This is a genomic window from Colwellia meonggei (assembly GCF_057537295.1).
The window spans coordinates 980,416-1,095,758 of record NZ_BAAJLZ010000001.1; the positions used below are offsets into that span (position 1 = coordinate 980,416).

Sequence of the window (115,343 nt, forward strand, 5' to 3'; positions counted from 1 at the left end):
GCCGGTACACAGTTGGTTACCTGATGCTCATACGCAAGCACCAACAGCGGGCAGCGTATTATTAGCAGGTGTGTTATTGAAAACGGGTGCATATGGTCTCATTCGTTTTGTTATTTTCTTATTTCCTGAAGCAAGTGCTCAGTTTGCACCTATTGCCGCAACACTCGCAGTAGTAAGTATTGTTTATGGCGCAAAAATGGCTTTTGCTCAGCATGATTTTAAACGTTTAGTGGCCTATAGCAGTATTAGCCATATGGGTTTTGTGATGTTGGCGTTATTTGCTTTTAATGATATTGCATTTCAAGGCGCTATTATCACTATGATCGCTCATGGTTTAAGTAGTGCAGCATTATTCTCCTTAGCTGGCATGATTTATCAGCGTATACATAGTCGCAGCTTAGCCGATATGGGTGGATTCTGGCAAAGTGCACCACGTATGGGGGGCTTTGCTTTAGCATTTGCTGGAGCGGCTTTTGGTTTACCTGGTTTAGCAAACTTTATTGGTGAATTTTTCAGTTTAATTGGCGCATTTCAAACATTGCCAATATTTGCTGTTATTGCCGCCTTTGGTCTAATTGGCTCGGTTATTTATGGCATGGTGCTATTTCAAACAAGCTTTCAAGGACTGGCGAAGCAAGAAATTATTGATCTCGCGCCACGTGAATTGATGATTTGTAGCACGTTATTTTTAATGTTGTTAGTAATAGGTTTATACCCAAGCTTATTACTTAAATTTTCATTTGGAGTCTAAGTGATGATGATAACAGCGGCTGATACCCATGCTTCGTTAAGTTTAGATATTATTCAAACCATTTTACCGCAACTTATTGTCGCTTTTGGTATCGCGTTAGCATTGATACTTGTTGCTTGGCGTCGTTCTCAGCACACGATAGCGCTGTTTACTGCTGCAGTGTTAATTACAGCATTAATCGCCAGTGTAAATTTACTTGCAATTCAACCAACTGCGGTAACCCAGTTATTAAAAGTCGATAGCAACAGCGCTTTTGCTTTTAGCCTAGTTCTGGTTGCGGCTTTAGCTTCTTTGCATATGAGCTATCAGTTCTTAAAGAATCATATAGAAGTACATGATGAATATTATTTATTGTTAATGCTACTGGTGTTAGGTGCTGGTGTGCTGGTAACAAGTCATCACTTTGCTAGTTTGTTTCTAGGTTTTGAGTTGTTGAGCATAAGCTTAGTAGGACTAGTGGGGTATCATCGAGAGAGCAATTATAGCGTCGAAAGTGGCTTTAAATATTTAGTACTTAGCGCCAGTGCTTCAAATTTTATGTTGCTTGGTATTGCCTTTATTTATAGTGTCACTGGCACTATGAGCTTTGATGCTAATCTACCAAATGATATGTATCACCAGCAGAATTTACGATTGTTTTTTGAATTAGGTATTTTATTGTTTATTTCGGGTATCGCATTCAAGCTTTCAATAGCACCGTTTCACTTTTGGACTCCCGACGTTTATCAAGGTGCGCCGACTCCAGTGACCTCATTGATGGCAACTGTCTCAAAAATTGCTATGTTTGTGGTGCTGGTGAAATGTGTGATTGCGCAACGATATATGTTGCATGGTAATTTGCAATTGCTGTTAATTGTTTTGGCTATCGCATCTATGTTAATAGGTAATGTATTGGCTTTAAAACAAAGCAACTTAAAGCGGCTCATCGCATATTCTTCTATTGCTCATATGGGGTACTTGTTAATTGTTGTCATTGTTATTTCAGGAGAAAGTTTAGCCTTTACTTGGCAAAGCGTTTTATTTTATTTAAGTGCCTATGTTGTTGCCAATATATCATTGTTTTTGGTTATTGCCTCACTGCAAACACAGTGTTTAACAGGAGATAGGGTCGTTAAACATTATCAAGAAGAACCGGTATTAAATGATTTACAAGGCTTGTTTTGGCGCACACCAAGTTACGGTTTATTGGTTATCCTTGCGATATTAAGTTTAGCAGGCATTCCTTTAACTATGGGCTTTATTGGTAAGTTTTATATTTTAAGTCAGGCGACAATAGCCCATGCTTGGTGGTTAATTATTACCTTAATTGTTGGCAGTGGTATTAGTTTAGCGTATTACTTACCCATTATTTTTAAGTTATTTGAAGTAGAGCCAGAGGGTGGCAATGAGGTTAAAAAACTTGAGCGAGCAGTGATTGAAAAAGTGCTGGTATATAGTTTTATTATTATCGGTTTAGTTTTTGGAATTTTCCCTGATGTTGTTAGCCAATTTATTGTTTCTTAAAAGTAATTATGAACTTGGTTAAAATACCAATTAATTGTGATTTTAACCAAAACTTGTATTTTTTATCTTGTTTTATAATTCACAATTTACATCAACTTATTGATTTTAATTGAGTTAACTAATTGGCGTGATTATTGATTATCTATTGAAAGATAATTAAAAAATATGTTTTAACAAGGGAATATACCAATGAAATTACTTTCATCATTACTATGTGTCACAAGTGCAACATTGCTAAGTGGCTGTATTGTCGTCGCCAATCCTTCTCATGCAAATCATCATGATCAAAAAGAATTAATTATAGATGCAGCAACGTTAACTGCTTTTGATGTTGAAGCTGGTGCGGGTTCATTGGTGATATCAGGCTCTGATAACGTTTCTGATATTACGGTTGTTGCTGATATTTACACCGATAAGCGTAATACGGATAACTACCAACTTGAATTAACTAATTCAGGGAAAACAGCATTTTTGGTGGCAAAAATTAATAGTAGTAGTGGCTTTTGGCAAGGAGACTCTCCTCATATTAACCTAAAGGTAACTGTACCTAGCCACTTAATGCTAGCTGTTGAAGATGGCTCAGGTGCGGCAAGTATAAGTAATATTAATGGCGCAGTTGAGGTTAAAGATGGCTCGGGTGAGCTTACTATTACTAATATTAAAAATAACTTGAGTGTGGATGATGGTTCAGGAAGCTTATATGTCAATAATGTTATAGGTAATGTCACGATTGTTGACGGATCTGGCTCAATGGAATTAAGTGAAATTGACGGCAATGTTGATATTGATGATGGCTCAGGCAGTATTTATGCAAAAGAAATATCAGGTAGCGCGCTATTTGAGGATGGCTCAGGTGACTTAACTGTGAGAAAAGTTGATGGCGTAATCACTATTGATGACGGCTCGGGTGATATTGATGTTGAACAAGCGGGCGGTTTAAAAATTCTAGATAGCGGCTCGGGTGGTCTACGTGTAAAAGAAGTTAAAGGTGGTTTTGAAATTGACAGTTAATGTTAACTATTAGCAGTGGTTTAAAATTCTAGCGGCAGAAATGGTTGTCATTTATGCTGCTACCTTTTAGCAACAAAATAACCTTATTTGAAGAAAATGAGGCTGTTTTGTTGCTAAATCGTATGTAAATGGCATTATTCCTTGTATAAAGAACAGACATCTGTATAATGCGCGCCTCTGTGATTGAGATGAGAATTTATCTTGTTAAACGTAATTACAGAGTATTTAAATGAGTGGGGTATATCCGCCCAATAGACTTGCCCAGTTAGCTATTCAAAGCTAACGTACCGAATGTGCCTTAAGTCTTCCTGGTGGTTTCCTCGTATATGTACGTAGGAATTTCGGCATTTAGCCAGTTTCTACCATGAGAAGACAAAATTTATATGACTGATCTTAACAATGCCTCTGTAGGCTTTGACGCCCTTGGTTTGCCTGAAAACTTAGTTTCTGCTGTTAAAGCACTAGGTTTCGAATCTTCAACTGCAATTCAAGCGCAAACTATTCCACCTTTATTGCAAGGCCGTGATGTCTTAGGTGAAGCCCAGACGGGTACGGGTAAAACCGCAGCCTTTGGTTTACCTGCATTAGCGAAAATTGACGTTTCAATTCGTAAACCACAATTGATGGTGTTAGCACCAACGCGTGAACTTGCTATTCAAGTCGCCGAGGCAATTGAAAGTTTTGCTAAAAACATGAAAGGTCTTCGTGTTGCTACTTTATATGGTGGTCAATCTTACCAACCACAATTTCAACAATTAGAGCGTGGTGCTCAAGTGGTTGTTGGTACGCCGGGCCGTTTAATGGACCATTTGCGTCGCAAAAGTTTAAAACTAAATAACTTATCATTTTGTGTGCTTGATGAAGCAGATGAAATGTTGAACATGGGCTTCTTGGAAGATATCGAGTGGATTCTTGAGCATTTACCAAAAGAAACTCAAATGGCATTATTTTCAGCAACTATGCCACCACAAATACGTAAAGTTGCTAATCGCTTCTTGAAAGAGCCTGAGCACATTAAAATTGCTGCAGTAAAGAAAGCGAAAGCTAACATTGCGCAATTTGCTTGGAAAGTTAGTGGCATTAATAAAATGACTGCGCTAGAGCGTATTGCTGAAACGGTTGATTACGATGCGATGATTATTTTCGTTCGTACCCGTAATGATACTATTGAAGTTGCAGAAAAATTAGAGCGTGCAGGCTACCCAGCAGTTGCGCTTAATGGTGATATGAACCAATCGCAACGTGAGCGTACGGTTGATCAAATCAAATCAGGCCAGTCTTCTGTATTAGTTGCAACTGATGTTGTTGCACGTGGTCTTGATATTCCACGTATTTCACACGTTATTAACTACGATTTACCAGGCGATAATGAAGCGTATGTTCACCGTATTGGCCGTACAGGTCGTGCGGGTCGTAGCGGAACGTCAATCTCTTTTGTTCGTCCACGTGAAATGTACTCATTACGTCATTATGAGCGTTTAACTTCGGGTAAGGTTGAAATGTATGACTTACCAAACATTCAAGAAATTGGTAAAGCACGTATTGAACGTACACGTAATGAACTAACTAGCGTTGTTGCTGATAAAGAATTGACAGCTATGCGCGAAATTATTGAAGCAATGGCGAATGAGTCAGAACTTTCAATGACAGATTTAGCTGCTGCTTTATTGTATCAAAAACAATTGAAGCAACCATTACAGCCAAAAGAAGACCCTAAACCTCGTCGTGAAGCACGTGACAGAAATGATCGCGATGGACGTGGTCGCAATGATAGCCGTGGTGGTCGTAATGATCGTGGTCGTAACGAGAACCGTGCTGAGCGTGCACCGCGTAAAGCAAAAGTAGCGCGTTCTGATGTTGATTGGCAAACTTACCGTCTTGAAGTTGGTAAAGAGCATGGTGCACGTCCTGGTGATATTGTTGGTGCAATTGCCAATGAGATCTCATTAGATAGCAGCTATATCGGTGCGATTAACTTGCATGATAAACACAGCTTTGTGCAGTTACCTAAAGGTATGCCAGACAAGTCATTTAAACAATTGAAGCGTGTACGTGTTCGTCGTCAAGTGTTAGATATTACAGTTTCTGATAGCCAAGCGGCTCCAGCGGAACGTTCACCACGTCCACGTAGAGAACAACGCACAAACTAGTCAAATATTTATAATATTTTGAAAAGCGCTGCCCCTTCATGAGGCAGCGCTTTTTTTATATCTATTTTAACTTAACGCTTTGTGTTTAAGATCACATTGTCACGTAGAACGATTATGTAATGAAACTGTAAGCTACCTTTTTTCGGAGCTTATATGAACGATTATTCAGGCCAGAAAATTACTGTAAATTTATTGTTACATCTCTGAGCTAAGCCAGCTATAGGCTGGATCAGAGTCGCTTAAAATTCATCTGAATTATACGTAACAATAGTTTTACGCCTTAAAAATTGTCGGTTTTTGTAATCTCTTCCTCTGCCATACAATCACAGTAATAATCGCTTTATTGCAAGCGTGAGAGAGTTAATTATGACAGAAGCAACAAACCCACTTAATTTACGTGGTATTGAATTTATTGAGTATGCATCACCAGATTCTGACTTTATGGAGAATGCATTCTATGGTTTCGGCTTTTCTAAAACAAAAAAATTCAAAGGCCGTGATATCGATTATTTTAATCAAAATGATATTCATTTTTTCTTAAACAACGAGCAAGCGGGTTTTTCGCGTGAATTTGCGAAAAGTCACGGTCCGGCAATTTGTTCAATGGGCTGGCGTGTTGAAGATGCCGAATTTGCATTTGAACAAGCTGTTGCTCGTGGTGCTAAATCAGCACAAGACGCAGATAACAAATTACCTTACCCAGCGATTTTTGGTATCGGTGATAGCTTAATTTATTTCATTGATAAGTTCGGTACTAAAGGCTCTATCTATGAAGATGACTGTGAAGACCTTGCTGAGCCAGTAATTGTTAAAGACAAAGGCTTTTTAGCGGTTGACCATTTAACCAATAATGTTTACCAAGGCACAATGGAGCACTGGGCAGACTTTTATAAAGGCGTATTTGGTTTTACTGATGTTCGTTACTTTGACATTAAAGGCGAAAAATCTGCTTTAATTTCTTATGCACTACAGTCTCCTTGTGGCACATTCTGTATCCCAATCAATGAAGGTAAAGGTAAGAAGAATAATCAAATTGATGAATATTTAGATGAGTACAATGGCCCAGGTGTTCAGCATTTAGCATTTATCTCTGATGATTTACTTGGCTCGTTAGACCAACTAGATAAAAACATTATTGATACTTTAAATATTGTTCCTGAGTATTACGATGATGTTTTTGACCGCATTCCTTGGGTAAAAGAAGATCCACAACGCATTCGAGATCACCAAGTATTAGTTGATAGCCAAAAAGAAAATTCGTACTTACTACAAATATTCACAAAAAATATCTTTGGTCCGATCTTTATTGAAATGATCCAACGTGTTGATGATAAAGGTTTTGGTGAAGGTAACTTTACTGCGCTATTTAAATCAATAGAGTTGAACCAAATGGAACGTGGCGTTTTATAAACGTTATTGATTTGGGAATATACTTATAAAGCCAGCTTATGCTGGCTTTTTTATTTTTAGGTCGTTCCTAGCCATCCATGGCTTCACGACATTAGTGCATTCATGCACGCCGATGAACGGTATATCGCGATCACATGGATGTGAAAGAGTGAATATGCTTAGGACGAACGGTTATTTTTCTGTTCCCGACATTATCTAAGCACCTGCATCCATCCAGGAAATGTCGCAATTACATGGATGTGAAAGAGTGAATATGTTTAGGGCGAACGGTTATTTTTCTGTTCCCGACATTATCTAAGTACCAGCATCCATGCAGGCACAGGTTATTAGTTCAAGACAATACCTAAGCACCTGCATCCATCCAGGAAATGTCGCAATTACGTTGATGTGAAGGTGCTTATATGTTCGGGTGAAACTAGGACTTTGCAGACACAAAAAAAGCGCCAACTGGCGCTTCTAAATTAATTGTGGCAAGAGTTATTACTTGCTTAAAGCATCGCCTAAATGTGGGCGAATATCTTTTAGAATTTCTTTTGCTAAACGTGGGCTACTTGCAACAATGTTGCCTGAGTTGCTGTGGTTATGACCACCAACAAAGTCAGTTACCAAGCCACCAGCTTCAATTACCATAAGCTCACCGGCAGCGGTATCCCATGGCTTTAAACCAATTTCAAAGTAACCATCAACGCGACCTGCTGCAACATATGCTAAATCAAGGGCAGCTGAGCCTGCACGACGCATATCTGATGTTTTACCGAATAAGGTTTTAAACATTTCCATGTAAGCATTAGTGTGTTGCTTATGCTTGAAAGGGAAGCCAGTTGCTAAAATAGCACCTTTGAGTTCTTTTGATTGTTTTACACGAATACGAAAGCCGTTTAATTGTGCGCCTTTACCACGACTCGCCGTGAATAACTCACCACGAATTGGATCGAAAATAACAGATTGATCTAATTTGCCTTTAACTTTTAAGGCGATAGAAACTGCAAAATGAGGAATACCTTTAACAAAGTTACTAGTGCCATCAAGAGGATCAATAATCCATTGGTAGTCACTGTCTTTGCCTTCGATTAAACCACATTCTTCACCGATAATGGTGTGATTAGGGTAAGATTTTTGTATCGTTTCAACGATAGCTTGTTCAGCACTTATATCAACATTAGTAACGAAGTCGTTAGTACCTTTAGATTCAATTTCAATCTTATCTACTTGTTCAAAAGCGCGCAAAATTACTTTGCCCGCAGCACGTGCAGAACGCACGGCAATATTTAGCATCGGATGCATTATCGACTACCCTATATGTTGTAAAATGTCATAAACAGCTATGTAAAAGAACGAAGTTAACTTCAGTGTAAGTAAGCCTGAAATTAAGCGCGCAGAGTATAGCAAAGTAATTATTCTTTTGCGAGACCGTTCATTCGTATATGTTAAATTTATTTCCCAATAATGATTTAGTTATAGCGCAACGAGTAAAACTTTCCTTATTTTCTTACTACTTATAAGCAAATGAACTAATCCATATTGATAAACACTAGAAAACAAATATAAAAGGCGTGATTTTTTCTCAGTACAAGGATAATGTTCTGTGTTAACATTATCGACAATTTTAGCCATCTAGATAGGTAGCAATAATATCGTAATTGTTGCCGTAAAATTAAGTAAGTGTAGATAATGTCAGATTCTTTGTTAAATAAAGTCCGTATCGTGCTCGTAAATACTTCAGACTGTCGTAATATCGGCTCTGCTGCTCGAGCGATGAAAACAATGGGGTTAAGCGAACTCGTTCTTGTTGATCCTATCGAAATGCCAAATGGTCAAGCGCAAGCATTGGCTGCTGGAGCAACCGATGTATTAAAGAATGCTAAAGTTGTTGATACGCTTGAAGAAGCGATTAGTGATTGTGGGCTTGTAGTTGGTACCAGCGCACGCTCACGAACCCTACCTTGGCCTATGCTAGAACCACGTGGTTGTGGTGAGAAAATGATCGCAGAAGCGCAGGAGTATCCAGTAGCGTTAGTGTTTGGCCGTGAAAGTAGTGGCTTAACGAATGATGAATTGCAGCTGTGTCATTTTCATGTACAAATTCCAGCGAACCCAGAATATAGCTCGTTGAATTTAGCTATGGCAGTACAAACATTAAGTTACGAAATTCGTACCAGCTTTTTAGCACACGAACAGCAAGCATTTACCTTAACTGAAGATGAAGAATATCCAGTGGTAGATGAAACAGAGCGTTTTTATCAACACTTTGAAAACGCTTTAAAAGCGACTGGTTTTATTGTGCCTAGTCACCCAGGTTTGGTACTTACCAAGTTGCGTCGATTATTTAACCGTGCGCGACCTGATGTGAAAGAATTGAAAATGATGCGTGGTATTTTGGCCTCTGTTGAGCGTGCCGCTAAAGCATCAAAGACTGAAGAAAAAACTGATTAATTTAGTCGTTAGTAAAACTGTTCGTAATACTGCGGCTAGAAAACCAAAATGAAGGAAAGTGGTATGTTTAGCCGCATGAAAGAAGATATAGCCAGTGTGTTTGACCGTGACCCTGCAGCCCGTAACGTTTTTGAAGTACTAACTAATTATCCTGGTTTACATGCAATATGGTTCCATCGTTTAAGCCATAAATTATGGAAAAATAACTGGAAGTGGCTTGCGCGTAGTTTATCAACATTCTCTCGTTGGTTGACGGGTATTGAGATTCACCCGGGAGCAACCGTTGGTCGTCGCTTTTTTATCGACCATGGTATGGGCGTTGTCATTGGTGGCACTGCTGAAATTGGCGATGACGTAACGCTTTATCAAGGTGTTACTTTGGGTGGTACAAGTTGGAATGCGGGTAAACGCCATCCAACGCTCAAAGATAATGTGGTTGTTGGTGCAGGCGCTAAAATTCTTGGCCCTATTACGATTGGTAATCATGGCAAAGTAGGCTCTAACTCTGTAGTTGTAAAAGATGTTCCTGATAATGCGACTGCTGTTGGTATTCCAGGTCGCATTGTTAATCCTAATAAAGACAATGGCGCCGCTGAAAATCGTGAAAAAGTCGCAAAAAAATATGGCTTTGACGCTTATGCTGTTGCTGAAGACAATCCAGACCCTGTCGCTAAGGCGATAGGGCGAGTGTTAGATCACATGCATCTAATGGATAATAAAGTGTCTGATTTATGCCGCGAAGTTAATCAACTTGGTGGTGAAGTTTGCCAAGAAGCGTTGCCGGAATTACGTGTTGGTGAATTTGTTGAAGATGAAAAAGCTGCAGCGAAACGAAGAGAAACAGCCGCAGAGTCATTTGACCCAACTATTTAAACTTATATATTTCGAAAAATAATATACGTTCTAAATACAATTATTGCCCTTTTCATTGACTAATTTTCTATCCCGAGTAAAATACTTGAGTAAATCACTCGGGTATTTAGTTGACTATTTTACAAGGATATGTAAAATGCGCAGCGAATTGATAGGGGTAATAAATGAAACTGACGTCTAAAGGACGATATGCTGTAACTGCAATGCTAGATGTAGCTATTCACGCTGCTACTGGCCCAGTTCCATTGGCCGATATTTCCGAGCGCCAAGGCATTTCATTATCATATTTAGAACAACTTTTCTCTCGCCTAAGAAAACACGGATTAGTTAATAGTATTCGCGGCCCTGGTGGCGGCTATCGCTTAGGAAAATGTTCAGCACAAATAGCTGTCTCAGATGTTATTAATGCTGTAGATGAAAGTATCAATGCCACTAAGTGCGGTGGTAAAGGTAACTGTCAAGATGGCCAACAATGTTTAACACATTATTTGTGGTCAGACTTAAGTGACAGAATTGAAGAATTTTTAAAAAGCATTTCACTTGCCGAGCTCGTCGAGCAACGAAATGTAAAATTGGTTGCTCAACGACAAGATCAAGCCTCTGCAAAAGCAAAGAAAGCGCCGTCGTTAGAAACACTAATTACCACCCGAAACATTATGAACGACTGGCATTAATTGCTTGTTCAATTGGAGATTATTAATCAATGAAGCTTCCTATTTATTTTGATTATTCGGCAACAACACCAGTAGATAAGCGTGTTGCTGAAAAAATGATGCAATACATGACCACTGATGGTTTTTACGGTAACCCAGCGTCACGCTCACACAAGTTCGGTTGGCAGGCTGAAGAAGCGGTTGATATCGCTCGTAATCAAGTTGCTGATTTGATTAATGCTGATCCACGTGAAATTGTTATTACTTCTGGTGCAACTGAATCAAACAACCTTGCTATTAAAGGCGCTGCTAATTTTTATGATAAAAAAGGTAAGCACATTATAACTTGTAAAACTGAACATAAAGCAGTTTTAGATACGTGTCGCGAGCTTGAACGTCAAGGTTTTGAAGTAACTTATCTTGATCCGGAAGCAAACGGCCTAATTGATTTGAATAAGCTTAATGATGCTATTCGTGAAGACACTATTTTAGTTAGCATTATGCATGTTAATAATGAAATTGGTGTTATTCAAGATATCGCTGAAATTGGCGAAATGTGTCGCGCTCGTAAAATTATTTTCCATGTTGATGCTGCACAAAGTGCCGGTAAAATTAAAATTGACTTACAGCACTTGAAAGTTGACTTAATGTCATTCTCCGCACATAAAATTTACGGCCCTAAAGGTATTGGTGCACTTTATGTTCGCCGTAAGCCTCGCATTCGTCTTGAAGCACAAATGCACGGTGGTGGCCATGAGCGTGGTATGCGCAGTGGTACATTAGCGACTCATCAAATTGTTGGTATGGGCGAAGCTTTTAGAATCGCTAAAGAAGAGTTAGAGCAAGATGAAGCACACGTAACTAAAATGCGTGATCGTTTATGGGCTGGCTTAAATGATATGGAGCAAGTATTCATTAATGGTGATGCTGATAAGCGCTACCCAGGTAATTTGAATGTTAGCTTCAATTTCGTTGAAGGTGAGTCATTAATTATGGCGTTAAAAGACCTAGCAGTATCGTCTGGCTCCGCTTGTACTTCTGCAAGTTTAGAACCTTCATATGTTTTACGTGCACTTGGTTTGAACGATGAAATGGCGCATAGCTCTATTCGTTTTAGTTTTGGTCGTTTCACCACAGAAGAAGAAATTGACTTCGCCATTGACCTAATTAAAAAGGCAATTGGCCATTTACGTGACATGTCACCGCTTTGGGAAATGTTCAAAGACGGTATTGATTTAGACTCAATTGAGTGGGCTGCTCACTAGAGTACTTAGGAGAATATTATGGCTTATAGCGAAAAAGTAATCGATCATTATGAAAACCCACGTAATGTTGGCTCATTAGATAAAGATGACCCACAAGTTGCAACTGGTATGGTTGGCGCGCCAGCATGTGGTGACGTGATGAAATTACAACTTAAAATTACTGATGAAGGCATTATTGAAGATGCTAAATTCAAAACTTACGGTTGTGGCTCTGCTATTGCGTCAAGTTCATTAGTGACTGAGTGGGTTAAAGGTAAATCTATCGACGAAGCAGCAGAAATTAAAAATACTGCTATTGCCGAAGAGCTTGCTTTACCACCAGTAAAAATTCACTGTTCTATATTGGCTGAAGATGCCATTAAAGCAGCAATTGAAGATTACCGTACTAAGAACAACGATTAGTCTGGAGACATACTATGAGCGTAACGATGACTGCTGCTGCTGCAGACAGGGTAAAATCGTTTATCGATAACCGAGGCAAGGGCCTTGGTTTACGATTAGGTATAAAAACAACGGGTTGTTCAGGACTCGCTTATGTACTTGAGTTTGTTGACGAACTAAATGAAGATGACGAAATGTTTGCTATTGAGGGTGTTAACATCATCATCGACGGCAAAAGCTTAGTTTACTTAGATGGTATTGAGCTCGATTTTGTCAAAGAAGGTTTAAACGAAGGTTTTAAATTCACCAACCCGAACGCTAAAGGCGAATGTGGTTGCGGTGAAAGCTTTAATGTTTAATGCACTTATTTATTCACTGGAGTTGGTGTGAATTATTTTCAATTGTTTGGCTTAGATAATCAGTTCAGCATTGACCTTGCAAACCTATCGACAATTTATCAATCACTGCAAAAACAAGTGCATCCAGACCGCTTTGCTCACGCTTCGAGCCAAGAGCAGTTGGTAGCGGTGCAACGTTCGACAGAAATTAATGACGCCTATCAAACGTTAAAAAGCCCACTATTACGCGCGCAATATATGTTAGAATTGCGCGGCGTTGATATGCCTGATGAACAAGCTACAGTCGGCGATGTTAGTTTTCTTATGCGTCAAATGGAGCTGAGAGAATTGCTAGCAGAAATTAAATTTGCTGATGACACTGACGCGGCTATTTTTGAGGCATCGCAAGTCTTTGAAAGTGAATTTGAACAACTGTTTAGTCAGCTTCAGGTTCAACTTAGCGAAAATACTGAACAATCAAATGGCTTAGCGTGTGACAACGTTAGAAAGTTAAAGTTTTATCAAAAATTACAAATTGAACTTGATAAGCTTGAAGATGAATTATTAGACGACTAGTTTTTGTTATAGAAATTAGACATAACTAGCATCGCATTATTTAATACTATTAATGATTTTAAACTGCACGACAATTTAATCAATAATGGTAAATCAGTAACACTATTATCCAATGAGCTTCCATCATGGCATTATTACAAATTGCTGAACCAGGACAAAGTACGGTTCCTCACGAGCATCGATTAGCAGCAGGTATTGACCTTGGTACCACCAATTCACTTATCTCAAGTGTTAAAAGTGGTTTGGCCGAAACCATTATTGATGAACATGGTAAAGATATTCTTCCTTCCGTTGTTAGCTATCAAACTGATGAAATCTTAGTTGGTGCAGAAGCTAAAGCCTTGTCAGTTAGCGACCCAGAAAATACTATCGTTTCAGCTAAACGCTTAATTGGCCGCTCAAAAGCTGATATAGCGAGCAAATACGCTTCTTTGCCATATAACTTTTGTGGGGATGAAAGCCACCCATCGATAGCGACACGTAAAGGCGATGTTAACCCAGTACAAGTGTCTGCTGAAATTCTAAAGACATTAGCAAAGCGTGCAGAACTTTCACTAGGCGGCGAGCTAACGGGTGTTGTAATTACGGTACCTGCGTATTTTGATGATGCGCAACGTCATAGTACTAAAGACGCCGCTAAGTTAGCGGGTGTTAATGTTCTTCGATTATTAAATGAACCAACTGCAGCTGCTGTTGCCTATGGCCTTGATAGCGGGCAAGAAGGCGTTATCGCCGTTTACGACTTAGGTGGCGGTACCTTTGATATATCGATATTACGCTTAAATAAAGGCGTTTTTGAAGTACTTGCTACTGGTGGTGATTCAGCCCTTGGCGGTGATGACTTTGATGAAGTCATCGTTGAAGATATTATTGAGAAAGCAGGTCTAACACGGCCATTATCTGCTTCAATGGAGCGACAACTCACTCAACAAGCGTGTTTTGCTAAAGAGCAGCTTTCAATAAACGATAGTGTCGAAATTTCATTGTTGTTAGAGTCAGGTAATCAATGGACAAACAGCTTAACTCGTGATGATTTTGAAACCTTAGCATTGCCATTAGTGAAGAAAACATTACGCGCTTGTCGTCGTGCGGTAAAAGATGCTGAACTCTCAATAGCTGAAGTTATTGAAGTGGTTATGGTTGGTGGCTCTACTCGTGTGCCATTAGTGCGCAATGAAGTGGAAAAGTTCTTTAATAAAAAGCCATTAACATCAATTGACCCAGATAAAGTGGTTGCCATTGGCGCTGCTATTCAAGCGGATATTCTAGCGGGTAATAAACCTGAGAGTGATATGTTGTTACTTGACGTTACGCCATTGTCACTAGGTTTAGAAACTATGGGGGGATTGGTCGAAAAGGTTATTCCACGCAATACGACTATTCCAACCGCTAAAGCTCAAGAGTTCACTACCTTTAAAGATGGCCAAACAGCGATGGCTGTACACGTATTACAAGGTGAACGTGAGTTAGTTGACGATTGCCGTTCATTGGCTCGTTTTGAACTACGCGGTATTCCAGCAATGACAGCTGGGGCTGCACATATTCGCGTAACCTTTAAAGTTGACGCCGACGGTTTGTTAGAAGTTTCTGCAATGGAAAAATCAACAGGTGTTGAATCGAGTATTACCGTTAAACCAAGCTTTGGTTTAGAAGAGCATGAGATTACCAGTATGCTGAAAGATTCAATGGAAAACGCTGAGCAAGATATGCAAGCTCGGATGTTAAAAGAACAGCAGGTAGAAGCTTCTCGTGTTATCGAGTCGATTCAAGCAGCACTAGCTGTTGATAGTCACCTATTAAACGAAGCAGAAATAACTGAAATAGAGAATAATATTTCAGCGCTTGCAAAAATAAGCCACACAGGAAATGCCGCTGATGTTGAAGCGTCATTAGAAGTATTAAATCATAGCACTGCCGCTTTTGCTGAGCGTAGAATGGACTCTTCTATTAAAACAGCATTATCAGGCCATTCAGTAGACGAGGTTTAGTTAAATGCCACAAATTATATTTTTACCAAATGAAGAATTGTGCCCAGAAGGGGCAGTAGTACAAGCTGAAAAAGGCGAAAGTGTACTTGATGTCGCCCTTAAGAATGACATTGGTGTAGAGCATGCGTGTGAAAAGGTTTGTGCTTGTACCACATGTCATATGATCATTCGTGAAGGTTTTGACTCAATTGAAGAAAGTGATGAACTTGAAGATGACATGCTTGATAAAGCATGGGGCTTAGAGCCAGAATCACGCCTTGGTTGTCAAGCTATTGTTCAAGATGAAGACTTAGTTGTAGAAATTCCTAAATATACTGTCAATATGGTTTCTGAGAATCACTAATTGGTTTTAGGTAAATATTTTTAAAGGGTAATAGCAGTAATGTTATTACCCTTTTTTACTTCATAATATTGTTAGCTTTTTCTGAAGTTAACTTGGGTTAGCCCACTTTAACTTTTTATTATTCATTGGAGAGTTAATTGCCTTTAAATGACCAGCCGCAATTAATTCTTCCGTTTTTTCAGTAACATTAGCTAATTGATTCCCTTTATTACAGTCGATATTTTCAAGGCCAACCCAGCAATTTCTTGATGACTTTTTGGCTGCATATAGACCATGATCTGCAATATCAATAACCTGTTCCCAGCTATAAGCTTCAGGGCGTTCGATAGCAAAAGGGAAACTAGCAAAACCTATAGAGCATGTTTTCTTGAGTATTCTTCCTTCTCCAATATCAAAATCAAATTTCTCTACTGATAGCCTTAATCTTTCCGCGATCTCTGGCGCGCTACTTCGATTGGAAAAACGGGCGACGACTAGAAACTCTTCTCCCCCCCATCTTATTAAATAATCTGATTCTCTAAAGACGCTTTCCAAAATCGGCTTTATGCTAACTAACACTGCATCTCCAGCAGCATGTCCATATAAATCATTAACTTGCTTAAAGTGATCTAAGTCGATCAAGAAGAAGGTTAAGTCTGCTTCATCTAATGGCTTATTCGATTTATTGTTGAAGTATTTTCGGAGTGTTAAGCCAATATCACTTTTCAAGTTCCTTGATAAAAAGCGCCTATTTTTCAGCTTAGTCAATTGATCTGTGAGGCTTAATTCTTCTAGCTTCTTATTGGCTTGCAGGAGGCTTTCGGTTCTTTCATCAACCATTTTTTCTAAGCGAATGCTTAACTCTCGAGCCGCCTTAACTTTTTGTCGTTGTGCTCTAATGAATCCATATATCGCATAAAGCAAGACTAAAACGTAAACAGTGTACGCCCACCATGTTTTCCACAGTGGAGGAAGGATGTTAACTTCTAGCGTTCGCGTATCTGAAGCCCAAGGCGTTAGAGTATTCTTAGTTTTGACTTTAAAAACATATCTTCCTGGAGAAAGGTTAGTATACGTTGCAATGCGATTATCCGCATCAGTAGTTACCCAATCTGAATTGAAGCCTTCAAGTTTATATTGATACTTCATGTTTTCGAAATCAGTAAAATTTAGGGCGGAAAACTTAAAGGAAAAAACATTCATGGAATAGTCTAGGGTAATTTTAGAAGCTTTCACTATTGATTTACTTAAAGCTCCATTCGATCCCTCTCTGCCAATTTCAACACTTTTATTTAATAGAAGGAAATCTGTTAGTGCTATTTGAGGCTTAATCTTTGGTAATTCAAATTCTTCTGGGTAAAAACTACATAATCCTTTGTCACCAAAATAAAATTTTCCATTGCGTGATTGGTAAAAGGCTTGAGTATTTTTCAAAACGCAATGGGTGTTATGGTCAATGTTATGGTAGATGATGTCCTTTGTTGAATCGAACTTGGAGATATGTCGGCCGATAATCCAAATATAACCTTGCTTATCAATCATTATGCCATTAGTTTCGTCATTTTCTAGTTCATTCTTAGAGCCATAGCGGGTAAATTTTTTGTCTTTAATGTTAAATTTATTTAACCCTTCTTCTGTTGCTAGCCATAACTCGCCTTCTTTTTCTTGGGCAATCGAATAAATACGATTGTGGCTGATGCTATTTTCGTCATTTGGGTTATATATAAAGCGAGTAAACGTTTGGCTTTCATAATTAAATTTGTTGAGGCCACCATTTATCGTACTAATCCATAAGTCGCCCTCAATAGAGAATAAAAGGGCCTCAACGGTATTTGCACCTAGGCTAGTTTTATCGTTCACATCATGAAGAAAGCGCACAAAAGTGTCGTTAGCTTCATTGTATTTATTTAATCCTGTATCGGTGCCCACCCATATGTTGCCGCTATTATCTTCTGTGATAGACATAATGTTGTTATCACTAATGCTGTTTTTGTTTTCTTCCTGATGTAGAAAGCGCTTGAAAGATTTACCATCAGCAGCCAATAAATTTAGTCCGCCACTTAAAGTTCCAAACCACATGTTATTCTTCGAATCTTGGAAAATTACTTTTACGAAGTTGCCGCTTAAACTGTTATTGTTTTCTTCATCATGAGTAAAATGCCTAAACCCCTTTGAATGACTTTTTCTAAAATTCAAACCGAATTGAGTGCCAACCCATAAGTTGTCTTCTCTATCTTCAAATATTGCGGTAATTAAGCCGCTAGTTAAACTATCTGAAATAGAATCAATATGCTGTATATAGTCAGACTGTTCACTCAATGGATTGAAAATGCTAACGCCTCCACCAAATGTTGATAACCAAATGAAGCCCTTATTATCTTGAGTAATTGACCAAATGTTATTACTAGAAAGGCTATTTTCTCGTTCAGTAGAATGTTGGAAGCGTTGAAAGTCTTGGGTGCCTTTTATGAATCTATTAAGGCCTCCTTCGTTCGTGCCAACCCAAATAGTATGTTTTTTATCTTCGAATACTGAGAGTACTTCATTGTTACCAAGACTAGTCTCGTTATCGGGATCATGCTGATACCTTTTAAATAAACCAGTCTTTGGGTCTAATCTATTGAGGCCACCTTTTCTGGTTCCGACCCAAAGTAGACCTGTTGAATCTTCAATAATCGAGCTTACTCTATTATGGCTTAAGCTATGCGGGTTATTTGGGTTATGTAGATAGCGAGTGAATGTTTTACTTTTCTTATTAAACTTGTTTAATCCTGCATTTCGTGTGCCTAACCACAAGTCGCCATGACTGTCTTCAATTAAACTGTATACAAAATTGCCGCTAATGCTGGTAGCATTTTCCGGGTTGTGGAGGTAGTGGCTCACAGTATTTAATTTAGGGTCAATACGGTTTAAGCCTCCGCCCCACGTTGCTACCCAGATGATGCCTTTAGAATCGACCAAGTTAGCCATTACTATATCGTTATTCAGCGAGTTTAGGTTCTCTGGCTGATGGCGATATGTAATAAATATTTCTCTGTCAGAATCAAACCTTGCTAAACCGCCATCCGTAGAAAACCATAACCTGTTTTTACTGTCTTTATTAATTGAATTAATGTAATTGTTAGGTAAAGAATCGAGATTTCTTTCATTATATTTAAACAGCTTAAAATCATTTCCATCATAACGATATAAGCCTCTTTGTGTTCCTACCCACATAAAACCATCAGGCCCTTGAAGTGAATCAATCACCCATTGGCTGCTTATGTCTTTTTTATTGATGATTGGCTGAAAAAAGTTAAATGCGGACTTTTGTTCAGAAGTATTTGATACCGCTTTGGAAAAAAAGCTGATAGAAATTAAAAAACTGAAAAAAAACACTAATTTCAATTATCTTCCTCCAAGTTATGGTTTAAATTTTTTGAAAAAGGTTTCAGTATTATATTAGCATTTTATCTTTTTAATGCGACTAAATAGATGCTTATTTTCAATGATTTAATGAATTGGGCTTTGTTATTATGAAAAAAATGAATGCGATATTCAGGCTTAAATAGTATGTGGATTTTTAAATGATGGTTTAAAAAATTAATAACTAGAGCATCTTATTTTGAAGTACATATGCATGAGAACATCAACATATTTTTGTCCTGAAGTAGACACATCGTCAATATGGTTGGCGAGAATCACTAGCTGATTGTTAACCTAGTATTTTAAAAAGGGTAATAACAGCGATGTTATTACCCTTTTTTGTTTATGGCCAATGTGGATAAAAGCCTGTTTTATGTTTTTTTTCGATAAATTACACTAAAATTAATGGGTAATAGTGTTTTTAAACTGGTTTCAATACTCAGTTTTTACCGTATATTCACTTTAGATAAAACCCTGTTAAACATACTCTCTTAAAAGAGAGGTAGTGATCAATATTATATTAATTTGACACAATACCCCCTCTAAATATAGCACATATACCATGTTTACTTTCAAGGTCACTCGATCTTAAACTACAAAATCGTGGCTAATTTTACTTGAGAACTTCAGGGGACGCGTTACATTACTTAATCAACTTTAAATGATTAAGAGCAATAGGTGAATTACCTTAATATTAAATATCCAAAGACATTTTTAATTTACCTATCTGTTTAGTGACTTCTCGACGATTAATTATCGACGTATGTAATTGTTGCCATTTACGCTTCCAGAAGTGCTTTTTTCTAAAAACTTTTTTGGCTGAAATAGTACTATCGAATGTCATGTCCTGAGCAATAGGGTAGGGCATAAGCGATAAAACACTAATTCTCTTTTCCCAGAAATGTTGAATATCAGTATCTACAGGCCGTCCAAATTTGTTAGTCGCAGCTAATAGTTGCTGAGCTGCTTTCTTACTTATTGCCGTAGCTGCACCGCCACTCATAGGTTTAAGGTGTACAACAATATTCATTTTGTTGGCAACGCTATGACTGAACTTAATTTTTCTTTCACGGCTTTGATAAGCGGATAGCTTGATAATGTCCCATGAAAAATCAAATGTTTGAATCGTATCTATCGCTAATTTCAACTCACTAAGTAGTAGAATATCGTCTTCCAAAACAATTCCAAACGGAGCATCACCATCAGCTATTTTTCGCCAAGCTTTACGATGGCTGTAATAGCAGCCTATTTGACCCGCTGTGAGTGGTGTGTAGTGTTTACTTCTGTTTAAATTTTCATCATAATGCTGCGTTATTTCATCCTTAGTTAAAGCTGAACCTAAAACTCCTGGAATGCGTTCAAAATCAATGTTTTGTGCAGTTAGTCGTTGACTACATTTAGCTAATCTATCTGGATTCGAGTCTAAGTTTATTATGTATATAGGAGGAGACATATGCTTAAGTACCTTGCTTATTGATGTATTCTGCTTCTTGTTCCTGTTCGAAAAGTTTAGCTTCCTTAGAGAAAGCGTAATATGCAGAGATAATTGACTTAATAAAGCCTCTGCGTCCATTGAATATTTGCCTTTGAAAAATAAGCTCTTTAAATACTGCAAAAGGGAATATATAAAGTAATTTTGCCGTTGATGATGCCTGATATTTTTGATGTTTCTCTAATGCTTTTAGTGTTGAATAGTGATTGTTTTTATCAGTTAACTTTGATATGTCGTTGTAACCGTAGTGGTCAAATGCTTCATTAATAAGCACTTCTTTACCTTTTATGGTTGCTGTCTCATGCACCAATACAGATGAATCGAAGTGTGCTTTTGATTTTTTATAAAGCCGGCGATTTTTAGGCAGTTTTGCTAATAAAGATGATTTTTTATTTATAAAAATATCATTTCGTCGAAACCTTATGGAATCTGCCGAACCATATTGGATGATATGACTTATTTTACGAATTATTTGTGTATTAAGTACTTCATCAGCATCTAAATTGAATACCCATTCATTCGAGCATAGTGACATCGCATATTGTTTTTGCTTAGCAAAACCAAGCCACTCTTGGTGGTATATTGTTGCACCGAATTGCTCAGCAATCATTAGGGTATTATCGCTGCTACCAGAGTCTACAATGACAACTTCATTAAAGTTGGTGACACTCGCGAGTAACCTTGCAAGGTGAACTTCTTCATTAAGAGTAATAATAAATACACTGATTGGTAGCTTACTATCGAGCGTGCTATTTATCATGATTGATTATCCAATACATGGAAAATTGCACTGTACCAAGCACCTTCTAAAAGCATTTTTTTACTTTGTCGCATTGTTTTCATTTTCTTTTAATTAGATAAGTTACATTCCAAATTTTCTTGACTTTAGTATTGAGCAAGTATCATTTAGGTTATATCTGGAACTGAATACAGCTGACTTTACCATGTGGCAAGAGAAGATTTTGTAAGCGTACGTAAGCTCACGTAACCCTATGTAATGAGAAGGTTTGGTCACAAATATATACTGTCTACAATTGATGTATCTGCAGGTGAACGATTAATTTTATTGTGGATAAATCGTAATGAAAATGGTGAGGCTCTAGTATATGAACTTTAATGCTTACATTGCTTAAAGTGCTCTTTGAACTTGGCCTGAAGTGGAGCTTTTCTATAACGTAGAATAATTGTCTAGGTTTTTAATTGAGAACGTGACAATTCAGGAGACGTTTAGATTGCTCATCAATAGAAACTAACTTTTATTAGAACAACACTCATTCGTTTGTTAAGTTGATGGAACTTTTATCACAATGCTTGATAATCTACCTTCATGTTATTACTAATTCTTAGGTGAGAGGTAGAGCATTCCTATATTACATTTCCAAGCTAACGGCATACTTACTTCAAACTAAGTTTTAATCGTATTTCTGTAGTAGTTAACCCTCTTTGTCTAGAAGCCCAGTGAATAATTGATGAAAAATATCGTTGATGAAGTTGGCTCTTAGCAGAGCTTGATTTCTAGCTTGCCAAATATACTGATGAATTTGAATATAGTGACGAGATAGACGATGAAGTTAAAGAACTCAATGAGTCAAAAGCTGAACAGGTATTCTAACAAGCAATAACCTCAGCTAAGAATGATACCCCATAGAGCAAAGGTAATAATATATAAGGTTTTGATTTTTGCTGGATACTAGTTGCTATGACGATCCAAGCCAGTGGAAGGTTATGAAGATTCATCTAAACCTAAAGTATCTAAAATACCGCCAATACACCTGATAGAATGTTTGAACTGTTGTCGAAATATCAGAGAGGTAATGTAAAGCCATACTCTGAATATAACTTAAAATCTGAAGTCATATTTGAGACTGAAAAGAGTCCGATGTTTTGTGCTCAAAAAAAATTAAAAGTTGGTTAAAAGTTCAATATTTGATTTTAGAGTTTCTTGCTGAAATTTTTATCGAGTATGATGTCAATTATTATGACATTACACAGCAATACCATAGATAAATCTTCCATCAAGATAGGTTATTTAAAATAGAATAGTTTTATTGGTATATTCAGCGAAAGTTTTAAATTGCTCTATAGTTGTCTCTGTTAGAAATGTAAGCTTTTGTTTTTGAAAACTTCAAAATAACAGCAATTTTGTACAAGACTAGCAGTGCGGCAAAAGGTATAAATTTCTAGATATGACTATTAATGCCAAAGAACAAGCCAGTTTTTCTATTGCAAATGCCTTTAATGGCGTTGAAATTGTTAATGCTGATTTTAAAGCACAAACGTTTTCTAAACATGTTCATGAAAGTTACACTATTGGTGTTATTGAGTATGGAGCACAACGCTTTTATCGTAGTGGCAATATCCATGTAGCGAATACTAATTCTATCATATTAGTGAATGCTGATGATGTACATACTGGAGAGTCTGCTACGCCAGATGGTTGGAAGTACCGTGCTATGTACCCCTTAGTAGAGCATTTTGAGAGGATTAGTTATGATCTTTATGACAGTAAGAGCTTTGCCCCATATTTTGATGCTGCGGTTATTAATGATCCTAAGTTAGCTGCACAATTAAGACTGCTATTTTACCAAGTTGACACTAATGCTTCTAAATTACTCACCGAAACTATTATCTATAGTGTTATGATGAGATTGGTGCTAGGACACTCGACGTTACGCAACACTCCTAACGACCTTTGCGGTAGTAAACGTAAACTTATGTTAGCTAAAGAGTACCTAGATAGTTACCCCGAAGACGACGTTTCATTAATTCAACTTGCATCAATTGCAGGGTTAAGTCAGTACCATTTTATTCGGCAGTTTAAAAAAGCGTTTGGCCTTGCTCCCCATAGTTATCAAATACAAGTGAAATTAAAAAAAGCAAAAGCTTTACTAAAAATAGGGGTCAAGCCTGCTATGATTGCCACAGATTGTGGGTTCCATGATCAAAGTCACTTTAATAGGCACTTTAAAAAAGCATTAGGAACAACGCCTAGTAAGTTCCAAAAGCAAGCAGTATTGTACAAGAGTTAACGAGGGTTAACCTTTAAGCTCCTTTAAAACTTGAAGGAGATAACGCTTTGTTCACAAAAAAAACTAGTGCAACCTCACATGATCTTCGCACCATTAAAAAGGCTATAATCGATATACTACCTCTCGCCATTGCAACGGTGCCTTGGGGAGTATTGTGTGGATCAATGGCAGTCAACGTTGGATTGACTGGTATACAAGCTCAACTTATGTCATTACTAGTTTTTGCAGGAGCTGCTCAATTAGCTGCTGTAGCAATCATAGGTACAGGTGGAACAATAATCACAATGCTTTCATCTACATTTGTGATCAGCTCGCGACATTTGCTTTATTCTGCTGTTTTTAGGGAACAAGTAAGAAAAAGCTCTAAAGGCCTTCGTTGTAGCATTGCCTTTTTTCTAACCGATGAGATGTTTGCTGTAACTTGTCGTCATATGGAAAAGTATAAGTTATTTAGCTCTGTTTATGCACTTGCTTCAGGAATCACATTCTATTTAATTTGGAATATTTCAACTTTTGTAGGAATTGTTGCAGGCCAATATATTCCTAATTTAGAACATTTAGGTCTTGAGTTTGCAATCGCAGCTACATTTATTGCGATAGTTATTCCTTCCGTTAAATCTAGATCTACTTTAATCGCTGTGCTGTGCAGTGGAGGAAGTGCCGTTGTTTTATCTATGTTTGCTAATGAATACGCCTTAGTTGCTTCAACTTTTATCGGTATGTCTTTAGGGTACTTAAGTCAAAATAAGGTGACAGACCATGGATAACTTTTGGCTAGCTCTAGCGGGAATGACGACGATAACATTTTCATGTAGGTACCTTTTCTTTGCAAAAATAATTTCTATCGAACTTAATAACAAAGTGAAAAAGTTACTTAGCTTTACTGCTCCTTCAGTGTTAACTGCAATGTGGGCACCTATCGTTTTTATGGGGCATCAAAATACCAAGTATGAAGTTTTGGAAAGCCCATTCTTGATTGCAGGTTTGGCGACTATTTTGCTGAGTTTGAAAATAAAGCACACATTAGCTGTTGTTACTTTAGGAATGACAATATTTGCAATATTAAAAATGCTTTAATCGTTTTCCTTTCTAGCATCTTCGGGTGCTTTTTTTATAGTTGGATGAAATGTAAGTATTGTGTTTTATAACTTTCTTAGAGTGTTAAGTACTATATCAAAATGAACATTCCATCAATATGGTTAGTGAAACCATTAACCAGTTTTTAATAAATTGTTTTTGAAAGGGTAATAACATGAATGTGTTATTACCCTTTTTCGTTTTGAGAAAAATAGTCAAAAAGAAGCAAGGTATTTTATTTATAGCTGGCGACAAGCTGCTTTCATACTACTTTTTAATAACTATTTTTAATGGCTACTTAGTTTTTTCTTAAGGCTTTGTTTGAAGAATATATACTCAACAATGCTTAAGTTAATTGCTATTCCCATAAGCCTGCCATAGTCATGCTGAAACTGGGTTACTATCGCGAAAGTGTTTTCTAAATGGCTAAATAATAAATACAAAATTGCTTCAACAAATAGCGGTGATACCGATGCCAATGTTATCGCCACTGCTCTAATCATCCATTTACGATGTGCTTGAATACTACTATTGATGATTTGCCATAGTGCTATTGAAAAAGCAGTACACATGGCAATGCTCAGAATAACCAGTGAAACATAACGCATGCCTAGCGAATCGGGAGAAAGGACATGATGCATCCAAATACCAGATAGCGCCATGGTGTAGCCTGATAGCAAGGCAATACGTCCGCCCATTTTATGCCAGTTTGGACTCTTTACTCGCAGCGCGGGTGAAAATTGAAATGGCATGGTTAAGAAAAACAAAACTCCAGCACCGCCGTGAACTAGAATTGCTGCAGGTGTATCAAAATACACTGTGTTTATTGCAGCAGATAGGGCTTCATTGCCAGGTGGGCCCATAATCACCAATGCCAATATAAAAATGGCAGGTAATCCTGGAATACCAGTCATAAAAAGTAGAAAGCCAACAATAGGCCAATTAAAAGCTGTTTTACTCATTTTAGTATTATTGTTTATCATTATTGCTTCAGACATCTTGTTTTTTCTTATCAACTAGCTAAGGATAAGTGAATTATGTAGAATGCCTTTGATAATGTCGTCCGAGCATGTTGACTCGAACCATTTATAGTCCTTATCCTGTAGGTTCGGACGTTTTTAAAGTACTATAAAGTAAAGTTTATTAATGGTTTATATATTATTTGAGAATTTTTTGTGATTGATAATCCCGCACTGTTTACAGTCAATTTATCTACCTTATTGGTTATTGTTTTTAGTGTACATTTACTGGTTTTACGATCTTTTTCGCGCCAAACTTATTTACCGTTAGCTATCTGTTTAGTCGCTATTGGTGTTGTGATTTGTCGACCAACATTGGCTGTTTTTTTCCCTCAGTTACAATCAACATTCCTGATCCTTTCTCTACCTGCCATTTTACTTATTAGCCCATGTTTCTGGTTTTATGTTCAAGGGATAACGTCTGAAACACCGTGGCGTTTTAGTCGTAAACTTCTATATCATTATGTTCCTGCGAGTGTCGGCGGTCTTATTGCGTTGCTAGCTTTTTTTATACCAAGCGATATTACCAGAGCCCTATTAGTTGAAGGGAATGAAGAGGTTATTAATGCCGCGCCAGTTTTATTACGTTATTTACTCTACGGAATGTTTATTAGCACCTTTATCCTGATTTTAGGCTGGGTGCTACAATCAGGATTTTACTTCTTTAAAATTACTCAAAGGCTTCATCAATATCGTCAACATTTAAAAGACTTGTTTGCGAGTACAGAATCAAGAGAAATTAAGTGGCTTAGTTGGCTACTTTTTACTGTCGGTATCGTTTGGCTGGCAACGGCTGTTTATATTGTTTTGGATAACCTATTTTATTCTGTTCCAGTTAACCCTGTTTTGACTAATTTAGTCCTATTAGTGATGTTGTGGAGTATCGCTATATGGGGACTTAGACAAAAACCTGGCCTAGAGGAATTGTATGAAAGCCAAGATGATATACAAGAAGTTCTAGTTCAGGAAGATAGTCAGCAACGTAAATATCAACGTTCAGCACTAGATGAGCAACAGTCTTCTCGTATTGCTGAAAAAATAGAAAAGTCTATGCGTGATGATGAACTCTTTTTAGATACCTCCTTGTCTTTGCAAAAATTAGCAAAGCACATTTTTACATCACCGAATTACATTTCACAAACATTAAACGAAACCTTGGGAATGAACTTTTTCGACTATGTTAATAGGTATCGTGTAGATGCTGCTAAACGCATGTTAGCGCAGAGTGATGATACCGTTTTAGACATTGCCATGAGCGTTGGTTTTAATTCAAAATCATCATTTTATACGGCATTTAAAAAAGAAGCTGAACAAACGCCAAGCCAGTACCGTAAAAACGCTAAGTTCAATAAAGTATAAAAAGAGCCTTTGCTTAGTAAGATAAATTCAATTTTATGATGAGTGAATTAAACTGACTCTGCTTGATGTAAAAGTAGTTGGTTTTTATTTGCTTATAGTTAGCATCATAATGCGGATTGTGTTTTGAGCAATTTGTAGTTTTGAATGCTCCTTCCTCTCTAATTAACAAAAAATATTTGGTAATAAATCAAATGATAATGCCTTTTTCATTGGTATTGATTGCCTTAAAATACCGCCCAATCGCACACCTTTAGTGCAAAGCTAAAATGAATACCTTGGAGATTATCATGACTCACCCAATTATCACCGATTTAGAACAACGTTATACTGCTAAGCGTTATGATCAATCAAAGCGTGTCCCACAAGCAGAGCTTGAGGTGATATATGAGGCAATGCGCTTATCAGCTTCATCAATAAACTCACAACCTTGGAAATTTATTGTCATTGAAAGTGATGAGGCGAAACAACGTATGCATGAAACCTTTGCCAACAAGCATCAATTTAACCAGCCTCATGTTAAAGCAGCGTCGCATATTATTTTATTTGCTTATAATCCCCAGTATACGCGAGATGATTACGCAAAAGTGGTTGATAAAGGCATTGTTGATGGTCGTACTGCGCCGGAGAACCGTGAGCAAGCATTTGCTGGTTTTGCTTTCGCTGAATTAAATACCGATGAAAATGGCGACACTTCGGCATGGACAAAGGCGCAAACCTATTTAGCGTTAGGCAATACGCTACATGTATTGGCTCGTTTAGGCATTGACTCGACAACTATGGAAGGGGTTGACAGTGAGTTAATTAGCCAAGTATTTGAGCAAGAACTGGAGGGGTATCGATGTGATGTTGCATTGGCTATTGGTTACCATCATACCGACGAAGATTACAATGCAAGTTTACCGAAATCTCGTCTTGCACGTGAAGCGGTGTTACAGGTTCTATAAATAACTTTTTAGTTTACGTTTGTGAGCATTTCTTTGATGTGAAACTAAACAGGTAACAGTTTTGCTGTTATCTGTTTTTGTTTAAGCTCGGTGTCTAGCTATGATATTTGTTTTATTCACTGTCTTAGTGCAAAGATAAATAACACGGTTTAGCTAGCTACTTTAACGACTTTCTTACCAGAAAAACCACCCGCTAATTGCATATTTAAAGCAACTGCCACATGGTTTGCTGAGAACTCAATAAGTTTAATTGCAGGTACTTGAATATTCTTACTAATCATACCAAGTGCTCAAATAAGGTATCTATTACTAAAGAACAGAGCTATAAATTAGCCACCGTTTTTATTTTTATACATGGCTTCGTCAGCCTCATCGATTAGTAGTTCAATATCAATGTGTTTTTGATGATCAAAAGCGACAATGCCGTGGGAAAAGGTAATATGGTAGGGTAAATCTAAATGTTTACTTACTGATATCAAATTATTGGCAAAACGTTTTACCGCTTGTTGAGCTGACTCATGTTCGCTACCCGTTAGCAGTACAACAAACTCGTCACCACCAAATCGTGCGCAAACATCAGAAGACCTAAAAGTGTTTTTCATTTGCTCGGCAAAAATTTTAAGTACTTGATCTCCAGCCGCATGACCATAATTATCATTAAATAATTTAAATTTATTTAGATCAAAGTAAACAAGATGGCACATGTTATTTCGTCTATCTGCCATATCTAGGCAGTGCTGCCCTAAACGTTTGAAGCCTCTTCTATTACTTATATTTGTTAGCTCATCCATTGTTGCTAATTGCAATGATATAAATTCACCCGTTACCAGTGCGGCTAAATCACTAAGTGCAACAAGATCATCTTCATTTAACGTTTTTGGCTTGGTATCGATAATACATAGAGTGCCAATATTCTCTCCTGATGGCGAAGAAATTGGGTGACCAGCATAAAAGCGAATATTGGGCTCGCTAATAACAAGCGGGTTGTCAGAAAAACGTTCATCAAGAAAAGTATCTTCAATAATAAAGGTGTGATTGTTATGAATAGTATGACCACAAAATGAAATATCTCTTGGGGTTTCTTTTACGCTTAAACCAATAGAAGATTTAAACCATTGTCGTTTTTCGTCAACTAAGCTTACTAAGGCAATGGGGACATTAAATAACTTCTTTGCTAAACGAGTGACACGATCAAATCTCTCTTCAGGATCTGTGTCTAAAATTCTGAGAGATTGTAACGATGCTAATCGGCTTTCTTCATTTTTTGTCGGTGCAGGAACAAGCATCAAAAATATAGCCAGTTTAAGTTATTGTATGAGTATAGTGCTAAATGTTGAAGAAAGAGTAATATCAAATATATTTTTACAAATTAGTAAATAAATTGTCGGAATTGTCTTTTCTTATTCGTTTATATAATAGCGAGTTAAAAATAATTCGCTGAATTTACACTTTGATAATTTATTAAGGAACTACAAATGCAATTTCTATGTTTAATTTATGAAGATGAAAGATTACAAGCAAGCCGCGAAGAACAAGAAAATAATAAAATATTTCAGCAGTATATGACGTTTACTGAACAAGTAAAAACTAATGGCAACTTTGTTGCTGGTGATGCGTTACTACCTACTGACACGGCAACGACAGTGCGTGTTAGAAATAATGATACCTTATTGACGGATGGCCCATTTGCAGAGACTAAAGAGCAATTAGGTGGATATTACTTGCTAGAATGTGATTCATTAGATGAAGCTATAAAGCTTGCTGAAAAGATACCGTCAGCAAAATTTGGCAGTATTGAAGTACGACCTATTATGGTTTTTGAATAATTTCGTGTAGTTATAAACGTGTTAGTACAAGCACTAACACGTTTACTTTAGTAAGGAATTTAAATAAATAGAAAGTTAGATAATGAATAGGCGAAGTAACGGTTATGGAAAACACAGCATTAGCTCATCACATTCAAGTATGTTATCCGCAAGCGCTAACTAAGCTGATTTATCGTTATAAAAATATTGTTGTAGCGGAAGATTTATTGCATGAAGCCGTTGTAAAAGCGTTAATAAATTGGCAAGAAAATATTCCTGAAAATAGTGTTGCTTGGTTGGTAACCGTCGCGTCCAATCACTTTATTGATCAAGCGCGCAGAGAAAAGCGTTTTGTTGGCAATGAAATTAATGATGAAAAGGTCCAAGAAATAGATTTAAGTGAACAGGCACTACTTGATAGCTATAAAGATGATTTACTGCGTTTAATTTTTACTTGTTGTCATCCTGCCCTTAATATACAAACTCAAATGTTACTGACGTTAAAGCACGTTTTAGGTATGTCGGTTGCTGAAATTGCCAATGCTTTGGTACAAAAAGATAAAACTATTGAACAACGATTAACGCGCGCTAAAAGTAAAATTACCCAAGCTAACATCCCTTATCAAATTCCCACATTGCAGGAGTGGCCAGAAAGAATCGACGCTGTTTTAAAGGTTATTTATTTATATTTTAATGAAGGTTACTTTACTAGTCGTGATCAAAAACTGGTTGATGGGCAGGTATGTCAAAGTGCGATAAAGCTAACTCGAATATTACACTCATGTATCCGGGATAATGCTGAAGTCATTGGTTTACTTGCCTTGTTACTACATCAAAATGCTCGCCTGCCAGCGCGAGTTGATGACAAAAACAATTTAGTTTTATTAGCCGAACAAAATCGAAAACTATGGCGACAGTCAGATATTCATGAAGCCAACATATTAGTTGAAAAGTCTTTGCTATTGGGTGGCGGTACTCCTTATGCAATTCAATCAGCGATTGCAGCACTGCACAATAATGCGAATAGCAGTGAACAGACCGACTGGCAACAAATTTATGCGTTATATCTAAAGTTACTTAACTGGCAAAATAACCCTGTAATTGAATTAAATGCAGAAATAGCTCGAGCACAATTTACGAGTACAAGCGAAGCGATCACGCGTATAGAAAAGTTAGCAGGTAAACTTATTACCTATCGCCATTTCTATAGCGCTTTAGCGGCGCTGTATCTACAAGGAAATAATTTCTCTAAAGCTAAATTGCATTATGTAAAAGCACTAAGGTTTACAAAAAATGATGTAGAAACACGCTTTATTTCACAACAAATTGAGCTTTGCCAAAAATAACCTGATTAGTTTAATTGCTCTATTTTTATACAAATAACTGTTTGAGGTTGGTTGATTATTGTGCAACTATTGCTGGTACGATCAGTTTGTTAGTTGTAAAAAAATAATAATTAATAACAAGGAGTTTGTTTTGAAATATTTACTACGTCAGCTACCTCTTTCCCTGTCTTTTGTTGCAATATCAAGTGTGCTTGTCGCATGTGGCGGAGGAGATTATACCTACATAGGTACACCCGAACCGGTAACACCAGAGCCTGTTCAACCACCGCCAACGCCACCAACTCCTGTACCTGCGTTTGATAGTGACGGTGTGTTAACAGCAAACATTCGATGGACTGATTATGGTGTGCCACATGTTACTGCTGACAACCTTGAAAGTATGTCGTACGGTGTTGGTTATGCGTTTGCGAAAGATAATATCTGTGTACTTGCCGACCAAATATTAAAATACAATTCTCAGCGGGCTAAATATTATGGACCGGATACGGTACCGGGATCGGGTGATTCAGCGCACCTAATTAATGATTTTGGTTTTTTAACTCTGGGGATTAAAGAACACGCCGAAAAAAACATAAACTCACTTTCTGCCAATAGTCAGGCACTGCTATCCGGCTATGCACAAGGTTACAATAAATATTTAGCTGAAACGGGTGTCGCAAATATTGATGGTGCTTGTGCGAATATGCCTTGGGTGCAGCCAATAACGGCTGTTGACATGTTGACGTACTCTTTAGGCATTGCCTTGCTACCAGGAGCAGCAAACTTCCTAGGGCCAATGTTTTTGGCTGCGCCTCCTGGTGAAAACTTTGCGCCTTATCCCGTGAATGCTGGTGTCAATAGTTACCAGGTTAATTCAAAGCCAGTTATTAGTTTGCCAGAGAAAAATCCAAGCGATTTAGGCTCAAATGGTTGGGGTTTGGGTAAAGATAAAACTGAAAATGGTAAAGGTATGGTATTGGCTAACCCACATTTTCCTCATACGGGTAACTTACGATTTTGGCAATTTCATATCACTATTCCCGAGCATTTAAATGTTATGGGGGGCTCTTTAACTGGAATGCCAGGTGTGGTTAATATTGGTTTCAATGAAAATGTTGCTTGGACACATACATTTTCAACCGCTGAACACTTTGTAGTTTATCAATTAACCCTTAACCCTAATGACCCCGCACAAATGTCACAAGTGATTGATGGTGCAAATCGTTTGATCACATCGGAAGAGCTCGTTATTGATGTTGCAGTAGCACCAGGGCAAACTATTAAATTAGCGAAGAAAAGTTATTCAACGCACCATGGTCCTATGATTGTTGTACCTGGAAACTTTGAATGGGGAGCAGGTGGCAGTGCTTTTGCCATAAAAGATGCAAACTTAGGAAACGTTGATATTGTTGACCATTGGCTAGCGATGAATTTAGCTGGCAATATGGATGAATTTAAGCAGGCATTCCAAGATTATGATGGTGTGATTTTTAACAATACTATGTCTGCAGATGCTGAGGGTAATGTCTTTTATATTGATGATTCGACAGTACCGCACTTAACTGATTCTGCAATTAATGAGATGACAACAAATCCATTATTAGTTGGCGCTAAGCAAGCCGCTGGCTTTACTGTTTTACCGGGGTTTTTATCAGTCTTTGATTTTGAGCGCCCAGTACCCTACGCAAACGCTCCGAAATACTCAGGTAGCGATTATGTACAAAATTCAAATGACAGCTTCTGGTTAACAAACGCCAATGCTCCTATTACAGGGGTTTCGCCGTTATATGGTCAAGTTGAAAACCAGCAAACGTTACGTTCTCGCTTAGCACATAAATTATTAGCAGATAGCGCAGGTAATGATGGCTTATTTAGCCCTGAAGAAGTTGAACAAACATTACTAAGTAATCGTAGTTATCTTGCTGAAGGTGTTTTAACTGAATTGCTGAGCGCATGCCAAGCTCAGGGAAGTACGCCAATAGTGTTGAGCTCGGGGAATATTGATATCAGTAATGGTTGTTCAGCACTATCACTGTGGGATGGCACAATGAATAAAAATAGTAGCGCTGCTCATTTATTTAGAGAGTTTGCCTTCTTGTTTGATAATAACCCACAATGGCAAGCAAATTTCTCGGTTGATAATCCAACAACAACACCAAGCGGTTTAGTTCATAACACCACAACACTTGAACAATTTGCACAGGCAATTGTGAATGTGGAGTCTGCCGGTTTGGCACTAGACGCAACATTAGGTAGTGTTCAGTTTGTTGAGCGTAGCTTACCTGATGGAACGGCTACAGGGGTGAAAATACCGTGGGCTGGCGCGCACAACATTGAAGGTGGCTTTAATGTATTTAACACCCGAACGGGTAATGATGGTACTTTGCTGCGTCGTCACGTGTATCCGGCACAAAACAGTGATTCGATTTTAAGTGCAGCAGGGCAGGGTTATCATATTAATTATGGTAGCAGTTGGATGACTGTTGTTAACTTTACTGACGAAGGGCCAGTTGCACGAGGTTTACTAAGTTATTCGCAATCTCACGAATATGGCAGCGATCACAATTTAGATCAAACCATGCTGTATTCGCAGCAGCCACAATTAAGGCCATTACGTTTTACTGAAGCAGATATTGAAGCAAATAAGATAGCAGAGATGACTATATCTTCAGCGCCTGAGTAATTTTAATTTATTGCAGTTACTAAAAAGCCAGCAATAATGCTGGCTTTTTATATACAAGATGTAAGGTATATCGCGGCCGCATGGATGTAATTCATGAAGCACTATTTATCGTTACTTAGCGATAGATGCTAACTCTAATGTTACTTGGTCGATACCTAAATCTGATATCTTTCTGTTAAACTCAGCCTGTTTACTGCTAACTAATGAAATACCCTCAACGATCATGTCGTAAGCTTTCCATTGCTGAGACTTCTTATCCTTACGCATTTGAAAAGTGATTTTAATATCAGGCTTGCCGTCATCAACAATTTTTACATCAACAGATGCAGATTTAGCCTTTGGCTTCAACTTAGTGCCCGGTTCAAATAATACTTTTTGGTTATGGTATTGCGTTAACGCGCTAGCATATGTTCGTACTAAATAAGAACGCATAGCTGCTACAAATTTAGCTCTTTGCTCTTTTGTCGATTTTCTTAAGTGTTTACCTAAAATTTTAAATGATGCGTAGCGATAATCGATTGCAGGCATAAGCTCAGCCTCTACAATATCACGCATCAATTCAGGGAATTTTTTTAACGCTTCTTGGTTATCAGCAATTTTTGTAAAAAGCTTATTACCCGTAACTTCTATTACTTGATATGGAGATGCAACATCGTTAGCTGCGAAGCTGTTTTGTATAAAACTGGTAAGTAATATAACAAGTAGAAGAAACTTTTTCATGGGGACCCTTGTCTGGCTAAAATTAAATTATAGTTGATATTTTCAATTGCTGTATTATACATACCGACCGCTCGGTATGTAAATTGCTTTTAATGCTATAATAGAAGATAAAGTGTTAAGAATTGTTACCCGGAAGGTCGAATGCGTGTAATTAAAGTTATTTTCTTAAATCGTGTAAATAGCGGCACAGTTCTTTAATGACTTTATCGAACAGCTCCTTGTTAAGTGAGCTCTTGCTTAAGCTTGACGAACCATGGAAAGTAGAAACAATAAAATAAGCGACTTGGCTAAAATCTAAATTAGCTTTTAAGGTGTCACTTACGCGCAGCAAGTTCGTGGCAATTAATAAATTTAATTGTTGTTGCATTGCTAGAATGCGAATGCGAAAGCCTTCATCAACGCCAGACATTTCCTGGCATAGGTTATTAAGTGGGCAGCCACAAACCACTTCATCACAGCTCATTTCTTTCGACATTGAGCTGAAAAAATCACATAAACCTTGAATCGGGTCTTCAGATTCTACTGGCGGCTGCCAAAGTGAAATAAACGCAGGTGCGTATACTTCTTCAAATACCGCATAGCCAAGCTCCATTTTATTTGAGAAGTGATGATACAAAGCACCTTTTGATATTTCACAACGTTTTAAAATACACGATAAGCTCGTTGCGGTGAAACCATGTTTATGAATTTCATCAGCACTAACTTCTAGTATTTTCTGCCGTGTTTGCTCTGCGTCTCTCATTTAAAATCTCAAAAACTGTGGCCTTTAATATCTAAAGTTTAACCGACCGTTAGGTCGGTTGCAAAGGCTAGGTGAGCATTTTTTGTTATTATTTGTGATCATTCCAGTATAGAGCTAGATCGTTTCTAATGAAGCTGGATCGGTTTTAGGTACATATTTTGAGCTGAAAGCCTTGCTTTGCAGTTGATACAATAATTAATTTCAACTAACTGTTTGCTTTAGTTAACTAAAGCAATAATTTTTGCGGTGTAAAGTAGTATGCTTACAATTTATACGGTAAAGGTTTAATCCAATGAGTGATCTGCATACGTTAGGCTAACTGGCCAAACTTAAAGGCCACTTTAAATTTTAAGCTATCTATTGACAAATTATTATAACAATCTATCATTTGTTTAATTAATGACGAATCGTCACAATGATATGACTCCAAGAATTTTAGATGAACAGAGCTTAAAAGCTCGTGAACAAGATATTATCGATGCAACTATTGCATTGATTGAAAAGCATGGTGTAGAAAATATTACCATAGATAAAGTTGTGGCTGCAGTTTCCTATTCAAAAGGAACCGTTTATAAGCACTTTCTTGGTAAAGAAGATCTGCTATTAGCCATAGGTAATCAAGCGATTACTATTATGCATGATTTATTTAACCGTGCAGCACTGTATCAAGGTAGTGCAAGAGCGCGGATGCTGCTATTAAATGTTTCAAATTTAATTTATGCCATTCTACACCCAGCGCTATTTAAGAGTGTGCAGTGTTCTAAAAGCCCAAATGTCTATGGAAAATGCAGTGCTAAGAGGTTGCAAGAACAAGAGCAGTTAGAAGCGAAAGTAATGGGAACAACATTTGGTATTATTGAAGATGCTATCGCCAATAAAGAATTTGTACTTCCAAAGCATATGACGCTTCAGCAAGTTTGCTTTGCAACTTGGTCACAAACATTTGGTGTTATCTCTATATTATCCTCAGAGGTTGAACAATGTTCTGGAAGTTCAGGTCTAGTTGTAGAAAGAGAGCTGTTTAATCAAACAAACTTATTATTAGACGGACTGCAGTGGGTGCCATATTCTGCTGAAAAAGACTATAAACAATCTTTAAAATCAGCACTCGCATTAGTATTTCCGAGTGAGCTAGCCTTATTGAAATCAATGGGGCGTGAATTTAATTTTAACTAAACAAATTAATAATTCTATTAAGCTTTAAGTTTTTGATTTAATTGAAATTTATTTGTTTTTATAAGCGGTAGTGCATACCGCTTTTTTATCCTTAGATAGTGACGAATCGTCATTATTGGAAGTGTTTTTTAACCGGTGCTTGCATCGTTTTTTTTACAGTAGTTGGTGACGATTCGTCACAATGGAGAAACCATGAAAGATAAACTGTTTGGCTTTTTCGAGAAACATCCTATTTGGGTTATTCTCGTCAGCCTATCTATTGCCTTTTTTGCCGCGTCAGGTGCGCAAAATTTGGTATTTAAAAGTGATTACCGAGTATTTTTTGGTGAAGATAATCCACAGCTTGTGGCTTACGAGTCAATGCAAAAAGTATATAGCAAGAGTGACAATGTTTCATTTGTCGTTGTTCCCGAAAATGGCAATGTTTTCACCGCTGAACATTTGGCTGCACTAAAAACGTTAACAAAGGCCAGTTGGCAAGTTCCTTACTCTACAAGAGTAGATTCAGTCACAAACTTTCAACATACCTATGCTGAAGAAGATGACATGATAGTTGAAGACTTAGTCATGGATACTACCAGTTTGACTGAGCAAGAGCTGCAGAAAATAAAGAACATTGCCATAAATGAACCCTTATTAGTTAATAAAATTATCTCACCAGAAGGGCATGTCTCTGTTGTTAATGTCAGTGTGCAATTTCCGGCTATCGACCCTACAGCGGAAGTGGATGAAGTCTCTTCTTTCGTTAAAAACATGGCAGCTGAATTCTTAAAAAATAATCCTGGCTCAGAAATTCATATGTCGGGAATGGTTATGATGAACGGTGCTTTTACTGAAGTCGCCATGAATGACAGCGCGACATTAGTTCCGTTGATGTTTCTCATTGTCATAATCTTTATCGGACTAATGCTACGCACTATTTCAGGCACGTTTGCTACGGTGTTAGTTATTATTTTAAGTATTGCGACCACAATGGGAATAGCAGGTTGGTTGGGGTTTTATCTAACGGGGCCATCTTCTTCTGCGCCCACGATGATTTTAACGCTGGCTGTCGCTGATTGTATTCATATTCTTTCGACCATGTTTTATGAAATGCGCCAAGGTAGCGATAAAAAGTCAGCAATCGCAAAAAGTATACGATTGAACTTTCAACCTATTTTTATTACCAGTATTACTACCGCCATTGGCTTTTTAAGCATGAATTTTTCTGATTCACCACCATTTCATGACTTAGGAAATTTAGTTGCCATGGGCGTTATGCTGGCATTTATTTTTGCTATTACTATTTTCCCTGCATTACTGGCGGTATTACCTATTAAAGTGAAGCCAGTAGCGGAAGGGCAAAGTGATAAAATGTCAAAATTAGCGGGCTTTGTGATTGCAAAAAGAAAGCTGCTACTGCCATTAACTAGCGTCATCATTATTGCATCTGCACTCTTTATTCCAAAAAACGAATTAAACGATGACTTCGTTAAATATTTTGATACGTCTATTCCTTATCGTGTTGCTACTGACTTTATGCAAGCTAACTTATCGGGTATGACTTTATTGGAAATCTCAGTAAAAACAGGGATATCTAGTGGCATAAACAACCCTGAATATTTACGTAATCTAGCTAAGTTTAGTGACTGGCTCCGCCAACAGCCTGAAACAGATCATGTGAATACTATCACTGACACACTGAAGCGCCTCAATAAGAATATGCATGCTGATGATCCTAGCTGGTACAAGCTGCCAACGGATCAAGAAATGGCAGCACAATATCTTCTGCTTTATGAAATGTCTTTACCTTATGGTCTTGACTTAAATAACCAACTTAATGTTGATAAATCATCTGCCAAGCTTGTTGCAACGTTTAAAAATTTAACAAGTAACGAATTAGTGGAATTAGAGCAGAGAATTAATACCTGGTTTGAAAGTAATGCAGCGCAATATCAAATTGATATTGCTAGTCCAAGTTTAATGTTCGCACATATTGGCCAACGAAGTATCAATAGTATGCTTATTGGTACAACGTTAGCATTATTGTTGATTTCAGTTATTTTAGGTTTCGCACTGAAAAGCTGGCGTTATGGAGCCATCAGTTTATTACCTAACCTCATTCCAGCAGGAGTTGCCTTCGGTATTTGGGGGCTTATTGAAGGACAAGTTGGTATGAGTATATCAGTCGTTATTGGTATGACACTTGGTATTGTTGTTGATGACACTGTGCATTTTCTAAGTAAATATCTACATGCTCGTCGTGAAAATAAAGCTGCACCTAAAGCTGCAGTTCAGTATGCCTTTAGCAATGTTGGTAGTGCCCTTTGGACGACAACTTTTGTATTAGCCGCTGGCTTTATCGTGTTAGCACAATCTTCATTTAGCTTAAATGCTGATATGGGACTCTTGACCGCAATTACTATCTTTATTGCCTTGGCCGTTGACTTCTTTTTCTTACCACCGTTGTTAATTGCTCTTGATAAAGACAAGTCTCTCAACAGTCAAAACACAGAACATGCACCTATTGCAACTGAGCTAACGCCGAATACAACGGCGAGTTAATTAAACTTTTGGAGAATATTTATGTTAAATAAAAAAATAGCAGTTGGTCTTTTTACTACCTTTGCACTAGTAATGACCTCACATAGTATATTGGCTAAAACACAGGAAGAGCTTAGTGCACAAGCTCGTGGTTTAGAAATATCAAAAGAAGCAAAGTCGCGAGACATTGGTTGGGTCGATAATACGTCAGATATGACCATGCGCCTGCGTAATAAACAAGGGCAAGAGAGTATTCGTGAAATTAAAACTAAAACCTTAGAACTACTTGATGATGGTGATAAAAGTTTAACTATTTTTAATAAGCCTAGGGATGTCAAAGGTACATCATTTTTAAGTTTCTCTCATGCTGTCGGTAATGACGACCAGTGGTTGTATTTGCCGTCTTTAAAACGAGTTAAGCGTATATCCTCTAGAAATAAATCAGGTCCATTTATGGGCTCTGAGTTTTCATTTGAAGATTTAAGTTCGTTTGAAATTGAAAAGTACAATTATAACTACTTGGGTGATGAAGTAGTAAATGACCTTGATAGCTTTATGGTTGAGCAATTTCCTGTTGATGAAAATTCGGGTTACACGCGCCGCATCGTGTGGTTAGATAAAGCAGAGTATCGCGTGCAAAAAATTGATTTTTACGATCGTAAAAATGCATTGTTGAAAACCCTGTCATACAGTAATTACAAGCAGTACCTAGATAAATACTGGCGCGCTGATTCAGCAGAAATGATCAATCATCAAAGTGGTAAAAGTACAGAATTACAGTGGCAAAACTACGCGTTTAAAACCGGTTTAGTTGATGGTGACTTCAACAAAAATACCTTAAAGCGCGCGCGATAATTCACAATGAGTATCGTTAAAAAAATAAAGCCATTGCTGGTTGCTCTTGCAATAAATAGCATAGTGCAAGAGCAAGTCAATGCAGATGAGTTTGAACTTTCGGGGAAAGTTGGTTATGAACAGCGTTATTTTGCTGAAGAAAGTCAATTTCCAAACCAATTATCTCGCAGCCAAGCCTCTATATTTGTTGAGCCAGAGCTCTACTGGGGATGGAATGAAGGCAATAGCAGCGTAACTTTCAAACCATATTATAGATACGATGAGTTTGATGGCGAACGAAGTCATGGTGATATTCGTGAATTGTCATATGTTTACGCAAGTCGCGACTGGGAGCTCAGAGCGGGTATTCGTAAAGAGTTTTGGGGGGTAACAGAATTCCAACATTTAGTTGATGTTATTAATCAAACTGATGGCGTTGAAGATACCGACGGTGAGGATAAGTTAGGACAATTAATGCTTAACTTATCATTTGTACGTGATTGGGGGATCGTTGATTTATATTTATTGCCCGGTTTTAGAGAACGGACTTTCGTTGGTAAAAAAGGTCGCTTACGTGGTCCATTAGTTGTTGATTCAAATAACGTAAGTTATCAATCGTCGGCTGAAGATAAGCATTTAGACTTTGCTGCACGTTGGAGTCACTCAATCGGAGTTTTTGATATAGGGAGTTATTGGTTCCACGGAACTAATCGTGATCCAATATTATCGTTATCAACCACAGAGCCTGACAGCTCGCCATCATTGCAGCAGCATTATAACCAAATGGATCAGTTAGGGCTCGATGTGCAAGCGACGATAGATGATTGGTTATGGAAGTTTGAAACTATTTATCGCACCACTGATGATGAAGACTTTTGGGCAGCACAAGCGGGTTTTGAATACACTTATGTTGGTGTTTTTGACACGAATGCTGATCTAGGTTTATTAGTTGAATATGGTTGGGACTCTCGCGGAGAAGGAGATGAAAACTCTTCCGGTGCCAGTATTCAAAATGATATTTTCTTTGGTAGTCGTTTAGCCTTCAATGATATGCAAAGTAGTGAAATGCTGGTTGGTTTTGGCGCTGATGTTGAGCACAGTGCTTTTAGTTTCATCATGGAAGCTAATCGACGTTTCGGTGAAAGTGTAAAAATTAGTTTAGATATTAGAGTGATGCAAAGCAGCGAACCAAGCGATGCATTGTACAGTTTGAAATCTGATGATCACGCACAATTAGCCATAGAATATTATTTCTAGTGGTAAGTAAAAAGAGTTGCGCCAGCAACTCTTTAACCTGTCATATTAAAATCGAAATTACTTAACACCGTGCATTAATTTATTTATTTGTGGGCCAATAATAAATAAAAATGCACCGCCTATGGTCAATAACCAAAAGCTAAATGAAAAGCCGCTTAATGCTGAGGCGACTGTCATTCCTGTTTCACCACTCATTGAACCTGCCAATATTCCTGAGAAGTTATTGCCAATAGCAGTACTTAGAAACCAGCCACCAAATGCAAAGCCAGCAAGAGAAGCTGGTACTAACTTACTTACCATAGATAAGCCAATAGGTGATAAACATAACTCGCCAATAGTGTGCAACACATAGCAAGCGGCTAACGGCCAAATTGGGATCATATTGTTAGCATCTAGTAAGTTTTCAAGCGCGTAAATTAACACTAAAAAACCTAAACCTGTGCCGAGCAAGCCTAAGGCAAATTTACGTGGAATACTCGGCTCAACTTTTTTCTTATGCATAAACACCCAAAGTGCTGAAACAATCGGGGCGAATATCAATATCGCAACTGAGTTAACTGACTGAAACCAAGCAATTTTAAATTCGACGGCTTCAGTGATATTTCTATCCACAATGTTTTGCGCTAAAAAGGTAAATGAACTGCCAGCCTGTTCGAAAAACATAAAAAATATAACATTGAACAGGAACATAATTAGGCAAGCAATAACTCGATCGAAAGCTATTTTACCATCACGCTTAGCTTGTTTTAAAAGTAGCATTGCTAAACCAACAAATAGCACAAATAATATCCACGCTAGCACTTGTGCGCCAGCATAGGTCATTAAAATATAAACAGGGACAATAGATGCGACTGAACCAAGAATAACGTAGACAAGGTTTTTTGTTCTTAAAGGTGTTTTAGCTACTGAACCAATACCTTTTAGTTGACGACGACCAATGTAAAACCAGACATAACTGATTAACATGCCTACTCCTGCCGCGCCGAATACCGCTTTGTAGTTATCCATCATTGGCGTATCGGTTAACGTACTAGCAAGCCATTGAGTAATAATAGGCGACACCATAGCGCCAGCATTGATACCCATGTAGAAAATACTAAAGCCACTGTCTCGACGGTGATCATCTACGGCATATATTTTGCCAACCAAGTTTGAAATATTAGGTTTGAATAAACCATTGCCAACAATAACTGTCGCTAAGCCGACCATAAAAAAAGTTTCATCGGGCAGCATGATGAGAAATAAACCGATTCCCATCATCACTGCACCAACAAGAATTGAATGTTGCGAGCCGATGATCTTATCAGCAATATAGCCACCGAAAATAGCGCTGGCATAAACCAGTGCTAAATATGCGCCATAGGTATTTGATGCAAATGACTGACCCGAAGTATCACCATTAAAAAACTGCGCAACAATGTACAGTGTTAAAGCCCAGCGAATACCATAAAAAGCAAAACGCTCCCAAAATTCTGCCATAAATAGCATCCATAATGGTTTAGGGTGCCCCCATAAATTATCAAATTCGGGTAAAGCTTGTGTTGAAGCCATCAGTCCTTCCTCATTTCTAATATTAATTTTTATTTAACCGCTATCAGCTTACGCTGATGATTTTTGGCTACTTGAAGTTAAGGTGAAAGTGGCTGAAAATTTTGGTGAAGATTTGGTGAAGCTTCACTGAAGAGTGAAGTAAAGCGGTGAATAGCGTATAAAAAGTGCAGAGAATCATTGCACTTTGGTGAAAAGGCGATAAATTAACGGATACAATTTTATGCTGAATAATTGCTTAGTGCCTGATAACTATAACAATACAACCCGTTACATAATTAGTGACTTAAATTTAGATGTTCTCCGAGGTGAATTAACACGTCATGATGAAGTGATTACCTTGCCTAAATTAAGTTACGATTTATTGGTGGCGTTAGCACAAGCTGCTCCTGCCCTATTAAGTCAAGAAGAGTTAATGGCAGCCGTTTGGCCTGATAGAGTTATTGGCGATGAAACCTTAAAACAGCGCGTTAAGTTATTAAGAAAATCTTTAGGCGACAATGCTTCAGCACCGACATATATTGAAGCCGTACGTGGACGCGGATATCGAATAATTCCTGTGGTAAAGTGCGAATGTGTTGTCCGTAAACCACCTTCGGTAATGCTAGATTTAAGTGCTAACGATCGCTTTCCAAGCCTTAGTGAAAATCAATTTGGTAAATTATGGCGACGAATTTCATTGTTGGGGTTAATCGTTTTTATTGTGGCATTAATTAGTATTACATCAACATCAATATTGATGAATGGTGTCGATAAAAATGACAAGGCGCTACTTGGTGAACAGTCACCTGATTCGGGTGAGAATACAGGCGCTAACAAAACCCGCAACAAAGTCACCGGCGATATGGATACAAGCATTTCAAAAGCGATGCGCTTTTATACCCGTGGCAGAGATTATTATCATAGATACCGCAAGCAAGATAATGAAATAGCTATCGACTTTTTTAACAAAGCAATTAATGAAGATAGTCATTTTTCATTAGCTTATTCGGCACTAAGTCAGGCCTATAGTCAGAAGTTTTTTCAATTTTCAGGACTAGAGCATGATAAGCAATTAGCAATCGATAATGCCTATCAAGCGTTAAGTTATGACAATAAATCTGCCGCAGCATACAAGGCATTAGGTACCGCTTATTACGTTTCTGGTTGGTTATCGAAAAGCATAAAAACTTTACACAGAGGACTCGAGATAGAGCCCAATGAAATTGAAATATTGATTAACCTCGCTTTTATTTACTCAGAGCAAGGTGAATTGGCGACAGCACTCACGTGGCACAAAAAAGTAATACAGCAAGCCCCTGAACATGCACTGGCAATGATGCATACCGGTTTAACATTAGCGCGTGCCAAGCAATATGAATTAGCTGAAGTTTGGTATCAAAAAGCGTTCAGTTTACAACCAGATTACTTATTAACGACCTATCATTTAGCGCAACTGGCTATTGCCAAAAAGAATTACCCGCAAGCATTAGCACTTGTTGAAAATGAAAAGGGCAATAGCAACCAGCAAGCACTTTTTTTACAAACACAGGCAGATATTGCTTATTTTCAAAACAATATTGATATGGCTAAAAACTTTTATCAACAAGCGGCAGATTTAACCCCCTCAGCTATTTATTCGAGATCTAAATTACTTTCGGTCTTATTAACTAAACAAATTAATCCTGTCGCTAAAACGAGTACGTTAGATAATAGTCAAGCAGCTTATGATGAACAGAGTATTGCCGGATTAAAAGCCAAGCAACAACAGGGCAATGAGCAAGCCGAAGTCAGTTTATTGCTGGCGGAGATTTATAGTGCCAAAGCTGAATATAATATTGCGATGCGCTATTTGATTCAGGCAATTGAGCAAGGTTATCAACTTGATTATCGTGTCTATCAATCGCCGTCATTTAAAGGCTTACGTGAACAAGATATTTTTCAGCGTTTAACCGCACAAATGAAAGAAGCTATCGAAATTGATAGCTTCTTTAAGCAATAATCATAATTATGTGCTTATTGCAAGTTTTGTTTTTTATATAAAAACAACTTAAACCGTGTCTAATTCAACTAATTTACCAATTGGCTCATCAAGTGAAGGTGGCGGTAGAGTAAACCACTGTGGGCCATTTTTAGTCATATAAATACAGTCCTCTAAGCGCACGCCAAATTCGCCTTGAATATAAATACCTGGTTCATTCGAAAAGCACATGCCTGGTTTAAGCATTTCTGTTTCACCATGCACAAAATTAACACTTTCATGACCTTCCATACCAATGCCATGACCAGTTCTATGCGAAAGCCCCGGTAATTTATAACCTGGGCCAAAACCTTTACTTTGATAATACTTACGCACTGCATCATCAACAGAGCCCGCCTGCTGGCCAAGTTGTGCTTGTTCAAAAGCAATTTGCTGACCTTTTCTAACCGTTTGCCAAACCTCACGTTGCCTTTTATTTGGCTCACCAAAAACAAAAGTACGGCTAATATCTGATTGATAACCATGCACATTACAGCCACAATCCATTAAAACAATAGAGCCTTGCGTTAAGGTTTGCTTTTGTTTGGTACCATGCGGGTAAGCACTGGCTTGGTTAAATAACGCCATATTCCAAGCGCCTTTACCGCCAAGCTGTGTTTGTGCGTTTTTCATTAACGATTTAACATCGCCTTGGCTCATACCCAGTTCCAGTTTTGACCATACATCTGCATACGCAAGTAAGGTAATCTCGTTAGCTTTGTGCATTAATTCAAGTTCATGCTGGCTTTTATACATACGACAGCCGCGAGTAACGGGCTCAGCACTGACATGCTGCATGTTAGAAAGCTCCGCCATTAAGCCGTTCATAACAAAATAACGTACTGAGTTTTCAAAGGCGATTTTACCTTTAGTAATGCCAGCATCGGCTAAAATTTGTTTGACCAGTACGAATGGACTTTCATGCTCTTGCCAAACGCGAATGTCATCACTTACTGCTAAGCTTTCTCGCACACTCGGCTCTTCAAAAAATGGGCAAACTACAGCAACATTACCGTCTCGGGGAATAACCACTGCGGTTAAACGCTCGCTGCGCCACCACTGAATACCAGAGAAATAATCCATGGCTGCACCAGGCTCAAGCACTAGTGCTGTAATATCAAGCTTTTGCATTAATTTCTGTGCGTTAGATATGCGTTGTAGCCTTTCGGTTTTGCTAATAGGTTTCACTGAACCGGTGATAGGCTTTAATTTATTGCTAGTGCCTTTTACATTACTTTCAGCAGCGCCGCGTGAACTTCCTGCAATGGCTGCTCCGGCAAGGCTAAGTGAAGCTAAACTTGCACCACTGGCTTTTAAAAAGGCTCTTTTTGTTATGTTCATTTTTTTGTCCTGCGATCACTGTTAAAAATTTTAAGTGCTTTAACGAGTTACATTTTATAGCTTCACGCTATCGCTTTTTAATTAGTCGAGCAAGCCATTACCGACAAATTGTGGGCAATTTACGGTGAAATATGAGAATTCGATTTATGGCTTAATGTGATACTGCGACTTAACGCAGAAACTTAGCGTATTAGCGAGTATTTTTTGTACATAAGTAGTGAGCGTGTTATCAATAATGTTCGGCACTAAGTTTAGGCGCTTAGATTAGGCATTAAGTGAGAATAATAAAATATGATAAAGCAAAATAGGTTTTCGCGTGTGAATCGCGTTGTTATAAAATTAAGCCTTGTTGTTACGGCAATTGTTGCTTCGGTTGCCACAGTGCAGGTGCATGCCAATGCAGACCGTGTTACTGGTAAAACTCATGCAACACGTTCAGAAGTTATTGCAGCTAATGGCATGGTGGCAACGAGTCAGCCACTCGCTACACAGATTGGCTTGCAAGTGCTAAAAGATGGCGGTAATGCCATTGACGCGGCCATTGCTGCTAATGCTGCACTTGGTTTAATGGAGCCAACCGGTAACGGTATTGGTGGTGATTTATACGCGATTATTTGGCATGCAAAAACTCAGAAGCTTTATGGCTTGAACGGCAGTGGGCGTTCACCTCAATCCCTTACCTTTGAAAAACTTAAAAAAGAACTCAATGCTTTAGATCGCGAAAACATTCCCCCTTATGGCATGTTACCTATTTCTGTACCAGGCACAGTTGATGGTTGGTTTGAAATGCATGATAAGTTCGGCGAAATGCCAATGAACAAGGTGCTAAAGCCTGCAATCGACTATGCCAATAACGGCTTCCCTGTAAGTGAGCTTATTGCTTATTATTGGGATCGCAGTGTTCCAAGATTATCGCCACAACCGGGCAGTTTTAAAAGCACGTTTACAATTAATGGTAAAGCGCCACGCAAGGGGCAAATATTCAAAAACCCTGAATTAGCTAATACACTATCGTTAATCGCTGAACAAGGACGAGAGGCGTTTTATCAAGGTGAAATTGCTGACAAAATTGACCGCTTTATGAAAACTAATGGCGGCTATATTTCTCGTGAAGATCTAGCTAGCCATACTTCTACTTGGGTTGAACCTGTTTCAACTAACTATCGTGGTTACGATGTGTTTGAACTACCACCTAACGGCCAAGGTATTGCCGCGCTGCAAATACTAAACATACTAGAGTCATATAATTTAGCTGATATGGGCTTTTTGTCAGAGCAAACGCTGCATGTGATGACAGAAGCGAAAAAATTAGCGTTTGAAGATCGTGCTAAATTTTATACCGATATGGACTTTTATGATGTACCGTTAACCGGGTTAATTGATAAAAAATATGCAATGGAGCGTAGAAAGCTTATTGGTGAGCGCGCGGCTAAGCGTGTTGATGCGGGTAACCCTGCCATGTATCAAGGCGATACCATTTATCTAACCACGGCAGATAAAGACGGTAATATGGTTTCGCTAATTCAAAGTAACTACCGTGGTATGGGCTCAGGTGTGGTTGTACCGGGATTAGGTTTTGTTTTTCAAGACCGTGGCCAATTATTCTCTATGGATAAAACCCATGCCAATGCTTATCAGCCAAATAAACGTCCGTTTCATACCATTATCCCTGCATTTGTCATGAAAGGCGGTAAACCATTCATTAGTTTTGGTTTAATGGGCGGTGCTATGCAGCCACAAGGGCATGTGCAAATTGTCACTAACATTATTGATTTTGGTATGAATCTGCAAGAAGCGGGTGATGCCACACGCTGGCAACATTTTGGCTCAACGGAGCCAACCGAAGCCAATGGTAAAACCTTAGTTGATGGCGGGCAATTAGTTATTGAGTCTGATATTCCGTATCAAACGGTGCGTGGCTTAATGCAACGTGGTCACAAAGTTGGCTTTGATATGGGCGGTTATGGCGGCTATCAAGCCATTATGTGGGACGATAAAGAAAAGGTGTATTACGGTGCATCTGAGTCAAGAAAGGACGGACAGGCCGCTGGATATTAGCCATGAATTTTCACTGTAACTACTGCTGATTATTCGCAATATTTGCTATGCTGTTGCCAGCTGATTTTTTAAGTCAGCTGGCTTTTTTAACTGTTTAAGAAACTGAAATTCAAATAGTGGAAGTAAGAAAATAACTGATGGCAAAACCGAGTAAAAAAGGCCCAACCAAAACCGTTGATATATTTTGCAACGGCTGCAACACCGTTTTGTTTAAGTACCGCAAGGGCGGTAAAGGGGCGTTAGTGAAAAGCTTCAAAGAACGTATTAGCCAAGACTACACCACTGAACCTTGCATTTGCCCTAAATGCCAAAAGCCTTTTGCCCGCGAAACCTTAATTCGTGGCTTACCTGCTTATAAATTTATTGGTGGTAAAGTTTGGTTTAAGTAGTTTTTAGAAAGTAAATTTTTGTTGTTTTTTAGTTCTTTTATTTATAAGTTGTTGAAGTTGTGAGATATTAATCAGAATTATGGAAACTTTATGGAAAGCTTCAATGGTTAGCTATTTCCAACTTATCGATACTCATTTAATGTATGTATTTTTATGAATAAATTTGATTTAGAAAAATTAGTAAATATAAGAGTAAGCGAAGCTCGGGCTTTACTAGAATCTAATAACTTTCATGGAGCGTACTATCTAGTGGGATATGCACTAGAGTGTGCTCTTAAAGCTTGTATTGTAAAGCAAGTAAAAGAATATGATTTTCCGAGTAAACAATTAGCAAATGCTAGTCATACTCATAAGTTGGTTGAGCTTTTGGGTACGGCAGGGTTAAAACAAAAGCTAACTCAGAGAGAAAAAGAAGATCAAGAATTTAGTTTGAATTGGGCGGTAGCAAAAGATTGGACTGAAGTTTCAAGGTATGACTGTACAATTGAGAAAACAAGAGCGACAGATTTATTTAATGCTGTTACTGACAATGAATCAGGAATATTGACATGGCTAAAGACATATTGGTAACAGAAGTTTTGTCTGAACAAATGACAAATTCTGGAGCAGAACTAATTCGAAGGTTAGATAAGTTAAATTCTGAAATTAAAAGTGCTTTTTGGTTATTTTTTCCTGAAGAAAAAACCTGGAAGTTAATAATCGCATCTCCTTTAGTTGGTAAAAGTGGCCCCAGAGAGTTTTATAAGAGGATTATGGATTCAAATAACCAAGCAAATAGTGATGATAGAGTAGTGTCTCTGAATGATGTTGGTGTAACTAATATTGATCACCCAATTGTTCAGTTAATGAAGTTTGCTATTGGCACAGGAGAAAATGATGTCTCTGAAATACGTTTCTCTAGGAGTACCATTAATGGGACTTTTATAGAAGATTCTCTTATCTATCGATCAACTCATTAGTTCATTAATAGGGGGTCATAAATAGTGATCGAACTTTAAGCATTTTTAGGGATAAAAGAGATTTAGAAGAATGAAACAACTATTAATACTTGCACTATTCACATCATCAGTATTTGCCGCTAAGCCTGATTTAAATAGCTATTCTGAATCTTTAGATTACGCGCAAGTGATGAAAGTGCTCGCGACGCAAAAAGCTGACGGTACATGGTGCTTTGGTACGTCTGTTAAACACAATGATCAAGGATGGGAACATTACGCTGATGGCTGGGAAGTTATCGATTTAGATGGACATAAATTGGGCTACCGACAACTGCATCATCCGCATGATCATGAGCAACCATTTACGCGCAGCCAATGTAATATTGATATACCGAGCGATATTTCTCAGGTTGTGGTGCGAGCCAAATGCAATAAACATGGCTATGGCGGTAAAGCTATGCTGGTAAAATTAAATAAAAAGTAGATTCGAGCAATAGTGCAAATAATAAAGTGGCTAATACTTCATGAGCTTACTTTTAGTTTTTTAGTTTATCAAAATAGTTTATTGAGTTATTGAAAATAAAAACGCGACCCAATGTCGCGTTTTTGCTGAATAGAAAGCGGGCTTTGCTGGCTATTCAGATACTAACTTTTGTTTACCGAACTCTTTATAACCTTTTCGCCAAAAATATACTGCGACAAGGGCTGTTATAGTCGCTACGACAATACCAAATTCGTCGATATACCAAGCTGAGCTTTCATTTTCTAAGGTTATTGGTGTAAACACTTTTTGCAAAAATACATTCCAGCTCATGTGAAATATTACCGCAGTCCATAAGCTATTAGTTTTGTATCTTAGGTAAGTCATGATCATAGAGGCGCTGGTTAATGCTAAGGTGAAAACAGCCAGTTGATAATAGAGAGGTGTAACGCTGTTGCCATATAACCCTGAAATAATTAACGGCCAATGCCAACTTGACCAAATAATGCCGCTGACTAAAGCAACACCGGTAAATGACATAAATGAGGAAAGCTCTTTAACAAGAAAGCCTCGCCACGCTATTTCTTCTCCTAGCACTGACGGTAACGCTAACATAAAGGAAACAGAGGCGGTAAAAAGCAATTGAAAAAGGAGCAGTTGCCAGTCATCCCAACTTTCTAGGTTGTAACTTGCTTTTTTTTCTAAGACAAATTGCGTGTCATACCAAGTGCCGAAATCACAAAGCCAGATAATTGAGTAGGCTGCCATAATAATCGCTAACGGTATTAAGTAACTTTGCCATTGATACTGCCAATTTCCCCATGTCCAGCCTAAGCTGGAAATTTTACGTTGCCTAATTAAGCAGGTTAACAGTGCTGCAAGACCTGCAGACATCATTAAAGGTGAGGCGCTTTGTGTTCTGTATATCAGCCAGTATCCTATGGTATATAGCACGCTCGTTAATAAAAAGAATAGTAATAGCGTTATGATTGAATCACGAGTAATTTTCAATGGATAAATCCTTTTTAATTATTGTTTTAAAATATATTTTTAAAAGAAAGTGATTATTGCCTTCTACTAAGAATGAGCACAGCAAATAGAATGCCATTTGAAAAGTACTTTAAAAACAAGGGATTAATTTTTGTTGGTTACTCGGCTTTGTCAGCATTACTATTTATTTGCATAAAAACGTTTTTAATAACTTTTTTGGCCACTCGTTTGTGTTTTCTTTAGATATTAAAAAACGCGACGGTAAGGTCGCGTTTTGTATTTGATGTTAGCGTATGATGCTTTGTTCACTTAGCCGCAACATTTTTTATATTTTTTGCCACTTCCACATGAGCATGGATCGTTTCGGCTTGGTGTTTTCTCAAACGTGGTGGTGGTTGGTTTATTTAAGATAGCGCTTAGTTCATTAATATCTTCTTCAGCATTGCTATCAACCGTAATATTTGCAAAGAGCTGATGCTCAGCTACAAGTGCTTCAAGTTCTTTTTGTCGTTCATCGTTGGCGACAATTAAGGTTAACGGATGCTTTTGTGTACCAAGTTTAACAACGCGCTTGTTATTGTAACCTGACTTTACATGGTTAACTCGGGTGTGAATACGCCCTTTGTAATAAAGATCGTGCATGATGAACTCCGCTTATTAAATACCTAATTTTGCGCGGCAGTATAACGTAAAAAGTTAAATAGTCGACTGTTGAGTGCATTCATTGCGAATTGTTTTGTTCGATTTTGCTATAAATGTTTAATGGCTTAGCGCCGTTTATATATGATCCCAGCAATATAGGTAAATATAAGAAAGTAGATAGGGCTTTCAAATAGCAGGTACCACTTATTAGCATTAGCAAAAGAAGCATTATTGGTATTTTCCAGAGAAAACTGCAGTAAACCAAGCACATTTAATGGATGCTCGTCGTTGGTTATCATAAAAATTCCAGAGCCCATTAACAACAGTAACGTTAAGTACATGGCAGTATGAAGAGGCGGACTAGCCATTTATGATTGATATTTTCATAGTTCAAATGATAGTCAGCATGAAAGAATTTATACCAAATAAGCCGCGCAGTTAATATGATTAAAAGAAATACTGCGATGATAATATGCAATTCAATGGCATCTTTTTTATGTTGCACTGCACCGATTTTTATTGGTACATATTATGAAAAGGAGCGCCATGAGTAATTGTTAAGGTCAGTTTACGAGTGAGTTTTGCAAGCATACTATATATTTTATGGTAGTTTGTAAGTAACTAATGCTCAGAAAATGATAGTAAGAGAAACTTAGCTATACGTGAATGTATAATACGAGCTTAGTTTTTTCTAACGAGAAGTTGGACTAATGTCTTTGACCTGATATGACTGTAGCAATAGGTGTATTTTCCTGTTTTCATTTTCGAATTACCGTGTGCTATAACGGGAGGGCTTCATTCTTAATTGGGTATTTTTTTTAAAATAGATAAGGCTTTTCGAGGCCCCCGTGTTGAAAAAAACTGTATAATTTTAGAGTTTAACCGTAAAAGACTAAGTGACCAAGGCCCAACATTAATATTGATTGCTTCTTTAAACTCTGTAAGTAGCTCTCGATCAACTTGATATGCTCTTGCAGCATCCGCCATAATTATCATTTTTTCTGGAACTACTCCTTCATTTTCAATCAAGTACTTTAAAGCATGCTCTTTATGTTGCAGGACGACTCTAATCCCTCTTAGGCCGATTGTATAAACTTTTAATGGAAGCTTTTCTTGTCTAAATTTTTCTTGTAATTTTTTTACTATTTTGATTCTTTTTAAAACACTAATATTTGATACTCTTATATCTATTCGCTCATTTAAACTTAATCTATGAGGTCGTAAATCAAACCTTAACTCCTTAAAGTCTTTGGATAAAATATTTGAAACTTTATATCGTGTAACCTTATCTAATTTAGATTTACAGCCGTAGTCACAAAAATACTCTTTACTGTTATTTGGTCTAAACCTAAAACCACGTGTAGCGCTATTACTGAAAATAATTAAATTTTTACTAAAACCTTCAGGGATTTGATTTAACAGACCCTTAATTCTATTATCAACACTTAATTCGTTATCATCAGTTAAAATAATAACTTTCTTGTGTTCTACAAGCCTTTTTACAAGCTCTTGTATCATTTCATCACTAACTTTTTTTAATACAGGTGTAATGGTTTTATCTAAATCCAGAACTATTATATCTGTCTTTCCATTTGATACGATATCATCAATTATTGAAGTTCGATGAAGCCCTCTTATAAGTGCTTTTAAATTTTCTTTCATTAATCTAATATGTCTCTTTAACGCATAATTAATACCTGTGAATAGAATTTGAAATCTTTTTTTGGCTTTTAAAGATCTCAAGTTCCTTAAAGTCATTCTCTTATCATTTAAAATAATGACTCGAACAGCATGCCTTGTAATAGTTACTTCATCATTATTGATCATATTAATTAAGGCTGTAATTCCTTGTTCATCAATCAAAAATAAACTCATCTTTGCTTCAAATGAAGCATCTTCTATATCTTTTATAGAAAAGACAGTATAAATGCCTTGGACAATTGAATTACATGACTGTTCGAGCAGTGTTTTGACTGAGGATAGGGTTGTTCCTTTATTTAAAAGATCATCTAGGAGAATTATATTTTTTCCAATTATGTTTTCACTTCCTAAAAAATCTACATAAGACGAATTTGTTGACTTAATTCGTTCGTCGATACTAGAAAAGTTAACATAGCTACCAGACGTTCTTCTTGTCCATTCTATATTGGCATTTGATATGCCAAACTTCTTTGCTACAGCATCAGCTAATATTGCTCCTGCACCACTAGATACAATAGCCCATTCATTAGGGTTCAAACGTATAATATCTCCCCAATCAATTTCAATTTTTTTATATAGTAGATTTGAAAAGTTATGTGCTTCTTGTTTATCTCCTAATTTAAATTTTGAAAATGCTTTAATAAGGTTTTCATTTCCCTTTATCTTGTTTAAGGAGTATATCGAAGATGTTCTCTCAACAACGCTATTTAAATTATTACATGTAACTTCAGGCGTGCTGAATGTTATATTCTTACTGTTTTCACTCATAATATAATTCCCTTTAAACAAAACTTACAGTGAGTAGTCCGTTTCATAAAAACTTGAATGTGCTTATATAACAACGGAGAGAGCAATTAATAGAGCATTGACTATTTTGCTACCGAATTTATGTTCTTTATAGTACTTTGTACAGGAAGCTCAGGGCGATAACAAAAGTTCTTGTTGTTTTTATTTAATATTTGATATGAATTTTATCTTAATAAGAAAGATGGACCCTCTTCTATTCTTAGATGTAAGGCTTATAATCATGGATAATTAGCATCCGCCGTTCGCCTTCGGATACATCGACGTTACAGTGCTTTTTTTGATAGCCATTTAAAAAGTATACACTACCTGGGGTACATTTATATCTTGAAGAATAACCTTTACGGATATCTCTGTTAACTTTTCTTTCTCGTATTTTTTGAGGCTGTATTTGTAAAAGTTTAATATATACTTTACTACAAAATTTTGTAAATGAAGATCTTGCTAGTCGTTCATTTAAATATAAAATGAGATCTCCATTTAGGTTATCTACATTAATTACCTGTAGTGGTATTAATATTGTCATAAGGTGAGAGTCAAAATGCTCTAAGTAGCTGACTTCGCTTGAATTAGGTGTGGTGCATCGCAAAAGAATGCTTTCATTTTGAGGCACTATACCTTCAAATGGCTCTAAAAAATATTTTTCAACTATGAGTCTTATAGAGTCTTCTACTTCATTATAGTTTTTTTGTTCTCTTAATTTATTAATTAACGTTTTGGTTTCGCAACAATTAAGAAATTGTGTGTATGTACTATTTTGAGGTTTTCGCTCATCAATATATGAGTTTAACTCTCTTATAACCTCGGTAGGGAAAATATTTTTATACTCCATAATCCCTTTTTCTTTTATTGTTTTAAAAATAAAGCTGCTCATGAATTCATATTACCTGACATATATCAAATATCCTTTCAATATATGAGTTACATTTTTCTCTTGTATTTTTAAGCCCGATAGATGACCTGTTATTTATCGTTATATCTGGCGTGGAACACTGTGGTGTTATAAATTACTATCACGATTTATTTTGGTTTTTTTATGATCAATATTCAATAATAAGTTCGCTTATTTTTAGCTTAAAGGTTTCAACTCTAGAGTATTGTATCAAATTATCTATGCACATATTTTAATGCCTGTATGTTAATCAATTATATCTGCTGCATCTAATGCGACATCTATACCTTGAGATGCTTTTGGAAACGCTGAAGGGTCAGTGATACCTTGCTCATTGGTTAAGTCGCGAATATTTTTTTGTACGGTGATAATGGCAAATAGCGATAATACAAATGACATACCATAAAAGCCTTTTTCACTTAACAGCATAGTGGCATTAATAAGACCAATAACTAACAGTGCGATGGCTGAAAAGAAAGCGACCCAGCACATGCCCATAAATACATTGGTAACTGGTATGCCTTCTGATTTATCTCGAATGGTTTTTTGTAAAGTAACAGCAGAGAACATTGCTAGTAAAAAAACCGCAAAATAATAGCCTTTTTCATTCAATTGCAATTCGGCATTCCACAGACCAATTAGGTAACCTAAGACACCAATAGCGAGTACACCCCAAGTGGCAAAAATGTATGCTGAAGTTGGTTTATTAACGTTTGAAGTATTTAAATGCATGGATAATTCGTCCTTGTTATTGCTAAGCTTCATACCAGCGCGGCTGGCCTTTGCTACGTATCTTACTGCGGTTAAGTATATGCTATTGATTAAAAGCATTGATAGTCCTTTACTCGCGCGTCATTCCTTTTTATATCATAACGTTACGCCATGTTGGAAATTATTGCTAGTGATAACGTGCTATGGTGGCAATAAAAAAGCGCTATATTGAAATAGCGCTTAAATTATTTTGTTAGCTTTATAGAGTTATGTTATTCCATTAACCACATTCTTGCTTTACGACCTGGTAAGTAGAATTTATGCCATTGGCTATTTACGTTTTGTACATCAACACCTTCAACAACGTCACGGTAGTTTTTGTGCCACCATAAGTTATGTTCGGCGGTATTTACCCATACGTCTTGACCACTGTCACATTTGTTAATACCGACTACACCAATATGATCACGTTTGAATAAAATAATACAGTCGTTAAAATTCATCACTTGCATGCCATGACCTTGTGCAGCATTGTGGAACTTAACCATACCGGCAATATCTGAGCGTTTATATAAATCAACCCAGCGGCTACCATCATTACTTTCATTGTGATCAGAATAGATCATCGGAGTACCGCCATCACGCCCCATTATATAAGCATTGGCTAAGGTTTCGTCTGTAGCATTAAGAATTTGATATCTAAAGCCTGCATTGGTTGGTATGTCATGGGTAATTGAGAACGTTACTGCTTTATCGCCTGCCAATGCTTGGCCGTATGCGCCGGGATCAACCAATTGATTCATTGAACCGCCAAAACCAAATGCACCGCGAAGTGAAGCAAATAGTGGAAAATCATATGCGTCGTGACCAGTATCATTTAAGTAAGGGGCGAGAAAGCTGTCGTAGCTATTATCACCTGCGCCGCCAGAGGTGATGATTTCACCGAAAACATGAACACCATTTTTTATGTCGTTATTAAATACGGCGTTAATATGATAATTACTCATATGTTTGGCGGCATCAACGCGAAAACCAGTAACACCTATTGTTTTCAATGCTTGTAAGTACGCTTGTTGTTGAGAAACCACCCAGTTGTTAGGATCTAAATCCGGCAAGCCTACGTCGCCATTACCCCCACATAATCGCCAATATTGAACGTGACCTGGGTTACCCCAGTCGGTAATACAGCCTGCAGGATGAAAATCACCCGCACCTAAATTTCCATGCTGTAAATCACCGAATAGTTTAATTGAGTTGTAGTAACTGCTGTTGGCTGCATATTCTGCTAGCACTTCAGTTCCTGGGTAATTCAAATCTGAACGTTTGTATGATTCATTTGCCATATGATTAAATACAATATCGGCATAAGTTTCGACGCCTTTGGCTTTTAACGCATTGACCATATCTTTAAAGTCATTAGTGTCGCCTAATGGGCTATGGATTAGTCTAATATCTTGTGGCTGGTAGCGAGCCCACCATTCGTTACCTGATGATTTGTAAGCGGGAGAAACAAGCACTTTCTTATAACCTAAATCAGCAATTTCTTTTGCTTTGGCGGCTACGTCGTCATAGGTCCAGTTAAAAGCATGCAATATAGTATCTGCTGCTGAAGTTTGGCTAAAAAGCAATGTACTTGCTATTGCTGATATTTGCGTGAGTTTTTTAATGGTAGTTTTTAGTTTCATGCTTTCCTCGTTTACTGCTGGTTAATTTTTATATTTATTATTGTTGGTTTTATTAATTTACTTTGAATAGAGTGTTTCTATTTTGTTAACAGGGATAAGAGTGAGTTGAGCATAAATTAAGCAATAAAAATTAACTAGATAGCTGCATACGTATTCATAATAAGAGTCGAATTTGGTTTGCAGAAACTATTATTGTGAGTTTTTAATGGGTAAAACCATTTAGCGTTGTTTTTTTGTGTTTATTGACCTCATATTAAAATGAGGCCATGGTTAAAACTGTATAAATGATTAGGTTAAAATTGTACCGTTAGACCAATAGAGGGGAACATTTCCATTCCAGTATCCTTTTTTATCGTGAAATTGTTCAAGGTGTCATTCTCGTTAGGTTCGTAAGAATAACCGGAAACGTTCGAGCTATTTGAGGCGTTAATAATGGCAAAGTTGACCTCTGACTTTAAGCCGAAAAAAGTTGTTTTGTAGTTTGCTTGCAAGTCTAAGCGATAATACACAGGAAGAGTTTTTGAGTTTAACTCTCCATACCTTGCTTGTAAAAATCCAGGGTAATCTGGGTTTTCACGTAAACCAATGATGGGCGTATATTTCGCCCCGCTGCGAATAGTAAATTTCATGCCGAAATCCCACTGCTCATTCAATTGATAATTTGCCACAACATTTGCTAGTAATGGCGTATCTAAATAGTATTCAGTAGTTATTTTTGTCAGGTCATTAGTTCTTTCACTTTTTGACCAACTCAAAGAAGCCCAACCATACCAGCCATCAGACAGGTGTTTGTTAATTACCCATTCAACACCTTTTGCACTTCCTGATAAGTCATCACTATAGTGTGATGCTGAGTCAGGATGATCAGTAGGTAATGATAAGGCCATGTCTTTTAGGTCTTTATAATAAATGTCTACCGAAGTGTTCCAAGTGTCATTTAAATCGTATGAAAATCTGATGGAATAATGGCTTGATTTCGGCGATTTTATTTTAGGGTTTCCGAGTTTTTTTAATGCGGTGGTGATATCAGGAAAGCGACTATAGGTACCATATTTGGTGGTTATGGTGAGTTCATCGGTAGGAAACCAGTTAAGGGCAAGCCTAGGGTGAACAAAGCTTTGATTTGTGTAGTTGTTTTTTTCTGCGCGTAAACCAAGATCTAACTTTATGTCGTCGTTAATGCTCCAAATATTGTTGAAATAAAATGCACTGTCAGTGCTTTTAAGTTTATCGTTATCTTGTACTCTTTCTCCTTTTTTACTTTCACAATCAGCGTCATTGTCAGTACAAAAATAAGGGATCATGTCATAGTTGTAATCGCTGACACTTTGCTGAAAATCAGCACCAATTTTTTGTACATGACCATCAAACCAATTGGCTTGATATAAGGCGCGTAAATTTAAGCGCTTAGTTTCCAAGTTAATATATTGCCCCTGGCCATATTTTTGTTTGTTCTGTTCATTCATGTGCCCTAATGATATTTGGAATGTATCGTGATTTTCTGCGAAGTACTGCCAAGATAAGGTTTGCTGATCAAATTTTGTATTAAGAGACATTTCACCAATTGAGTCAGGGTCGACTTTAGCCGATTCTGACTCGGCAGAAATGTTCAATGCTCCGACGTCACTTGCACCAGTAACACTGAAAGTGAGCTTTTGATTATCGCCAATTAACCATTGATATTTGCCTTGATAGTCATCACTAATAGGCGACTTAGTGATTGTTTCTCCATCATCTTCTTCACCCTCTGTTAGAAATAGGTGCAATAGGCTACGTCTATATGAGAAATAAAAAGCCTGATCTTCTGCGAGCCCACCTTCGATCATTATGCCCGTTTTTAGCATACTAGCATCAACAATTGTGGTGATATCTTGGTTGCGAGGATCTCGTAATTTAACATCAAAAACACCGCCAGTTGCATTACCATATTGACTGCCAAAACCTGCGGGATAGAGCGAGAAGTCGCTAATGACATTTTTGTTAAATATGCTATCGCCAAATAAATGGAAAATGTAATCAGCGGGCATGTTATCAATGTAGAATGCGTTGTCGTCGGGAGAGGAACCGCGAATGGCTGGCTCTCCGTCATCACCACCCGCGTAAACAACGCCGGGTAAACTAAATACTGAACTAAGAGGATCATTAGCAATACTAGGAACACTTAACAATTTCGCCGTTTCTTCGGTCATTTCGGTATTAGCTTGATTGCGTTTTCCGTTTACTTCAATAACTTCTATTTCATTTTTGTCGCTTTCCAATTGATTTTTTTTGAAGTTTTTCTCTGAGCTCACTTCATTAGCATTGGCAATTGCTGAGGTGATGATTAGGTATGACGAGATATAGCTTAAGTTTTTTAGGTGTTGATAAGTTCTCTGCATAAGTGCTTGTATTGATGGTAAGTGAGGTCAAATACGGTATCAATAAGTAAGTCTTTACAAAGTAAGCATATGTAAGCTAGTAAGCTGAATAGAGGAAGGGGGTATAAGAGTTTAGAACTCGTTATTGCACTTTAACTTTAAAAGCACGTGCAAAAAACTAAGATGCGGGAATGCACCTTAGCTCATAAATGCGGATTAATTTTTCTCTTGATTACGTTGTTGGGCGAGTGCCTGTAATTGCTTAGATTGCTGATGTAAGCTATTACGTACTAAGGCTTCGCGGTCTTCTTCTCGAATATGGTGAAAAATTACCTTATATGTTGCCCCATCTGTATTTTTTTCAACACTGACTATTTCACCTATGCAATATACTGCACTATTTTCTTCGGTAAAAAATAGCTTTAAATTTAAGTATTCACCAAGCTCGAATGCAGATTCATTTGAAGACTGAAATATAACACCACCACCGCCAAATTTAATTGCTTGTTGACGTTCATTGGCCATGTCTTGTTGACTAAGTATGTAGCCTACTAGTAAGTCCATTTTTTTTGCTTGATGGTTTAAGTATTCCATTAATTGGCTTGCTACACCAGCTACGGCTTGCAATGGGCGTAATGCACTTTGATCTAAGGTATTTATTTCAGAGGCAATTTTAAATGGCGTTGGCATTTCATTAAGAAATTGCTCATAACTGGGTAGATTTTCTGAATTAAGTGTTGTGGCATTAATATTAAAGTAATAATCAATTGAAAAAAATTCGTCAAACTGTGCTAATTTCGTTTTATCTGCTGATGTTTCCATGCTTGACCACCTTAATTACTTTAATTATTACTTAACTTTGTATTCGCCAGAAACACGTTAACGGCACATTCACACATTTCATCTATTTGGTTTTCTTGTGCGTAAATACCGTCAATCACTAATCTGGCAATGCCGTGTAATGTTGCCCAAGATACCTGTGCAAGCCTAAGCGTGTTTTCTTCGGCGTTTATAATACCTTGCTCTTGCCATAGCTTAGTCATTTCTACTTGATAATTGAAACTGGTATAGGCAATGTTTTTCAATGTTTCAGTGCTATTATTCTCTTTCCAGATAACTCGTCCAAACATCAGTTCATAAAGTGACGGATTTTCCGTGGCAAAAGCTATATAGGCGTGTACGAAATTTCGGTACTTGTCTTCATTAGACATATTTTCCTGGGAGAATATTTCACTGGATAGTTGATGCCAACGGCTAAAGCCTTGTTCGGCAATTGCACATAGTAGGTCGTTTTTATCGGTAAAATGGTGGTAAGCTGCCGTGCGAGAAACACCTATACGTTCGGCCAATCTACGCAATGATAAATTTTCAATACCGGCCTCAGCTACCATTTCACTGGCGGTAGAAATCAAGGATTTGCGTAAATCACCATGGTGATATTTTGCTTTAGCTACCACTGAATACCTGCCTAAAAATGAGAATATTCATTACAGTGTTTTTCTCGATGGCAGTGCAACATTGGCAAATATTAACCCCGCCACTAATGACATAAATATTAGAAAGGCTTGTGAGCCAATGTCGGTTGCATTAAGCATAGTTTGGCCTGATACCGCATGATTTAAGCCAATATAAACCTTACTTCCCGGGACTAGTACCACCAAACCAAGTAACTTAACGACACTTGAAGGTAGCTTCATTAATCTTGAAAAAATATTACTGTAAATACCTAAAGCAAAGGCACCGACAAAAGCACCCAACGCAACACCTAGATACTCAGCACCTAGCATGCTTGCGCCAAAGGCAATATAGCCGGAAATGATCCCCCAAGGGGCATCTTTTTTTCGGCATTTAAATAATATAACTAAGCTGATAGAAAGCGTGGTAACAGCAGCCCATAACGTCCAGTCAGGCGTATGTGGTGGCTCTACAAAAGCAACTTCACCCCAGAGCATTTTCCCCAATGCGATACCCAGTACACCACCAAAATAAATTTTGAATAGGATCATGATGGCATCCATGATCCTTGCCGTACCCGACATTAAATTTCGAGCGGCTAACTCAGATAAACCTAAAGTTAATGCTAAGCCAGGAATAAAGGCAATAATGCTAGATAATATGACTAAAGGGATGTTTATGCTGGGGTCAACTAGTGCTATTGCAGATGCTAAAAACGCAGAAGAAAGTGCTGATATCGGCTCTAGCATGTCGGTAACGCGACGTGAGCGCTCAGCCCAGAAAGTAAATAAACATACCATCATGCCCAATAATGTTGACCAGAAAACATCATTCCAACTGGTTTGCATTAGCATGGCAAATGCGCCACTTGATGCACCAAATGCAAGGAAAGTTAATATACGGCCATAAGGACTTGGTTTATTGGCAATATCATCTAAACGTTCTATGGCTTCGGCCAAGGTTCTTTGACCTGATGTGAGCTCGTCAACTAGCTCATCGGCTCGTGCCAATGATCCTAAATCCAAATCGCCAGGTGCTACACGAAGTATATGATTATAGTCTTGGTTTTCATCGTCTTGAGATAGTATAAAAGTTAACGATGTCGGCGTAATTACAAAAGAACTATAAACCCCTAAACTTTGCGCGACATTGGTTAAATGCGCTTCAAGTCGGTATGCGGGGGTGCCAAATTTATGTAAGGCTTTGCCTAAGCGAATTATAAAGCGACGTTTATCGTTAAAATTGTCAGTACTTGTCATGGCAATAAACTTGGATCGTGAAGAATTTTTCTATGGTAATTGATTCATTTTAAAATGAAAGCGGAGATGTTCATTCTAGAGATAATTTTTATTAATTGTTGGTAAATCATTCAAGTTTTTGAGAATTTACGGACGACATCAATATCGGTATGATGGCATATAAACTTTTTAAAGAATGTAAATTTATGACCTTACTGATAATTCTAGCTTGTGTATTTGGTGCCGTCGCCTTAATGGTAGTTTTAGGGGAACGCTTCGGTAAACCTATGGAAGTTGAACAACAGCAAAAATACTCAAAAATATTGTGGGTAGTGGTTTTTATTGCCATTGTTGGCGCTATTATTCGGGAAATGCTTTAAACACTAAATTATCGTTGTTGCGCAGTTATTAATTGAAAATTATTAACTGTAGAATCTGTATTGAAATATAGCGTGGTTAAGTTAATCCGGTATTTATAACTATTAGCTCGTTCAGTCGCTCGTCAATCACCAAGAAAATTCGTTACTGTGCTCTACGTTTCCTTGCGGTGAATAGTTACGCTCATATACTTTCACTGCGCCCGATTGTGATTGCATGATAATAGCGGTTGATCGAGTACCGTAGTCATCAGAGCGTATAAATATACTGCTTAATAAGGACTCTAATTCCTTACTAATACCTGTTGTTGGTAAGTTAATGTCACTTGCAATTTCGTTATTCTTCATCAACGAAAAAAGTTGCTCTAAGTTAAAATTATCACCTTTAATTAACTGGTTTATCTTTTGCACACCCAATGCCATTTTTGGCCAAATGTCATCTAAAGCGCCATTACAAATACTATGAAACCCGGGGCCGAGTGATATTAAACTTTTATTAACACTGTCAAAGGCTTGTAAATTATTCAGCGTACCAAAAATAAGGTTGAAATCATTATATTGTTCGGATGAAAGGCCGAGATGATCTCGCGTTTGTTGGGGGCTCTGCAATAATGCATTTACGACTAGATCACCACGAGTTTGTTTATTTGCATCAAATTTATTAGCAATTCGAAAATTCGTTAACGCGGCAAACCGACCCGTTTGAGTTAAGCCTAGCCAAGAGCCACCAGCTTTTAAATCTTTACCAGCGAGAATATTTTCTTTTTGCCACCAATGCATTCGCTGTGTTGGGCGTTGATGAAACTCATCTCTGTTAGCGCAAATAATGACAGGATAGTCAGGGTGTTGTTCAATGGCGATGAATAAAATACACATAATTGCCTTTTTAGATCTAAGTAATAATGTCTAGTGCTTTAACTCAACACTATCATAGGATATGGTTTGTAGCATAAAAATCACACGGTTAGCGATTGAAAAGGTGCGAAAATTTAATGCTTGAACTTCCCTCTATTGATTTAAAAAATAAAGTATCAGCGCAAGAATGGCAGTTACGGGTCGATCTCGCTGCATGTTATCGCTTAATTGCTTTACATGGCTGGGATGATTTAATTTATACCCATGTTTCCGTTCGTATTCCCAATACAGAGCATGTACTTATTAACGCCTTCGGCTTGAGGTTTGATGAAATTACCGCATCCAATTTAGTGAAAATTGATATGACAGGCAATATAGTGGATGCAGATAGCCCATTTGAATTTAACCCAGCGGGCTTTACTATTCATAGTGCTATTCATGAGGTTCGTCATGATGATATTTGCGCCTTACATGTTCATTGCAATGAAGCTATTGCCGTTGCAAGTTTAAAAGAAGGTTTGCTTCCTATAAGTCAGTATTCGATGTTCGCGTTGGCATCAATGAGTTATCACGATTATGAAGGTCTGGCTGTTAACGATGAAGAAAAAAAACGATTACAGCAAGACTTAGGTGATAAGAACTTTATGCTATTGCGTAATCATGGTGCGTTAACTATGGGGAAAACCGTTGGTGATGCTTTTATGCATATGTATGACTTAATTCGCGCTTGTCAAATTCAAGTGCAGGTGATGTCGACAGGTATGGAGCCAATTCTGGTTGAGCATAGTATTGTTGATGGCATAAAAGCACAGGCGAATATTGTTCATACAGGCTTAACCGGTGGGCAAAAGGCGTGGCCTGCGATGCTGCGAAGAGTCTATAAAGAAGACCCGAGTTTCGCGCTTTAAATACTAATAAATAATTCATATAAATTAATAGCGATAAAATTAAAGAGAATATAATGAAAGTCACTCATGTAGAAATTTTTGATATTGAATGTCCGAAACGCCCAGGTTGGAACCCGGTATTTATTCGAGTGCATACTGATGAAGGTATTACAGGTGTTGGTGAAGCAGGTCTTGCTTACGACTGGGGACATAGTGCAGCGGCAGCAATGCTAAAAGAAATTAGTGAAGCAGTATTAATTGGTTTTAACCCATTTAATACTGAATTGCTTTGGTCTCGTATGCTGCGAGAAAGCTTTTGGGGCTTAGGTGGCGGTCCCGTACTCTATTCGGCAATGAGCGCAATAGATACCGCGTTATGGGACATTAAAGGTAAGGCGCTTGGTTTGCCGGTCTATCAATTACTTGGCGGTAAAACTAATGATAAATTACGTACATATGCCAGCCAATTGCAGTTTGATTGGGATGAACAGGTAAACAAACTTATTGAGCCAGAACAGTATGCTGAAGCGGCATTAAAGGCTGTTGCTCAAGGCTATGATGCCGTGAAAGTTGATCCTATTGTTTATAATCAAGATGGTAGCTCATCTTTTGATCGAACTAAGCTATTCACACCTAAACAAATGCGTTTATTTGGCAATCGATTACGCGCCATTCGTGATGCTGTTGGTGAAGACGTCGATATTATTTTTGAATCACATTCATTGATGGGAGCTGCGTCAGCAATTCAAATGGGCCGCGTTATTGAAGAAGTCGGTTGTATGTTTTATGAAGAGCCGGTGAATTACCTAAATGCGGCTGTGCATAAAAAAGTATCGGACAATGTTAACGTGCCAATTGCCGGTGGTGAACGCTTATATCACCGTTGGGATGCAAGGCCATATTTTGAAGACCAAAGTATTGATGTTCTTCAGCCTGATATTGGCTTATGTGGTGGTTTTACTGAAGCGAAAAAAGTTTGCGATTATGCAGATGTGTACGATATTCGTATTCAAGCACATGTTTGTGGTGGCCCAGTGGCAACTGCCGCGTCACTGCACCTTGAAACAGCAATTCCTAACTTCTTAATTCATGAGCATCATACTTATGCAATCAAAGATTGGAACCGTGAGCTATGTATGCAAGATCCACAGCCAGAAAATGGTTTTTTCCAAGCACCTGAAACTCCTGGCATTGGCATAGAGTTAAACGACGAGGTAGTGAAGCGTTCGCCTAATGTTACGGTAAATGCGTTGAAGTAATGTTTATAGAAACATAGATAAAAAAGGAAGCGAAAGCTTCCTTTTTGTTTTATCAGCCTAGTGGGAAGAAGCACTTAAATATAATCAATTGGCAGTGCCGTGGTGTATTTTATTTCTTCCATAGCAAAACTAGAGCTAATGTCAGCAAAGCTTGCTCGAGTGATTAAGCGTTTATAAAAAGCATCGTAAGCTTTCATATCAGGTACGGCGACGCGCAGTAGGTAGTCTACTTCACCACTCATGCGATAAAATTCGATAATTTCGGGGAAATCTTCAGCAACCTTTCTAAATTCACTGAGCCATTTAGGATTATGCTGGTTGGTTTTAATCGTGACAAAAACAGTTAAACCTACATTAAGCTTTTCAGGATCGGCAAGGGCCACGCGACCTTTAATAATGCCACTTTTCTCCATGGCTTGAATACGACGCCAGCATGGTGTTGTTGAAAGGCCCACTTGATCAGCGACATCACTTACCGATGCGGTACAGTCGTTTTGTAATATTTTTAGGATTTTTTTATCAAATGTATCCATAAAGGAATTAGCTTCTATTTCTATCTGAATATATAGAATATATTGCGGTAAAAACAATGTTAAGGCGAGAAATATTTTAGCCGATGGCGATTTTTGTTGATTTGCTTTGGTACATATTTGCATCTGCAGATGCGAGCAGGGCTTTCATGTTTTTTCCGTCGTCAGGGTAGGTTGCAACACCTATGCTTGCTGAAACGTAAACACTAATATCGCCATATTGGATAGGTGTTTCAACGACATCGAGTAGCTTTTGTTTAATTTTATCGTCGTTAATTTTCTTGTTCATCACAATAACAAATTCGTCTCCGCCAATTCTTGCTACAGTATCCGTGTCACGTACTATTGATTTTACCTCTTTGGCTATATTTGCTAGCACAACGTCGCCACATTGATGCCCGTAGGTATCATTTACTGGCTTAAATTTATCAAGATCAAAATAAATAACACTAAATTTAGATTCATTCCTATTGGCCTGAGCAATTTGATAACCAATACGCTCAGTTAATAAGTTTCTATTTGCGCACTTAGTTAACTGATCATAAAGCGCCAGCTTTTTTAATTGTTGTTCTTGTTCAATTTTTTCCGCTAATAATGCTTTAGTTTCAAGGATATTAGAAACGTGGCGAAGCTCGCTTTCTACGATCAACTTTAATTGTCCAAGCATTTTGTTTAATGGCTCTGGGTAGTTTGTTGGCTTAGTGTCTATAACACAAAATGAGCCAAACAAGGAGCCATTTGGCCAATAGAGAGGGTAACCTAAGTATGAGCGTACAGGGCCATTAGAAACCGGTGGCGCGCAAGCCCACTCTTCATCACTTGCAGCGTTATTAACGTAAAGTTTATCGTTAGTTTCAACAATACGGCGACAGAAGCTTTTTATATCCCATGGCCAACTTGCATTCACTCGTAGGAAGTTATCCTCATTTGAACTTGTTGCAACAACATTAAAAGTGTCCTGACGATACTGAACAATGACACCACTAGCAGCATCAAAAAGTTCTGCCATCATATTGACTAGCTGTTGCCATTTATTGACATCTAAGCCCTCAATAGGGTGTTCTAAAATGCAGTTGTCAGTATTTATCATAGGTCACGTCACTCGTTTTACGTCTAGAAAGATGACATTTCTAATAGTATAGAATGTCTTACTTAGATGACCAAATTAGCCAACAAACTTGCTTAGTTAAATTTATAAAAATGGTAAGCATTCTTATAACATAGCTTATCAAGGTCATTGTCACTCAATTGTGTATTACTGATATTTTCAAGCGCACCGTAGTTCTGCCAAGTTTGCTGATAACTATTACGCCATAAACTTAGCGGGAAGTTACTGGCCAACATTACCCGATTAATACCGAAACTCACTATGCAGTGATGAATCACCTCCTGGTACCATTTAGTTGAATAATTTCTTTCGGCCATTTCATAACCAGAGCACTTGATAAAAATATTATCAAACTCTGCCAGGCGTTTGATGTTTTGCATCCACACCAACATTTTACTTTTGTTTAATGGGGGAAAACCTGCATGGTTGATACAATAGAGTAGACCCGATGTGGCTGATATAGTTTCAATTAAGCGATCAACTGCTTGGGTGTTTTCAATTGAAAGCTGTAATTCGAAGCTTAGATTTTGTTCAGCAATTTTTTGTAAATTAACCTCACTATTTGGATTACTCAGTATCACTAGTGCGTGATCATCTAAAATATACCGAATACCAGCCACACTTTTGTAATGTGCTAATTTTGTTAATTGTTTTTCAAAAGCCGCAGTGGAGAGGGTGATATCTAGCATAGCAACACTGCGAAAGAGGATTTGGCAGTTCTGCTCAAGCCATTCCACTTCTCGCCACGGTTTTGCATTGTCAAAGCCGGCTTCAATATGAACAAAACCCGCTAACGTTACAGGGGAATTCAACGTTAGATCTTGCTCAAAAAAACTTTTTGCAATTAGGCTTTTATCAGGCCAGTAAGGTGGGTTTTCTAGTTGTAGCCATTGATAATCACCTTTTTCAAGGTCAAATAAATGAATATGTGGATCAATAATTCTCATAATAGATTATTGTGCCGTGTAGCCGCCGTCGATTACTTGTAAACTTCCCGTGATGAATTTTGCTTTATCGGAACCAAGGAAATAAACTAATTCAGCTACTTCGTCTGCCTGCCCTAAACGCCCTAATGGTTGCAGTGCTGCTTCTTCTGCGTGAACATCGGCCTTATTAGCACCTGACTTTTGGCAGTAGTTATCGATAGCTTTATGGTAGAGCGGTGTTTCTATCGTGCCGGGACAAACGGCATTAGCACGAATATTAAATTGTGCGTAATCAAGGGCCGTTGTTTTTGCCATCGAGGCCAATGATGCTTTACTTAGGTTATATGCAAATGAGTTATGCTTAGCGATCAATGCTTGATCTGAAGCCATTAAAATAATAGCGCCATTTTCTTGTAATTTCATCGCCGGTAATACTGCTTTAATGGCAGCATAGGCACCCTTAACATTAATATTAAAAACACGTTCTAACTCATCTTCATTAGTGTTTTCTATGTTTCCCGAAAAATGAATACCAGCATTCGACACTAGAACATCAATTACATTCTGTTCAGCAATATCATTAATTATTTGTTTTACTTGCTTAACATTAGTGATGTCACATTGACGAAATTCACCGACATTAGAAGAAGCTATGTCTAAATTAAATACTTGATAGTTTTCAGCGACAAAACGCTTAACAATACTCAAGCCAATACCGGAGCTACCGCCAGTAACAATACAAACTTTTTTCATTTTTAATAAATACGTTAAATATTATTGTTAAATAGTATCGCTTACTTGTGTTGACTACCATAGCAATAGTGCTTTGAATTGACGCCTAGCGCTATTATTGGCTAAAAGCTGCAATTTAGCTTAAATTTAAAGACAGATTTGTTGAATAAGTTGTTGAGTTTATTCGGTCTATTATCAAAAATCGACTCATTGTGCAGATGACTCCCATTCCATTACAGAGGTATTCAAATTGAAAAATTTGAAAGAAAAATTAAAATTTTATTACATCATGAGCATATTTAGCGTGCTATTTGCATTACTCGGCTTTAGCTATAATGCTTGGCGCATGGAAGTTAGTGAAGAAAATAACAATGTGCGAACTGCAGCATTCGAAGTGCTTGAGCATTTGGGGGAGTTAGAGCATATCATCTTAACTGCACATTATGATGGTGATGAAATTTCCGGTAATCCTCGTAAAGGCTGGGTTGAAGTCGGCTTGGTTGTTGACTTAAGTGCACTTATTGCTCCTGACGTTGCCGATAAGGCGGTTATGTTAAAAGCAATTTGGGCAGATTCTTGGCATTTAATGGTTAGTGAAGAAGAGGTAGTTACCGAATTGGTTGGAAAAATTGACGACACCCGTATGGCAATAAAAATGGTACTCAAAGAAATGAGCTAACAGCTAATAGTTCTAGTAATTAAGTCGCTAACTGCAAAGCTATTAATTAAAGAGTTAAGACTGATTAGAGCAATTTTTACATAAGCCAAACAGTTCAAATTGGGCATCAACTAATTGAAAACCGACAGAAGAAACTGATTCGTTTAGTTCTTGCGTTAATTTTGAATTCATACTGATTTCTTGTGCGTCACCACAACTTTTACAAACAACAAAGTATTGATCTTGGTGGCTATGTTGACAAGAAAGGTGCGAACATACTACGTATTTATTAAGTGTTGGCAGTTTGTGAACTAACTTCATTTCAATAAAAAAATCAAGAATTCGATAAACTGACATTGGTTGAACTTTTTTATCATTATTTTGATTATAGAGTTCAGTCAAGTCATAGGCTGAAAGAGGGGATTTTGCATTGATAAGGTTTTTCAGTATATTGCGGCGTTTATCGGTAAAGCGGCCACCTGCTTGCTGACATTTTTGCGCTGCGTGCTCTAGCAAATTATCGATTAACATTATTTCCCTTACCCTTCTTCGTGCTTATTACTTCGTATTGATCATGACAATGTTAGCACATTGGTCAGTAGCACATCTATATCACACTGAATTGAAATAGAATATGACTAAAACTCATACGATAAAGTTTATTTAAATAATTAATGTTATGTTGTATCATATCTAGTGTTGGGTTTCATCGAACCAACTAACCATATTATTAATTAGTCTCACAAATAAGGATGATTTGAATGAATCAACTGCAAAGCCCTGCCGATAAAATAGCAATTAGTTTATCACTTTTATGCGCTATTCATTGTTTAGCAGCACCTATTCTAATAGCTTTATTGCCAGCGTTAGCTAGTCTACCTTTGGAGTCTGAGTCAATGCATTTATGGATGGTCGTAGGAGTATTACCAATAAGTTTGTTTTCTTTAACGCTTGGTTGTAAAAAACATCGAAAATTTCAAGTGGCTTATATTGGTTCGGTTGGTTTAATTATGATGATTTTCGCTCTTTTGGGGGAAGTTATAGGTTTTGGTGAAGTAGCGGAAAAAACACTAACCTTAGTTGGTGCTGCGCTTATCGCCTTAACTCATTTTTGGAATTACCAATTATGTCGACATCAAAGCAATTCATGTGACTGTCACTAGTTACTACAAAGGTGCTTTTAGAGGAAACTAGTCACTATATTAAGTTTGGTTAAGTTAACGTAGTCACTAGGCAAAACTTAGATGATAAATGCTCTTTACTAATTAACGGTAAAGAGCACTAGTTATCGATTATTTAGACAATTCTATTAAAACTGCGGTATACATTTTTAAATTAAGTACAAACTGCTCCATAGTAATAAATTCATGCTCAGAATGGCCAGTGTATTCTGTATTTGGCATAGAAGGCCCAAAGCTTACAGCATTCGGAAATAAGCGTGAATTTGTACCGCCACCAATAGCGATAGGTTTAGCATCATCTATACCCGTAAAGTGACTAAATACTGATAATAAAGTGTCTACATGAGGTGCATCTTTTTGAATAAATGGGTCGCCAATATAGTGTTCTAACTCAGTGACATTAGTATCAAATTTATTGTTCCAGTTGACGATGGTTTGGTGAATTTCTTCAACTAATTGTTGCTTGCTTTTACCTTGCGGGCGGCGCAAGTTAATGTTCAATTCAATATTGTCATCGTGTTGCTTGATGACTGTTGGTGCTACTGTCATCGCGCCCATAAAATCATCTTGGTATGCGATATTACCAAATTTCTTGCCCTCTAAACCTAGGCCAATATTGTCGTTAATAAAGTTAACTAAGGTGCCAGGGCCGTTATTTACCCAGCGAGTTCTAGAGAGTAAGTTGGCTAAATGTGGAATAGCGTTTACACCATCATTAGGTTTTGATGAATGAGCTGATTTCCCTAGTGCCCTAATAGTTAATGTACTATCTTTTAGTTCAAGGTCAAAACTTACACCAGTATATCCGCGCGCTTTGCGCATTAAGCGTTGTAGCAGCACTATATTGGCATTTTCGATGGTAGCGCTAGCATCTTCAGGTATTTGACTACCAAAAAAGCCACCACTGAATTCACTAATGTAAGGGGAAATAGTTGGCATTTCTTTTTTATTAAAAGCTAATTTGATCGTGCCGTAACCTTTTTCAGCGGTCACCACTGGGTACTCAGCATCAATGGTTATGTTGGTTTGTGGTAGTTCGTGCGTTTTAATATAGGCCTTTAGTGGCTCCCAATCAGACTCTTCAGCCATATAAACATATAGTTCGATACGCTTATTTAATGATATGCCTTTATCTTTTATCGCTTTCATTGCGTAAAGCGCTGTTGAAATAGGGCCTTTGTCGTCTTCAGTTCCTCGGCCAATGATTCGACCCGGCTCAGTGGTTGTGTCTAATTCAAACGGCGACTTTTGCCACTTTTCAGGATTCACCGGTTGTACATCACCATGAGTAATAATGCCTACACGTTCTTTTTGATTACCTAAACCAATAACAACAACATAACCATCATCAACGAAGTCAAAATCAAGTGCTTGGGCTTGTTTTTTCAGCTCAGCTTTAAAGGCAATATGAGCAGGGTTGTCGTTTGCTGAAATACCTTCTTTTGCCAAAGTATTATGCTTAACGAGTTCTCGTAAGCTCTCAACCATATCGTTGGTGTATGTCTCTACTGCATAGTCAGCAGTTGAAGTAGCAATTTTACTAACCTGGCCGTCTTTAGCATTAACTGTTTGGCTTAATGTTAATGATACGAGTGAAATAGCAATGATTGAGAGTGGTATGTGCATTAATTTTTTTAACAAGAGGTTCTCCTATATTTGTACTTCGGCGATTTATTGCGGTCATACTATCGCAAGATAATTTTTAGCAACAGATACAAATAAGTGACTTATCGTCTTATACAGTTGAAAATGTTTTAAGTTGCTTAGTGAATAATGTTTTTTTTCAATAACTAAAGCGTGGTAAACCACATATTTATAAAGGTGAGACCTCAAAAATAGTTAATGGTTTACTTTGCTAAGTTAATCTTTTGATTGCGCAACAAATAAACTTTAAATAACCATTAAATATTTAATAGTGTCAGTGTTAGAATATCGGCTATAGATTGCTAGAAGTGATTAATGTCACTTTTGTTATTAATAAAGCATATTAAATCGGCTAATGAGCATTGAACTATACTTAGTAACTATTTTAATCGCTTTATATGAAATTGATAAATTAATTGTTGACCTCAACTATAGTTGAGGTTTTATCCTGTCGCCAAATTTAACGCAGGAATGTCGTGGGCATGGAATCGCGACGATATTTTAAATTAGGAAACCTTTATGAAATTAATCCCTTGGCTTAGTGTTGTTGTTATTGTGTCTGCTTCTGTAAGTGGGCTATTTTATTATAAAGAGTCATTGTCGAACGACCAACAAATGCAAGCGGGCCCTGAGCCAAGTGCAAAAGTACAAGCCTTTCGTGCACAAAATACTTACTACCAAAAGCAATTGTCAGTTATTGGTGAAGGGCATGCAGTAAAATATATCGCCTTAAAAAATGAGCTCGCAGGTAAAGTGAGTAAAGTTAACATTGCTTCTGGCGACATTGTTAAGAAAAGCCAAGTTTTACTTGAGTTAGAACACACAGAAGAACTTGCATCATTGGCGTCAGCTAAAGCAACGAAAACCTTAAAACAGCAAACGCTGGCCCGTTATCAAGAATTGGCAAAAGAAAACCGTATTAGTAAAGAAAATGTCGATGTTGCACAGGCCGAATATCATATTGCTGTAGCTGATATCGCAAGGTTGGAAGCGGTTATTGCGAAAAAAGTTATTCTTGCCCCTTTTGATGCCAGCATAGGTATTCATAATATTAACGTTGGGCAATTTCTCGATAGCAATACTGAAATTACCGATTTAATTGGTGTTGAAGATTATATTTGGGTTGATTTTAAAGTTCCACAAACGTATCGACAATTAGCTGTCAACAGTACAGTAGAAGTGACAATGTCAGGTGCATCATCATTAGTCGGCGTCAGTAGCCAAGCGGTTGTAATGTCAGTAGAGCCATTATTAACTCAAGATTCTCGACAGCTAAAATATCGAGCTAAAGTACTAACGTCTGAATTAAATGTTAAACCGAATCAGTTAGTTAAAGTTGCTGTGCCTATTACGGCAGAGCAGTCAGTTATTGTTGTACCAAGTTTAGCTATTGTGCGTGACCAACTTGGCGAATATGTATTTAAATTAGTAAAAGATGACAATGGCGATTATCGCGCTAGCCGTGAAAAAGTAGTGTTAGGCGATCGATTGAATGAAAACGTTATTGTCAGTGAAGGACTTACTTCTGGTGAGTTAGTTGCTGCAAAAGGCGCATTTAAGTTGCGTCCTGGTTTGAAAACCCAATTTGATACCGAAAATATGGGAGGTTAGGAAAGGTTATGATTAAAGAATTATCTTCCCAGAGCCGGTTAATGGACATTTTTGTTCGAAAACCCGTTGTTTCAACCGTATTGTCGGTATTTATTTGTTTAGTCGGTTTATGGGCTGTTAATGCTATTTCGGTATTGCAGTTCCCTAAAATTGAAGGGGCTTCTTTAGAGATCACTACAAGCTATACCGGGGCATCTGCCGATGTCGTTAAAGGCTTTGTTACCGATCCGATTGAGAGAGTTGCGTCAACTGTGCCAGGCGTTGATTTTGTTGAGTCGAGTACCAGTTCTGGGCTTAGCAAAGTAACAACTTGGTTGAAGCTCAATCAAAACAGTACTGATGCGCTTGCAGAGCTAAATACTCGCCTTAATCAAATAAAGTTTGAATTGCCTGCTGGAGCCGAAGATCCGTTTGTGACCGTAAGAAGAACTGACAGACCATTCGCGGTATTTTATCTTAATGTTGTTTCTGAAGGCTCAACCTTAGCGCAAATTACCGATTACCTGACACGCGAAATTAACCCGATAATTAACAATATTGAAGGCGTGCAAAAAGTTGGTATTGAAGGAGCACGAACGCCAGCAATGCGCGTTTGGCTTGATGCTGACCGATTAAATATTTTCAATGTTAGTGCCGATGAAGTTTATCAAGCACTTGCTAACAATAACCGTATTTCGACCTTAGGTTACGCGGAAAATGAACGCCAAAAAATAGATATTATTGCTAATACGCAAATGTCATCGGTTAGTGAATTCGAACAGTTGATAATTAAGCAAAGTGATGACACTTTAGTCTATTTAAAAGATGTCGCACGAGTTGAGTACAGTGCAGAAGAAGCCAGTGCGACAGCACGCTTTAATGGTAAGGATACCGTATATATTTCAGTTTGGCCGTTACCTGGCGCTAATGAAATCTCTATTGGTGACAAGCTTTATAAAGTACTTGATGAGATTAATGCTGACTCACCAGAGCTGAAAATAGATATCGCTTATGATGGCACCTTGTATATGCGTGATGCATTACAGGAAATTGTGACAACTTTGGTGGAAACCATCGTACTTGTTGGCATTGTCGTTGTGTTATTGATGGGCTCGTTTAGAGCGGCTTTAGTGCCACTTATCACTATTCCTATTTCAATATTAGGTGCGATTGCTTCAATATGGCTAATGGGCTTTAGTTTAAATTTATTGACGGTTTTAGCTATTGTTTTATCAGTTGGTTTAGTTGTTGATGACGCCATTGTTGTGGTTGAGAATGTTGCTCGCCATATGCGTGCTGGAGTTCCTCGTGTGCAAGCTGCACTGATGAGTTCTCGCCAATTATTAGTACCTATTATTGCTATGACGTTAACCTTAGCGGTTGTTTATGCTCCTATCGGTTTTTTATCAGGCTTAACTGGGGTGTTGTTTAAAGAGTTTGCCTTTACCTTAGCAATTGCCGTTATTATTTCTGGGGTTGTTGCCATAACCTTATCACCGATTATGAGTGCCTATGTTTCTAGTGAAGGCGGCAAAGAAGGGCGATTAACGGTTAAGGTTAATCATGCTTTTGAACATTTACAAAACTTTTATGGTCGCTTGTTAAAAAGAACATTTCATTGGCAAGGGCAGTTGTTTTTTCTTGCTATTGTTGTGGCGTTATTAGTCGTTCCTTTTTACCTTATGTCGGCAAAGGAATTAGCACCGATTGAAGATCAAAGCAGTATATTTATAGTGGTGCAATCTCCACCTGACGCGTCGCTTGAATATAACGAGAAGAATGTTGAAAGCGTAGCTGACGCCTTACTTGAAACGGAAGGCAGCAAGGAGCTTTGGCAAATTGTATTAAGCAGTGGCGGTTTTGGTGGTCTTGAATTTGAAGGTAATGATACACGCGAAAAAAGTATTCAAGCCATGATACCTGAGGTTTACGGACGTTTAACGAATTCTGAAGGACTAGATCTACTACCTATTTTACCTTCGCCATTGCCAACAGCAGGGCAGTTTGATGTTGAGCTAGTCGTTAAGTCATCTGCACCTTATAGTGAGATGAAATCTTATGCGGATCAACTTGTCGGCTCGGCATTTCAAAGTGGTCAATTTCTTTACGCTGATACTGATTTAAAAATAGATTTACCGCAAATTGAATTAAAACTCGATCGGGAAAAAATTGCTGATTTAGGTATGAATGTTTCGTTAATTAGCAGTCAACTATCGACTTATTTATCAAGTAACTATGTTAACCGTTTTGATGCTAATGGTAAGGCGTATCGGGTGATTCCTATGGTGGCGGATAATATTACTACGCAACCGGAAAAGATATTAGATCTGACCGTGAAAGCACCTTCAGGTGATTTAATTCCGGTCTCTGCTTTTACTGAAATTAAGTATCGCACCGTGCCGCGAACATTAGGTTCGTTTGGACAGCAAAACTCTTTTAGAATTTATGGTGGGGTTTTACCCGGTGTAACGAAAGAGCAAGCACTACAAACCTTAGAAGCCGCTGCGGCGAATATTTTACCGCATAACTATAATCTTGATTATGCAGGTGAGTCTCGCCAAATACGTACTGAAGGTAATAGTTTAATTACGGTGATGGGTATTTCATTGATGATTGTATTTTTAGTACTAGCGATTCAATTTAATAGTTATCGTGATCCATTAGTTATTCTGCTTGGTTGTGTGCCTTTAGCATTGTCTGGTGCTTTGTTATTACCATTTTTAGAGTTAACCACTATCAATATATATTCGCAAATTGGTTTAGTGACACTAGTGGGTTTGATAGCAAAAAATGGTATTTTAATTGTTGAATTTGCAAACCATTTACAAGAGCAAGGTCAGTGTAAGTTTGATGCGGTCATTGAATCAGCTACTACTCGCTTACGACCAATATTGATGACAACAGCGGCAACTATTTTAGGTCACTTCCCATTGGTATTGGTAACAGGTGCTGGCGCTGAAGCGCGGAACAGTATTGGTATTATATTAGTGGCGGGCATGGCAATAGGTACTTTCTTTACTTTGTTTGTACTGCCGGTATTCTATTTATGGTTAGCTGAAAATCGTAGTACTTGTGTTGGTCCAGAATCGAAAATTGATAACTCAGTGTCAGAGCACAAGATAACATCTAATACTTCTGTAACTGAACCTGAGCAACCACTAAAAAGCGCGTAATGCAGATTTAATAAAGTAGTTATTTAAAAGCGATAGTTTGTTATCATTTTTAAAGCCGAAAAGCGGATATCGCTTTTCGGCTTTTTTTATAAAAAGAATATAGTAATCAAAAAATTATAATGGATGATTGGTAAATGAAATTATTGGTATTTATTGCAATATTAACGTCTAGTTTTTTCACTGCTGCCAGTGAAACTATTCACTACGACTGGCTCACCATGGGCAAAAAAACGGGTAGCCAAGTAGTTAATTATCTTGACCAAAACACGGTAGTAATTGATTTCGAATTTAAAGATAGAGGACTTGGCCCCAAGTTACATGACAAAATTACGATCAGTAATGATGGCATCATTTTGTCTGAAACTGTTTCTGGAAATACCTATATGGGGGCTCCAGTAAATGAGTCATTTTCCCTACATAATAATATCGCTCGTTGGAAAAATACGCTCGAAGATGAAACTCAAACATTAGATAATACGAGTGTCTTTTATGTCGCTGCCAATGGCACTCCGCAATCGTTAGAGTTATTAATTAAAGCTGTTGTTAATAGTAAAACTCAATCAATTAATTTATTGCCGTCTGGAGTTGCCACAATTGAGCAACTTAAAACCATTAAAGTAAAAAATGCTGATGATTTGAAAACTGTTTCGCTATATGCCGTTTATGGGTTGGGGTATACGCCAGAGTACGTTTGGCTTGACGCAGATATGCGTTTATTTGCCTTAGGCTATGGCTCTATGAGCATGGTATTAAGTGGCTGGGCAAGCAATATGCCGCAACTTCAGCTGATTCAAGATGACATTAATACGAATTTACTTGCTAGTAAATCTAAAAAGCTTGTTAATAACTTAGGTGATGTCACTGTAATTAACAATGTTAATATTTTTAACTCTATCGACTCGTACCTTCATAATAACAAGCAAGTAGTTATTCGTGATGGCAAAATCGCTGAAATTAACGCTGTAGCTAAAAACATTCATAATGCAAAAGTGATTAATGGTAAAGGTAAAACATTAATGGCAGGTCTATGGGATATGCATACTCATATGACATTAGCAGATGGCATGCTAAATATTGCGTCAGGTATTACTAATGCGCGAGATGTTGGCAATGTCTATGATGATTTATCAGCCATGAAAGTTGCGTTTAATAGCAATGAAGTTATTGGCCCGAACATATATGCTGTTGGACTAATTGATAAAAAAGAAGAAACTTCAGCACCTTCTGGTTTACACGCAACTACATTACAACAAGCCATACAGCATGTTGACTGGTACGCAGATAATGGCTTTAAACAAGTCAAGCTATATAGCTCAATTCCACCTGAATGGATAAAACCTATTGCTGTTCATGCGCATAAAAGGCAGATGAAAGTGAGTGGACACATTCCCGCACTCACATCCGCAGAATTTACTGTCAATAATGGTTTTGATGAAATTCACCATATGAATATGGTGTTTAGAAACTTTATTGTAGAAGATGATGAAGATTATCGTGCGGCTAGATTTACTCTTGTTGGCGAGCGTGCTGGCGCTTTAGATCTAAACTCAAAAGAAGTAAAAGACTTTATTTTACTGCTGAAGCAAAAGGGCACTGTTGTTGACCCAACACTAACTATTTTTCAATCTTTATATTTAAATAAACCTGGCGAAATTGATCCGAGTTATGCCGCTGTTGCAGACCACTTACCGGCAAATATTCGACGAGATTATTTACTCTCAGCGATGTTGGATATTAATAGTGAAAATGAAGTTCAATACGCAAAAACAGCCGAGGCCTTTTTATTATTAACCAAAAAAATGTACGACGCTGGTATTACACTTGTTGCGGGCACAGATTCTATTGCTGGTTTTACGCTTCACAGAGAGCTAGAGTTACTGGCACTTGCAGGTATACCTAATGCCGAGGTACTAAAAATAGCTACTATTAACGCTGCACGCCTTAATAATGAAAAGAAGCTAGGAGCTATTGTTATTGGTAATGATGCTGATCTTATTTTAATCGATGGTGATCCACTAAAAAATATCAGTGATATCAGAAAGGTTGCTCTAGTGATTAAAAATAGTGCTTGGTATCAGTCAAATGCCTTGTTCAGTGCCGTTGGTGTTAAGCCGTTTATTCAGTAAAAGTGTGTTGGATTTGAATTTGGGTTTGGTATAGGGCTGATGATTATAAAGTACTTTATATCATCAGCCCTGAGCTAAATCTTCAATTATTATCATACTCTATATCGTCTGGTTTTAAGTGTGGACCAGGTCCAAGTTCAGCTAAGTTATCGCCCGGGTTGGCAAGTTTGCAGCGTTCAATAGACAAACAGCCACAACCTATACAAGTATCAAGATTATCACGTAGCGCAATAAGTTGATTTATGCGTTCATCAAGCTCACTATGCCATTGCTTAGATAGACGACTCCAATCATCTAAGGTCACAGTTTTATTATCAGGAATTGTGGCTAGTGCAGCTTTAATTTCTTTTAGCTGTACACCTGATTTTTGCGCTATTTTGATAATAGATATTTTTCGTAATACGTCACGAGTGAAGCGACGATGGTTGCTGCTATTTCGATGTGAGCAGATTAAGCCTTTATTTTCATAAAAGTGTATGGAGGAAATTGCTACGCCACTGCGTTTAGACACTTCACCAATGGACAATTCATCTTTTGGCCTTTTTTGCATAGTTACTTAACCTTTATATTACTTTAGGTTAAGAAGTATAACAAAAAAGGCTACCTATTAAGGTAACCTTTTAGTCAGGAAATAATGTTTATTAGCTTATTGTAGTTGAGCTTCAAAAGTTAAAAATACCCCACCATGCTCTTTATCAGCTAAGGCTTTGTTGCTGGCGTCTTGTTGATATTCAGCAATCAATAAGTAACGACCCGCTTGTGTTGGAGTAAAGGTTATTTCCCCTTTAGCATTAGTAACTAATTTAATCACCTCTGGATTATTGCGGTAACGAACACCTTCACGTACTACTTCAACTTCAACACCAGATTGAGCCTTACCGTGGTAAGTGAAAGCAAAAGTAGCAGGTTCTTGCTCGACAATTTCTGATGGGTGAGTTACAGGTAATAGCTCTAAAAACTTACCTTCAGTCCCGAAGTTATCCGTTGGGTTATTCATGGTGATGTAGGTTTCGACACGTGTTAAGCCATAAGCTGTTTGTAGCTCAGTCGCATTGGCTGGTACTAATGCTTTTAATTCCATTTTATTGGCGCGAGCACGTTTACGCTTATCGGCAACTTTATAACTTGAGAAGTAACTTGCGCTGGCATTGTTGGTAAGCTTATAAGTACCACTTTCCTTAACAAAATAGTCTGCAACTGACTTTCTATGGGCTTTATATGTAGAAGAAGGGCGTTCTTTCTTACCAGATGGCGTTAAGATACTTAGTGAGTCAATGCTAAGTGCTTTATCGACATTAAAAACTTCGTTTGAAGCTGTTGCATCTAAGGCAATCCATTCACCTTGCTCAGAAGATAATGTGTAATGACTAGGTAATAACCAGCGAGAATGTGCATTGGCCTGGCTACTAATGGCGATAGCAAGGCAAAATAATAGTGATTTTTTAATATTCATTTGTGCTCCTAAGGGGTAATACTAAAGTTAATTTCGCCAGTTTCAGCGGTTTCTTTTAGGGTGTAATTTTGTACTTTGTTGCTAATTTGGAATTTATGTTTGAGTAAGGCTCTGCCACCTTTTTCTCGCACTACTTCAACGTAAAGTGTGTATTCGCCATTCGCTAGTTTTTGCTGTTTGTCATCAGTTAGCTTAAAAGACAAAGGAAAGCTCCCTGCGGCATGTGTGGCTGAGGTAATTGCGTCAACGAGTTGTGCGTCTTTTCTGCCGACATTACGCCACCAGCGACGAATGTCTTTTAGCCACTTAGGCTCTTTACGCCATAGCAACAAAGTTCTTACTGATTTTCTTTGGTTATTTTCGATCCACGCTGCCACGTAAGGAGGGTGGTATTCTCCTTGTTGCTGCTTTAGCTCTAACGTTAATGCGAGTGTTGCAGTGTTATTGCTTTTTGCGTGTGAGGCTTGTGGTAGTGCAAACAAAATGGTTAATAATGCCAACACAAAAACTTTAAAGGCTGGGTGAGTTATTTGGTTGTTCATATTGGTAGTCAATTTCCTTTAGGCAAAGTAGATAATGCTAGTTATTGTCAATAACGTTGTTGCAATACTTAGTTGTAACGTACGACGAAAGCGTCGTTGTGGCATAGCGAGAATAAAACCTGTTATGGCAAAAATAATGAAAAGAACGCTAGATAAGTCGATTATCCAACTCCAAAAATTACTGGTATTTCGTCCTTTATGTAAATCATTAAGCACTGCCCACCAGCCGTAATGAGTTTGCTCATAAAATGCTTCACCAGTTACTAAATCAACAGCAATACTCGCGCTTTTTCCTGCTTGCTTGATGCTATAAAACAATTCTCCAGACATTAACTCAGGTTCGGTGCTGGACAGTGAAACAGAAAATGTTTTTTCTACTGCTTTCGTTATGGTTTGTTGCTGCTGATCACTAATGGTTTCATCAGTGATGGCTAATTGGCTGATAGCTTCAATGGTTTGTTCTTGTTCAATAACTTGCGCTTGGTGATCTCGAAACCATTCTGGGTGGTTAAGTGTTATGCCAGTTACTGAAAAAAATAGCAGTAAAGTCAATAATGCCATGGAAACATAAATATGGACTATGCGTGCTAGGCTTAAGGTTTTTTTAGATGGCTTCATACGGTTAAAAACAACTTAATAGATACATGCTTTATGGCTATTTGCTTGTTAAAAGCAACAACTGACATACTAGAAAACCTAGCATGTCAGTTGCTGCGATTATTTGGCTAAAATACTAACTGTGCAGCAACTCGGAAGTTAATGCCGTCAGCAGCCGTTACATTACTTGTACCACCACCAATTAAGTACTTTTTGTCTAACAGGTTATTAATGTTAAAACGTAGGTTTAATTCATGGTTACTTACATCCATGGTGTAAGTTGCACCAATGTCGATACGAGTATATGCGTCTTTTTCAATGGTGTTTTCACTGTCGGCAAAGCGAGAGCTTTCATAAAATGCACCAGCATTAAATGCTAAGTCCTCAGTTACTTCATAACGTGACCATAATGCTGCTGACCATTCAGGTACATCAATTGGCGTTTTACCTTGATAATTTTCATCTTTTTCGTATGTGGCATCGATGTTGATTAAAGAGGTCATAACAAATAATTTATCGTTTATTGCCCCTTGTGCACCAAGCTCAAAACCTTTGTGGCGTTGCTCACCTGCTTGTGTAGTGCGAGTGTCATATTCAGGGTGGTCAATATCTTCAGTGATTAATTTACCCGTTTTGCTGATATCGAAAATTGCGCCACTTAGTAGTAGTCTGTCGTCAACAAGCTGCCATTTAACACCTATTTCACTTTGTTTTGACTCCATAGCATCAAGCTTCATTCCGAAGTTAATATCAGTTTCTTCGGTAAGTGTATCGCTTCTTTGTGGTTCAAAACCTTCGGTGTAACTGTAGTAAATAGTACCTTGCTCAGACGGGTGATAAAGCACGCCAAACTTAGGTAGGAAAGACTCGTTGTTTGCGCCTTCTTTATCTTGTTTATCATAACGACCACCAAAAGATACTTGCCAGTTATCGTTCAATGTAACTAAGTCTTGTAGATAAATACCGTAATAGTCGTATTCGCTGGTGTATAAGCTATCGTCATCTTTGTAGTTTACGTCTGGCTTAGCAGGCTCGTCTTGGCCAGCTGCATAGGTAATTGCAGAGCTTTTAACTCTTAGTTGTCCATAATAGTAATCTAATGAGTTAGCTCCTATGAGTAATTGGTGCTCAACTCCGCCAAATTCAAACTCGCCAACAAAGTCGATAAATTTAGTGGTAAATTGCCAGTCGTCAAAGCGATCGTATGGTTTAGAGGTATACTCGTCACCTTCTTGGAAAACTGAAGGCTTTTTAGGTGCAGATTCAAAGCGTTGGCGCTCAAATGTTTGCTTGTTATAACCTAGTCTTACCTGCCAATAGTCATTAATGAGGTAATTAACATCAACGCCGTAATTTTCTACATCAATATCGGTAAACGCCCAGGACATATCGCGAATGGTTTTACGATCGCCAATTATATCACCGTTGTCATCTAACCAAGCGCCAGTATCTAGACCTGCTTTATCATTGGTGTAGTCATAATGTACGCTCACTGATAAGTCTTCAGATACATCGTAGTCAACAACTAAAGCACCTAAAAAGCGGTCACGCTCTCGTTGATCGCCATTTTGATATTCTCTTTGATAAGTAACATCTTGTTTGACTAAATTACTACGATATCTCAGTGTTTCGTCTTCATTTAATGAGCCACCAGCGTCTAAAGTAAAACGAGTTGAGCCTTCTTGATCTGTATCTGCACCAATATTAAATAAGGTAGTCGCTGTTGGTTTTTTCGTTACCATGTTAACTAAGCCGCCAGGGCCAGATTGACCATACAAAATACTTGAAGGCCCTTTGATAACTTCAATGCTTTCAAGTGTTTCAATTGGTTGTTGATAATGAGACCAATGCTGATGACCGTCACGCAAGTAACCATTTGAAGAGCTTAATTCAAAGCCTCGTAAGTTAAATACTTCACGGTTTCGTTGTCTAGAGCCCGCCGATAAACTCGCGTCATTGGTCAGCACTTCACCTAATGTTGTTGCTAGCTGCTCTTCAACAATAGTTCTTGGAATTACGGTAACTGACTGTGCTGTTTCAAGCAGTGAAACATCGGTGCGCATGGCGCCTTTGGCTTCGTCTACTTTATAATCATTAAAATAACTTCCGGTAACTTCAATCACTTCTATTGAATTGCTGTCAGCAAAAGCAAGTGGTGTAGCTATGGACATTGCCAAAAACAGCGGTGAGTACTTCATGTTAATCTCCAAATTATTAACTAGTGTCGTAAGAGAATGCAGCGAGCATTAAATAGTGTGGCGAATGTTAATGAGAGTGATTATCATTTGCAAGGTAAAGTTTCATTATTTTTTAAATAAAACTAGATTTAGATCAATAGAGAGTCGAAAACAGATAAAAGCTGGCTATTGCAGTGTATCGTTGAATTTTAATCTCCTAAGTTATGCGAAATTGCTATTGTGCTTAGATAAATTTATCGTGCATGCTACTCAGTATTGCTTTTACTGAATGTTAGATATGTAACAGGTCTTAATATTTGCTTAGTAATTAGCTCTTTTTCTTAAGTAACCAACAAAAGGGAAATCCAATGTTTAGTCATATCATGATAGGTGCAAACGATGTTCAAGCTTCGAAAGTTTTTTATGATGCAATCTTAGGTGAACTAGGACATAAACCAGGAGTAATGGATGAAAAGGGACGTTGTTTTTATTTTACTGATACCGGTGTATTTGCCATCTCTAAACCGATAAATGGTGAACAAGCCTGTAACGGCAATGGTAGTACTATTGGTTTTGCAGCGAGCTCGCCAGAGCAAGCGGATGCATGGCATGCTGCAGGTACTGAAAATGGCGGCGAAGCTTGTGAAGATGCACCTGGTGTTCGTGAGGGAACAATCGGGCAACTTTACCTAGCCTATTTACGTGATCCGTCTGGTAATAAGGTTTGTGCGCTGCACCGTATTGCTTAACAAGCAACCGACTAAAGTAGTTTAAAAGTGGTTAGCTTTAAATACTAACCATTTTTACCTTTCCAACGTTTTACTGCTAAATAAATACCTGAAAATACAAAAAAACTCGGTAATAAACTAAGCAATAGCCATAATAGTTTTATCGGTTTGCCGACAAATTCGCCAATATGAAATTTGTACTTAAAATTCCAAACTTGCGTGGCTAAGCTTGTCTTACTCGCGTCAAAACTCGCTAAGTGTTTTCCTGTACTTGTATCTGCCCAACTCCAACTATAGGCGTGACTTTCTTCTGACATTTTTATCCTGAGTTTAAGTGGTTCTCCACTTTCTAGTGGCAAATAAGTTCGATAAACAATGCCCTCAGGTAATGCTCTTTGTGCATTTTCGTAGGCTTTATTCAATTGCTCATCACTCTTTGAATGGGTTGGTATGTGCTGATAGTTCGCCGTTTCAACCTTGCTAAAGGTCAGTAACTCGACGATTTTCTGCGTTGTGGTTTGCCATTGAAATGCCATGCCAGAAAAGGCAATTAATATTAAAGGAATACAAGAGAAAACACCTATTACAGTATGTAGTTGATAAAAAAGTATTTTTGGCTTGCTACGCCATTTTATTTTTAGACGTTTTAAGCGTTTTTTAGGTTTGAGCCATAAATAAAAGCCGAGCAGTAATTCGATGATCAAAGCTAAACTGGCAATTGACATCCATACCTTTAGCGGCGTTTCTTTCGCTTCAGTTTTATAAAGTAACCAACGATGCCAAGACATTACGAATCCATAAAAGGTATCGTAGAAACTATGCTCAAGTACAACCTCGCCAGTATAAGGATTGATATTAAGGTATTTATTATTTGTTAACCTAACAGACCAGACATGACTTGGGTTTTCGGCATGTTCGATAAGTTTAATTTTAACATCGGGAGCTAGTTTTATTTTTTCAATTATTTTTGATAATGTCAGCGGCTTTGTTTGGCTTTCATCAAGTTTTATTTGCCAGAATTCGGGATTTAAAAAGGCCTGAATATCTTTAGCATAAAGCAATAAAGCGCCTGAAATGCTTAAACTTAATAAGAATAAAGCGCAGGTTAAAGCTAACATACAATGTATGCGTCTAAGCCATGTTTTTATCACGATACTGAGCCTAATGAGATTTTGGGAATGTTTAATTAAGTAAAGCCGTGTACCGGCCTTACTTAATTAATGGTGCGAATAATGACGGTTAGAATTGATAGTTCATGCCGACATTAACTGTTGTACCTAAGCCTTTAACGTTGTAGCCGTTATAGGTATAAGCTTGAGACTTAGCGGGGAAATAATCTTGGTTAAATAAGTTCTCTACACCAATGAATGCTGACCACGCAGTGTTTAATGTGTAATTACCACTTAAATTTACAATATTATAGCTGTCGATTGGGCCCTTATCACCAACGTATTTTCCGTCAACTTGATCGAATTTTTTTCGGTCACTAACATGTAAGTAAGTCATTGAAACAGAAGCTCCGTCTAATGGTTGCCAATTAATATTGATGGTACCTTTAGGAGCACTTATTTGTTTTGCACCTAGGTAAATATCATTAGCGGTATCTTTGCCTTCAATCCAAGCATAAGTAGCTGAAATGCTTAGCTCTGATGAAATTTTATAATCAACTAATGCTTCATAACCGTATATCTCTTGCGGAGCTCTAACCGGTAAATACACGCCTGTTGCTGGATCGTATTTATTTGTTGTACCAAGTTCTGAAGTACTACGATAAGCGGAGAATTCAAAGTGAATATTATCAATATTTGATACAAAACCTATTTCATAATTGTCTATGATTGATGCCTCTGTTTGAACCAAGCCAATATCAGTTACTGTGGCTGTGCGCAGTAATCGTCCGATATCAGAAATATCTGCTCCTTGAGAGTAGTTGGCAAAAGGTTGAAAAGCCTCCATCATGTTGTAGCGAATACCAAAGTTATAGGTGGTTGCACGATAATTTAAGGTGTCACCAGTTACATCGACAGGAATAGAACAAGTTTCTGCTGATACGCAAAGTTTCAAGGTGCTATAGTCATCTACTGCTAAATCAATTTCTTCTCGTCGAATACCAGCTTTAATGATCAAATCGTCTTTATAAACCCATTTACTCTGTAGAAAGCCTGCCAGATTATCCATATCCATTTCAGGAACCCATTTACGTCCGTCTACTAAGGGCTGCGAGGTGATATCGTTTAGTGCATCAAGTCCGTAAATAAATGTGGCATCAATATTCTCCCATTCAAATTGGCTATTCAGTGTTACTCGTAAGCCTTTTTTATCTGATTTTATTAACGACTGGCCACCGTCGTACCCTTCACTAGGATTAGCCAATGAGGGCGAGAAGAAAAATATATTCTTAATTTTTTGTGTGTATGCATCAATAACAATTTGTGTGCTTTCAAATAATGCCTCATCGGTATACTTGAACATCAAATTATCGTTTTTAGGGCCTTGAGGAACCCCTGGTTTAATAGTGCCAGTTGGTGCTTCTATTGCGTAAGTCTTCACCCCAGAGTTTACACTGCCAATAACATCAACTAAGTCGCTTTTTTGTTCAGAACGATAGTGATTGTAGGTCAATTGAAATGATTTATCTTCATCAAGCTGATAGCCAAATTTTGAAAAATAGTTTTGTACTTTTGCATCAGAAAGACCATAAATCAAACCTTGTACATCGCCTTCTGCATCACGTTGAACGCCATTTTCTTCATAGCTGGCGTTAAGCACATAGCTAAATTTATCAATACTGCCATTTATTGAACCTTCAATGCGCTGGCCTGCGCTATCTTCAAATTTAACTGCGCTAAATCGGCTCGACAAACTAACATGTCCATTTATTTCTCCATTGTCATTTGCACGTTTAGTGATGTAGTTAATAATACCGCCAGCTGCGCCATTACCGTATATAGACGTGGCCCCTTTAATGACTTCTATACGCTCAATAACACTTGCATCCAATGTTCTGATACCTAAAGAGCCATTTCTTAGTGGTGTCGATTGCGGTACACCATCAATCATAACTAATGGTGAGCGGCCTCTAAGCGTTTGGCTAGAGTTGCTCGACGAACCTGTACTTGGTGCCAAGCCTGGTACAAGCGCAGCCAGAAGAGATTGTAATTCAGGGGATACTTTAAGTTGGGCTTCAATTTGCTTGCGATTAATAATTGTAATAGTGGCTGGAACTTCGTCGATACTTTCTACGATACGACTACCGGTAACGACTATACGCTCAATGCTCTCAATTGCAGAATCATCGGTTGATTTAATGACTTGAGCGTTAACACTTTGCGAGATAAATAGGGCGAGTAAAGTTAGTTTAGTTTTTAGCATTTTCAATCCATTTGATGTTGTGCATTATAAAATCGGCCGGATCTTAATGTTAATCATTATCATTTGCAATGTTTGTTTTTTAGTTTTAATCTTAGCTTGATTTACATCATTTTTATTAATGATTGTGCTAAATGAAATTCAATCTAGCTCTGCTCGGTCTAGTAACGACACTGTATTAACTAAGGCAAGCTTTTAGGAAGTTAAGCTTTAGTATTTGTTAAAGGCTATTGCTTTATGTTTAATTTATTTACTCGTGCGACCGTACAAACTCGACTACTCATCGGTTTTGGCGCTGTTCTTATCATGATGTTAGTACTTACTATTGTCGGAATTAATAGTGTTAATGCTATTGATAAATCAATGACGGTAATTACCGATATTAACTCTGTTAAACAACGCTATGCGATAAACTTCCGTGGTAGCGTGCACGACCGAGCTATTGCTATTCGTGATGTTGTATTGGTGCGAGAAAACCATGAATTACAAAGTGCTTTAAAAGACATTTCTCGTTTAGAAAATTTTTATAATGACTCTAGAGTACCGTTAGATAAATTGATGTTAGATGGCTCAACACCTAATGAGGAAAGTATTCTTAGTAGCATTAGGCGTATCGAAAATAAAACCATGCCTTTAGTACAGCAAGTTATTCAACAAATTCAACAAGGTAATCAACAGCAGGCCGAGTTGCTATTGTTATCTAAAGTTCGTCCAGCATTCGTTGAGTGGTTAGCAGCAATTAATCAGTTTATTGATTATCAGGAACATGAGAACCAACTGGCAACAAAAATGGTGCGAGAAACCGCGGCCAGTTTTGAAGGTGTTATGTTAGCACTTACAGGCATAGCATTTTTGATCAGCGGTTTAATTGTATACCGTATTGCCAAAGGTTTGAAAATTTCACTGGATGGTGAGCCGAGTGAAGTGGCTAGTTTATTATCAAAAGTTGCTGAAGGTGATTTAACGCAAAATATTGAAGTGCGTTATGAGAACAGCGTATTGTTTTCATTAAAGAAAACTCAAAACCAGCTAAGCTCTACAGTTGCAAATATTGCTGGCGCGTCAAAAGAAATTAATGGCCAAATAGATATTGTTTCTTCTGGCTCTGCTGATGTACTTGATTTAGTGCAACAACAACGTGAATACACCGCACTTGCCACAGCAAACTTAAACGAAATGCGTGATAAAACTTACGGTGTTTCAGAGCTACTAGTTCAAACAGAACAAAACTCGTCACAAACGTTAGAGTCTTGTAAGGCGGGTAGTACCTCGGTTAATGCAACAGCTGTTGAAATTGAAAAAATCCTTACCACTGTTAGTAGCGCATTAGATAAGTTACAAAAGCTCGAACAACGCACCAGAGATATCAGTGGCATTATTTCTGTTATTAGCGGTATATCTGATCAAACTAACTTGTTAGCACTAAATGCTGCTATTGAAGCGGCAAGAGCAGGCGAATCAGGTCGAGGCTTTGCTGTTGTTGCTGATGAAGTTAGAACACTAGCGCAAAGTACCGGCTCTGCAACCTCAGAAATAGAAACCATGCTAACGGAAATTACCAAGGAAACGGCTGATTCAGTCGTGGCGATGGAGTCAACCCTACCAAAAATAGAGAAAGGTTTAGCATTGGGTGTTGATTCAGCAGAGCTACTTAAAGAAATTGAAAATCAAGCGAACGGTTCGTTGCTAAATGTTCGTCAAGTTGTAGATGCTTCAAAAGAGCAAATTATTGCTATTGATGAACTCTATGAAGGTATGAAAAGTGTTGCTGATATGGCTGACTCGTCTACAAGTTCATTAGAGAAGAACAATGATGTTGCAAACACTTTAGAAATGCTTGCAGCAAACTTAAAGCAACAAATTGCTTACTTTAAAGTTAATTCAGTCACTTAGCTTTAGCGGTAAGGTTTTTGAGTTTTTAATGGGCGCTAATCAGCGCCTTTTTAAATTGTTGAACTTGATTGGATGATTATTGTTCGATTTTAAGCGCTTTTATCATATTTATTAATAACTAATTTGCATTTATATGCAAATCTCAGTTCAATGCATTATTATAATTTAATAGAAGCTCAAGTAATTCAAGAATAATCATATGGCTGCAATTTTAAATATTGCTAATCGCGAACAAAGTTTAAGTTACTTAAACGCCTATCATTGTATTGGGCGGTCAACGACGAATGTTGATACTGTTATTAACTCTCCGGAAATATCAAGAACACATGCGGTGATTGAATGGCGAAACTGCCATTGGCATATTAGAGATTTAAGTAAAAACGGTACTTGGGTAAATAACCATAAATTAGTTCGAGATCAGGCTCAAAAGCTTCGTGTTGGCGATAAGCTGTATTTTGGGCAAGCGTCTACACACGGTATGGTCGTGCAAGATCTTACTCAACCGAAAAACATGTTGTTAGCCGTTGAACAAGCGACAAAAACAACAGAAAAAGCACCAATAATCTTGTCAGATTACAATTTACTACCTACAGAGCAAGAAGCTGAAATCGCATTGTTTTACGTGCAAAGTAAAAATGAGTGGTATAAAGAATACCTCGATGATGCCGATGGTAGCGCTTATCCAATCGCAGATTTAGATTTATTGCATTTTGCTAACACCAATTGGCAATTGAAACTTAACAATAACAGTGACAACACTGAACAATTGGAAAAATCTAAATTATCGGCTGATGAACTTAAATATCGCTTCAATTTAAGCCTTGATGAAGAATCCACAGAACTTACGGTGATCACCGCTGAAGAAAAGCACTGCTTATTAACCAAAGCCCATCATTATTTGACCTTAAGTTTAGCTCGGCATAGAGATCAAGATGCTAAAAAGGGCATCGACGAATATAATCAGGGTTGGATATTGCCGGAAGTTATTGCCAAAGAGTTAGGTTACGATATTACCTTATTTAACACCCAAGTTTGTCGCGCTAAAAAGCAGTTTAGAGAAATGCTTAATGGTGCTTGCGATGGCGATGAACTTATTGAGCGCAAGGGCAAAAAAATACGCTTTGCTGGCAGTTACTATCGAATTTACAAAGGAAAAAACCTTATTGTAAATCAAGGGCATGAAGCAGTATCGTTAACGGTTTTACATGGATAAAAATTTACCTCGTTATCGCCAAGAAAGACTTCTAGGTGAAGGTGGCATGGGGCAAGTGCACCTAGCAATCGACAGTCATTTGCATCGCCAAGTGGCCATAAAAACTTTACGACACCAATCTACAGATACCAAGGTTGATCTTGCCCTAAAAGAGGCTCGTGTTTTGGCGCGTGTTAATCATAGCAATATTATTCAAATTTTTAATATTGAAGAACAAGAGCAGCACATAGCTTTGGTGATGGAGTATTTTAACAGTAAAACACTGACGCAATATCAACATGAAAATCAATTAACATTAATTCAAAAACTGTCGTTGCTACGTCAACTAGCAGCAGGGCTTGCAGAAGCGCATAAAAATGGCATTGTTCATTGTGATTTAAAGCCTAGCAATATTTTGGTGAATAATGACGGGCATCTAAAAATTGCCGACTTTGGCATTGCTTGTTTAACCAATAAACAAAGCGGTGACACCCAACTTAAAGAAGTTGAACAAGCTCTCGAGCAATATAAAAATTCGTTTGGCTGCGTACGTTATATGTCTCCTGAGCAGTTAAATCAGCAAACGGTCGACTTTCGAAGCGATATTTTCTCCTTTGGTATTATTGCCTATCAGCTTATCGTTGGTAGTCATCCTTTCGATAACGGAGCCGCAAATAAAGTCGCTGAAAATATTATTAATAGTGAGCCTGAGCATGCTGAAAATTTGCTGTTAGATACGCCCGATGCGTTAACTAGTTTAATAATGGCAATGCTGACTAAAGTCACGGATAAACGTACCTTAACTGCAGCAGATATAGCGCACAGAGTAAAACACATTGAAAATGCTTTGTTGCAGCAACAAATTGCGCAAGAGCAAACGGCTGACATTACGTCTATTTATAACCCTAGTTTATCTACCGAAAATTCTGTAAAGGCAAGTACGACAAATGCTCAAATTAAGGCGTTAGCAACAAAAAAAATAAAACAGGGGATTATGCAGACAAAGTATGTTCTGAGTTTTTGCGTTTTGCTAACAGTACTGTTTTCTTTATTGTTGACTCATTCACCGAAAGAAACTGAAAGTAAGCAGGTTGTAGTATTAAGGCCGGTTGTTTCTCATAGTCAAGCGATGGCTCCAATGCAGCAAAACTTGGTGGTGTCGGCTGTTGAAGATGCCTTAAGGCAAGCTGTAATTAACACTAAAAGCATGTATCTAATATCGCAACGAGAAGTGGCTGCGATTACAAAAGCATATCCCAATAATTTAAAGAAATTACAACAAGCTGCTGGCGCAAGCGATATTATTTCAACCGAACTTGAATGTAACAGTAGTCGATGTAATGTAAAATTTGCTCGTTTAGTTGCTAATCCAAAAAGTGAAAACGCATTAATCGCTAAATTTGAAAAAAGTTGGTTGGTACCTGCTCAAAGGTTTAATGAAATTTATAGTGTTAGCCAAACACAGTTTTCATCTCTGTACCCAGAATATAATGATGTTAATCAGTCTGATTTGGTTCAAAGGCCAATAAGCGAAGATGATTATCGCAACTATATTGAGCTTTATAGTGAAATTAAATTAACAGGTAATTACCAAGGTTCAAGCTTAGAAAAATTAGAGAAAATTTTACAACGTTCACCTTATTTGTATGCTGGTTATGCTTTATATCGAGATACGGCCTTAGATCTTTACTTGGATTCAAAAAATCAAAAATACTTGAACCAGCTAGAATTGGTTATACAAAGCTCGCCACCAGAATATCGTTACAGTATTTATGAAGCTATTGACCGTTTTTGGCTATATTCCGATAAGGGAGAATTGGATGCGGCAATAGCTCAAATTGCTGAAGCGAAAAAGCGGGGTGCAGACGGCTTAAGTGTTCTAGAGCTTGAAGCCTACATATTTTTTATTTCAGGACGATACGAGCAAGCAGCAAAATCATACTTAAGAGCTTTTGAATTACGGCCAAGTTCAAGCTTGCAGTATAACATTGCATTTAGTTATTGGCGGGCTGGGGACTTGAGTAGTGCAGAACGCACGGTTGGCGCTATGTTAGAAACTGTGGCGGATAATAGAAGAGCGATGCAGCTGCAAGCCAATATTTGGTTACTGCAAGGTAAGCTTAGTTTGGCCATAAGCACATATGAAAAAATTGTAAAGAATGTTGATTCAAGCAGAGATTTTACTAACTTGAGCTTAGCGTATGCGTTGAACAAGCAGTATGATAAATCTAAAGAATATGCGCAGAAAGCTTTTGAATTGTTTCCAATGCAGCCCGTTAACTTGCTAAATTTGGCTGATATAGAAATGATATTAGGCCAAAAAGAGTTAGCTAAGTCTCATTATCAGCAGGTCGTTTCTATTCTTGTTGGTAAAAATGAAGTTAAATATCTCACAAACCTTGCTCAAGCTTATGGTCATTTGAAACAAGCAAGTAAGGCAGTAGAATCGTTAAATAGAGCACAGGTTTTAGCTCCGAATAGTGGTGAGGTTGCGTATGCTTCCGCGATTGTATATAGCTTATTGAATGAAAAGGCTTCTGCAATTCATCATGTTAAAGCAGCATTGATTAACAATACAGGTTCGGTTTTGTTTAACCTTCCTTGGTTTGATGCTCTCTGTAATGAGCAACTATTCCAGCAATTAATGACTGACTACGATAATGCTAGTCGATGTAGTGTTTAGTTTCGAATAATACCGCCATCACTAATGGTACCTTGTAATGATGCGCTTCCAGCGTCACTATTTTTGATGCTTTCAATTTCAATTAATTGCTGAAAAGCAATAGGATCTGAAAGCTGCAAGTTCAATAAGCGCTCTAATTGTAAAGGGTTTGAATCCGCTAAAGCTAATAAACTCTTGAGAAGCTTTGGCTCATCGCCTGCAATTGAGTTAAGTCGCTCAATGAGAGTTGGCGATGATTCAGCGATAGTAATTAACATAGTGCTTGAGTTAGTTGCTAATGCGTTAGGCAGGTAAATGCTGCTAGTTAAAACTAAGGTGGCAGATAATGCTGTTAAATATCTTTTCATGGGGGATTTCCTATTCATTTTTCGTGATACTCGGTATGAGCACACTTGAAACGAATAGAAAATTAGAACGTGCAAATGAATCCTGCCATAACAGGCAATTACAGCTTGTTTTTGATAATGGCTTTAATTGTTTTTATTAAACTCCTGTATATTTAAGTATTTATTTTATAAAGAGATATATTCCATCCACGCAATTCAATGGCAATTATTATTGAACTTGATAACTCGCCAATTTTTGTAATGCTACGTCAGCTTTTTTACCTTAAGAATAAGTGGAAATTCTTCAATATTATCAATGTCAATTTCCTTGTAATGGCGTGTAATGTTCTTTTTTCGCTAAGCACGCTATATTTTTAATTTCACATGTTTGCTCAGAGGTCTTAGGGAATTAAGTATGCAGGTAAAGCATTTACCCAGTGGCATAGTGCATCGTGCTAATAAAAATGGCACCACGGGGTGTGGCAGCAATACCAAAAAGGAATCAGAACACTGGGTAACATCATCACAACCCGTTAGTTGTGCGAAAAATGGTTGTAATAAATAGCAAAAACTAAGTTAGTTTAATAGGAGTGTAAGCATGTCATACGATAAAGCACGCAGAAGCCCTGAAGATAACAAACAAGTTGATATTGATGATCCCAAAAAAATCGCTAATTGGTGTAAATCATTTCGTTGCAGTGAAGGTGATTTACGGGCTGCAGTCATGGCAGTAGGTAAGTCGGAAAAAGCCTTAAGAGCGTATTTGAGTAAATAATATTTAATTGAAATGAACACAATAACTTCTATATTGATTAATAACTTAGCGTTGCTAGTTGTTAATGTTTACAATTTTATATAGAAGCTATTGTATATTAATAGCGCATTCTTATGATCTCTCTAGCCATTTCATTTAAGGAAATTAGTTATCTAGTTTTTCTTTAGGTCAAATATATAAGCAGAGCCAGAGTTTTCGCCTTTATCATTATCCCTATTTGCTGAAATTAATGCGGTATTATTCCAAAGCGCAACGTTCCAACCAAACACGTCACCTTTACTACCATCTTTAGGCATTAATTGAGTTTTGAAATTCCAAGTTCGGCCTGAACGTCTGAACAAATATGCTGATCCTGAGTTTTCCCCTTGCTCATCTTGAAACATTGCTCCTATTAATACATTGTCGCCAGAAAGGGCAACACTTCGTCCGAAGCGATCATCCTTCGCACCATCGGGGGCAGTCAGTTTTGCTTGCTGGCTCCATGAATTACCTGTTCGGGTGAAAATATAGGCAGAGCCAGAATCAACCCCCATAATATTATCGTCATCTCTTCGTGCAGATATCAAAGCTGTATCTTTCTCTAATGCCACTCTAACACCAAAAAGATCTCCTTCAGCGCCATCATTTGCCGTAAGCTTTTTTTGTTGAGTCCAAACACCTTTAGAGCGAGTAAATACATAGGCAGCGCCAGCATTGAAGCCCTTTTCTTCATTTAGATCGGCACCCACTAATATTGTATCACCCGAGATAGCGGCGCTAATACCAAATACATCACCCTCACTGCCGTCTTTTGCGGTAATTTTAGCTTGCTGCTGCCAAGTGTTTCCCGTGCGGGTAAAAATGTAAACTGAACCAGAGTTCTTACCTTTATCGTCATCAAAGGGAGCTCCTATTACTAGGGTGTCGTCAGATAAGCCGATACTCCAACCAAAAGAATCACCTGCTGAGGCATCCATGGCGGTAAGTTTTACTTGCTGACGCCAATTGGTGCCTGTGCGTTCAAAAATGTATGCTGAGCCTGAGTCTTTACCATTAATTTCATCGTCATCTCGAATAACACCAACCACAGCGGTATTACCTAATATTTCAACTTTGCCGCCAAATGTATCCCCAGGTTCGCCATCAGCTGCCATGAGTTTAGCTTGCTGTATCCAAACATTATTTGAACGAACGTATACATAAGCAGCCCCCACGTCTTTTTCTTGCTCATCATCAACTTTATAAGCGCCAACAACAGCAGTATCTTTAGATAATGCGACGCTGTAGCCAAAGAGGTCATTACTTACACTATCATCGCCAAGGAGTTTAGCCTGTTCAACAAAGTCATTTGCATAACTTGGTACAGCACTAAAATATAGTGTGGCAGCTAGGCCAAGTAGGTAAGTAATTCTTATGGTTACAGTTTTCATTTTTATACTCTTTATGTGTCTGCTACTACTCAACCCATATTAAGTGGGTACAAGCATAAAATATAATTCTATAATGATATTATATTCATTTCAAAATGTGATGATTAAGGTGAATTTATTACTTATATATAAAGTAATGTGATGGATTGACGGCTGTAATCAAGGACAATAATTATGCGACCCCATGAATTAAAATTATTAGTTATTTTCGACGTGATAATGACGGAAAATTCAATCACACGAGCGGCAGAGCGATTATCGATGACTCAACCTGCTGTTTCAAATGCGCTGGCCAGAATGCGCATATTGTGGAAAGACGAGTTGTTTGTTCCTGATGGCCGTAAAGTCCAGCCTACTACCTACGCAAAAAACCTTTGGGAGAAAGTGCGAGACGCCTTACATAATATTAATCAAGCAATAGAGCCTGAAGATTTTGAGGCAAAAAACGCTATACGTACCTTTAGAATAGCTTTGCCAGATATCGCGCTTAATACGCTTTGGTTAGACATGCGTAAATTATTTGAGAAAGAAGCCCCAGGGTTAAATTTACATGCGGTTCCCTACACCATAGCTTGCACTAAGCCTCTATTGGACGATGCTGATGTTGACCTTGTAATAGGGCAAAGCAATCGTTCATTAGAGAATATTTGTTCAGATCATTTATTCGATACGAGTTATGTTTGTGCCATGCGCAAAAACCATCCTTTGGCAAAAAAGCCGCTAACTGCTGAGGAGTTTGCTCTAGCGCAGCATCTACTCGTTTCATTGTCAGGTGATATTTCTAACCCTACTGACCAAGCGTTACAGCAATTAGGTTTAGCGCGGCGTGTCGCTTTTACGGTCAATAGTTTTTCATCTGCGCTACCTATCATTAAAGAGAGTGATCTTATTGCGGTTTTACCTACAGATCTTCTTCATAACTATGTAGACAGCGGTGAACTCGCAATTACTCGTCCGCCAGTCGAAATTCCCCATACGTCTATTTCTATGTTATGGCACAAGCGGCAAAGTGCAGATAAAGGCTTAATTTGGTTACGAAAGCATATTAAGCAAATATTTATTAATCGAAGAACGCATCAAATAGAAAAAGTGCTTAAGTTTATGAAAACATAATTGTGTGCCGTAATAGGATATGTCACCTAAGTTTTTAAAAGTGTGCAATTACACCGAAAAAAGCACCTTTAAACTCAAGTTCGGTATATAAGTTATTTACATCTGCTAAATCCATTTTTACAGTGCGATAGCCTAAAGTGACATTAAAATCTACTATCATGCTATCAACGAGATCGTAATTTAAACCAATTTGATAATCATAAAGCGAGTGGTCACCTATAAATGAAAAATCACCTTGGCCAAACACACTTAAGCCCGTCAATGGCAAACTCATGTTTGTGGCAACATATAACATAGGCTCTACTTCGTCTGTTTTTATTTTTTCCACAGGGGTATAAGAAGTTGTTGGTAATGTACATGGGTTGTCGGGTACTGAGGGATCACAATCGCCAAGTGTAACGGTTGGCCCAGTAACGGTAACATCGCCATTAAAGTCTCTAGCACTTAGCCCCAAATCAAATGAAAATTTGTCATTATCAAATAATTCATAATACAAGGTGTAGTCGATATAACTAACATTAAAGCTAGCGCTAACTTCATCTCCCGCAGCAAAAGTTTCATCGTTAAAGCTAAACGCTTGCGTTAAGGTAGCTTTTCCTGTGGTATCGAGTGCAGTGCTTGAAATACGAAAATTAGGAAGAAAAGGAACAGGGTGTTCAATAGCAACAAAGTAGTTAATTTGTTGTTCTTTTTTTAAATTAAAATCAACTAATGAATTCCTTTCACCAAGCGTGCCAGTTGCATCACTTTGCCAAACTTGTCCGCCCAGATATAAACCTACGGTATCTGCCTGCACGTTAGTTGAAAGAAGTGCGGTAAAAATTGTCGCCAAAACGCATTTTTTCATATTGTTATCATCCTTGTTTATGAAAATACAGTATCGCTTGCTATGTCAAAATAACGATTTTTTATCTTAAAAGAAACCTTAAATTAAGTAACTTCGATAACTGTTACTTTTAAATGACCTAAATCAATATTTGTTTTTTATCTCATCATTTTACAGGCACAAAAAAAACCGCCATTAAGCGGTTTCTTGTCATCAATATTAGTCTTTCATTTATCTCTGTGTAATGCCGTGTAATGGACTTTTTTTTAATGCTAAGTATCCTGATTTTCAAATTTTTATAGCTAATTAATCTTAGTATCACCGTATTTCAGTGTTGTCATGTAAAAAATAAATTTAAGAAGAGGGAATTATCCTGTTTTAAACAAGGATTATTTCCTCATCATAAGCTGTTAGCTGTTAGCTGTTAGCTGTTAGCTGTTAGCTGTTAGCTGCCAGTTTTAGTCTGGCATTTTTGTCAAATAAAGGAATATAAATGTTAGAAGCAAAAATTAAATTTTTTGATATTAAAAAGTGCGGCTACTTCTTACGAGGTAATTCACAACCGACATTAAGCTCAATGGATGACACGTTAATGCAACTTAACGCTTGGGCAAAAGATGGGCGTGAATTTGTAAATACTACCTGTTATGAGGCAGATCCTGATAATGATTTACGAAATACATACTTTTGTGATCTACAGACAAATGATCTCAATAGCGAAAGCTTATTAATTTTATGGAATGAAGTCGCAAACGATAATGGCATCGTTTATGGTATGCCTCCTATGGAAAGACCTGGGCAAACAGATATGCTCACGACTGGGTTTGGTAGTACCCCTGCAATCCCCGGATTTCCAAGTTACTTTTGGTTCATTCCTAGCCAAAACGTTTTTGCTACGGTTAGATTTACACATTCAATGCAAGGTAAAAGTAATTTAGATCATTACCTCAATGGCTTTTTGGCAAACAAATCAAGTTATCGTGTAGAAAATAATGAGGGTACCGTTATTGGTTATTCTGCTGATGGGCAGCCAACTAACAATTCCAGTCGTTTACATTCAAAATTCCATGCTGTAGGTAGAAAGCAAGAAGAGCTAGAAGCCGAATTATTAACTAACTTACACAAAATCAGAAGAATAATTAGAAGAGAAACATTATCTTATACTGTTGAAGATGACCGACGAGCTTTAGAAAGAGTTTTTTCGGGATTACTTGGAAATACGCCTACTTTTCAGCAGACTCGCTCAATTACCCATGAATTACAATTTGAGCCTAATGAGCAACAATTAAGACAAATTTTGTCGAACTTTTCAGAGTTAAATACAAATAGCTCAATTAGGAATGCTGGGTTTATTTACAATGATGGGAAAAGAATAATGTTAAATGGGGCAAGTGTCTCATTTTCGGCAGAAATTAATGTCAACCGTGAAGAAAACCAAATAATTTCACCTCAAAGACTATTGCAAGCCTTAACACAACAAAGAAGCGATTTATTAAGGCCTTTGGAACAAAGTGTTTTTGAAGTTGAAGAGGCGGTATCCTAATGATTAAGTACTTCATTCTGGCAATAATCACTGGAATTGTTACTTATTTTCTTAGAGAAACTGTCGTTGAACTAAACTACGGAGCATATAAAGATACGCTAGGTGCTTTACTAAACATATCTTCAATAATATTCGCAATTATTGGTGCATGGATTGCCATAATCTACCCTAGAGCTATTGGTCGCGTTTTTAAAGACTCGAAAATACCAAGTACCACGATTAAAGAAGCTGATACGGATGCTAACTACCTCAGCGAATTAGTTGAAATAGTAATGGTGTCTGCAATTGTATTAATGGTCGTTTTATCAATTCAATTTGTGGTTCCTATTGCTAAAGTATTTTTGAATAGTGACTGGAAAGTCTATGCAAAATTTCTTTCTTTTTTTGTGATTAGTATGCTCACACTTTCGCAGTTATATGCAGTTTTTAGGGTGATATTGGCAAACTATTTCTTTCTAAACGAATTAAGATCAAAAAATACAGACGGTAAAATTGATAGCTTACATAAGTAAATGAGATTTCAACTAGCTATAAAAGGGAATAAAAATGACTACATGTAATCAAGAACACAGACATTGGCCATTTCTTGAGTCGCTACCTCATGATCAGGGGGGCCATGGTCGCCATAAATGTGCAGGTTGTGCATATGAATTGGGTTATCAAGCAGGCAGAACGAGAGAGGAAAATCTTCATATCGATTTGGAGTCACTACCTCTAAGCCAAGCGGGCACAGTGAGACATAAAAGTCCGCATGCAGCTTATGCTCAAGGTTATTATGATGGTGTCCACTCCTCATATAATGGCAGCTAACAAGTCAATTCAGCAGGACAAAAAACAGTTGGTTTTGCTCCTACGTCGCCAATTTTAACCAACTATTTTTTGCCTCTGATTGAGGCGTTAGTGGAATAGGAGTTTCCAAAAATGAATGTGTATGCTTATCATCCTAGTGACCTTAATAAAAAACCAATACACATCGATGCTTGGGTTGTGAAGTATGGCCCGAACGTTGATGGTTGTTGCCGTATTTGCAATACCCCAATTTCTGTAAAAGCAGATAAATCTCAGAAGCAAACTCATTTTGCTCATTATAAAAATTCCGGTTGCCCAACTGTTACAGACAATCATAAACCTTATGATCAATTTAAAAACCTTCCTAAAGACCCCGCAGTTGCTAAAGCTGCAAAATTATGGGCTTGCAAAAACATTGAAAATATTCATCAAAAATTAAAAAACTATGTTCCAGCCCTTACTTGGAAGGAGCTTCACGGGTTGCTTGAAGTAGCATGTCAAGAGGATATTTGGTCATTAAAAGGTATGCCTCATGACTATATTCCTTATGTATTATTAGCATGTACAACAAAGTTTGAAGCCAACAAAAAATTTGGTCGTTCAAAGTCTTGTTTCTTTGTATTGGAACCTTCACCAGATAACGGTGATTTTTGGAATTCTGATGGGCTTTATAAGCAATTCATATGGGAAATTACATTGCCAAGCAGAGATGTAACTCATCACAATATAAAGTTAGAAACACCTGATGTTTGGTATATGAAAAAAGTAAATGAGCTGCTTGGGTAATTTCCCTAGCAAGTCACTAAAAAGGACAAATAACAGCTGGCTATATTCCTCCTCGTTTCATACGTTAGCCAACTACGATTTACCTCTTAGCAGGGCGTTAGAATTAATCAAAAGTAGTAGAAGTATCATGAAAAAAATCTTAGTTCTTAGCATCATTTTTTTATCTCTTCATTCGTTTGGACACAGCGGTCGAACAAACTCAAATGGCTGTCACACCAAACATTCAGATGGTAGTTATCATTGTCATAACTCCAGTAAAAAATCATCTCACTCCACAAGAAAAGTTACCTATTGTTGGAATGTCAATAATGAAAAAAGGTGTGGGTACGCTAAAACCTCATGCTTATCACTTAAACGAGATTATGGAGGATATTGTTCAATTCAGTAATAAACACCTTCCAAGAGTGCTATCAGTTGGAGGTTTTTCTTTCCAGCTGATTTCAGCAAACTAATTCAGATAATTTTTTTAGATTCTGAATTATTATCAATATCGCAACTGGTAATAATCTCATAGGTTATTGCCGTTGCCATTGTTGAGATCTTCACACCTTCGGCTGGTTCCATTAATTTCAATTGAATCAGCGTAAATAGCTTTTCAATTACAGCTACTTTTAAATCATCGACATCTATATCAACATTTACGTTCTTTCTTTTTCATGAATCAATAGGCACAAAAAAACCGCAATTAAGCGGTTTCTTGTCATAAACGATTATTTGTTTATCGCCAAATCTAAAGGTTACTAGGTATAACAGTTAGACTAAAAACGGTCTTTATTTTGGTGGAGCGGGGGGGAATCGAACCTATTTATAACGTATTGAAAACAATAACTTATAAATATAACAATAAGTTAACGTTAGGGTGCGTTTGTAAATATCATTGTTTATTAATTCAAAGTGGACAAAAAGTGGACATGTTTATTGACTAAACTTGTCTGACACTTACATCATTTCCTTCTCGAACAATTCTGGTAGGTTCAAAAACATTAATACGCTGTTAAAAGCTTGCAATTGGTTACTGAAAAGTAGGCATTGGAATTATGTTGATTTGTTTGCTATACCCAGATAATAAAGAATAAGTAAGCTTTTATAAACAAGGTAAGTTTAATCAAACTAAATAAGGAAGCAAGGCTATGCCAACTGTTCATTTAAATGGAAGAGATACTGGTGTTGAGGCGGATGTTGCTCGAGAGGCTTTTCGAAGATTGGGTGAAGCTATGCGAGACGCTGCAGAAGCTGCAGATCCAGACGATGATGTCATTGAAGTTGAAGTGCCGGACACTAGTGATATTGATCCAGAGCCAGAACCAGAACCAGAACCAGAACCAGAAGAAGATGATTTTGACTTCGATCCGGAACCAGAGCCGGAAGAAGATGAGCCGGAAGAAGATGAGCCAGATGAGTTTGATTTTGAAGTGACTGGCTATTTAGCCCCTGGTACAGACCCTGATTCAATACCACCACACTTATTGCCTTTGGTTCGTGGAATTAATAATAGAGATGTTCGAATTGAAGACCTAGAGAAACGCCTGATTGAAATCTCATTGGAAAATAGAAAATTGTCAGACTTTCAAGATTCTGTGCTTAAAGGTAGGGCTAATGTCGTAATTCGAAATAGGAATTAACAAAGAAGAACTCTATGTCTCTTAAAAAAATAGATCGGGGTCACAATACATGGCCAAAAAGTAAAGGGTATTGGATGTTATTTTTGGCTAGAGACTATGTTCCTGGTCATGCTTTTGTAGTCTGGGCGATTAGAGATAGATTAAGAAATACTTGGAAGAGCTTTAAGGGGTATGGACTATATCCAGACCCTGAAGCTCCAACGTCTAAAGTAGCATTTGGAACAGTTCCGGGAGGTGTGGTAAAAGAGAATATACGTAGCTTAAGCGGTGCCAATAATGGTGTTGCTGTAGCTGTTTCAAAGCAAATGTATGATTATTCAATTACTAATGTGTCAGCTATATCGACTTATCCATCGGATTATAATCTTTATAATAAGAATTGTATTCACTTTACAGATCTTGTGGCTAAAAGTATTACATTAAATACTCCTAATATTGATGATTTGTTAACCCACCCACAATTGTATATTTCTAAGTTAAAGGACCTAAATAATTAAACTTATATTGCTGTATTCCTTTAGGTAAACTGAGCTTAATTGTCCTTTTACTTCCTTCAATCTAAACCTAAGGTTTTATTAAATGGATGAAATTAGTATTTAAGAAACACGGATACTATTGAAGTTGTCATTAATCTTTATATAAGTTCTATGGATAATAGAATTAGTTTTAGTTTGATCTTTTATATTTTTTATTAAATTTTTTAAGATATTTAATAGTCATCAGAACTTAGCGGGTTTAGCTTAATCGCATCGGCTAAATGAGTTTTACTAAAGTGTGAGTACTTCATCGTGTCGCTAATATTGGCATGACCTAGTATTTGCTGAAGCACCAAGATATTACCGCCATTTATCATGAAATGACTTGCGAACGTATGTCTAAGCACATGGCTACATTGTCCTTTAGGAAGTTGGATTCCTGTGCGCTCTAAAGCTTTCCTAAATGCACCAATACAGTTTTTGAATAACCTACCTTTTCCACTTGGAATTTCTTTAGCAAGCTTCTCATCAATAGGGATAGTGCGGTTTTTACCACCTTTAGTGTTGATGTACGTAATTTGATTATGTGCGACCTGCCTTTCGGTTAGGTTTTCAGCTTCACCCCAACGAGCACCAGTAGATAATGCAATTTTGGTAACCATATAGGCATCATCATTTCTCGACTTTTTTAACTCTTCTAACAATACAGGAATTTCATCAGGTGAAAGAAAACCCATCTCTGGTTGCTTGTACTTTAACGCTCTAACATTCTTAATGGGGTTTACAGTAATTTCATTTAATCGGATAAGCTCATTAAACATTGCGTTTAAATATGTTTGTTCATTGTTTACCGTTTTGATTGATACCTTCTCAAGTCGTAAAGCGCGGTATTCAGACCACTTAGCAGCAGTTAACTTCCTAACAATGGGATTACCCATTTTTTCACACATCGCTTTCATCTTGGCCAAGCGCTTAGTGATATCAGTTAAGCTTTTTCCATGTAACTTATGCCATAGCTCAATCAATTCTAATAATCGTCTATTGTCTTCTGGGTCAGGCTCCCATTCCTTTACATTTCTTAATTCAGTATTCCAATAGTCTTTAAACCTAATAGCTTCATTACGTGTTAAAAATTCGCCACGCTTACGTGCCCCATGTTTACCACTTGGGCGAATATCAACATAATATGGCTTTTCATCATTTGAAGTACGCCAAATACCATCTTGTACTTTTTTAATTTTTTTCATTATCCATGACCAAGAACTATTGAACCGGGTGTCTCTTTACCGGGGTTGCGTACTCTCCAAAGAATTTTAAATTTTTCTACTTCTTCTTTTTCATTATTTACGCATTTAGCAAATTGGCTTGTCGACTTTGGTGACTTACAAAATTCAGGTTTAACTTCTCTATAATATTCTAGCCAATCGTTTTGCTTTTCACCTGTGAAATGACCCTTAATATCAATAACCGAGTTATGTCTGGTGCGGGGCGCTCTATAGTTTAATATATGGTTTCTACTTGTCTTGCTAGTAGTTGTTTTTTTATTTGTTTGACTACTGTAACTCTGTGACACACTTTTTTGTTTTTTCTTCTTAGTCTTACCTTTTCGGCAGTCTTGATATTCCTTATGCTTTCGGCGCTCTTTGTCTCTTAACCACTCATAGCTTTGATGTCTTAGTTGGTCTTGAACTGCTTTAAAGGCATTCCACTCTAACTGACACTTTGAACCTGCGAATGATGGAAAACTGAATATAACAAATAGAAGAAGGGAAAATTTGTACATATGTATCTTTATATCCTTATAGAGATTATGTTGCCAATAATACATGTTTATGCTGTAAAGCCCACATTTCTATTAGGAATTTTCTTTAAATTTAATTTTTAATTAAATAAAATATCAATCATTATTTTGTAAGACATGTCTGAAATTACTGTAAATCGCACTGTATAGACGCTTTTTTGTGCAAAAAAATTGCTTCGCCGTATAAATTCGTTATACTCAACACGTTCTAGTTTTTCATGTAGTTATTACTTTAACGGTAACTTGTTATAGCGTTAACAACAGTGCCTTTTAGTATTGATGAATTAGGAAAATTTTTAACGGAATGGAAAAGGATCTCATGAAGAGAAAAAATAAAACAATTAAAGTACTTTTTACATTATTAGCAATATCTGGCGTAGCAGTAGCAGTCGACCATCAAGAACAGAAAAATCCAAAAAATGAAGTAATTGTCGGCAATGACCTTGGTTCGTTTAAACCACCTACTTCGAGCGATAGCCTATTAGATAAGCTTAAAGGCTTGTTAAAACCAGCCTAGTTTTATTTAACAATTAAAAGCACTAACTCAGTTAGTGCTTTTTTATGCCATTATTTTACAGTCTAGAGCTTTAGCAATTTTCTTATGATAAAAGTAAGTTGAGTCTAATTCTCTGCAGCCACCTATATCTTTTAAGACTTCAAGAGCCATCAGTGAATGTTTCACATCCTTGGTGATATGAAATGCTAAAGCATGTGCATTTAAAAGAGTTCTTTTTATTCTGGCATTCATCTTATTTGCTATTATGAACTCCATATCTTTAGGAGTTAGCATGCTTGAATTATTACTATTTTTCTTTGCCTCTTCTAAGAGTTCAATAGCTTTTTCAAGAGCGTTAATTTTAGAATATTTATCGGCTTCTATAACTTTTAATCTAGCTAGATGGTATTGCCAAGTAATTTGAATCCCCATTGATAGTGATTTAACGTCGAGATTTTCGTATATCATTACCGCATCGTCGATTCCTTCTCTAACCATCTTTACACTTTTTTTACTCATATCTTCAATGTCATGTATGTCGTCCCACGCATCTATAATGGGTGATATGAATTCATGTTGAAGATAGAACTTTTTCTTTTGTTCATATTCAACTTTATTGAAAGTCTTTTTATAATACTCATTAGCTTCAGTTTGAAAAACTAAATAAACTACAAGTACTGTTATTAGTACCCAAAAAGTATGTTTACCCCATAAAGCGAACTTTGTACCGAAGGCTTCAAAAGAAAAACCTGATGGTTGTTCAGGTCCCGAAGGGGTAGGTGATTGAGATTGCCCTGTCATATCAAATTATTCCACTTCATTATTATTATTTTATTGCAAGACATAATATGTCTTATTTGTTAATTAATCACTAAAAAAATGTAAATTAAAGGAAAATAGTTAAAGAAAGAAAAAACTGGAAAGGTTGTACATATGTCTCTTTATATCCTTATAGAGATTATGTGACATATAATACACATTTATTTTATAAGGTCATTGTGATTTTTAAAATAATACATTAAGGTAATCAGCCTGATAGGGAATAAGGAACTGATATGGAAATCAATTCTAACGCTAGCGTTAGCCTACAAAACACGCAAAATAGCTTGGTAAAACCTACCGAGTTGCCAAATCAAAATGTTGAAAAATCACCAAGCCAATCACAAAATACAGTAAGTATTTCTGATGAAGCACAAGCTTTATTCAATCAAGGGGGAGGCCATCCAACCAGACCCGTGAAGAAGTGATAACGCTTGAACTTGGACACTTTATAGCGAAGTTTTATCTCGTAGCGTACATATTTTGTTTTGTACTTAGCTATAAAAACCTAAAAGAAAATAAGTCTAACTTCATTTTAATCATGCTCGCTATTGCTACATGTATTTTTAATCAATACATAAATACAACAGGTGATTTTTATACGTTTTATTTAGTAATGGCCAGTACCTGTGCAAATGTAGTTTTAACATCAGTTGGCCTACACGTTTTATTTACAATAAAGCATTCTAGATCAACATTATGGATATATTTAATATATTTCCTGATAGCCATTAGCTATATGATTATTCATAGAGTTAGGGTAGTAATTTATGAAAGTGACGAGCCGATATTATGGTTTATCAATGCTCACTCGGCTTTTACCTTGTCACTGTATATTTTGAGCATTTGTATTTTTATTTATGGATGTAACATCAAATGGAAGGTGTGGTTTGGGCGTTTATCGTCATAGTGTTAGTGATTCTGTTCAAAGCATTAAAGCTTGAAAAAACAGACCCTGTTTACTACGAAAAACAGTTGTTAAAGCGCTATTTAGAAATAAAGGAAATTAACCCAAACCTACGAGTAAAGTATTTAAAAGAATGGGAAACATCAGTAATAGAAGCATTAGAAAATAAAAACAAAAAACGCATATTAAAAATAGTGAAATTAGATAGCTTTACTCGTACTCGATAAAGCCAATTAATCTTTCAGTTTTCATCTTGTAATGTCGTGTAATGGACTTTTTTTCGGTGCTAAGTATCCTGTTTTTCAAATATATATAGCTATTTGATTGAATTATAAAATTAATTTCAGTATTGCTATTTAAAAATAAGTATAAGAAGAGGAAATTTCCCTGCTTTAAACAAGGATTATTTCCTCATAAAAAGCTGTTATACGCAAAGGAATATCGGAGTATATGAATATAAGTAGGTATTCAACCTTAGTATCGCTAGATGATAAGACAGAGATACAGAAGTGTTTGTTTGTCGCATTTTATATTAAGTGCACTAAGGGAGTTTTAGAGTTTGAAATAACTGATTTGATGGTTGTTTTCGATCAACTACACTATTCACGCCCTAATACATCTAGGCTTAAAAAAAGCTTATTGTCCTCAAAAGACTTTATTAGAGGTAGTAAACCTTCAGCATACAAAATTCATGGGAAGACGATATCTCGATTAGAGAAAGAGGTGCCTGAAGTCCATACAAAAAGTGAAGAAATAGTGTCTGAAGACACAATAATTCCTGAGTTACTATATAGCGGTACGAGAGGCTTTGTCGAATCGTTATCAAAACAAATAAATGCATCCTATCAAGAAAATATCTTTGATGGATGCGCGGTTTTGATGAGAAGGTTGCTCGAAATATTACTGATTCTTTCTTATGAAAAACTGAGTATCGAAGCCGAAATAAAAAATGATGACGGCAGTTACAAAATGCTAAACGGAATTGCTTCAAATGCAAAAAATAATTCAGTTTTGAATCTATCCAGAAATTCAAAAGATAACTTAGAAAATTTCCGCCTAGTAGGAAATTTTTCAGCACATAAAATATACTATAACGCTAAAAGGCGTGATATTTCCTCTATATCTCAAGAGTATAGAGCAACGATTGAAGAGTTAATGTATAAGTCAGAATTAATCAAATAACAGGGATCATGGAATGGAAACTACAAGGGTAAAAATAAATTTAAAATCTGGTGAAATTGAGATTGAGGGCAGCGAAGCTTTCGTAGAAAATCAAATGGATAACCTAGACTCCATAATCAATTTACTATCATCAGTACAAGAAGAGTCAATAAATACTAATACCCATGCTTCAAATAACGCTGCTCCACCAGAAATAGTCGAAACAAATTTAAGTGAAAGTACAAATACATCACCAGAAGACATAGTCGTCCCAAATTCTTTTGGTGAATGGATGCATAAGTTCAAGGATGATGTAAATGATTTAGAGAAGTGCCTCTTGACAGCATACTATGTTCAAAATGACTCCGAACAGAATGATTTTAAAACTAGTGAGGTTAATAAATCTCTTAAAGAGCATGGAATAAAACTATCTAATCCATCAACGTCACTGAAAAGGCTCGTTGAGAAAAAACTATTGTTTCAAACAAGAAAGAATGGGAGCTTGAAATTGATGAGGGTTTCTCAAGATGGTATGAGTTTACTGAGAAAATTATTTCGGTAGCGTATAACAAGTTGGTTAAATTCGCTCGTAAACTCACTGGGACAATTAACAGTTGGCTTGGCGCTTCGCGCAAGTATAACCAACTATTAATTGCCCCTTAGCAAAGGGTTATGTTTTTCGATAAATGTAGGTGCGCACTGTGATAGATAGCTGGGCAAAATATAAAGAATGGATCGGTAATATTGTTCAAGGTGGTGCTCAATATTATTTTCGTGGGCAGCGAAAGTCAGATTGGATTTTACAAACATCATTTCATAGGTACTCATCTAAAATGAATATCATGTTACTTGATTATTTAAACAGGATAATTCCAGAGGTTGGCTATTATGTATCTGCCACTGAAAATGAATATATTGAAATGGAAAATCAAATTCAGTTTGGAGCTTTCCTAGCTAAATTACAGCATCATGGTTTTCCTACCCCATTATTAGATTGGACTTTATCTCCATACATTGCGGCATACTTTGCGTTTAAAGATATAGACCCACATGTTCCAGAAAATGGAAAAGTTTCAATAAGCATCTTCGATATTAATTTATGGTCTCAAACTTATACACAGCCACTTAATTTAAGAGATCAAACACCTTTCGTTAGTTCTTTTCGACCTTTCGCAAAGAATAACCCAAGAATGATTCAGCAAATGGCTGTAACTACAGCGACTAATGTTTCAGATTTGTCTGAATATATCACTAGATGTGGGGCTACCACTGGTAAAACATTCTTATATAAAGCAGAACTCCCTATTTCTGAAAGAAAACTAGTGATGAATGATTTAAACCTTATGGGTATTAACTCTATGACTATGTTTCCAGACTTTGACGGTATTTGTTCATCAATGAAGGAAATGTTTTTTAATAACCGAGATGTTATGCCGTTAATACCACCTCCGCCGCCACCCAAGACATAACAAGTCATTTCAGCAGGACTTTTAACAGTTGGCTAGGCTCCGCTTCGCCTTACATTTTAGCTAAGTACAATTTGCCCACTTAACAGTGCGTTATTTTTTATAACGTTTACATAGCTTTTTTAGATTTTAATTTATTTTCAATACCGCAACTGGTAATGATCTCGTCGGTTATTGCCGTTGCCATTGTTGAGATCTTTACACCTTCTGCTGGTTCCATTAGTTTCAATTGAATCAGCGTAAACAGTCCTTCAGTTACGGCTACTTTCAAATCATTTACATCTAATTCTTTTCTTTCGTTATCAATTCCGTATAAAAGAAAGTCCATTGAAACATTATGTTTTTCAGATATTTGTGCGCAAGCTTCAAAAGGAATTCCGCCTCGCTTTCTTGTTGATGTTCCCCAGTTTTCTGTATAGCCAAGTTCCTTAGATAAACCAGTTAAAGTCTTAATGCCAGAAGTTGCCAATAACCTAGAAAAAATATCTTTGGAAATCATATTCATACGAAAAATCCTAACAAAATATCACTTTATGGCTTGAAAGTGATAAAATATGAGTTTAACATCCGTTCATATCATTAACGCGCCAACGTTTATCATTTTATGAGGGATAATTTATGTTAACAGGCAATATTACACTTACAGACTCACAATTTGAATCTCTAAAGCGCGATATTGTGTGTTCATCGCTTCCATTCCTCAGCGTAGAAGATTACGCCCGTATAACAAACGACACTGTAGGCAACGTACGCCAACAAATTCACCAAGGTCGTTTACCCATAAAAACCAAACAAAAAGCACGCGAAAAAACCTTTATCAACATGGCTGCTATTCGTGCCGAAGCAGAGAAGGCCGCATAACCATGCCTTACTCTGAAATCAAAGATATCTACTTTCAAAAAGAAGCATGGGGCGATGTGGCTATTCAGCACAAAGGCGACGTGCATCACTTTTCGAACTTAATATCGTTAATCGCATTCTTACAACCTATCTACGGTCAAGACTTCAACTTAATCGAAGTAACCGACGACAACTGGCAAGAGCTTCATGATTCAGGAGCATTCGATGACCAGTAATTTCAAATCACGTATACCTGCTATGGATGCCAAACCAGCAACCAACATACCGTGTAAAGTGGATGCACTTTCCTTAACGTGGTCACCTGAAGGTCTACTGCGTGTTAAACATCTCGCCAAAATAGGTGCTTGTGTCAAAACAGGGATTATCACTGAGGCAAAAGAAAGCTCACTGGCTCGTCGTTTAAACTTACTTGAACGTACCAAGAACGAACAACTCATTAGCGTTAATGCATTTGATACCAATGCCTATCAAGACATTCTCAATGTTTATGATAATGCGTGTCGCAAAATCACCCGTGAATATAACGAGCGCAGTTATAAAAACTTAGACCTATCAAGCCTATCGTTAGCAGAAAGCGAAGTGGCTGCACGCCATGAACTCAACCACATGCTCAAGGGCGAACTAGAGGTCGATACCGCAACAAAATATGGTGACCGTTTAGACAATCTGCTCGATAACATCGGCGTCAATATGCTTGATACCTTGTGCTGTGGTGAGGCTGAACGTTTCGTATGCCGCTTAAACCATGTGTTCACTTCTGAAACCTACATGTGGACAGTACAAAACAATGCAGCAGGGCGCTTTAATTATACTTATTCAGCCAACCTTTATGCTGACGGCGAACACGCTGGCATTATCTGTTGGGGCGGTAAAAACCTCGGCTGTTACGTTTCCTTCATGGGGCTAGGTTGTGATGCCCTAGATTTAAACCGTCTTTATGACGAAGTTAAAAACATTCCAGAAATCAAAATCACCCGTATTGATTTAGCCCATGATGATTTTAGTGGTACTCGCTCAGTTAATGTTGCCCGTAAATATGCCAAAAAGGGCGGTTTCTGCTCAGGCGGTAGACCTGCCGTTTACATGTATATCGAATCAGGCCACTTAACCAAAAAAGTCAAAAAAGAACTCTGCAAAGACTTTCGCTTTATACCTGATAAAGGTCGCTCGCTGTATGTCGGCTCACGTGAGTCAGGCAAGTTATTACGTGTTTATGAGAAAGGCATTCAAATGGGCGACCCAAACGATAAATGGGTACGTTGGGAACTTGAGCTTCATTCAAGCCAACGGGTTATTCCTCTTGAAACCATGATTAAACCCAGTGAATACCTAGCAGGAGCTTATCCCGCATTAGCGTTTTTAAATGAAGAACAAAGCGTCATTAAGACCACCATCAAAAAAGCCAAAATGACCGTTGACCGCATTATCGAAAACCAAGTCATTTCTACTCGTAAAGCTATCAACATGATGCGCGTACTTTGCGATATGTCAGACAGCGATATTATTCAAAAATTCTTACAGGGCATTACCGAGCCTTACAGCAGGGCATGGCTACCTGACAGGCTATCGATACCGATATCCGAGCAGGAGTATTTAGACCAGTTACAAGCAACGTAAACCAAATTCAAACCACCTAAACGAAAATAGGAAATTATTATGTCAGTACTAAAAAATATTGTTGTTCTATCCGTAAAACTTGGCTCAGGCACATCAAACAAATCGGGTGCACCTAAACCATATCAATTCGCTAACGTGACTTACGCCAAACCTGCGCAAGACTTTCAAAACGAGCAACACAATATTCAGCAAGCAGGCTTTGACACCCAAGAAGTGAACATGGCTTTTGATGTTGGCCTGTTCAACAACTTCAAACAAAACTGTCCGTTCTTGCAACCGGTTAACTTAATTCTCGACGCTGACCCAGAAAACCCAGCACGTAACATCGTGTCAGGTTTTGAGCTGGTTAAGTAACTAAGCAAGTAACTAGGTAAGTAACTGATGATCTTCTCCGACTTACATCAAGCAATGAAATGTATCGAGCTTCTCACCATTGAAGAGTTGATGCTTTTTATGCCGTTAATCGCTGAATTAGAGCAATCTAAATCACGAAAAATAGCGGACTTGAGTGTCGGGGAAGTGTACGCACTTATTGAGCTTTTTATCTCTGAATTGCCACGTCAACACAGGTTTAAATGATGATGAAACATCGAGCTTATAGCAAGGATGCTCCTTTCACTTGTTTGGGTATGAACTCACATACTTTCTTACTCGCTGAACGCGATATTACCGATGTGATGTTCCACTGCTCATGCGGTTGGCAAGGTAGCGAAATGGAACTCGATGTTATGACCAAAATAAACATGGTCTGTTGTCCTATCTGTCATAACGATGATGTGCGTGTGCTTAATGAGGTTGATTAATGAGGTTGAAAAACTAGTGAAAAAACTCGTACTACTGATGTTGTTAACAACCAGTTTATTCCTTAGCGCTAACGCACATGCTGCGTACTGCGTACGTGAAATGAACAACGGTAACTTACGCCTTGATAGTACTTCAGTAGAAAACTGCCCCAGTGAGCTAGTACTACTGAGCAAGTCTGATTATGACGCGATAAATATTGATTCCATTGTCGCCACACTAATCGACTTATTTGAATTTTCGGCTTTGGACTTTGCGTTCTTTAACGCCATTTGCTTAGTCGGATTTATTACGGGTCACTCTATAGGTCGCGTGGCACGTATTTTTGGTAAGACCTAAACACTTAAATTGAAACAATCCTGAAGGGGAAAATATTATGAGTAAAGTTATTAACATGATGAAAAAAGGCGGTAAATGGGTTGCTGCGGGTGCTTCAACTGGCTTAGCAAGCGCTTCTGCATTTGCGGTTGACCATTCTGCAACAATTACCGCAGCAGGTGCAGACGGTGAAACCAATACCACGGCAGCAGTTGTTGCCATCTTAGGTATTGTGGCCGTTATTACGGGTGTGACTTACGTTATTAAGTTCTTATCTCGTTAAGATGCTCACGTCCTTGATGTTCGCGACCATATTTACTTACTGCTTTGTTGAGGGGTTCTCCAGTGGCATACGCGCAAGCTAACCGTGGTCGCAGCATCACATCAAAAGCGGCTTTACTAGTCGCTTTTTTTGCTTCATTTTTTACTCATGCTAACGACCAATCGCATATTATTATCGACCCATTTGAAAGTGGGGCTATTCCGACTAAAACACCTGATAGAGACGCAGGTTGGTCTATAACTTGTGTTGCAGACCCGTCAATAGGCAATCTTAAGGTTTCTGGTCAGGGGACTTACACTCCTGAGAAGGGCGAAGCGGCTTGTATGAACCGAACGAGACCGCTTGCTGAAAATAATTTTAATAGTGATTATGAATGTCCGTATAACTATCCAAATCAAGTTAGTTTGAATTTTACAGTTACTCCTTATGCTGTTAAAGGCGATAGGCTTTGTGAAAGTAATGGCGGCTCTAAAAAGCGTTTGGTTAAAAGTTATGATTTTAGCTTGGCAGATTTAGAAATTACAACGGTTGAGATTTGCCCGCCTGAGACCTTCCCAAATTATTCCTCTACCATTGTTATTGATGGTTCAACAATGTGTTATGACCCGCGCGACTATTCAGCTTATTTACAATCTTTATCTGAATTACATAAGGCTGATGATGATTGTCAGGGGCTAGTTTTAGATTCAGGAAACAACACGGCTGAAACTATGTGTTATACGTCTCCTAGTGGTGCTTCTTGTGATGTTCAACGACATAGTGGTGATGGTTATAGTTATTATAGCGGTACTAAATCTTCACCTTTAGGTTGTGCTGCGTCTGAAGAGCCACCCTTTGACGGCTCAGGTATTGGTGATGAAAATGACGAGTGTATTGTCAGCTCAGGAACAACCCTGTGCAAAGCTGATAAAACCAAACATTGTACAGGCGCTGGCAGTGGTGAGGTTTGTGATGATGGGTGTTTTAGTTTAGACAATGTCTTTATGTGCGACCCTAGCAAACATCCTGATGTTGGTGAAGGTGAGAGTGATTACTTTGATGATAAGGGGACTTGCTCTGTTGTTGCTGGCTCTGCTTACAAAGGTATTTGTGAAGAGCTCGGTGGTACGTGGGACAAGTCAGGGGATTATACCGAAACCTCATGCCCACCAACGACGATTGCCGGCTCATGCTCGGTATCTGTTTCGGGTGGTTG

General features: G+C 37.6%; 112 protein-coding genes (2 of these 112 only partly in view). 69 read left to right on the forward strand and 43 right to left on the reverse strand.

Going from position 1 to position 115,343, the window contains the following annotated elements:
* From AC27E9_RS04375 to hppD, 5 genes are all read left to right on the forward strand, one after another.
* On the forward strand, nucleotides 1–751 hold the 3' portion of the coding sequence (locus tag AC27E9_RS04375; RefSeq protein ID WP_487127609.1) for a complex I subunit 4 family protein. It extends 680 nt beyond the left edge of the window; 751 of the gene's 1,431 nt are visible here — the last part of the coding sequence; its start codon lies off the left edge, out of view; its stop codon occupies nucleotides 749–751.
* Nucleotides 752–754: 3 nt separating this feature from the next.
* Nucleotides 755–2,254: an NADH-quinone oxidoreductase subunit N gene (locus tag AC27E9_RS04380; RefSeq protein ID WP_487128290.1), complete on the forward strand. Its 1,500-nt coding sequence runs from the start codon at nucleotides 755–757 to the stop codon at nucleotides 2,252–2,254.
* 189 nt (nucleotides 2,255–2,443) lie between these two features.
* Nucleotides 2,444–3,265, forward strand: a complete 822-nt coding sequence (locus AC27E9_RS04385) for a DUF4097 family beta strand repeat-containing protein (protein ID WP_487127610.1) — start codon at nucleotides 2,444–2,446, stop codon at nucleotides 3,263–3,265.
* A gap of 383 nt (nucleotides 3,266–3,648) precedes the next feature.
* Nucleotides 3,649–5,415, forward strand: coding sequence for a DEAD/DEAH box helicase (locus tag AC27E9_RS04390; RefSeq protein WP_487127612.1), 1,767 nt, complete (start codon nucleotides 3,649–3,651; stop codon nucleotides 5,413–5,415).
* A 366-nt stretch (nucleotides 5,416–5,781) separates the two neighbouring features.
* Entirely contained in the window at nucleotides 5,782–6,825 is a 1,044-nt protein-coding gene (gene hppD / locus AC27E9_RS04395; RefSeq protein WP_487127614.1) for a 4-hydroxyphenylpyruvate dioxygenase, read from the forward strand.
* A gap of 480 nt (nucleotides 6,826–7,305) precedes the next feature.
* Here hppD and suhB read toward each other — a convergent pair whose 3' ends face one another.
* Nucleotides 7,306–8,109, reverse strand: coding sequence for an inositol-1-monophosphatase (suhB, locus tag AC27E9_RS04400; protein WP_487127616.1), 804 nt, complete (start codon nucleotides 8,107–8,109; stop codon nucleotides 7,306–7,308).
* A gap of 399 nt (nucleotides 8,110–8,508) precedes the next feature.
* Between suhB and trmJ the strand changes: the two genes are divergently transcribed.
* The 9 genes from trmJ to fdx all read left to right on the forward strand — a co-directional run bounded on the left by trmJ (nucleotide 8,509) and on the right by fdx (nucleotide 15,675).
* Nucleotides 8,509–9,258, forward strand: a complete 750-nt coding sequence (gene trmJ / locus AC27E9_RS04405; protein ID WP_487128292.1) for a tRNA (cytosine(32)/uridine(32)-2'-O)-methyltransferase TrmJ — start codon at nucleotides 8,509–8,511, stop codon at nucleotides 9,256–9,258.
* A gap of 63 nt (nucleotides 9,259–9,321) precedes the next feature.
* Nucleotides 9,322–10,131 carry a serine O-acetyltransferase gene (cysE, locus tag AC27E9_RS04410; RefSeq protein ID WP_487127618.1) on the forward strand — a complete coding sequence of 270 codons (810 nt, stop codon included), beginning with the start codon at nucleotides 9,322–9,324 and terminating at the stop codon, nucleotides 10,129–10,131.
* A 164-nt stretch (nucleotides 10,132–10,295) separates the two neighbouring features.
* Entirely contained in the window at nucleotides 10,296–10,805 is a 510-nt protein-coding gene (gene iscR, locus AC27E9_RS04415; RefSeq protein WP_487127620.1) for a Fe-S cluster assembly transcriptional regulator IscR, read from the forward strand.
* Between the two features lie 29 nt (nucleotides 10,806–10,834).
* Nucleotides 10,835–12,049 carry an IscS subfamily cysteine desulfurase gene (locus AC27E9_RS04420; RefSeq protein ID WP_487127621.1) on the forward strand — a complete coding sequence of 405 codons (1,215 nt, stop codon included), beginning with the start codon at nucleotides 10,835–10,837 and terminating at the stop codon, nucleotides 12,047–12,049.
* Between the two features lie 18 nt (nucleotides 12,050–12,067).
* Nucleotides 12,068–12,451: a Fe-S cluster assembly scaffold IscU gene (gene iscU, locus AC27E9_RS04425; RefSeq protein ID WP_487127623.1), complete on the forward strand. Its 384-nt coding sequence runs from the start codon at nucleotides 12,068–12,070 to the stop codon at nucleotides 12,449–12,451.
* 14 nt (nucleotides 12,452–12,465) lie between these two features.
* A complete protein-coding gene (iscA, locus tag AC27E9_RS04430; RefSeq protein ID WP_487111808.1) occupies nucleotides 12,466–12,789 on the forward strand; it encodes an iron-sulfur cluster assembly protein IscA in 324 nt (107 codons plus the stop codon).
* 27 nt (nucleotides 12,790–12,816) lie between these two features.
* The gene (gene hscB / locus AC27E9_RS04435) at nucleotides 12,817–13,344 is read left to right on the forward strand and encodes a co-chaperone HscB (RefSeq protein WP_487127625.1); all 528 of its coding nucleotides are present in this window, start codon (nucleotides 12,817–12,819) and stop codon (nucleotides 13,342–13,344) included.
* A gap of 125 nt (nucleotides 13,345–13,469) precedes the next feature.
* On the forward strand, nucleotides 13,470–15,332 hold the full coding sequence (gene hscA, locus AC27E9_RS04440) for a Fe-S protein assembly chaperone HscA (protein ID WP_487127626.1): 1,863 nt from the start codon (nucleotides 13,470–13,472) through the stop codon (nucleotides 15,330–15,332).
* Between the two features lie 4 nt (nucleotides 15,333–15,336).
* Nucleotides 15,337–15,675, forward strand: a complete 339-nt coding sequence (gene fdx, locus AC27E9_RS04445) for an ISC system 2Fe-2S type ferredoxin (RefSeq protein ID WP_487111805.1) — start codon at nucleotides 15,337–15,339, stop codon at nucleotides 15,673–15,675.
* An 87-nt stretch (nucleotides 15,676–15,762) separates the two neighbouring features.
* On the opposite strand, the gene AC27E9_RS04450 is transcribed toward fdx, so the two are convergent.
* The 3 genes from AC27E9_RS04450 to AC27E9_RS04460 form a co-directional block, all read right to left on the reverse strand.
* The gene (locus AC27E9_RS04450; protein WP_487128294.1) at nucleotides 15,763–19,032 is read right to left on the reverse strand and encodes a two-component regulator propeller domain-containing protein; all 3,270 of its coding nucleotides are present in this window, start codon (nucleotides 19,030–19,032) and stop codon (nucleotides 15,763–15,765) included.
* 721 nt (nucleotides 19,033–19,753) lie between these two features.
* Entirely contained in the window at nucleotides 19,754–20,512 is a 759-nt protein-coding gene (locus AC27E9_RS04455; protein WP_487127628.1) for a glycosyltransferase family 25 protein, read from the reverse strand.
* A gap of 4 nt (nucleotides 20,513–20,516) precedes the next feature.
* Nucleotides 20,517–21,311 carry a glycosyltransferase family 2 protein gene (locus AC27E9_RS04460; RefSeq protein ID WP_487127630.1) on the reverse strand — a complete coding sequence of 265 codons (795 nt, stop codon included), beginning with the start codon at nucleotides 21,309–21,311 and terminating at the stop codon, nucleotides 20,517–20,519.
* Between the two features lie 1,426 nt (nucleotides 21,312–22,737).
* Here AC27E9_RS04460 and AC27E9_RS04465 point away from each other — a divergent pair.
* From AC27E9_RS04465 to AC27E9_RS04475, 3 genes are read left to right on the forward strand one after another with little or no spacing between them, the layout of a single operon-like run.
* Entirely contained in the window at nucleotides 22,738–23,580 is an 843-nt protein-coding gene (locus AC27E9_RS04465) for an AraC family transcriptional regulator (RefSeq protein ID WP_487127631.1), read from the forward strand.
* Nucleotides 23,581–23,627: 47 nt separating this feature from the next.
* Nucleotides 23,628–24,347, forward strand: coding sequence for an AzlC family ABC transporter permease (locus AC27E9_RS04470; RefSeq protein WP_487127633.1), 720 nt, complete (start codon nucleotides 23,628–23,630; stop codon nucleotides 24,345–24,347).
* The gene (locus AC27E9_RS04475) at nucleotides 24,340–24,657 is read left to right on the forward strand and encodes an AzlD domain-containing protein (RefSeq protein WP_487127635.1); all 318 of its coding nucleotides are present in this window, start codon (nucleotides 24,340–24,342) and stop codon (nucleotides 24,655–24,657) included. The genes AC27E9_RS04470 and AC27E9_RS04475 overlap by 8 nt, the downstream gene beginning before the upstream one ends.
* Before the next feature lie 287 nt (nucleotides 24,658–24,944).
* Here the strand turns inward: AC27E9_RS04475 and AC27E9_RS04480 are convergent, their stop codons facing one another.
* Entirely contained in the window at nucleotides 24,945–25,655 is a 711-nt protein-coding gene (locus AC27E9_RS04480) for a DUF2306 domain-containing protein (protein WP_487127637.1), read from the reverse strand.
* 177 nt (nucleotides 25,656–25,832) lie between these two features.
* Between AC27E9_RS04480 and AC27E9_RS04485 the strand changes: the two genes are divergently transcribed.
* Together AC27E9_RS04485 and AC27E9_RS04490 are read left to right on the forward strand one after the other, a co-directional pair.
* Complete coding sequence (locus tag AC27E9_RS04485; protein ID WP_487127639.1) at nucleotides 25,833–27,035, forward strand: helix-turn-helix domain-containing protein; 1,203 nt, start codon at nucleotides 25,833–25,835, stop codon at nucleotides 27,033–27,035.
* A 287-nt stretch (nucleotides 27,036–27,322) separates the two neighbouring features.
* Nucleotides 27,323–27,979 (forward strand): nitroreductase family protein, encoded by a 657-nt coding sequence (locus tag AC27E9_RS04490; protein WP_487127641.1) that lies wholly within the window; start codon nucleotides 27,323–27,325, stop codon nucleotides 27,977–27,979.
* A gap of 149 nt (nucleotides 27,980–28,128) precedes the next feature.
* Here the strand turns inward: AC27E9_RS04490 and AC27E9_RS04495 are convergent, their stop codons facing one another.
* Together AC27E9_RS04495 and AC27E9_RS04500 are read right to left on the reverse strand one after the other, a co-directional pair.
* Nucleotides 28,129–28,260, reverse strand: coding sequence for a hypothetical protein (locus AC27E9_RS04495; protein WP_487127643.1), 132 nt, complete (start codon nucleotides 28,258–28,260; stop codon nucleotides 28,129–28,131).
* 48 nt (nucleotides 28,261–28,308) lie between these two features.
* Nucleotides 28,309–29,265 (reverse strand): sensor domain-containing diguanylate cyclase, encoded by a 957-nt coding sequence (locus AC27E9_RS04500; protein ID WP_487128296.1) that lies wholly within the window; start codon nucleotides 29,263–29,265, stop codon nucleotides 28,309–28,311.
* Nucleotides 29,266–29,454: 189 nt separating this feature from the next.
* Between AC27E9_RS04500 and AC27E9_RS04505 the strand changes: the two genes are divergently transcribed.
* The 3 genes from AC27E9_RS04505 to AC27E9_RS04515 all read left to right on the forward strand — a co-directional run bounded on the left by AC27E9_RS04505 (nucleotide 29,455) and on the right by AC27E9_RS04515 (nucleotide 33,792).
* Nucleotides 29,455–29,805 carry a YciI family protein gene (locus AC27E9_RS04505; RefSeq protein ID WP_487127645.1) on the forward strand — a complete coding sequence of 117 codons (351 nt, stop codon included), beginning with the start codon at nucleotides 29,455–29,457 and terminating at the stop codon, nucleotides 29,803–29,805.
* Between the two features lie 104 nt (nucleotides 29,806–29,909).
* Entirely contained in the window at nucleotides 29,910–31,130 is a 1,221-nt protein-coding gene (locus AC27E9_RS04510; protein WP_487127647.1) for an RNA polymerase sigma factor, read from the forward strand.
* Nucleotides 31,131–31,260: 130 nt separating this feature from the next.
* Complete coding sequence (locus tag AC27E9_RS04515) at nucleotides 31,261–33,792, forward strand: acylase (protein ID WP_487127649.1); 2,532 nt, start codon at nucleotides 31,261–31,263, stop codon at nucleotides 33,790–33,792.
* A 111-nt stretch (nucleotides 33,793–33,903) separates the two neighbouring features.
* On the opposite strand, the gene AC27E9_RS04520 is transcribed toward AC27E9_RS04515, so the two are convergent.
* Both AC27E9_RS04520 and AC27E9_RS04525 read right to left on the reverse strand, forming a co-directional pair.
* On the reverse strand, nucleotides 33,904–34,512 hold the full coding sequence (locus tag AC27E9_RS04520) for an MlaC/ttg2D family ABC transporter substrate-binding protein (protein WP_487127650.1): 609 nt from the start codon (nucleotides 34,510–34,512) through the stop codon (nucleotides 33,904–33,906).
* Nucleotides 34,513–34,669: 157 nt separating this feature from the next.
* Nucleotides 34,670–35,254 (reverse strand): TetR/AcrR family transcriptional regulator, encoded by a 585-nt coding sequence (locus tag AC27E9_RS04525; RefSeq protein ID WP_487127652.1) that lies wholly within the window; start codon nucleotides 35,252–35,254, stop codon nucleotides 34,670–34,672.
* Nucleotides 35,255–35,653: 399 nt separating this feature from the next.
* Between AC27E9_RS04525 and AC27E9_RS04530 the strand changes: the two genes are divergently transcribed.
* The 4 genes from AC27E9_RS04530 (at nucleotide 35,654) to AC27E9_RS04545 (ending at nucleotide 41,044) form a co-directional block, all read left to right on the forward strand.
* Nucleotides 35,654–36,430: a TetR/AcrR family transcriptional regulator gene (locus tag AC27E9_RS04530; RefSeq protein ID WP_487127654.1), complete on the forward strand. Its 777-nt coding sequence runs from the start codon at nucleotides 35,654–35,656 to the stop codon at nucleotides 36,428–36,430.
* Nucleotides 36,431–36,622: 192 nt separating this feature from the next.
* Nucleotides 36,623–38,974: an efflux RND transporter permease subunit gene (locus AC27E9_RS04535; RefSeq protein WP_487127656.1), complete on the forward strand. Its 2,352-nt coding sequence runs from the start codon at nucleotides 36,623–36,625 to the stop codon at nucleotides 38,972–38,974.
* Nucleotides 38,975–39,046: 72 nt separating this feature from the next.
* Nucleotides 39,047–39,808 (forward strand): outer membrane lipoprotein-sorting protein, encoded by a 762-nt coding sequence (locus AC27E9_RS04540; protein WP_487128298.1) that lies wholly within the window; start codon nucleotides 39,047–39,049, stop codon nucleotides 39,806–39,808.
* A 6-nt stretch (nucleotides 39,809–39,814) separates the two neighbouring features.
* On the forward strand, nucleotides 39,815–41,044 hold the full coding sequence (locus AC27E9_RS04545; protein WP_487127658.1) for a hypothetical protein: 1,230 nt from the start codon (nucleotides 39,815–39,817) through the stop codon (nucleotides 41,042–41,044).
* Nucleotides 41,045–41,101: 57 nt separating this feature from the next.
* On the opposite strand, the gene AC27E9_RS04550 is transcribed toward AC27E9_RS04545, so the two are convergent.
* Entirely contained in the window at nucleotides 41,102–42,595 is a 1,494-nt protein-coding gene (locus tag AC27E9_RS04550) for a peptide MFS transporter (RefSeq protein WP_487127660.1), read from the reverse strand.
* Between the two features lie 220 nt (nucleotides 42,596–42,815).
* On the opposite strand from AC27E9_RS04550, the gene AC27E9_RS04555 reads away from it, so the two are divergent.
* Nucleotides 42,816–44,573 (forward strand): winged helix-turn-helix domain-containing protein, encoded by a 1,758-nt coding sequence (locus AC27E9_RS04555; RefSeq protein WP_487127662.1) that lies wholly within the window; start codon nucleotides 42,816–42,818, stop codon nucleotides 44,571–44,573.
* 48 nt (nucleotides 44,574–44,621) lie between these two features.
* Here the strand turns inward: AC27E9_RS04555 and AC27E9_RS04560 are convergent, their stop codons facing one another.
* Entirely contained in the window at nucleotides 44,622–45,932 is a 1,311-nt protein-coding gene (locus AC27E9_RS04560) for a M24 family metallopeptidase (RefSeq protein ID WP_487127664.1), read from the reverse strand.
* A 333-nt stretch (nucleotides 45,933–46,265) separates the two neighbouring features.
* Between AC27E9_RS04560 and ggt the strand changes: the two genes are divergently transcribed.
* The 5 genes from ggt (at nucleotide 46,266) to AC27E9_RS04585 (ending at nucleotide 49,801) form a co-directional block, all read left to right on the forward strand.
* A complete protein-coding gene (gene ggt / locus AC27E9_RS04565) occupies nucleotides 46,266–47,990 on the forward strand; it encodes a gamma-glutamyltransferase (RefSeq protein ID WP_487128300.1) in 1,725 nt (574 codons plus the stop codon).
* A 137-nt stretch (nucleotides 47,991–48,127) separates the two neighbouring features.
* On the forward strand, nucleotides 48,128–48,379 hold the full coding sequence (locus tag AC27E9_RS04570) for a hypothetical protein (protein ID WP_487127666.1): 252 nt from the start codon (nucleotides 48,128–48,130) through the stop codon (nucleotides 48,377–48,379).
* A 153-nt stretch (nucleotides 48,380–48,532) separates the two neighbouring features.
* Nucleotides 48,533–48,949, forward strand: coding sequence for a hypothetical protein (locus AC27E9_RS04575; RefSeq protein WP_487127668.1), 417 nt, complete (start codon nucleotides 48,533–48,535; stop codon nucleotides 48,947–48,949).
* Complete coding sequence (locus tag AC27E9_RS04580) at nucleotides 48,928–49,338, forward strand: hypothetical protein (protein WP_487127670.1); 411 nt, start codon at nucleotides 48,928–48,930, stop codon at nucleotides 49,336–49,338. Before AC27E9_RS04575 ends, AC27E9_RS04580 begins: the two co-directional genes overlap by 22 nt.
* 70 nt (nucleotides 49,339–49,408) lie before the next feature.
* Nucleotides 49,409–49,801 (forward strand): hypothetical protein, encoded by a 393-nt coding sequence (locus tag AC27E9_RS04585; protein ID WP_487127672.1) that lies wholly within the window; start codon nucleotides 49,409–49,411, stop codon nucleotides 49,799–49,801.
* Nucleotides 49,802–49,951: 150 nt separating this feature from the next.
* Here the strand turns inward: AC27E9_RS04585 and AC27E9_RS04590 are convergent, their stop codons facing one another.
* From AC27E9_RS04590 to AC27E9_RS04640, 11 genes are all read right to left on the reverse strand, one after another.
* Nucleotides 49,952–50,809, reverse strand: coding sequence for a CPBP family intramembrane glutamic endopeptidase (locus AC27E9_RS04590; RefSeq protein ID WP_487127674.1), 858 nt, complete (start codon nucleotides 50,807–50,809; stop codon nucleotides 49,952–49,954).
* Between the two features lie 288 nt (nucleotides 50,810–51,097).
* Nucleotides 51,098–51,430 (reverse strand): PBPRA1643 family SWIM/SEC-C metal-binding motif protein, encoded by a 333-nt coding sequence (locus tag AC27E9_RS04595; RefSeq protein WP_487127676.1) that lies wholly within the window; start codon nucleotides 51,428–51,430, stop codon nucleotides 51,098–51,100.
* 125 nt (nucleotides 51,431–51,555) lie between these two features.
* Nucleotides 51,556–51,729, reverse strand: coding sequence for a hypothetical protein (locus AC27E9_RS04600; protein WP_487127678.1), 174 nt, complete (start codon nucleotides 51,727–51,729; stop codon nucleotides 51,556–51,558).
* Nucleotides 51,730–52,231: 502 nt separating this feature from the next.
* Nucleotides 52,232–53,899 (reverse strand): hypothetical protein, encoded by a 1,668-nt coding sequence (locus tag AC27E9_RS04605; protein WP_487127680.1) that lies wholly within the window; start codon nucleotides 53,897–53,899, stop codon nucleotides 52,232–52,234.
* A 238-nt stretch (nucleotides 53,900–54,137) separates the two neighbouring features.
* The gene (locus tag AC27E9_RS04610) at nucleotides 54,138–54,809 is read right to left on the reverse strand and encodes a hypothetical protein (RefSeq protein WP_487127682.1); all 672 of its coding nucleotides are present in this window, start codon (nucleotides 54,807–54,809) and stop codon (nucleotides 54,138–54,140) included.
* 264 nt (nucleotides 54,810–55,073) lie between these two features.
* Entirely contained in the window at nucleotides 55,074–55,658 is a 585-nt protein-coding gene (gene yiaA, locus AC27E9_RS04615) for an inner membrane protein YiaA (protein ID WP_487127684.1), read from the reverse strand.
* 152 nt (nucleotides 55,659–55,810) lie between these two features.
* Nucleotides 55,811–57,223: an alpha-amylase family protein gene (locus AC27E9_RS04620; protein WP_487127686.1), complete on the reverse strand. Its 1,413-nt coding sequence runs from the start codon at nucleotides 57,221–57,223 to the stop codon at nucleotides 55,811–55,813.
* A 293-nt stretch (nucleotides 57,224–57,516) separates the two neighbouring features.
* A complete protein-coding gene (locus AC27E9_RS04625; protein WP_487127688.1) occupies nucleotides 57,517–59,601 on the reverse strand; it encodes a TonB-dependent receptor plug domain-containing protein in 2,085 nt (694 codons plus the stop codon).
* A gap of 195 nt (nucleotides 59,602–59,796) precedes the next feature.
* Nucleotides 59,797–60,402, reverse strand: a complete 606-nt coding sequence (locus AC27E9_RS04630; protein ID WP_487127690.1) for a PilZ domain-containing protein — start codon at nucleotides 60,400–60,402, stop codon at nucleotides 59,797–59,799.
* A gap of 20 nt (nucleotides 60,403–60,422) precedes the next feature.
* Complete coding sequence (locus AC27E9_RS04635) at nucleotides 60,423–61,037, reverse strand: TetR/AcrR family transcriptional regulator (protein WP_487127692.1); 615 nt, start codon at nucleotides 61,035–61,037, stop codon at nucleotides 60,423–60,425.
* A gap of 30 nt (nucleotides 61,038–61,067) precedes the next feature.
* Entirely contained in the window at nucleotides 61,068–62,294 is a 1,227-nt protein-coding gene (locus AC27E9_RS04640; RefSeq protein ID WP_487127694.1) for a threonine/serine exporter family protein, read from the reverse strand.
* Nucleotides 62,295–62,479: 185 nt separating this feature from the next.
* On the opposite strand from AC27E9_RS04640, the gene AC27E9_RS04645 reads away from it, so the two are divergent.
* Entirely contained in the window at nucleotides 62,480–62,653 is a 174-nt protein-coding gene (locus AC27E9_RS04645) for a hypothetical protein (RefSeq protein ID WP_487127696.1), read from the forward strand.
* A gap of 126 nt (nucleotides 62,654–62,779) precedes the next feature.
* Here the strand turns inward: AC27E9_RS04645 and AC27E9_RS04650 are convergent, their stop codons facing one another.
* On the reverse strand, nucleotides 62,780–63,526 hold the full coding sequence (locus tag AC27E9_RS04650; RefSeq protein WP_487127698.1) for an NRDE family protein: 747 nt from the start codon (nucleotides 63,524–63,526) through the stop codon (nucleotides 62,780–62,782).
* A gap of 116 nt (nucleotides 63,527–63,642) precedes the next feature.
* Here AC27E9_RS04650 and AC27E9_RS04655 point away from each other — a divergent pair, with 116 nt between their 5' ends.
* Together AC27E9_RS04655 and AC27E9_RS04660 are read left to right on the forward strand one after the other, a co-directional pair.
* Nucleotides 63,643–64,413, forward strand: coding sequence for a class II aldolase/adducin family protein (locus AC27E9_RS04655; RefSeq protein WP_487127700.1), 771 nt, complete (start codon nucleotides 63,643–63,645; stop codon nucleotides 64,411–64,413).
* 53 nt (nucleotides 64,414–64,466) lie between these two features.
* Nucleotides 64,467–65,651 carry a mandelate racemase/muconate lactonizing enzyme family protein gene (locus AC27E9_RS04660; protein WP_487127702.1) on the forward strand — a complete coding sequence of 395 codons (1,185 nt, stop codon included), beginning with the start codon at nucleotides 64,467–64,469 and terminating at the stop codon, nucleotides 65,649–65,651.
* Between the two features lie 74 nt (nucleotides 65,652–65,725).
* On the opposite strand, the gene AC27E9_RS04665 is transcribed toward AC27E9_RS04660, so the two are convergent.
* The 4 genes from AC27E9_RS04665 to AC27E9_RS04680 form a co-directional block, all read right to left on the reverse strand.
* Nucleotides 65,726–66,184, reverse strand: coding sequence for an Lrp/AsnC family transcriptional regulator (locus AC27E9_RS04665; protein ID WP_487127704.1), 459 nt, complete (start codon nucleotides 66,182–66,184; stop codon nucleotides 65,726–65,728).
* A gap of 76 nt (nucleotides 66,185–66,260) precedes the next feature.
* On the reverse strand, nucleotides 66,261–67,271 hold the full coding sequence (locus AC27E9_RS04670) for a GAF domain-containing protein (protein WP_487127706.1): 1,011 nt from the start codon (nucleotides 67,269–67,271) through the stop codon (nucleotides 66,261–66,263).
* A gap of 92 nt (nucleotides 67,272–67,363) precedes the next feature.
* Nucleotides 67,364–68,236, reverse strand: a complete 873-nt coding sequence (locus AC27E9_RS04675) for an amidohydrolase family protein (RefSeq protein WP_487127708.1) — start codon at nucleotides 68,234–68,236, stop codon at nucleotides 67,364–67,366.
* A 6-nt stretch (nucleotides 68,237–68,242) separates the two neighbouring features.
* Nucleotides 68,243–68,968, reverse strand: coding sequence for an SDR family NAD(P)-dependent oxidoreductase (locus tag AC27E9_RS04680; RefSeq protein WP_487127710.1), 726 nt, complete (start codon nucleotides 68,966–68,968; stop codon nucleotides 68,243–68,245).
* A 229-nt stretch (nucleotides 68,969–69,197) separates the two neighbouring features.
* On the opposite strand from AC27E9_RS04680, the gene AC27E9_RS04685 reads away from it, so the two are divergent.
* On the forward strand, nucleotides 69,198–69,626 hold the full coding sequence (locus tag AC27E9_RS04685) for a hypothetical protein (RefSeq protein WP_487127712.1): 429 nt from the start codon (nucleotides 69,198–69,200) through the stop codon (nucleotides 69,624–69,626).
* 54 nt (nucleotides 69,627–69,680) lie between these two features.
* On the opposite strand, the gene AC27E9_RS04690 is transcribed toward AC27E9_RS04685, so the two are convergent.
* Nucleotides 69,681–70,136, reverse strand: a complete 456-nt coding sequence (locus tag AC27E9_RS04690) for a Fur family transcriptional regulator (protein WP_487127714.1) — start codon at nucleotides 70,134–70,136, stop codon at nucleotides 69,681–69,683.
* Nucleotides 70,137–70,366: 230 nt separating this feature from the next.
* Between AC27E9_RS04690 and AC27E9_RS04695 the strand changes: the two genes are divergently transcribed.
* The gene (locus AC27E9_RS04695; protein WP_487127716.1) at nucleotides 70,367–70,768 is read left to right on the forward strand and encodes a MerC domain-containing protein; all 402 of its coding nucleotides are present in this window, start codon (nucleotides 70,367–70,369) and stop codon (nucleotides 70,766–70,768) included.
* 129 nt (nucleotides 70,769–70,897) lie between these two features.
* Here the strand turns inward: AC27E9_RS04695 and AC27E9_RS04700 are convergent, their stop codons facing one another.
* Nucleotides 70,898–72,412 (reverse strand): dipeptidase, encoded by a 1,515-nt coding sequence (locus tag AC27E9_RS04700; protein ID WP_487128302.1) that lies wholly within the window; start codon nucleotides 72,410–72,412, stop codon nucleotides 70,898–70,900.
* Nucleotides 72,413–72,949: 537 nt separating this feature from the next.
* On the opposite strand from AC27E9_RS04700, the gene AC27E9_RS04705 reads away from it, so the two are divergent.
* From AC27E9_RS04705 to AC27E9_RS04715, 3 genes are all read left to right on the forward strand, one after another.
* Entirely contained in the window at nucleotides 72,950–74,041 is a 1,092-nt protein-coding gene (locus AC27E9_RS04705; protein WP_487127718.1) for an efflux RND transporter periplasmic adaptor subunit, read from the forward strand.
* Between the two features lie 8 nt (nucleotides 74,042–74,049).
* Nucleotides 74,050–77,193 carry an efflux RND transporter permease subunit gene (locus AC27E9_RS04710; protein WP_487127720.1) on the forward strand — a complete coding sequence of 1,048 codons (3,144 nt, stop codon included), beginning with the start codon at nucleotides 74,050–74,052 and terminating at the stop codon, nucleotides 77,191–77,193.
* A gap of 134 nt (nucleotides 77,194–77,327) precedes the next feature.
* The gene (locus tag AC27E9_RS04715; protein WP_487127722.1) at nucleotides 77,328–79,319 is read left to right on the forward strand and encodes an amidohydrolase family protein; all 1,992 of its coding nucleotides are present in this window, start codon (nucleotides 77,328–77,330) and stop codon (nucleotides 79,317–79,319) included.
* An 82-nt stretch (nucleotides 79,320–79,401) separates the two neighbouring features.
* Here AC27E9_RS04715 and soxR read toward each other — a convergent pair whose 3' ends face one another.
* The 5 genes from soxR to AC27E9_RS04740 all read right to left on the reverse strand — a co-directional run bounded on the left by soxR (nucleotide 79,402) and on the right by AC27E9_RS04740 (nucleotide 84,109).
* Complete coding sequence (gene soxR / locus AC27E9_RS04720; protein ID WP_487127724.1) at nucleotides 79,402–79,869, reverse strand: redox-sensitive transcriptional activator SoxR; 468 nt, start codon at nucleotides 79,867–79,869, stop codon at nucleotides 79,402–79,404.
* Between the two features lie 96 nt (nucleotides 79,870–79,965).
* A complete protein-coding gene (locus AC27E9_RS04725; RefSeq protein WP_487127726.1) occupies nucleotides 79,966–80,772 on the reverse strand; it encodes a DUF4198 domain-containing protein in 807 nt (268 codons plus the stop codon).
* 8 nt (nucleotides 80,773–80,780) lie between these two features.
* Nucleotides 80,781–81,314 (reverse strand): DUF2271 domain-containing protein, encoded by a 534-nt coding sequence (locus tag AC27E9_RS04730; RefSeq protein ID WP_487127728.1) that lies wholly within the window; start codon nucleotides 81,312–81,314, stop codon nucleotides 80,781–80,783.
* Between the two features lie 18 nt (nucleotides 81,315–81,332).
* A complete protein-coding gene (locus tag AC27E9_RS04735; RefSeq protein WP_487127730.1) occupies nucleotides 81,333–81,932 on the reverse strand; it encodes a PepSY-associated TM helix domain-containing protein in 600 nt (199 codons plus the stop codon).
* 107 nt (nucleotides 81,933–82,039) lie between these two features.
* A complete protein-coding gene (locus AC27E9_RS04740) occupies nucleotides 82,040–84,109 on the reverse strand; it encodes a TonB-dependent siderophore receptor (RefSeq protein ID WP_487127732.1) in 2,070 nt (689 codons plus the stop codon).
* 347 nt (nucleotides 84,110–84,456) lie between these two features.
* Here AC27E9_RS04740 and AC27E9_RS04745 point away from each other — a divergent pair, with 347 nt between their 5' ends.
* Nucleotides 84,457–84,837 carry a VOC family protein gene (locus tag AC27E9_RS04745; RefSeq protein ID WP_487127734.1) on the forward strand — a complete coding sequence of 127 codons (381 nt, stop codon included), beginning with the start codon at nucleotides 84,457–84,459 and terminating at the stop codon, nucleotides 84,835–84,837.
* Between the two features lie 44 nt (nucleotides 84,838–84,881).
* Here the strand turns inward: AC27E9_RS04745 and AC27E9_RS04750 are convergent, their stop codons facing one another.
* Nucleotides 84,882–85,967: a PepSY-associated TM helix domain-containing protein gene (locus AC27E9_RS04750; RefSeq protein ID WP_487127736.1), complete on the reverse strand. Its 1,086-nt coding sequence runs from the start codon at nucleotides 85,965–85,967 to the stop codon at nucleotides 84,882–84,884.
* An 88-nt stretch (nucleotides 85,968–86,055) separates the two neighbouring features.
* On the reverse strand, nucleotides 86,056–88,188 hold the full coding sequence (locus AC27E9_RS04755) for a TonB-dependent receptor (RefSeq protein ID WP_487127738.1): 2,133 nt from the start codon (nucleotides 88,186–88,188) through the stop codon (nucleotides 86,056–86,058).
* Between the two features lie 234 nt (nucleotides 88,189–88,422).
* Here AC27E9_RS04755 and AC27E9_RS04760 point away from each other — a divergent pair, with 234 nt between their 5' ends.
* From AC27E9_RS04760 to AC27E9_RS04770, 3 genes are all read left to right on the forward strand, one after another.
* Nucleotides 88,423–90,078 (forward strand): methyl-accepting chemotaxis protein, encoded by a 1,656-nt coding sequence (locus AC27E9_RS04760; protein WP_487127740.1) that lies wholly within the window; start codon nucleotides 88,423–88,425, stop codon nucleotides 90,076–90,078.
* A gap of 199 nt (nucleotides 90,079–90,277) precedes the next feature.
* Nucleotides 90,278–91,291 carry an FHA domain-containing protein gene (locus AC27E9_RS04765; protein WP_487127742.1) on the forward strand — a complete coding sequence of 338 codons (1,014 nt, stop codon included), beginning with the start codon at nucleotides 90,278–90,280 and terminating at the stop codon, nucleotides 91,289–91,291.
* On the forward strand, nucleotides 91,284–93,953 hold the full coding sequence (locus tag AC27E9_RS04770) for a protein kinase domain-containing protein (RefSeq protein ID WP_487127744.1): 2,670 nt from the start codon (nucleotides 91,284–91,286) through the stop codon (nucleotides 93,951–93,953). Before AC27E9_RS04765 ends, AC27E9_RS04770 begins: the two co-directional genes overlap by 8 nt.
* Here AC27E9_RS04770 and AC27E9_RS04775 read toward each other — a convergent pair.
* Nucleotides 93,950–94,300, reverse strand: a complete 351-nt coding sequence (locus AC27E9_RS04775; RefSeq protein ID WP_487127746.1) for a hypothetical protein — start codon at nucleotides 94,298–94,300, stop codon at nucleotides 93,950–93,952. The genes AC27E9_RS04770 and AC27E9_RS04775 overlap by 4 nt on opposite strands.
* 394 nt (nucleotides 94,301–94,694) lie before the next feature.
* Here AC27E9_RS04775 and AC27E9_RS04780 point away from each other — a divergent pair, with 394 nt between their 5' ends.
* Nucleotides 94,695–94,844, forward strand: coding sequence for a hypothetical protein (locus tag AC27E9_RS04780; protein WP_487127748.1), 150 nt, complete (start codon nucleotides 94,695–94,697; stop codon nucleotides 94,842–94,844).
* Between the two features lie 33 nt (nucleotides 94,845–94,877).
* Nucleotides 94,878–95,054 (forward strand): DUF3606 domain-containing protein, encoded by a 177-nt coding sequence (locus tag AC27E9_RS04785; RefSeq protein ID WP_487127750.1) that lies wholly within the window; start codon nucleotides 94,878–94,880, stop codon nucleotides 95,052–95,054.
* A gap of 152 nt (nucleotides 95,055–95,206) precedes the next feature.
* Here AC27E9_RS04785 and AC27E9_RS04790 read toward each other — a convergent pair whose 3' ends face one another.
* Nucleotides 95,207–96,463 (reverse strand): FG-GAP repeat protein, encoded by a 1,257-nt coding sequence (locus AC27E9_RS04790; protein WP_487127752.1) that lies wholly within the window; start codon nucleotides 96,461–96,463, stop codon nucleotides 95,207–95,209.
* A gap of 174 nt (nucleotides 96,464–96,637) precedes the next feature.
* Here AC27E9_RS04790 and AC27E9_RS04795 point away from each other — a divergent pair, with 174 nt between their 5' ends.
* On the forward strand, nucleotides 96,638–97,576 hold the full coding sequence (locus tag AC27E9_RS04795) for a LysR family transcriptional regulator (protein ID WP_487127754.1): 939 nt from the start codon (nucleotides 96,638–96,640) through the stop codon (nucleotides 97,574–97,576).
* A 34-nt stretch (nucleotides 97,577–97,610) separates the two neighbouring features.
* On the opposite strand, the gene AC27E9_RS04800 is transcribed toward AC27E9_RS04795, so the two are convergent.
* Nucleotides 97,611–98,423, reverse strand: a complete 813-nt coding sequence (locus AC27E9_RS04800) for a TIGR04219 family outer membrane beta-barrel protein (protein ID WP_487127756.1) — start codon at nucleotides 98,421–98,423, stop codon at nucleotides 97,611–97,613.
* A gap of 472 nt (nucleotides 98,424–98,895) precedes the next feature.
* Between AC27E9_RS04800 and AC27E9_RS04805 the strand changes: the two genes are divergently transcribed.
* The 7 genes from AC27E9_RS04805 to AC27E9_RS04835 all read left to right on the forward strand — a co-directional run bounded on the left by AC27E9_RS04805 (nucleotide 98,896) and on the right by AC27E9_RS04835 (nucleotide 103,639).
* Complete coding sequence (locus tag AC27E9_RS04805) at nucleotides 98,896–99,945, forward strand: hypothetical protein (RefSeq protein ID WP_487127758.1); 1,050 nt, start codon at nucleotides 98,896–98,898, stop codon at nucleotides 99,943–99,945.
* Nucleotides 99,945–100,457, forward strand: a complete 513-nt coding sequence (locus tag AC27E9_RS04810; protein WP_487127760.1) for a hypothetical protein — start codon at nucleotides 99,945–99,947, stop codon at nucleotides 100,455–100,457. The genes AC27E9_RS04805 and AC27E9_RS04810 overlap by 1 nt, the downstream gene beginning before the upstream one ends.
* A gap of 34 nt (nucleotides 100,458–100,491) precedes the next feature.
* Nucleotides 100,492–100,755 (forward strand): hypothetical protein, encoded by a 264-nt coding sequence (locus AC27E9_RS04815; RefSeq protein WP_487127762.1) that lies wholly within the window; start codon nucleotides 100,492–100,494, stop codon nucleotides 100,753–100,755.
* Between the two features lie 111 nt (nucleotides 100,756–100,866).
* Nucleotides 100,867–101,520 carry a hypothetical protein gene (locus AC27E9_RS04820; protein ID WP_487127764.1) on the forward strand — a complete coding sequence of 218 codons (654 nt, stop codon included), beginning with the start codon at nucleotides 100,867–100,869 and terminating at the stop codon, nucleotides 101,518–101,520.
* A 127-nt stretch (nucleotides 101,521–101,647) separates the two neighbouring features.
* On the forward strand, nucleotides 101,648–101,908 hold the full coding sequence (locus tag AC27E9_RS04825) for a YHYH domain-containing protein (protein WP_487127766.1): 261 nt from the start codon (nucleotides 101,648–101,650) through the stop codon (nucleotides 101,906–101,908).
* Between the two features lie 742 nt (nucleotides 101,909–102,650).
* Nucleotides 102,651–103,142, forward strand: a complete 492-nt coding sequence (locus AC27E9_RS04830) for a hypothetical protein (protein WP_487127768.1) — start codon at nucleotides 102,651–102,653, stop codon at nucleotides 103,140–103,142.
* Nucleotides 103,143–103,156: 14 nt separating this feature from the next.
* Nucleotides 103,157–103,639 carry a hypothetical protein gene (locus AC27E9_RS04835; protein WP_487127770.1) on the forward strand — a complete coding sequence of 161 codons (483 nt, stop codon included), beginning with the start codon at nucleotides 103,157–103,159 and terminating at the stop codon, nucleotides 103,637–103,639.
* Between the two features lie 212 nt (nucleotides 103,640–103,851).
* Here the strand turns inward: AC27E9_RS04835 and AC27E9_RS04840 are convergent, their stop codons facing one another.
* Together AC27E9_RS04840 and AC27E9_RS04845 are read right to left on the reverse strand one after the other, a co-directional pair.
* Nucleotides 103,852–104,865, reverse strand: coding sequence for a phage integrase (locus tag AC27E9_RS04840; RefSeq protein WP_487127772.1), 1,014 nt, complete (start codon nucleotides 104,863–104,865; stop codon nucleotides 103,852–103,854).
* Nucleotides 104,865–105,401, reverse strand: a complete 537-nt coding sequence (locus AC27E9_RS04845; protein ID WP_487127774.1) for a hypothetical protein — start codon at nucleotides 105,399–105,401, stop codon at nucleotides 104,865–104,867. Before AC27E9_RS04845 ends, AC27E9_RS04840 begins: the two co-directional genes overlap by 1 nt.
* A 337-nt stretch (nucleotides 105,402–105,738) precedes the next feature.
* On the opposite strand from AC27E9_RS04845, the gene AC27E9_RS04850 reads away from it, so the two are divergent.
* A complete protein-coding gene (locus AC27E9_RS04850) occupies nucleotides 105,739–105,936 on the forward strand; it encodes a hypothetical protein (RefSeq protein WP_487127776.1) in 198 nt (65 codons plus the stop codon).
* A gap of 42 nt (nucleotides 105,937–105,978) precedes the next feature.
* On the opposite strand, the gene AC27E9_RS04855 is transcribed toward AC27E9_RS04850, so the two are convergent.
* Nucleotides 105,979–106,716, reverse strand: a complete 738-nt coding sequence (locus tag AC27E9_RS04855; protein ID WP_487127778.1) for a hypothetical protein — start codon at nucleotides 106,714–106,716, stop codon at nucleotides 105,979–105,981.
* A gap of 254 nt (nucleotides 106,717–106,970) precedes the next feature.
* On the opposite strand from AC27E9_RS04855, the gene AC27E9_RS04860 reads away from it, so the two are divergent.
* The 5 genes from AC27E9_RS04860 to AC27E9_RS04880 all read left to right on the forward strand — a co-directional run bounded on the left by AC27E9_RS04860 (nucleotide 106,971) and on the right by AC27E9_RS04880 (nucleotide 110,271).
* Nucleotides 106,971–107,162 (forward strand): hypothetical protein, encoded by a 192-nt coding sequence (locus AC27E9_RS04860; protein WP_487127780.1) that lies wholly within the window; start codon nucleotides 106,971–106,973, stop codon nucleotides 107,160–107,162.
* 448 nt (nucleotides 107,163–107,610) lie between these two features.
* Nucleotides 107,611–107,868, forward strand: a complete 258-nt coding sequence (locus AC27E9_RS04865; RefSeq protein WP_487127782.1) for a hypothetical protein — start codon at nucleotides 107,611–107,613, stop codon at nucleotides 107,866–107,868.
* A gap of 223 nt (nucleotides 107,869–108,091) precedes the next feature.
* Complete coding sequence (locus AC27E9_RS04870) at nucleotides 108,092–108,823, forward strand: hypothetical protein (protein WP_487127784.1); 732 nt, start codon at nucleotides 108,092–108,094, stop codon at nucleotides 108,821–108,823.
* A 13-nt stretch (nucleotides 108,824–108,836) separates the two neighbouring features.
* Nucleotides 108,837–109,364, forward strand: a complete 528-nt coding sequence (locus AC27E9_RS04875; RefSeq protein WP_487127786.1) for a hypothetical protein — start codon at nucleotides 108,837–108,839, stop codon at nucleotides 109,362–109,364.
* 139 nt (nucleotides 109,365–109,503) lie between these two features.
* A complete protein-coding gene (locus AC27E9_RS04880; RefSeq protein ID WP_487127788.1) occupies nucleotides 109,504–110,271 on the forward strand; it encodes an FRG domain-containing protein in 768 nt (255 codons plus the stop codon).
* Nucleotides 110,272–110,377: 106 nt separating this feature from the next.
* On the opposite strand, the gene AC27E9_RS04885 is transcribed toward AC27E9_RS04880, so the two are convergent.
* Nucleotides 110,378–110,773 carry a hypothetical protein gene (locus tag AC27E9_RS04885; RefSeq protein ID WP_487127790.1) on the reverse strand — a complete coding sequence of 132 codons (396 nt, stop codon included), beginning with the start codon at nucleotides 110,771–110,773 and terminating at the stop codon, nucleotides 110,378–110,380.
* Nucleotides 110,774–110,946: 173 nt separating this feature from the next.
* Between AC27E9_RS04885 and AC27E9_RS04890 the strand changes: the two genes are divergently transcribed.
* The 9 genes from AC27E9_RS04890 to AC27E9_RS04930 all read left to right on the forward strand — a co-directional run.
* A complete protein-coding gene (locus tag AC27E9_RS04890; protein ID WP_487127792.1) occupies nucleotides 110,947–111,129 on the forward strand; it encodes a DNA-binding protein in 183 nt (60 codons plus the stop codon).
* A gap of 2 nt (nucleotides 111,130–111,131) precedes the next feature.
* Nucleotides 111,132–111,344: a hypothetical protein gene (locus AC27E9_RS04895; protein WP_487127794.1), complete on the forward strand. Its 213-nt coding sequence runs from the start codon at nucleotides 111,132–111,134 to the stop codon at nucleotides 111,342–111,344.
* Complete coding sequence (locus tag AC27E9_RS04900; RefSeq protein WP_487127796.1) at nucleotides 111,334–112,746, forward strand: replication initiation factor domain-containing protein; 1,413 nt, start codon at nucleotides 111,334–111,336, stop codon at nucleotides 112,744–112,746. The genes AC27E9_RS04895 and AC27E9_RS04900 overlap by 11 nt, the downstream gene beginning before the upstream one ends.
* Before the next feature lie 39 nt (nucleotides 112,747–112,785).
* On the forward strand, nucleotides 112,786–113,100 hold the full coding sequence (locus AC27E9_RS04905; protein ID WP_487127798.1) for a hypothetical protein: 315 nt from the start codon (nucleotides 112,786–112,788) through the stop codon (nucleotides 113,098–113,100).
* A gap of 27 nt (nucleotides 113,101–113,127) precedes the next feature.
* Entirely contained in the window at nucleotides 113,128–113,325 is a 198-nt protein-coding gene (locus AC27E9_RS04910) for a hypothetical protein (RefSeq protein ID WP_487127800.1), read from the forward strand.
* Nucleotides 113,325–113,549: a hypothetical protein gene (locus tag AC27E9_RS04915; protein WP_487127802.1), complete on the forward strand. Its 225-nt coding sequence runs from the start codon at nucleotides 113,325–113,327 to the stop codon at nucleotides 113,547–113,549. The genes AC27E9_RS04910 and AC27E9_RS04915 overlap by 1 nt, the downstream gene beginning before the upstream one ends.
* 16 nt (nucleotides 113,550–113,565) lie before the next feature.
* On the forward strand, nucleotides 113,566–113,886 hold the full coding sequence (locus tag AC27E9_RS04920; RefSeq protein ID WP_487127804.1) for a hypothetical protein: 321 nt from the start codon (nucleotides 113,566–113,568) through the stop codon (nucleotides 113,884–113,886).
* Between the two features lie 37 nt (nucleotides 113,887–113,923).
* Nucleotides 113,924–114,148: a hypothetical protein gene (locus AC27E9_RS04925; protein WP_487127806.1), complete on the forward strand. Its 225-nt coding sequence runs from the start codon at nucleotides 113,924–113,926 to the stop codon at nucleotides 114,146–114,148.
* Nucleotides 114,149–114,210: 62 nt separating this feature from the next.
* Nucleotides 114,211–115,343: the 5' portion of a hypothetical protein gene (locus AC27E9_RS04930; RefSeq protein WP_487127808.1), read on the forward strand. It continues 610 nt past the right edge of the window; only the first 1,133 of its 1,743 coding nucleotides appear in the window; the start codon lies at nucleotides 114,211–114,213; its stop codon lies beyond the right edge, outside the window.

What these genes read in the sequence shown, in the direction of transcription:
- AC27E9_RS04380 (WP_487128290.1), top strand. Translation starts at nt 755, where the DNA reads ATGATGATAACAGCGGCTGATACCCATGCTTCGTTAAGTTTAGATATT.
- AC27E9_RS04385 (WP_487127610.1), top strand. Translation starts at nt 2,444, where the DNA reads ATGAAATTACTTTCATCATTACTATGTGTCACAAGTGCAACATTGCTA.
- AC27E9_RS04390 (WP_487127612.1), top strand. Translation starts at nt 3,649, where the DNA reads ATGACTGATCTTAACAATGCCTCTGTAGGCTTTGACGCCCTTGGTTTG.
- hppD (WP_487127614.1), top strand. Translation starts at nt 5,782, where the DNA reads ATGACAGAAGCAACAAACCCACTTAATTTACGTGGTATTGAATTTATT.
- suhB (WP_487127616.1), bottom strand. Translation starts at nt 8,109, where the DNA reads ATGCATCCGATGCTAAATATTGCCGTGCGTTCTGCACGTGCTGCGGGC.
- cysE (WP_487127618.1), top strand. Translation starts at nt 9,322, where the DNA reads ATGTTTAGCCGCATGAAAGAAGATATAGCCAGTGTGTTTGACCGTGAC.
- iscR (WP_487127620.1), top strand. Translation starts at nt 10,296, where the DNA reads ATGAAACTGACGTCTAAAGGACGATATGCTGTAACTGCAATGCTAGAT.
- AC27E9_RS04420 (WP_487127621.1), top strand. Translation starts at nt 10,835, where the DNA reads ATGAAGCTTCCTATTTATTTTGATTATTCGGCAACAACACCAGTAGAT.
- iscU (WP_487127623.1), top strand. Translation starts at nt 12,068, where the DNA reads ATGGCTTATAGCGAAAAAGTAATCGATCATTATGAAAACCCACGTAAT.
- iscA (WP_487111808.1), top strand. Translation starts at nt 12,466, where the DNA reads ATGAGCGTAACGATGACTGCTGCTGCTGCAGACAGGGTAAAATCGTTT.
- hscA (WP_487127626.1), top strand. Translation starts at nt 13,470, where the DNA reads ATGGCATTATTACAAATTGCTGAACCAGGACAAAGTACGGTTCCTCAC.
- fdx (WP_487111805.1), top strand. Translation starts at nt 15,337, where the DNA reads ATGCCACAAATTATATTTTTACCAAATGAAGAATTGTGCCCAGAAGGG.
- AC27E9_RS04455 (WP_487127628.1), bottom strand. Translation starts at nt 20,512, where the DNA reads ATGTCTCCTCCTATATACATAATAAACTTAGACTCGAATCCAGATAGA.
- AC27E9_RS04460 (WP_487127630.1), bottom strand. Translation starts at nt 21,311, where the DNA reads ATGATAAATAGCACGCTCGATAGTAAGCTACCAATCAGTGTATTTATT.
- AC27E9_RS04465 (WP_487127631.1), top strand. Translation starts at nt 22,738, where the DNA reads ATGACTATTAATGCCAAAGAACAAGCCAGTTTTTCTATTGCAAATGCC.
- AC27E9_RS04475 (WP_487127635.1), top strand. Translation starts at nt 24,340, where the DNA reads ATGGATAACTTTTGGCTAGCTCTAGCGGGAATGACGACGATAACATTT.
- AC27E9_RS04480 (WP_487127637.1), bottom strand. Translation starts at nt 25,655, where the DNA reads ATGTCTGAAGCAATAATGATAAACAATAATACTAAAATGAGTAAAACA.
- AC27E9_RS04490 (WP_487127641.1), top strand. Translation starts at nt 27,323, where the DNA reads ATGACTCACCCAATTATCACCGATTTAGAACAACGTTATACTGCTAAG.
- AC27E9_RS04495 (WP_487127643.1), bottom strand. Translation starts at nt 28,260, where the DNA reads ATGATTAGTAAGAATATTCAAGTACCTGCAATTAAACTTATTGAGTTC.
- AC27E9_RS04500 (WP_487128296.1), bottom strand. Translation starts at nt 29,265, where the DNA reads ATGCTTGTTCCTGCACCGACAAAAAATGAAGAAAGCCGATTAGCATCG.
- AC27E9_RS04505 (WP_487127645.1), top strand. Translation starts at nt 29,455, where the DNA reads ATGCAATTTCTATGTTTAATTTATGAAGATGAAAGATTACAAGCAAGC.
- AC27E9_RS04510 (WP_487127647.1), top strand. Translation starts at nt 29,910, where the DNA reads ATGGAAAACACAGCATTAGCTCATCACATTCAAGTATGTTATCCGCAA.
- AC27E9_RS04520 (WP_487127650.1), bottom strand. Translation starts at nt 34,512, where the DNA reads ATGAAAAAGTTTCTTCTACTTGTTATATTACTTACCAGTTTTATACAA.
- AC27E9_RS04525 (WP_487127652.1), bottom strand. Translation starts at nt 35,254, where the DNA reads ATGAGAGACGCAGAGCAAACACGGCAGAAAATACTAGAAGTTAGTGCT.
- AC27E9_RS04530 (WP_487127654.1), top strand. Translation starts at nt 35,654, where the DNA reads ATGACGAATCGTCACAATGATATGACTCCAAGAATTTTAGATGAACAG.
- AC27E9_RS04535 (WP_487127656.1), top strand. Translation starts at nt 36,623, where the DNA reads ATGAAAGATAAACTGTTTGGCTTTTTCGAGAAACATCCTATTTGGGTT.
- AC27E9_RS04540 (WP_487128298.1), top strand. Translation starts at nt 39,047, where the DNA reads ATGACCTCACATAGTATATTGGCTAAAACACAGGAAGAGCTTAGTGCA.
- AC27E9_RS04545 (WP_487127658.1), top strand. Translation starts at nt 39,815, where the DNA reads ATGAGTATCGTTAAAAAAATAAAGCCATTGCTGGTTGCTCTTGCAATA.
- AC27E9_RS04550 (WP_487127660.1), bottom strand. Translation starts at nt 42,595, where the DNA reads ATGGCTTCAACACAAGCTTTACCCGAATTTGATAATTTATGGGGGCAC.
- AC27E9_RS04555 (WP_487127662.1), top strand. Translation starts at nt 42,816, where the DNA reads ATGCTGAATAATTGCTTAGTGCCTGATAACTATAACAATACAACCCGT.
- AC27E9_RS04560 (WP_487127664.1), bottom strand. Translation starts at nt 45,932, where the DNA reads ATGAACATAACAAAAAGAGCCTTTTTAAAAGCCAGTGGTGCAAGTTTA.
- AC27E9_RS04570 (WP_487127666.1), top strand. Translation starts at nt 48,128, where the DNA reads ATGGCAAAACCGAGTAAAAAAGGCCCAACCAAAACCGTTGATATATTT.
- AC27E9_RS04575 (WP_487127668.1), top strand. Translation starts at nt 48,533, where the DNA reads ATGAATAAATTTGATTTAGAAAAATTAGTAAATATAAGAGTAAGCGAA.
- AC27E9_RS04580 (WP_487127670.1), top strand. Translation starts at nt 48,928, where the DNA reads ATGGCTAAAGACATATTGGTAACAGAAGTTTTGTCTGAACAAATGACA.
- AC27E9_RS04585 (WP_487127672.1), top strand. Translation starts at nt 49,409, where the DNA reads ATGAAACAACTATTAATACTTGCACTATTCACATCATCAGTATTTGCC.
- AC27E9_RS04595 (WP_487127676.1), bottom strand. Translation starts at nt 51,430, where the DNA reads ATGCACGATCTTTATTACAAAGGGCGTATTCACACCCGAGTTAACCAT.
- AC27E9_RS04600 (WP_487127678.1), bottom strand. Translation starts at nt 51,729, where the DNA reads ATGATAACCAACGACGAGCATCCATTAAATGTGCTTGGTTTACTGCAG.
- AC27E9_RS04605 (WP_487127680.1), bottom strand. Translation starts at nt 53,899, where the DNA reads ATGAGTGAAAACAGTAAGAATATAACATTCAGCACGCCTGAAGTTACA.
- AC27E9_RS04610 (WP_487127682.1), bottom strand. Translation starts at nt 54,809, where the DNA reads ATGAGCAGCTTTATTTTTAAAACAATAAAAGAAAAAGGGATTATGGAG.
- yiaA (WP_487127684.1), bottom strand. Translation starts at nt 55,658, where the DNA reads ATGCTTTTAATCAATAGCATATACTTAACCGCAGTAAGATACGTAGCA.
- AC27E9_RS04620 (WP_487127686.1), bottom strand. Translation starts at nt 57,223, where the DNA reads ATGAAACTAAAAACTACCATTAAAAAACTCACGCAAATATCAGCAATA.
- AC27E9_RS04625 (WP_487127688.1), bottom strand. Translation starts at nt 59,601, where the DNA reads ATGCAGAGAACTTATCAACACCTAAAAAACTTAAGCTATATCTCGTCA.
- AC27E9_RS04630 (WP_487127690.1), bottom strand. Translation starts at nt 60,402, where the DNA reads ATGGAAACATCAGCAGATAAAACGAAATTAGCACAGTTTGACGAATTT.
- AC27E9_RS04640 (WP_487127694.1), bottom strand. Translation starts at nt 62,294, where the DNA reads ATGACAAGTACTGACAATTTTAACGATAAACGTCGCTTTATAATTCGC.
- AC27E9_RS04645 (WP_487127696.1), top strand. Translation starts at nt 62,480, where the DNA reads ATGACCTTACTGATAATTCTAGCTTGTGTATTTGGTGCCGTCGCCTTA.
- AC27E9_RS04650 (WP_487127698.1), bottom strand. Translation starts at nt 63,526, where the DNA reads ATGTGTATTTTATTCATCGCCATTGAACAACACCCTGACTATCCTGTC.
- AC27E9_RS04655 (WP_487127700.1), top strand. Translation starts at nt 63,643, where the DNA reads ATGCTTGAACTTCCCTCTATTGATTTAAAAAATAAAGTATCAGCGCAA.
- AC27E9_RS04660 (WP_487127702.1), top strand. Translation starts at nt 64,467, where the DNA reads ATGAAAGTCACTCATGTAGAAATTTTTGATATTGAATGTCCGAAACGC.
- AC27E9_RS04665 (WP_487127704.1), bottom strand. Translation starts at nt 66,184, where the DNA reads ATGGATACATTTGATAAAAAAATCCTAAAAATATTACAAAACGACTGT.
- AC27E9_RS04670 (WP_487127706.1), bottom strand. Translation starts at nt 67,271, where the DNA reads ATGATAAATACTGACAACTGCATTTTAGAACACCCTATTGAGGGCTTA.
- AC27E9_RS04675 (WP_487127708.1), bottom strand. Translation starts at nt 68,236, where the DNA reads ATGAGAATTATTGATCCACATATTCATTTATTTGACCTTGAAAAAGGT.
- AC27E9_RS04680 (WP_487127710.1), bottom strand. Translation starts at nt 68,968, where the DNA reads ATGAAAAAAGTTTGTATTGTTACTGGCGGTAGCTCCGGTATTGGCTTG.
- AC27E9_RS04690 (WP_487127714.1), bottom strand. Translation starts at nt 70,136, where the DNA reads ATGTTAATCGATAATTTGCTAGAGCACGCAGCGCAAAAATGTCAGCAA.
- AC27E9_RS04695 (WP_487127716.1), top strand. Translation starts at nt 70,367, where the DNA reads ATGAATCAACTGCAAAGCCCTGCCGATAAAATAGCAATTAGTTTATCA.
- AC27E9_RS04700 (WP_487128302.1), bottom strand. Translation starts at nt 72,412, where the DNA reads ATGCACATACCACTCTCAATCATTGCTATTTCACTCGTATCATTAACA.
- AC27E9_RS04705 (WP_487127718.1), top strand. Translation starts at nt 72,950, where the DNA reads ATGAAATTAATCCCTTGGCTTAGTGTTGTTGTTATTGTGTCTGCTTCT.
- AC27E9_RS04710 (WP_487127720.1), top strand. Translation starts at nt 74,050, where the DNA reads ATGATTAAAGAATTATCTTCCCAGAGCCGGTTAATGGACATTTTTGTT.
- AC27E9_RS04715 (WP_487127722.1), top strand. Translation starts at nt 77,328, where the DNA reads ATGAAATTATTGGTATTTATTGCAATATTAACGTCTAGTTTTTTCACT.
- soxR (WP_487127724.1), bottom strand. Translation starts at nt 79,869, where the DNA reads ATGCAAAAAAGGCCAAAAGATGAATTGTCCATTGGTGAAGTGTCTAAA.
- AC27E9_RS04725 (WP_487127726.1), bottom strand. Translation starts at nt 80,772, where the DNA reads ATGAATATTAAAAAATCACTATTATTTTGCCTTGCTATCGCCATTAGT.
- AC27E9_RS04730 (WP_487127728.1), bottom strand. Translation starts at nt 81,314, where the DNA reads ATGAACAACCAAATAACTCACCCAGCCTTTAAAGTTTTTGTGTTGGCA.
- AC27E9_RS04735 (WP_487127730.1), bottom strand. Translation starts at nt 81,932, where the DNA reads ATGAAGCCATCTAAAAAAACCTTAAGCCTAGCACGCATAGTCCATATT.
- AC27E9_RS04740 (WP_487127732.1), bottom strand. Translation starts at nt 84,109, where the DNA reads ATGAAGTACTCACCGCTGTTTTTGGCAATGTCCATAGCTACACCACTT.
- AC27E9_RS04745 (WP_487127734.1), top strand. Translation starts at nt 84,457, where the DNA reads ATGTTTAGTCATATCATGATAGGTGCAAACGATGTTCAAGCTTCGAAA.
- AC27E9_RS04755 (WP_487127738.1), bottom strand. Translation starts at nt 88,188, where the DNA reads ATGCTAAAAACTAAACTAACTTTACTCGCCCTATTTATCTCGCAAAGT.
- AC27E9_RS04760 (WP_487127740.1), top strand. Translation starts at nt 88,423, where the DNA reads ATGTTTAATTTATTTACTCGTGCGACCGTACAAACTCGACTACTCATC.
- AC27E9_RS04765 (WP_487127742.1), top strand. Translation starts at nt 90,278, where the DNA reads ATGGCTGCAATTTTAAATATTGCTAATCGCGAACAAAGTTTAAGTTAC.
- AC27E9_RS04770 (WP_487127744.1), top strand. Translation starts at nt 91,284, where the DNA reads ATGGATAAAAATTTACCTCGTTATCGCCAAGAAAGACTTCTAGGTGAA.
- AC27E9_RS04775 (WP_487127746.1), bottom strand. Translation starts at nt 94,300, where the DNA reads ATGAAAAGATATTTAACAGCATTATCTGCCACCTTAGTTTTAACTAGC.
- AC27E9_RS04780 (WP_487127748.1), top strand. Translation starts at nt 94,695, where the DNA reads ATGCAGGTAAAGCATTTACCCAGTGGCATAGTGCATCGTGCTAATAAA.
- AC27E9_RS04785 (WP_487127750.1), top strand. Translation starts at nt 94,878, where the DNA reads ATGTCATACGATAAAGCACGCAGAAGCCCTGAAGATAACAAACAAGTT.
- AC27E9_RS04790 (WP_487127752.1), bottom strand. Translation starts at nt 96,463, where the DNA reads ATGAAAACTGTAACCATAAGAATTACTTACCTACTTGGCCTAGCTGCC.
- AC27E9_RS04795 (WP_487127754.1), top strand. Translation starts at nt 96,638, where the DNA reads ATGCGACCCCATGAATTAAAATTATTAGTTATTTTCGACGTGATAATG.
- AC27E9_RS04800 (WP_487127756.1), bottom strand. Translation starts at nt 98,423, where the DNA reads ATGAAAAAATGCGTTTTGGCGACAATTTTTACCGCACTTCTTTCAACT.
- AC27E9_RS04805 (WP_487127758.1), top strand. Translation starts at nt 98,896, where the DNA reads ATGTTAGAAGCAAAAATTAAATTTTTTGATATTAAAAAGTGCGGCTAC.
- AC27E9_RS04810 (WP_487127760.1), top strand. Translation starts at nt 99,945, where the DNA reads ATGATTAAGTACTTCATTCTGGCAATAATCACTGGAATTGTTACTTAT.
- AC27E9_RS04815 (WP_487127762.1), top strand. Translation starts at nt 100,492, where the DNA reads ATGACTACATGTAATCAAGAACACAGACATTGGCCATTTCTTGAGTCG.
- AC27E9_RS04820 (WP_487127764.1), top strand. Translation starts at nt 100,867, where the DNA reads ATGAATGTGTATGCTTATCATCCTAGTGACCTTAATAAAAAACCAATA.
- AC27E9_RS04825 (WP_487127766.1), top strand. Translation starts at nt 101,648, where the DNA reads ATGAAAAAAATCTTAGTTCTTAGCATCATTTTTTTATCTCTTCATTCG.
- AC27E9_RS04830 (WP_487127768.1), top strand. Translation starts at nt 102,651, where the DNA reads ATGCCAACTGTTCATTTAAATGGAAGAGATACTGGTGTTGAGGCGGAT.
- AC27E9_RS04835 (WP_487127770.1), top strand. Translation starts at nt 103,157, where the DNA reads ATGTCTCTTAAAAAAATAGATCGGGGTCACAATACATGGCCAAAAAGT.
- AC27E9_RS04840 (WP_487127772.1), bottom strand. Translation starts at nt 104,865, where the DNA reads ATGAAAAAAATTAAAAAAGTACAAGATGGTATTTGGCGTACTTCAAAT.
- AC27E9_RS04845 (WP_487127774.1), bottom strand. Translation starts at nt 105,401, where the DNA reads ATGTACAAATTTTCCCTTCTTCTATTTGTTATATTCAGTTTTCCATCA.
- AC27E9_RS04850 (WP_487127776.1), top strand. Translation starts at nt 105,739, where the DNA reads ATGAAGAGAAAAAATAAAACAATTAAAGTACTTTTTACATTATTAGCA.
- AC27E9_RS04855 (WP_487127778.1), bottom strand. Translation starts at nt 106,716, where the DNA reads ATGACAGGGCAATCTCAATCACCTACCCCTTCGGGACCTGAACAACCA.
- AC27E9_RS04860 (WP_487127780.1), top strand. Translation starts at nt 106,971, where the DNA reads ATGGAAATCAATTCTAACGCTAGCGTTAGCCTACAAAACACGCAAAAT.
- AC27E9_RS04865 (WP_487127782.1), top strand. Translation starts at nt 107,611, where the DNA reads ATGGAAGGTGTGGTTTGGGCGTTTATCGTCATAGTGTTAGTGATTCTG.
- AC27E9_RS04870 (WP_487127784.1), top strand. Translation starts at nt 108,092, where the DNA reads ATGAATATAAGTAGGTATTCAACCTTAGTATCGCTAGATGATAAGACA.
- AC27E9_RS04875 (WP_487127786.1), top strand. Translation starts at nt 108,837, where the DNA reads ATGGAAACTACAAGGGTAAAAATAAATTTAAAATCTGGTGAAATTGAG.
- AC27E9_RS04885 (WP_487127790.1), bottom strand. Translation starts at nt 110,773, where the DNA reads ATGAATATGATTTCCAAAGATATTTTTTCTAGGTTATTGGCAACTTCT.
- AC27E9_RS04895 (WP_487127794.1), top strand. Translation starts at nt 111,132, where the DNA reads ATGCCTTACTCTGAAATCAAAGATATCTACTTTCAAAAAGAAGCATGG.
- AC27E9_RS04900 (WP_487127796.1), top strand. Translation starts at nt 111,334, where the DNA reads ATGACCAGTAATTTCAAATCACGTATACCTGCTATGGATGCCAAACCA.
- AC27E9_RS04905 (WP_487127798.1), top strand. Translation starts at nt 112,786, where the DNA reads ATGTCAGTACTAAAAAATATTGTTGTTCTATCCGTAAAACTTGGCTCA.
- AC27E9_RS04910 (WP_487127800.1), top strand. Translation starts at nt 113,128, where the DNA reads ATGATCTTCTCCGACTTACATCAAGCAATGAAATGTATCGAGCTTCTC.
- AC27E9_RS04915 (WP_487127802.1), top strand. Translation starts at nt 113,325, where the DNA reads ATGATGAAACATCGAGCTTATAGCAAGGATGCTCCTTTCACTTGTTTG.
- AC27E9_RS04925 (WP_487127806.1), top strand. Translation starts at nt 113,924, where the DNA reads ATGAGTAAAGTTATTAACATGATGAAAAAAGGCGGTAAATGGGTTGCT.